The organism is Phyllobacterium sp. GQ127 (genome assembly GCF_059758635.1).
The window spans coordinates 57,672-173,014 of record NZ_JCAXDZ010000005.1; the positions used below are offsets into that span (position 1 = coordinate 57,672).

Genomic DNA, 115,343 nt, shown 5'->3' on the forward strand with positions numbered 1-115,343 from the left:
CAAATTACAGCAGAAAGCATCAATCCTGCGGCAATAAGTTGATATATGAACTCAACTTATATTATACGCGATAAATGACTGGTTCATCCACCGGCAGGTCGCGTTGGCGGGCATTTGCAGGGGCTTATCATGCGCAGTACATACAAATCATCACTTATATTATTGTTGGGCAGTTCGGCTGCTTTGTTATCCTTGTCGGCGGCGAATGCTCAAACAGCCGACTCTACTATCCGTTTGAATGAGATCGTTATAGAAAGCGGTGGGGATGGCTCCGCTACCGGCCCGCTAACAGGGTTCGTGCCAAAGCGTACCGCTACCGGCTCAAAAACCAGCACGTCGATTGAAGATATACCCCAGTCAGTTTCGATTGTTGGACGAGACCAGATTGACGCGCAGGGCGCCCAGAAAATCGATGAGGCATTGCGCTACAGCGCAGGTGTATTTGCGCAACCATTCGGTGTCGATAATGATACGAACTGGATTTACATTCGCGGTTTCGATGCGACCGCGAAGGGCACTTATCTCGATGGTCTACAGAACTTCAGCTACGGCTTTGGAGGCTTCCTCATCGACTCCTTTGGGATCGAGCGCATCGAGGTTTTGAAGGGCCCTGCGTCTGTTCTTTATGGCGGGAGCAATCCCGGTGGTATCGTCAATTATATCAGCAAGCGACCGAATGGTGAGCGTATCCGTTATGTCGAAACCGGCATTAATAGCTATGGAAACGGATATATTGGCTTTGACATTGGCGATAAGGCTTCAGACGCGGTTGACTACCGCATTAACGGCAAGATTGGCGGCGGCGACAATTACACGGATTTTTCCGAAGAATTTCGTGGCGTCATCAATCCAAGCATTACCTGGAAGCCGGATGATGCAACCAAGCTGACACTGAGCGCCAACTATACCCACCTTGATGCTACCCATGATGGCGGCGGTTTCCTGCCCTATTACGGCACTGTGGTACCCACCAAATTTGGAAAGATCGACCCGAAATCAAATTTCACGGAACCGTCAATTGATCGATACAATCGAGAACAAGCCTCGATCGGCTACGAGTTTGAGCATGAATTCGACAATGACTGGACGTTTCGTCAAAATGCCCGCTACGGCCATAGCAGTGTCAAAGAACACTCGCTCTACGCATTTGGCTATGCAAGTGGTCCATTTGGTTTTGCAGAACAACCAGACCTCACCGATAATCTGTCGCGGATAGATTTCGAACACGATACGACTGTAAACAATGTTCTGATCGACAATCAGCTGGAAGGGGTTGTTAATACGGGTGCGATTGAACACACCCTGCTGTTCGGCGCTGAGTATAAATACTTTAATATCGATCAGGTACAGATAAGCGGTAGCGGTACGCCGATCAGCGCAGGTGATCCGGTCCACGGTGCTCCACAAGCTTCTCTTGGAGAGCCCTATATCGATCAGGTGATAAAGCAGCATCAGGTCGGGATTTATGCTCAGGATCAGTTGCGGTTCGGCGACGGCTGGCTGGTTACGTTGAACGGGCGTTATGATTATGTAGACACAGAAGCTACCGGGCTTCCAACCTATAAGGGCAATGAAGGTCGGGCGAGTGGACGGGCTGGGATTGCCTATGATTTCGCCAATGGCATTACGCCCTATGCCAGTATTGCAACTTTTTTCAGTCCTGAGATTGGCGTTACCGGCAATCTCGAATTTTTCAAGCCGGAAACGGGTCAGCAATATGAAGTTGGCGTGAAGTATCGTCCTGAATGGTTTGACGGGCTAATTACCGCGTCGCTATTCGATCTTACGAAGAAGAATGTTGTAACGGGCGGCTTCCGGCAGGAAACGCAGATAGGCGAGGTAAATTCTCGCGGCTTTGAGATCGAAGCCCAGGCAAATATCAATGATGCGTGGAAAGTAACAGCAGCTTTCACCGCTTATGATCTGGAAGTGAAGGATGATGCCGATGAAAGCATTATCGGCAAGCGTCCATATCTTCTGCCAGAGACTCAAGCCTCTGTTTTTGCTCAATATACGGTTCCAACCGGGAAACTTGCAGGGCTGGCGCTCGGCGCTGGTGTCCGTTATGTAGGCTCCAGCTACGCAGACAAAGCCAATACGCTTAAAGTTCCGGACGTGACTCTGCTTGACCTGAAGATCGGCTACAAGAAAGACAATTGGGGCGTTGATCTGAATGTCACCAATGTTTTCGATAAAGAGTTTGTTTCAGGCTGTCAGGGTGTAAATGTCTGTGCCTATGGTGAAGGACGTAAAGCGCTTCTCAAAGCTCACATGACCTGGTGAGCGTCGTTTATAATTGCTTGCGGGATCACCAGATGGCCTGGTGATCCGATTTCAGACAAAGTACTTTGATGATTGTCATAAACCGACGTGCCGTACTTGCTCTATCGATGGCAGCGATTTTGCCTGACCGGTCGGCATGGGGGCAGGAAAAGCGCATCGCCATCGTCGATTGGGCGATGCTGGAGACGGCTCTTGCCATCGGCATCGTCCCTGTTGCTGCCACTGAGCTTCTCCAGTTTCGATCCATTGCGGTCGAACCGCATGTACCCGAAAGCGTCGCTGATCTTGGATTGCGTGGCACGCCTAACTTCGAAATGCTGCGCATGGCTGCGCCGGACATTATTCTCAGTTCCAATTTTTATGAATACCGGCGAGCCAGCCTGGAGAAGGTTGCGCCTGTATTTTCAATGACAGTTTATGAGCCGGGAACGCCGCCCTACGGGCTTGCCGAAAAAGTTGCATTGGGGCTTGGTGACAAACTTGGCCGTAGGGAAGAAGCTGCCGCTTATGTTGCAGAGACATCGGCGCTGATCTTGGACCTGCGGATGCGCTTGAAGTATCATGCTACCCGCCCGCTTTTCATTATCAATATTGGCGACGCCCGGCATTTTCGGGCGTTTGGGGCTGATAGCATGTTCGGCGACGTCGCCGGGCGGCTGGGTTTTACCAATGCATGGGGACAGGAAAGCAGCTATTCCGCCGCCGCACCCGTTGGAATGGAGGCACTCGCTGGCGTGCCGGAAGCTTCGATCCTTATTGTGGGGCCTGTCCCGCCGGAAGCGGAAAACCTACTGCCGCAAAGCGGTTTATGGAATGCTCTTCCCGCTGTGAAGGCGGGCAGGGTGGCAACGCTTGACCCGATCAACCATTTTGGCGGCTTGCCCGCTGCCCGCCGTTTCGCGAGACTGTTTGCGGGCTCGTCGCTTTTTTCAGGCAGTGCCAGCAATGATTGAGCCTAAAGCGCTTAATAGAGGGCTGCTGCTCTGGGGTGCATTGCTGATTGTTGCCGCATCGCTTTTTGCCGGGCAGATCACCGCGCAGTTTAGCCTCGCCACACGTGTCGCGCCGGAATTTGCAGGATTGCAAAAGCTCATTTTGATGGATTCCATTTTGCCTCGCAGCGCAATGGCAATTCTTTGTGGTGCGGCGCTCGGCTTTTCGGGAGCCTTGCTCCAGAGGGTATTGCGCAATCCCTTGGCAGAACCCTCGACCCTCGGGATTTCGGCGGGCGCGCAACTGGCGATGGCGATAGCCATGCTTTACTTCCCGGCGCTTATGGAAGGTGGACGAGAAGCCGTTGCCCTGGCAGGCGGACTTATCGCCGTTGCGCTCATTCTGTCGCTGACATGGCAGCGCGGTCTCGAACCCGTTTCCGTGGTTCTGGCCGGGATGATGGTTTCGCTGACCGCGACAGCGGCAAGTGCGGCACTTATCCTTGCCAATGGCGAATACATGTTTTCACTATTCATTTGGGGCGGGGGATCGCTGGCTCAGCAAAGTTGGGTGCCCGTATCGGGAATTATCTGGAAAATTCTGCTTGCGTGTGCAGCATCCATCGTTCTGCTGCGCCCGTTATCCATTCTCGGTCTGGATGACGCCAGCGCCAAAAACCTTGGTGTAGCTCTTCATGGTACGCGTTTTCTCGTTATTGGACTTGCCGTCTGGCTTGCAACAAGCGTTACTGCCGAAGTTGGTATTATCGGCTTTGTCGGACTCGCCGCGCCAGCTCTGGCACGACTGACAGGCGCGCGCTCACCACGGCAAATGTTGGCGGCGGCCCCGCTGGTTGGCGCGATCCTGCTTTGGTTGGCGGATGGGTTTGTGCAACTGGCTGCCGGCTCCGGCGGCGAGCGTATTCCAACAGGTGCTGCGACAGCACTGCTTGGAGGTCCATTGCTTCTTTGGCTGCTGCCGCGATTGCGCATGTTTGAATGGCCTTCGCTCAATGCCAAACCTGCGCCATCCCCGCGCGCACGCAGGCCAGCATGGACGGTTGCCGTGCTTGTCATCCTCACGGGTTTAGCTGCCGGGATCGCACTCGTGCTGGGGCGCGGCCCGGAAGGCTGGGTAATCGCGCGCGGCGAACTCCTTGCCGATCTTTTGCCGTGGCGCTGGCCGCGGACGGTGATAGCTGCAGCATCGGGTGCGATGCTTGCCGCCGCAGGGCAGGTCATGCAGCGTGTTACCGCCAATCTTCTCGCCAGCCCCGAAATTTTGGGCGTTGGTACAGGCGCGGGCGTCGGGATTGCCGTGCCCCTTATGTTGCTTTCGGCCCCAAATCAGATTGTTCTATTGGCCGGCGCCATGGCGGGTTCAATTATCGTTTTAGCCTTCATGCTGGCAATGTCAGCGCGCAGCGGCTTTGGGCCTGAGCGCCTCTTGCTTTCCGGCATAGCGATGGGTGCTTTGTGCAGCGCCATATTGACTGCAATTATTGCCACGGGAAGCCCGCAGGCCTTCATGCTGCTCGGATGGGTTAGCGGTTCATCCGCAGAGCGCCTGCCGGAAGAAGTGTGGGTGGCGTTGGTTGCGCTTGTCCTTCTGGTGTTGCCGCTTGTTTTCACCACGCGCTGGCTTGATATGCTGCCATTGGGGCGGCCTGTCGGTTTGGAAACGGGGCTGCCTATTCGGATGAGCCGCGGCATACTGATCATACTATCGGCGTGCCTGACCGCAGTTGCATCGCTTTTCGTTGGCCCTTTGAGTTTTGTCGGTCTGATTGCACCGCATCTTGCGCGTCTGATCGGGCTGCATAGACCATTGACGGGCCTCATCGGAGCCATGCTGATCGGAGCTTGTCTCATGGTCTTATCGGATTGGCTTGCCCGCATGGTGGCATTCCCCTATCAGCTGCCGCTCGGGCTGTTCGCATCGCTGATTTCGGGGCCGTATTTGATATGGCTGCTAAGCAAAGGCGGTCGAAACTGATCAGCCGCGCATAATCATGTCGGCGGCTTTTTCGGCAATCATGATTGTCGGCGAGTTCGTGTTGCCGGAAACTATCGATGGCATGATCGAAGCATCGGCAATGCGAAGACCTTGAATGCCGCGCACCCGCAATTGCGGGTCCACAACGGAGTCCGTATCAGCCCCCATCCGGCATGTTCCTGCCGGGTGAAAAATTGTGGTTCCGATCGCGCCAGCAGCCTCAAACAATTCGGCATCGGTCTGATATTGTGGCCCCGGTTTGAATTCTTCCGGCTTGAATTTTTGCAGCGGTTTTTGCGCGACTATGTTGCGCGTGATGCGAATAGAGTCAGCGGCGACCTGCCGGTCGCTTTCGGTGGTCAGGTAGTTCGGCCGTATCGCCGGATGGGCGCGATGATCAGGCGATTTGATATGGATCGTTCCCCGGCTGTCCGGGCGCAGATTACAGACACTCGCCGTAAAGGCCGGAAAAGCGTGAACATTTTCGCCAAATTTTTCGAGCGATAGTGGCTGGACGTGATATTGCAGATTGGCAGTGGCGAATGACGGATCTGAACGGGTGAATACGCCAAGCTGACTGGGTGCCATCGACATGGGCCCCGATTGGCGCACAAGATATTCCAAAGCAATTGAAGCCTTCCCCATCAGCCGGTTGGCCTTCTCATTAAGCGTCGGAATACCCGTTACTTTGTAAGCACAGCGCAGTTGCAGATGATCCTGCAAATTCTCCCCTACGTTGCGGCGCTCCAACACCGTCTCAATACCGGCTGCCTGCAAAATGTCGCCTCGGCCTATGCCGGATAGTTCCAGGATTTGCGGCGATCCGACCGAGCCTGCGGAAAGAATGACTTCGCGCCGGCACTGCACCGTGCGCAACATGCCAGCCTGTTCGAACTCAATGCCTTTGATGCTTAAACCATCAAGAATGAGCTTGCGAACATGCGCGCCGGTCTTGACCGTGAGATTGGAGCGGTTCTTAGCTGGGCGCAGGAATGCTTTCGAGGTATTCCATCGGATGCCGCGCTTCTGATTGACCTTGAAGTAGGACGAGCCTTCATTGTCGCCGCGGTTGAAATCGTCGGTTCGCGGTATTCCCGCCGCCTCCGCTGCGTCCCTGAAAGCATCCAGAATATCCCAGTGAAGCCGCGCTTCTTCCACGCGCCATTCGCCGCCTGCACCATGAAATTCATCTGCGCCGAGATAGTAATCTTCCGATTTTTTAAAATAGGGAAGCACATCATTCCAGCCCCATCCGGTGCATCCGTCCTGCCGCCAAAGATCATAATCGCGGGCCTGACCGCGCATATAAATCATGCCGTTGATGGATGAACATCCGCCAAGAACCTTGCCGCGAGGATAGGCGAGGGAACGCCCGTTCAATCCCGCTTCAGCCTCGGTCGAAAAGCACCAGTCGGTGCGCGGATTTGAGATACAATAGAGATAGCCCACGGGAATATGGATCCAGTGATAATTATCCCTGCCGCCTGCCTCCAGCAACAATACGGAGACATCTTTGTTTTCCGATAGACGGTTTGCAAGGGTACACCCCGCCGTGCCGGCACCGACAATGACGTAATCATAGAGGTCGTTCATGATCAGTTTTCCGACTTGCCTTCCAGCCTTTTGCCGAAACGCGAAGCATAAAGCTCACCGATAATCCCGCGGCGGAACACGAGGACACATATCATGAAGATGATGCCGGTGATTACGGTGACTGGGAATTCGGAAGTTGCCAGATAGTTCTCAAGCGCCGAGATGAGGGCAGCACCAAATACCGGGCCGACCAAAGTACCTATCCCACCAAGCAGGGTCATGAGCACCACTTCACCCGACATTTGCCAGCTGACATCGGTCAGTGTTGCGAACTGAAAAACAATCGCCTTGATGCCGCCTGCCAGCCCCGTGAGCGCCGCTGACATGACAAAAGCTGCCAATTTATATCGAGCGACAGAATAACCAAGCGAGATGGCGCGAGGCTCATTCTCCCGGACTGATTTGAGGATCATGCCGAATGGTGAATTGATGATGCGCCAGATGATGAACATGCCCAATAAAAAGACGGCAAGCACGAAGAAATACATATTCAGCGACTGGTTCAAATCGATGAAGCCGAACAGATGGCCGCGCGGCACGCCCTGAATGCCGTCTTCGCCGTGTGTAAATGATGCCTGCAGACAGAAGAAGAAGAACATCTGCGAGAGAGCGAGGGTGATCATCGTGGAATAGATGCCCTGACGCCTGATGGCGAAAAAGCCGATAATCAAACCTAGAAACGCAGCCCCCGCAACGCCAACGAGAATACCCAGTTCGGGCGAAAATCCCCACTCCTTCACCGAATGGGCAGTGAAATAGGCAGCGCCGCCAAAGAAGGCGGCGTGGCCGAACGAAAGAATGCCGGTATAGCCAAGAAGGAGATTAAAAGCGCATGCAAACAGAGCAAAGCACAGCACCTTCATCAGGAAAACTGGATAGAAAAAGAAGGGCGCAAGCACGAGAAGCGCAATGCCTGCAACGATCAGCGTAACTTCCAACGACAGATTTTTTTGTCTTGGTGCGGTGAGGGCGGATTGTGTCATGTCATGCATCCTTTCCGAAAAGACCTGCGGGACGCACAAGCAGCACGATTGCCATGATCACGAAGATGACGATGTTGGAGGCTTCCGGGTAGAAGACCTTTGTCAGCCCCTCCAATATGCCGAGCATATAGCCGGTTATGATGGCGCCCAATATGGAGCCCATGCCGCCAACGACAACAACCGCGAACACGATGATGATCAGGTTTGATCCCATGAGCGGACTGACCTGATAGATTGGTGCCGCCAATATTCCGGCAAGACCGGCAAGTCCAGCGCCGAGGCCATAGGTAAAGGTGAGCAGCAAAGGAACGTTGATACCGAATGCGCGGACCAGCGTTGGATTTTCTGTCGCCGCCCGCAGCTGTGAGCCCAGTCGGGTCTTTTCAATGAGCAGCCACGTTCCAAGGCAAACCACCAAGGATGCCAGCACCACAAAGCCACGATATTTCGGCAGGAACATGAAGCCGAGATTATAACCACCTGTCAGAGCGCTTGGAACGGCATAGGGCTGACCTGCTGCGCCATAATAATAGCGGAACATGCCTTCCAGAACGAGCGCGAGGCCGAAGGTGAACAGCAAGCCATAGAGGTGATCAAGATTATAAAGTCGCGAGAGCGCGACGCGCTCGATGAATGCACCAGCGAACCCGACAATAATGGGAGCCAGTATCAAAGCTGGCCAATAACCAATGCCGAGTTCTGCAAGAAGCAGGTAACCAACAAATGCGCCGATCATATATTGCGCGCCGTGGGCAAAATTGATGACGCGCAGGAGGCCGAAAATGATCGCTAGTCCAAGGCTGAGCATTGCATAGAAAGAGCCGTTGATGAGGCCGATCAACAATTGCCCGAGAAAAGCCTGAAGGGGTACCCCAAAGATCATTGTCATTTCAAACTCCCAATGCTTCGTTGAGCATGGTCATGCGATCCGGCAATTCCTGAACCGGAAAATTGTCGATGATCTTTCCGTGATCAACAACGTAAAAACGATCAGCTACCTTGCTGGCAAAACGGAAGTTCTGCTCAACGAGCAAAACTGTCATTCCCCTCTGCTTCAAGGTAACGAGCACCTCGCCTATACGTTGAATGATGACGGGCGCGAGGCCTTCGGTTGGTTCGTCAAGCAAAATCAGTTTTACACCGGTGCGCAGAATGCGCGCTATTGCCAGCATCTGCTGTTCGCCGCCGGAAAGCTTGGTGCCGGGGCTGTTGCGGCGCTCTTTAAGGTTTGGAAAGAGATCGTAAATCTCTTCGATCGACATCCCGCCATTGGCAACGACGGGCGGAAGACTCAAATTCTCGTCAACCGATAGCGTTGCGAAGATGCCGCGTTCTTCCGGCACAAAGCCAATACCGGCATGCGCTGCGCGATGAAGCGGCACGCGCATCATGTCCTTGCCGTCGAAAGTAATCGTACCCGTGCGCTTGCGTATGATGCCCATGATTGAACGCAAGGTCGTCGTTTTGCCAACGCCGTTGCGTCCCAGCAGGGTTACGGTCTCGCCCTGATGAATATCGAGATCAATGCCATGCAACGCATGACCTTCACCGTACCAGGCATGAAGATTGCGGACTGTGAGAAGAGGTTTTTTGTCAGTCATGCTCGGTCCCCATATAGGCAACGCGCACGCGCTCATCCTGGCTGACAGTCTTGTAATCGCCTGAAGTCAGTATTTCGCCGCGCTGAAGCACGGTGACCTGATCGCAAAGATCCGCGACGACTTTCAAATTATGCTCAACCATAAGAATGGCGCGGTCCTTGGCGACCTCACGAATAATATCGGAAACGATGTGCACATCCTCATGGCCCATGCCCGCCATTGGCTCATCAAGCAGCAGCACTTTCGGGTCAAGCGCTAGTGTCGTTGCGATTTCAAGAACTCGTTTACGGCCATAGGAAAGATCTGCCGCAAGCCTGTTGCGCGCATCTGTCAAACCAACTGCATCGATAAGTTCGTTGGCGCGCTCGTTCAATTTGTTCAGGGCGCTCATCGGAAGCCAGAATTGCGTCGATAGATGTCCTGGCCGCTGCAATGCGACACGAACATTATCCAATACGGTCAGATGCGGAAAGACGGCCGATATCTGAAAAGAACGCACCAATCCCATGCGCGCCACACGTGCCGGATCGGTTTTCGTTATATCATGATCAAGCAGCATGATGGTGCCGCTCGAGGGCTGCAAAAACTTTGTCAAAAGATTGAAGACCGTGGTTTTGCCAGCTCCGTTTGGTCCGATCAAGGCATGGACTTTGGCATGATGGACATCAAGGTCAACATTGTTGACAGCAATAAATCCACCGAAATCACGGCGCAGGCCACGGGCGGAAAGAACCACCCGTGACGTCTGATTATCGGGTGTGCCGGGAGAGGATTGTCCTCCCCCGAACGCAGTTGCGGCAGAACTGGTCATGCTTGCTACTTGACCAGATTGCAGCCGCTTTCGGCTGGTTTGATATAGGCTTCGTCGCCTGGTACCGTGGCCAGAACCTTGTAATAATCCCAAGGTGCCTTGCTTTCGTCCGGCTTCTTGACTTCCATCAAATACACATCGCTGATCAGGCGGCCATTCGCGCCGACCTTCGCGCCCCGTCCGAATACGTCATCGACCGGCATTTCATGCATCGCGGCAGCGACTTTTTCCGTATCGTCCGTCCCTGCCTTCTGGATGGCCTTGAGATATTGCGTTACGCCGGAATAGGTGGCGGCGTGAATCATATTGGGCATGCGGCCGGTGCGGTCGAAGAACTTCTTGCCGAAAGCACGCGATTCATCATCACGATCCCAATAGAAGCTTTCGGTCAGGGTCAGGCCCTGCGCCGCTTCGAGGCCGAGACCGTGAACTTCCGCCAGTGTAAACAGTAGGGCTGCGAGGCGCTGGCCGCCTGCAACAATGCCGAATTCAGCAGCTTGCTTGATGGCATTGGCAGTATCAAGACCGGCATTTGCGAGGCCGATGACTTTTGCGCCCGAGGACTGCGCCTGGAGAAGGAATGAGGAATAATCACTGGTTGCCAAAGGATGGCGGACCGAACCCACGACCTTACCGCCCTTGGAGGTAACGTATTTGCTCGTCTGTTCTTCCAGCGAATAGCCGAATGCATAGTCAGCTGTCAGGAAGAACCAGCTATCACCGCCAGCGCCCACGAGCGCGCCGCCAGTGCCAACGGCGAGCGCGTGCGTATCATAAGCCCAGTGGAAGCCGTAAGGTGAGCATTGCTTGCCTGTCAGTTCCGCAGTTGCGGCACCGGTAACGAGATCGATCTTCTTTTTCTCTTTGGAGATGCCCTGAACGGCGAGAGCCACCGAGGAGGTTGTCAGTTCCATGATGGAATCGACCTGCTCTGTATCGTACCACTGGCGGGCAATGTTAGAAGCAATATCGGCTTTGTTCTGGTGATCCGCTGAAATGATCTCAATTGGTGCATCAAGAACCTTGCCACCAAAATCTTCAGCCGCCATCTTCGCAGCTTCAAACGACCATTTGCCGCCGAAATCCGCATAGACGCCGGACTGATCATTCAAAATGCCGATCTTGACCTTGCCATCGGAAATTTCGGCGCTGGCTGCCGGAATCACTGTAGCTGCCATCAAAGCAGCGGTTACGACGGTTAAAAGCTTCATTCTTCTCTCCTCCCAAAGATTAATTGTCTGGCTGGGCATCAAATGATGACCGCCATTGGTGAACTGGATATAATTGTCATGTGCTGATCGCGAACCAGCGATTAGCTCGCCTTCGCTTGGTAGTTCCCTCCCTCGATCCAGCCCATTCTTGCTGAACATTCTTCTTCCCATGATTGCGCCGTTTCTCCCGACCGGCAACCATGTTGTTGAAAAAAGTCTAGCATTGACAAATAAGTACACAAACATCTAATTTTGCACATATTCCGTACAAAAATGTACATGAAGGCTTTGCACACAAATGCGACAGTTCACATGGGATGATCTCCAGTATTTTCTGGCTGTCGCCCGCACCGGCCAATTGACCACAGCAGCGCGGCGTCTGCGGACAAATCACGTGACCGTTTCGCGCCGGATCGAGCGATTGGAAGAGGCGCTGTCGGCCCGCCTGTTTGAGCGAAATCCGCGCGGCTATATTGTTACCGCGCTTGGGGAAAAACTGATTGAATCTGCGGAGGTCATGGAGCGCGAAGCAGAGCGTTTTCAGAATGAAGCATCGGGAGGAACTGTATCACTTAGCGGTGTGGTCCGGCTGAGCATCCTTGAGGGGTTCGCCAATTTCTTTCTGGCAGACCGTTTGCCGCTGATGACACAATCATACCCGGGGCTATCTGTGGAAATGGTGACAATTCAGCAGATCGTATCCTTGTCGCGGCGTGAAGCGGACCTATCAATAACGCTCAACGCCAGCCGGACAGGACGCTATCATCAAGAAAAACTGATGCCATATCGGTTGTTCGTCTACGGTTCGGCAGACTACCTGGCGCGGCACGCAACAATCAAACGACAGGCGGATCTCTCAGAACACCGATTTATCGGTTATATTGAGGACATGATATTTACGCCCGGTCTCGATTATATGCGCGAGATACTTCCGGGTTTGCGTGCATCCTATCAAAGCTCTAGCATTTTCGCCCAGCTTAGCGCGGCGCGCACCGGTTTTGGCTTGTGTATTTTGCCTTATTACATTGCTTGCAACTATCCTGAACTCGTTCCGGTCCTTCCCAAGGAATTGCACCTCAATCGCGACTATTGGCTCATTTGTCATGAGGATATTGTAGGTACGCCGCGCATCAGAGTGTTGAGCAATTTCATTAAATCTGAACTCGAAAGCCAAGCCGCCGATTTTGCCGGTCAGCCGCTTATGGATGGCTCGTAAAACGAGCCGGCGACAGGCGTGAAAGCAGGGGTTCCACATTGGCGTCGGGAGCGCGTCCCCGGATCAAAGCTGCTGCAAGCGCCGACAAGGCCGGCGAAGTCTGGATACCGTAACCGCCTTGTCCTGCAAGCCAAAAGAAGTCATCCACCGTATCATCAAAACCCGCGACAGGAGTCCTGTCCGGCGCAAAGGTGCGTAGGCCTGCCCAGCTACGCTCGACCCGATTGACTGGAACGGTGACAGCCTGCTCGAAGCGATAGAGACCTTCGGCGAGGATCATATCGTCAACATAGGCATCATGCGGCTCGACGGGAATTTCGTCGGCGGGCGAGACAAACATGCGTCCGCCATCGGGCTTCAGATACCAGGCTTCGTTGACATCATCGACAAGCGGCCAATTGCGGGTGTCGTGACCATCGGGCGCTGGTAGAACTGCAATCGAGCGGCGCAGCGGCGTTAGCCCAAGAGGCTTGGCGCCAAATATTGCGGCTGTCAGATCTGCCCAGGCACCAGCGGCGTTGATAATGATCCGGGCGCTGAAAACCTTGTCGGATGCATTGACGATCCAGCCACCGGCAACGCGATTGGCGCTGGTGACTTCGGTATTGGTAAAAAGTCGGACGCCCAGCGCCGATGCCTTGCGCAACCAGCCCTGATGAAGAGCGTTGACGTCGATATCTTGTGCATCCTCTTGATAAGCGGCGGCTTTGACGTAGTCGCGACTGAGGATGGGTACCAGAGAAAGCGCTTTGTCGACAGAAATAGCTTCTACGCCAATGCCGTCTCGGACAAATTCTTCGCATGTCGCGACGCCATCTTCATCGGCGACCGTCAATGATCCCCGCGCTGTCAGCAATGGTTCGGGAAAAAGGCCCGTGTCTCGATGGTGAAACATCGGTGCACTGGCTCGGTTTAGCCCACGAATGACTTCATTGCCATAATTTGGAATGAAGATTGCCGCCGACCGTCCGGTAGAATGATATCCGGCCTGACTTTCGCGCTCTACGACAACAACACTGTGCGTGTCAGCCAAGGCGGCCGCGACACCAGCGCCAGCAATGCCTGCGCCGATGACAAGGACGTCGGTCTCAATAGTTTCACTCATCATTGTCTCTTACTTGTTTTGCTTTTGCACAAATGGACTGAAAACCATCAGACTCAGGATTTCGAACAGCACTTGTGCGCCCGCATGTGCAGTGTTGGTGGTAGCGTCATATTGCGGAGCGACCTCAACCACATCGCCTCCCACGAGATTAATGCCTTTAAACCCTCGAATGAGTTCGAGCACTTCCCGCGTCGTCAAACCACCAACTTCCGGCGTCCCGGTGCCCGGCGCAAAACTTGGATCAAGACTATCAATATCGAATGACAGATAGGTCGGGCCATCGCCGATTATGGACCTGGCTTTTTCGATGATCGCCGGGATGCCCAGTCCGGTGACTTCTTCCGCATGAATGACGGTCATGCCGGACTCATAGGAAAACTCCCACAAATACTCGGCAGAGCCACGAATGCCGATCTGGATCGTTCTTGTCGGGTCAAGAACTCCATCCAGAACCGCATTGCGGAATGGACCGCCATGATGGAATTTGGTCTGGTCGAACGCGCCACCCGTATCACAATGCGCATCGATATGGATCATCCCGACAGGGCCATTCTTGCCGACGGCTTTCAGGATAGGGTGGCTGATCGAATGATCGCCGCCGACAGCCAGCGGCAGGACACCGGCATCAACAATCTGGTTGAAGCGCCGTTCAATATCATCATGGCTTTGCTCCAACCTGTAACGGCTGGCAAATGGCACATCGCCAATATCGGCGACGCGAAGGTCAAACACCGGTGCGCATTCCAGAACGTGATTATATGGGCCAATACGCTCGATCGTGCGAACAGCACGCGGGCCGAAACGCGAACCAGGACGATTAGTTACGCCAAGGTCCATCGGCACGCCGACAATGGCTACCTGGAGATTGCCAAAGTCAGGATTAACGGCGTCAATCGGCATATAAGGTGCCGTGAGAAATGTCGGTACACCCGCATAAGGTGCAAGGCGAGTGCCGCTCTTGGAAAATATTTTGTCAGCTACTTTCCGGAATCGTTCATCAAACAACTCACCGCCATGGCTCTCGCCATATTTGGCGCGCAACTCGCTCAGTTTGTTTTCATCCCACGATGGCATAATGCTGGCTTCCCGAAATGTTCATGTCGTTGCAGAATGGTCAGCACACCCTAAAGTGGCAGGGAAATCAATCATCATTCTGTGAACAGGTCATGCGAAATGGTCACAGATGACTTCAATCCGATTGGCTATTAAGAACTTGCTGGACGTGGAAGAAGCGATACAGGAACGAATGATGACTGCTGCAATGCTCAATACCCTCGTAACCCGCCTATCGCCGCCGCCGATACCGGCAGTTCAAGCCTGGGGAAAGTCCTATGATGGCAGCCAGGGTTCGCTGATTGATTTATCGCAAGCTGTCCCGGGCTATCCGGCGCATGAGAAGATGCTGCAATGGCTTGGCGAAGCCGCGTCCTCATTGGCGTACACCAATTACGGCCCCATCGAGGGCGAAACAATATTACGCGAAGCCTATGCCGCTCATGTGTCCGAGATCTATGACGCAAAAATCAGTGCCGACAATATTCATATCACATCGGGCTGCAATCAGGCCTTTGTCTGTGCTTCCATGGTTGCCGCTTCTGCAGGCCATACCATTCTTGTGACCGATCCATTTTATTTCAATCACGAGACGACTTTGGCGATGCTTGGCATCAAAACAGGCAAAGTGAATTGCACTGCGTCGGAGGGTTTTGTTCCCACTATCGACGCCATCCAGATGGCGATGACGCCGGATGTTCGTGCACTTGCTCTTGTAACGCCGAACAATCCGACGGGAGCGATTTATCCTGCCGACAGGCTGCAGGTGATCTTTGATTTTTGCAGGGACGCTGGCATTTGGCTCATTCTTGACGAGACCTATCGGGATTTTTTGCCAGATGGCGCCGGTGCCCCGCATGGCTTGTTTGCTACAGCAGATTGGCAGGAAAATCTGATCGAGCTCTACAGTTTTTCCAAATCCTTTTGCATCCCCGGACATAGGCTGGGCGCAATAGTGGCAGGTGGGGCAGTGGTCGAGCAAATTGCCAAAATCATGGATAATTTACAGATATGTCCGCCCCGCGCCCCACAAGCTGCTCTCGCTCGCGCCTTGCCTGCATTGACGGAATGGCGCGCAGGAAACCGTCTGGAAATTGAAGTGCGGGCAAAAGCTCTTCGCGACGTGATGGCCGAGCTGGACGGATGGGCACTGGAATCGATAGGCGCCTATTTCGCATTTGTCAGGCACCCATTCGAGGGCATGGCGTCAGAGATAGTGGCAGAGCAATTGGCAAAACGTGCTGGAATCCTCGCCCTTCCCGGCGAATATTTCGGCGAAAGGCAAACCCCATTTCTGCGGTTTGCCTTCGCCAATGCCGATGCTCAAACCATCCGCGAGCTGCGGGGAAGGTTGGCTGGATTTGGGCTCTAGTAGCCGCGCGCTGAACCGGAACCGGAACGGCTGTCCATGGCCCCATTATATCGGGCGCCACCGCCCTTGGTAATTTCACCAAGGCTCTTGCCGCCGACAAGAATGCCTGCAGCCTGTCCCCAAATGGTCCAGTCCTGATCGATTCCGACATTATGACCCATTTCCGTCAGAATTTTCATCGTATCGCCGGAAAGCGCGTAAGGCTCCATATAGACCCGGTCAGGCAACCACTGGTGATGAATGCGCGGCGCATCTATTGCCTCTTGTATGTCCATTCCGTGATCAATCACATTGATGATCGCTTCGAGCGTAATAGTGATAATGCGCGCGCCGCCGGGACTGCCAATGACCATAAAGGGCTTGCCATCCTTGGAGATGATTGTCGGACTCATTGAAGAAAGAGGCGTCTTCTTCGGTTGAATCGCATTGGCTTCGCCCTGCACCAATCCGTAAAGATTTGGAACGCCGGGCTTAGAGGTGAAATCGTCCATTTCATTGTTAAGCAATATGCCAGTGCCAGCAGCAACAACACCTGCGCCGAATGAACCGTTCAGGGTATAAGTCACGGCAACGGCGTTGCCCTCATCATCGACAATCGAATAATGCGTCGTCTCTGTGCTTTCGCCGAATCCCTTTGGTGTCAGCTCTTTCGACACGCCGGCTTTATAGGGGCTGATCTTGTCACGGATATCTTTGGCGTATTTTTTATCCAAAAGTTTGGAGACGGGATTATCGACAAAATCAGGGTCACCAAGCGACGCGTTGCGATCCACATAGGCGTAGCGCATTGCTTCTATCATGGTATGAACCGTTTCGGCGGAACCGTAACCCAGATATCCAAGAGGGTAGTTTTCAAGGATATTCAGTATCTCGCAGATGATGACACCACCTGAACTCGGCGGCGGCGAAGAGACAATATCATAACCGCGATAATTGCATTTCACAGGTTCAAGCTCGCGAACCTTGTACTGTTCAAAATCAGCCTTGGCCAAAACGCCGCCACCGGCCCCGCTCGCTTTGACAATGGCATCTGCAATGGGACCTTTGTAGAATGCATCGGAGCCTTTATCGGAAATCGCTGCAAGCGTTGCGGCTAAATCAGCTTGAACCAATGTTTCGCCGATCGCATAAGGCTTCGCGTCCGCCTTCAGGAATATTGCAGCCGCGGCCGGATCGGTGGATAGTTTCTTGGTGCCATTTTGTAGCGATGCGATGTCACCTTGGTCGAGCACAAAGCCATCGCGAGCAAAGCGTATAGCTGGCCCGATAAGTTCCTCGCGCGATTTCGTACCATATTTCTCCCGGGCCATTTCAAAGCCGGCGACAGATCCGGGCACGCCCACAGCCAGATAGCCATTTGTGCTTCGACCTTTGACGATGTTGCCCTGATCGTCGAGATACATGGTCTTGGTTGCTGCAAGCGGAGCCCGTTCGCGGAAGTCGAGGAAAGTGGTCTTCCCATCCTTCAGACGGATCGTCATAAAGCCACCGCCGCCAATATTACCGGCGGTTGGATAAACCACAGCCAGAGCATACCCGACTGCGACTGCGGCATCGACAGCGTTTCCGCCGCTCTTGAGGACTTCGACGCCGACTTCGGATGCAAGGTGCTGAGCTGTGACCACCATTCCATGTTCTGCTGCAACAGGATCCGGCGATGCGGCATAAATCTGCGTCACAGGTGCAAGAGCCAGCCCGAGCGCTGTGACAAAGACTCCTGCCTTCATGAAACGAGTATCCATGACTTCCTCCTATGATTTGAGTGAAGTCAGTGGAGCCTCTTCAGCGGATCAAGTCCAGCGTAAATTGGAAGGCAATTATAAATATAGCGCCCTTATGCGCTCTGATCGAGCTCCGGGTAATGTCTGAAAATGCCGGATGTATTGAAGTCGAGGCGACGTTCCGAACGGAGATAAGCCTTGATATTGGGCCGATTGCCGACCGTGTCATGCAAAGCCTGTAAAGCCGGATAATCTTTGGCCAGATTTGCCGTGGCTCTGGGGAAAGTATAACGAAGTCCCTCGAAAATCTGGAACAGGGAAATATCGACATAGCTCAGTGATTTGCCGATCGTGTGAGCCTTGCCATCAGGATTCCGGTGCAGAACCCGCTCGAAGTAATCCAGGAATTTAGGCATGCGATGTTCGATAAAGTCTTTGGAGCGCAGTTTGGCTGCCTCTTTCTGATCTTCATAATATTGCGTTGTGGCGATGGGATGGTGCGTATCATGCACCTCCGCGACAAAGTCCGTTATGGTCAACTGCAATCCATTTGCGAATATACGCTGGTTTTCATCGCTGGGGGCGAGGTTGAGTTTAGGCCCGAGATAAAACAGGATATTCGCGACATGCGATATGATCAGGTCGCCATCTTTCAGAAAAGGTGGCGCAAAGGGCAGGTGGCGTTCACTCTTGCTTTTGAGCACCTTCATCATCGCGTCAATGCCCCGCTCGGGACCATTCTCGCGCGCGATGTCGATATAATCGGCTCCCGCGTCTTCCAGCGCGAGCCGTATAAATTCACCTCGTCCTTGTAACCCGTCCCAATAATATAGCTCGTAGGGCATAAGCGTCTCCTGCTGCTTCCGTTTTCCCATTTGAGCATGGGAATGTGGCAGAGAGCGACTTATTTCCTCCGGCGGCGCAACTGGTCAAAATAGACGATCACTATGATCAGCACGCCTGTGATAACCCGTTGCCAGAACGAATTGACGTTGAGGAGATTTGCGCCGTTGTTAATGGTGGCAAGGATGAAGGCTCCAAGCAATGGACCTTGAACAGATCCTACAGCTCCAAAAAGACTCGTGCCGCCGATGACGGATGAGGCAATGGCTTGCAGCTCCCAGCCTTCCGCCTGCGTAGGGTTGCCAACTCCGATGCGCGTAGCAAGCAGAATGCCGACGAAGGAAGCGCAAACGGCTGACAGAGTATAGGCAAGGTAGATGGTGCGATTGACGTTTACGCCGGAGAGACGGGAAGCTTCGGCGTTTGACCCAACTGAAAAGAGATATCTGCCCCAACGCGTGTGCTGAAGCAGAATATAGGCAGGGATACCCACGAGGATAACCATCCAAAACAGGTTTGGAACTCCCAGAAAATCATTTCGCGAGAAGTTTGTGAACTCGTCATTATTGATGGAAATGGTTGCACCATTGGTAATCAAAAGACCGATTCCGCGAAGCGATGTGAGTGTTGCCAGAGTGATGATGAAGGGTGGCAACCCCATCTTTACAATGCCGAATCCATGGAAGAGACCGATGCCAAGACCAATGCCAAGGGTAATGAGCACGGCTGCCCAGATTGGAAATCCATTGGCCAGAAGCAATGCCACAATTGTACTGGCAAATCCCGCGATTGCGCCAACAGATAGGTCTATCCCGCCGGTGATGATGACAAAGGTCTGACCCACTGCGAGGATCGCAATCATGGCGCCTTGGCGCAGCAAATTGGCAATGTTGTTTGTTGTCCAGAAGGTCGTGGTTGACAGGCCGAGGATCAGCCATAGAACAAGCAGGAGAGCGAGCAATGTCAGCCCGAAGAGGATGTTGTACCGCTTCTTGGGTGAAATAACTGGTTCCTTGGTATCAACACTCATGATCAGGACTCTCCGGATAAAATTGGGTTGGCCGGGGCCGAACCAAGCGCTTTTGTTAGAATATCTTCATGGCTGGCGGATTTGAATGGATGGGATGCAACCATCTCGCCGCGTCGGAAAACATGAAGTGTATCAGCCAGTTCATAGACTTCCGGCAAATATGAAGAAATCAGGATGATCCCGGCTCCTTGCGATAGCAGCGCCGAAAAAAGGCGATAAATCTCAGCTTTGGTGCCGACATCGACACCGACCGTGGGTTCGTCAAAGATGAAGAGCTTTGCACCGTGATTAAGCCATTTGCCAATGACGATCTTTTGCTGATTGCCGCCTGAAAGGCTGGCAGCGCTTGCACTGCGTGTCGATGTCTTGATGCGCAGGTCGGCGATTTGGCGGTCCGCCTGGGCTGACTCCTTGCTCTTTGATATAATTCCGCCACGGCTAAGTTTCGGATAAACCGGCAGGTTGAGATTCAGGCTTACAGGAAGTGACAGGCAAAGTCCCTGATCCCTGCGGCTTTCCGGGGCGAGTGCGATGCCGAGCTTGATCGCATCCTTCTCGCGGCGAATATTGACCTCCTCGCCTTTCCACAAAATTGAGCCGGAAGACTTTGGATACCGACCAAAAACAGTAGTGACAAACTCGCTGCGCCCCGCGCCGATCAGCCCATAGAGACCGACAATTTCGCCTTCCCGAACAGTCAGCGATATATTTTCGAAGCCTTTGCCGGAGAGATTTCGGGTTTCCAGGATGGGTTTGCCGAACTCGAAACTATCCTTGTGATAAATCTGCTCGATGGAGCGATTGATCATCATGGCAATCAGTTCGTTTTCATTGGTGTCGGCGATGTCTCGCGTACCTACCAAGGTTCCGTCCCGTAATACCGACACCCGGTCGGCAAGTTCAAAGACTTCTTCCATCCGGTGGCTGATATAAACAATGGTTACGCCATTTGCCTGCATGCGCCGGATGAGGGCAAAAAGCTGCATACCCTCTTTTCGTGTCAGATAGGCAGTAGGCTCATCAAATATGAGAAAACGCGCACCTCTTGTCGCCGCACGTGCCGTTGCAATCAATTGCTGCTGGCCGATTGTCAAATCACTGAGCGTGGCATGTGCGGGAAGGTCAAAGCCGAGATCGTCAAGAATCTTCTGTGCGTCCCGCACCATGTTTCGATGTCTAAGCAACCCGAAACGTAGATGTTCTTCACCCAGAAAAATATTGGCGGCAACGCTGAGATGCGGACAAAGAACAACTTCCTGGTGCACGGCATTAATGCCATGCTTGATAGCTTCGATAGGCGTGCCCAATGCCACGGGTTCGCCGAGCCAGTAAACATCGCCGCCCGTGCGCGGAATGACGCCGGTTAAAAGCTTTATGAGGGTTGATTTGCCTGCGCCATTTTCGCCAACAATGGCATGTATTTCACCAGCCTTGAAAGCTAGGTCGGTCGGTTTCAGGGCATGGGTACCAAAATACTGCTTTTCCAGCCCTTTAAGTTCAAGGATAGGTGAATCGGCCGCCATGATCGCAGCGGTTGCATGTGTTCCGTTGCCGGACTGTGATGCAAAGTTCTGAGTTTCCATGGCAGCCTCTTCGATTGGAGAGCAGAATTCCGATTAATCAAGCTTCGGATTCAGCAGCTCCTGCGCGCGTGGCTCGCTCATGTTCGCCTTGGTGATCAGATTGGCACCCGTGTCGACATTGGCTTCGACTTTCTCGCCCTTTGAAGCAGCGAGCGCAGTTTTTACGCCGTCATAACCCATGCGAAATGGATCCTGGACTACCAGAGCGTAAAGCACGCCATCGCTGAGGAATTTCACCAGCTTTTCGTCACTGTCAAAGGCGATGACCTTGATCTTGTCCTGGGCCTTGTTTTCGGCAATCGCCTGGCCTGCGCCCTGACCCATGATCAGGTTGGATGCAAAAATTCCACGTAGTTCAGGATTGGCGGTGATCAAGTCGGTTGTGATATTCAGGCCTGTTGTTGCCTGACCATCTGCAACCTTATCTGCTACCAGCTTGAGCCCTGGATATTTTGCCGCCAATTGCTCTTTAAAGCCCTTGGCCCGTTGATCCAGCGAACCAACGCCGGGAAGCGCGGTGATGATTGCAACATCGCCTTCTGCCTTGCCGTATTTTTCAGTGATTGCAGCAGCCAGACCATCTGCAGCGACACGGCCACCTTCAACATTGTCAGTCGTCAGGAACGATGTGAAAGCCTTGGAGTCCGCAGCAGAGTCGATCCCGATGATCTTTACCGATTTTGCTGCCTCGTCAATCGGCTTACCAAGTGCTTTAAACTCTGTTGGCGAAATCACAATTGCTGCCGGTGAGCCGGAAACTGCATTCTCCAAAATGGATATCTGGCCGTTAATATCCGACTCAGCCTGCGCTCCGAGTTCTGGAACTTTAACGCCGAGATCTTTGCCAGCTTTGCGTGCTCCGGCCAGAACGATCTGCCAATAAAAGGACGTCGTGTCTTTAACGATGATAGGAATGGTGACGTCCTGCGCCCGCACAGGTGCTACACCCATCATGCCCGCCATGATCGCAACGCTGGTTACGCCAAGCACGGTTCTACGATTTATGCTTTTTCCAAAAAGTATCATTTCAGGTTCCTCTCCAAGCGCCTTTCTTGTTTGATTGTCGTCAGGGCTGTGGCGCACTCAACCCCGCTTTGTAGCCATTCTACTTGATTGTGAACTGTTCCACTTCAGCAAAAAATGCCTCGGGTATCGTCACATTCAAAAGATCCATGTTTCTGGTCAGACTAGCAGCTTTGGCGGTTCCGATAAGAACATTCGCAACGACAGTCTCACGCAGAGGAAATTGCATCGCGGCAGCAGCGAGCGGGATGGAATGAGATTTGGCAACGGCCTCCATGGACCGGACACGACTCAAAATATCTTCCGACGCTGGCCCATAATCAAAATTGGCTCCCGGCACCGGCCCTGTTGCCAATATGCCGGAATTGAACACGCCCCCAATGACCAGGGAAATCTTCTTCTTGCGGCATTCTTCCAGCAATCCGCGTTCCGCCGAACGATCCAGAAGCGAGTAGCGTCCGGCCAAAAGGATGCAGTCTATATCGCTTTGTGCGATCACATCCATGCACACCTCAACCTCATTTACCCCAAGGCCGTAAGCGGAAATTGCGCCGGACGATTTCAGCTCTTGCAATGCCCTCATGCCGCCATCCAGAAGTTGCTTCTGATAGACCGCATTCTTTTCAGGACCGTGGGTATATGCGCCGATGTCATGCACATAGAGAATATCTATGCGGTTCAGCCCAAGACGGGCAAAGCTGAACTCGAAAGACCGCATGATACCGTCATAGCTATAATCATAGTCGACGGCGAAGGGCAGGGGATTGACGTAGGAATGGTCCGGGATTTGGTTGTCGGGCACTGGCCTGAGCAAACGTCCAACTTTCGTTGAAAGCACATAGCTGTCGCGTGGTTTCGAGCGCAGGAAATCACCCGTGCGGCGCTCCGAAAGACCAAAGCCGTAAAAAGGTGCGGTATCGAAGTAGCGCATACCCGCATCCCATGCCGTTTGCAGTGCTGCAATGGCATCGTCGCGGGGGCATTCTCTATACAAGCCACCTATCGCCGCGCCCCCAAATCCAAATTGGGTTAAGGCCAGCGGCGTTGCACCTATTGTACGAATTTCCAAGCGTTCCTCCCAGACACGCAAAGTCTATATTGTCTTTTATCGACAAAAAACCTTTGCAGTCAATCGTTCTTGTGCCTAAATAATTTAGGGAACGCTTGTTTTGGCAAGCGGGGAGGGGCGGGATGTCAAAACAGAATACGGTTTTCAAGGAAGGCTACAATAGATGTCTTCATCTGTTGCGCGATGTGGAAACTGTGCCATCCGAATCCGAGCTTGGCGCAAAACTGGGCATAAGTCGAACAACCGTGCGGGCTATCCTTAAAAAGCTGGCGGAGTCCGGCCTGGTTGAAATGGAAAAGCCGGGCAAGGCCGTGCTGCGTAAACCCAGGCCCAAAGATTACTTTCCCGAGGATCAAACGGATTCTCTTTCCGAAATTATCGAACGTAGTTTCATGAAAAGGATTCTTGCCGGTGGCGCGCAGCCGGGCATGCAAATTAATGAACTCGAGCTTGCACGTGACATCGGGGTAGGCACGTCGAGCGTTCGCGAGTTTCTCATACGCTTCAGTCGATTTGGGCTGATCGAAAAACGCAAGAACAGCCATTGGATATTGAAAGGCTTTACGCGGGCCTTTGCGCTGGAACTATTTGAAGTTCGTGAAGTGTTCGAGCTCAGGTCGGCAGTTGCATTTACCAAGCTGCCAGATGATCACCCGGCGCGAGGAAAACTTGATGATCTGGAACTTGAGCACCGAACGCTTCTAAGCGAAATTGACAGCCGGTATACCGAATTTTCCGAACTCGATGAGCGTTTTCACAGGTTGATCCATTCGGCTTCTCACAACCGCTTTGTGGATGATTTCTACGATATTATCGCGATTGTTTTCCACTACCATTATCAGTGGAACAAATTGCACGCGCAGCAGCGCAACACCCGCGCTCTTGAAGAACATTTAGATTATATTGATGCTCTTCGCTCCCGAGACCAGTCCAGGGTCAACAAAGCGTGCCGCGCCCATTTGAAGTCCGCGCGCGACACATTGCTTCAATCCATAATGCCGAAGGAAAGGGAGCAGGAGCCGGGATGATTATTTTTTGCGCATAGCATCTGCCAATGCCGCACCGAAAGCGCCCTGCGATGCAGGGATTTGCGGCTTGGGCGATGGTTTGCGGAACTGAGAAGCATTGTCCGATGAATGTGGCTTTCTGGGACCTTCATTGCCGCCGCCATCTTTGCGCATCGTCAGGCTGATGCGATTGCGTTTGGGATCGACATCGACAACGCGGACTTTGACAACATCCCCCGCTTTGACGATCTCGTGGGCATCCTTGACAAATCTGTCGGCCAATTGGGAAAGGTGCACGAGGCCGTCCTGATGGACGCCAATATCGACAAAAGCGCCGAATGCGGCGACGTTGGTCACTGTCCCTTCGAGCAACATGCCGGGCTTCAAGTCTTTGATGTTGTCAATGCCATCAGCAAAAGCAGCTGTCTTGAACTCCGGTCGGGGATCGCGACCGGGTTTTTCCAGCTCAGCAATAATATCGCGAATGGTGGGCAGACCAAAGCGCTCATCAACGAAGACTCGCGGATCAAGCGCTTTCAAAGCGGTACTGTCATTCATCAATGAGCGCACATCCCTCCCGCAGGCGCTGACGATTTTCTTTGCAACTCCATAAGCTTCCGGATGAACGGCAGATGCATCAAGCGGCTCGCTGCCGTCGCTGATACGCAAAAATCCGGCGCATTGCTCAAAAGCCCGGGGTCCGAGCCGCGCAACTTTTAGAAGTTCGCGGCGGGTTTTAAACGGACCGGTTTGATCGCGGTGAGCGATAATAGCTTCCGCGAGCGACGCGCCCAAACCGGAAATACGCGCCAGCAATGATGCTGATGCGGTATTGAGATCGACACCGACAGCATTGACGGCATCTTCGACGACGCCTTCGAGCGACCGCGCGAGGCGATATTGGTCAACATCGTGTTGATACTGTCCAACACCAATGGATTTCGGCTCGATCTTGACCAATTCGGCAAGTGGATCTTGCAGGCGCCGGGCGATGGATACGGCGCCGCGTAACGAAACGTCCAGTGTGGGAAACTCGGCAGCGGCGGTGGCGGAGGCTGAATAAACGGATGCGCCAGCCTCGCTGACAATGACCTTCAACGGCTTTGGTGCAGGCATGTCACCGAGCATATCGGCGACGAGTTTTTCGGTTTCGCGACTGCCTGTTCCATTGCCAATGGCGATGAGTTCGACCTTGTGCTTCGTGACCAGCCTCGCCAGTTCGGCTTGCGTGCCTCTCACATCATTGCGCGGCGGAAACGGGTAGACGGTCGCCGTATCGAGAAGCTTCCCCGTGCCATCAATGACTGCAACCTTTACGCCCGTGCGAATGCCAGGGTCGAGACCCATTGTTGCCCGCGACCCTGCCGGCGCTGCCAGCAGCAGATCCTTAAGGTTTCGGGCAAATACGCGAATTGCTTCTTCTTCGGAACGCTCGCGCAAGGCCGTCATCAGATCGACGGAGAGGTTGAGAGAAAGCCTGATGCGCCATGTCCAGCGCACGACATCCATCAGCCATGTGTCTGCTGCACCATTTCCTGAAATCGAGTAGGCTTCGGCAATCATCCGTTCCACAGGCTTGATTGCCGACGTATCATCGGCATCAATCTCGATATCGAGGGAAAGCACCTCTTCATTGCGACCGCGCAACATGGCAAGTGCGCGATGGCTGGGCGTGGTTGCCCAACGTTCGAAATGATTGAAGTAGTCAGAAAACTTTGCGCCAGCCTCTTGCTTGCCGTCCACAACCTTCGCACGCAGTACTGCTCTATCTTTCATGTAATTGCGCAAGCGACCGATAAGGTCGGCATTTTCGGAAAACTTCTCGACAAGAATATCGCGTGCGCCATCAAGAGCGGCTTTAACATCAGCAACGTCCGAGGTGACGAAGTTCTTCGCGATTTCCAGCGGAATTGTCCGTCGATCAGATATGATGGCTTCCGCCAAAGGGCCAAGACCTCTCTCGCGGGCAATCTCTGCCTTTGTTCGCCGCTTGGGCTTATATGGCAGATAGATATCTTCCAGTTCGGCTTTGGTGATCGCTGCGGCGATCTTGCCTTCCAGCTCCGGTGTAAGCTTTCCCTGACTTTGGATTTCGTTGATGATCGTGTCACGACGCGCTTCCAGTTCGCGCAGGTAGATCAACCGCTCGTCGAGGGTACGCAACTGTGTATCGTCAAGTCCGCCGGTCACTTCCTTACGATAGCGTGCAATGAAAGGAACCGTAGCTCCGCCGTCCAGCAGCTCTATCGCGGCATTTACCTGATCAGGACGCGCATTGATTTCGGCCGCGATAAGACGGGGGATGCTGGCAGTATTGGTAACAGTCACGTTGTATCCATAAAAATCATGATCGGGCGACCAACATAGTGGCGCCCGACCATGACCGCAATCGCTTGGGAGCGATGGTTTATTGCTTTTTCAACAGCGATTTGGCTTCCTTGATGCCCAATGCTTCAGGACGCGAACAGCTTGTTTTGATATCGATAAATTTCTTTTCCTCACCCGATCTGAGAATCGAAACCATGACGTCGACACCATGCAGTGCGCGCTCCAGCGAACAGCGGATGTCCCGGTCTTCGAGGATTGCCACGGCCATATCGGCAAGACCTGCGGTGCGATAATTCGCCATCATTCCTTGGGAGTGTTTCTGATTGGGCGTACCCAGAGGATGAGCCCAAGCCTTGACCGCCTTGGCTTTCTTGCCCGGCTTTGCAAGTTTTACCTCGCCGCCGAAGAAGTTCGGATCTGGGAGGAACAATGACCCATCCGTGCCATAAAGTTCCATATTGGGGTGGTTATGCGCCCAAACATCCCAGCTTGCCGACAAGGTAATGGATGCGCCGCTTTCGAATTCAAGCAATGCCTGAATTGTCGTCGGTGTTGTTACGTCGATTTTTTCGCCAGCGCGTGGTGCGCTTGAGATCGTGCGTGTCGGACTGGCCATTGACGTGAGTGCAGCAACACGACGTACCGGTCCTATAAGATTGATGAGGTTGGCGATGTAGTATGGACCCAGATCGAGAATCGGCCCGCCACCCGGGCGGAAGAAAAAGTCGGGGTTTGGATGCCAATGCTCCATTCCATGACTCATGACATGGGCCGTCCCGGAAGTTATCGTGCCCACTTGTCCGTCATCCACCAGTTTACGCGCAAGCTGATGCGCGCCGCCGAGAAACGTATCGGGAGCGCACCCGGCTTTAAGGTTTTTCCTGGCGGCAAGTTTTTGAAGTTCCAATCCGTCTTTCAATGAAAGCGTCAAAGGTTTCTCTGAATAGAGATGCTTGCCCGCCGACAATATTTGCTTGGACACGTCAAAATGTGCATCGGGAATGGTCAGGTTCACGACGAGATCAATATCTTCGCTTTCAAGCAATGCATCGATGCTCCGTGCCTCGACGCCAAATTCGGAAGCCCGGGCCGTTGCTGCTGCTTCGTTGATGTCGGCAACAGCGCGAATTTCGATGCCTTTGAACAGGGGGGCCAATTTGAGATATGCCGCAGAAATATTCCCCGAACCGATAATGCCGACGCCTAGTGTTTTGGCCATTTTCTTGGTCTTTCTTCCTGGTGCCTAAACTTTAAAAAGCTTTAACAGTGGCGATAGACTGACGGGCAAACCGCTCATCATCCGCCGGCTTGTCATGTTCCATCACGAAATATTTGACGGGCGTGGTTTTCAACGCGGCTATCAAAGCTTTCCAGTCAACGGTCCCGTGTCCGACATCGGACCAGCCATCCTCGCTTGTATTTTCTCCGGCTGGTGCGATGTCCTTGACATGCACGGCACCGATGCGAGAGCCATAATTCTTGATCCATTCAAAGGGATCACCGCCGCCACGTATGATCCAGGCGATATCTGCTTCCCAGCCTATGCTCGGCGCAGCATCAAAGATCAGCTTCTGGGGAATGGAGCCATCAGCAAGGGCAACGAATTCGAAATCGTGATTGTGCCAACCGAAGGTAAAGCCAGCCTTGCTATAAACACTATGGGCGGCTTCAAGCCGCTGCCCGAACGCCGACCAGCCGGCAGCATCCACAGGTCGCTGTTCTACAGCCAGATACGGACAATAGATCGCTTTGATGCCAAGCGTCTCAGCGATGTCGATCACCTGTTGCGGATCGCTTTCAAGCAAATCAATGCTGAAATGTCCGGTTGGCATTGAGAGGCCATTTGCATCCAGCGCCGCCTTGGTAGCCTCCACGTCGGTATAGACGCCACCATAGCCTTCAACCTGCGCATACCCAAGGCGCTTCAACATTTCCAACGTCTTTTCAAGTGGCGGAAACTCGCGGGAACTGTAGAGCTGGTAAGAAAAATCGGTCATTATATTCTCCGTAATTTATGTCGTCTTGGGATTAGGGTCAGGGCCCTAGATACGGTTCTCGGTCGTGGCATCGAACAGCGAAGCCATGGCGGGATTGAAGTTCAGGTGGACCTTTTCGCCAGGCAGATAGCGCCGGCTGGAATCAACGCGCACGGATATCGGCTTGCCGCCAACTGTCAGCCAAACCAAGCTGTCGGCCCCCATTGGTTCGTCGAGATCAACCGTCGCTTCACAGGACAATCCTGCCGGGCTGGGTTTGTCATTGATCGTGATATGCTCTGGCCGGAAACCAAAAATAACGTCCCGCTCATTTGTCAGCGGTTCCTGCGCGTCGTATGTGGCCAGCGAGACTGTGAGATCGGCTGCCGTGAAGGCTTTATCTTGGTTCGCCCCGGTAATTTTACCTCTTAGAAAGTTCATCGCAGGCGAACCGATGAAACTTGCAACAAAGAGATTGCGCGGCTTGTTGTAGATGGTCAGCGGCTCATCGAGCTGCTGGATCAATCCGCCTTTCATAACCGCAATGCGATCGGCAAGAGTCAATGCCTCGATCTGATCATGGGTTACATAGATCATCGTATTGGCAAGCTTGTGGTGCAGGCGTTTGATCTCCACACGCAGCTCGGAGCGCAGCTTGGCGTCAAGATTGGAGAGCGGCTCATCGAACAGGAACACATCGACATCGCGTACAAGCGCACGTCCTATGGCTACGCGTTGGCGCTGCCCGCCAGAAAGGGCGGCAGGCTTTCGTTGCAATAGTGGTTCCAATTGCAAAATATCGGCTGCATTGGCGATGCGCTGCTGGATTTGGGCCTTTGGCAGCCCGGCGACACGCAAACCGAAGGAAAGATTTTTCTCGACAGTCATTTGGGGATAAAGCGCATAGGACTGAAACACCATGCCAATGCCACGGTCCTTCGGCTCCTCCCACGTTACGTTCTTGCCTTTAATGAATATTTGCCCTTCCGAGATATCGAGCAAACCCGCAATGCAATTGAGCAGGGTTGATTTTCCGCATCCGGACGGGCCGAGCAACACGAGGAATTCGCCATCGGCCACCTCAATATTGAGGTCCTTCAGAACATTGACCGAGCCGAAGCTGACAGACAGATCCTTGATTGAAACACTGTGCACGGTAATCACCCTTTAACAGCGCCAGCGGCTATGCCCCTGACGAAGTATTTGCCTGAGAAAAAGTAGACCAGGAGCGGAACGGCGCCGGTCAAAATGGTGGCCGCCATGTTGACGTTGTATTCCTTCACGCCCTGCGTCGAGTTGACGATGTTGTTCAGCTGCACGGTCATGGGAATGTTCTTGGAGCCTGCAAAAATGACTCCGAGGAGGAAGTCATTCCAGATACCGGTGACCTGTATGATGACCGCAACAATGAAAATCGGAGCTGAGAGCGGCACCATGATCTGGAAGAAAATACGCCAGAAACCGGCGCCGTCGACACGTGCGGCCTTGAACAGTTCGGTGGGGAGAGAAGCGAAGTAATTGCGGAATAGGAGCGTTAGAATCGGCATGCCGAAAATGGTGTGGATCACGATGATGCCGGTCAGTGTCCCGAAGATTCGCAGCTCACGCGTAATAATAACGAGCGGATAGAGCATTACCTGATAGGGTATGAAGGCCCCGAAGAGCAGGACGCTGAAGAATATTTCAGACCCCTTGAAACGCCAATTCGCCAGCGCATAGCCGTTTACGGACGCAATCAGAATTGAAATGATCACGCTCGGGATAAGGATCTGGACCGAATTCCAGAACCCGACTTTCAGACCTTCGCAGTAGAGGCCGGTGCAGGCGCTCGTCCATGCTGTGCTCCAGGGCTGGAACGTGATTTCAACGGGCGGCGAGAAAATATTGCCAAGCCGAATTTCGGGCATGCCTTTCAGCGAAGTGACGATCATTACGTAGAGCGGCAGCACGTAATACAGCGCGGCGACCGCCAGGACTCCGTAGATCATGATCTTCGCTGGAGTGAATGTTCGTGTCGGCCGCCTGCCGTGCGGTTCGGTGGATATAGTATTGATCGCGGTCATTTGCGTTTTCCTCCGCGATATTCCATCAGAGCCCATGGAATGATGATGATGAGAACGGTGGTCAGCATGATCGTAGAGGCAGCCAGACCCTGTCCGAGATTGGCGCGCCGGAACATGAACTCGTAGACATATTTGGCCGGCACCTCACTGGCGTTGCCGGGCCCCCCGCCTGTCAGAGCGACGACGAGATCATAGACGCGTACAATTCCGGTTGAGACCAGCACTATGGTGGTGATGAAAACAGGACGCATCATGGGAATGACAATGAAAAGATATGTCTTCCAGATGGGGATGCCGTCCACGCGTGAGGCTTTCCAGATATCCTCATCAATCCCTCGCAGACCCGCCAGCATAAGCGCCATAACGAGGCCCGTACCATGCCAGAGACCGGCAATAACGACGGCGTAGATGGCAAAGCGCTGATCATTGAGAATTGAGAAAGTGAAGGTTTCAAATCCCAGATCGCGAACCACGCGCTGTATGCCGAATGTGGGTGTGAGAATCCACTGCCAGACAAGGCCCGTGACAATGAATGACAGGGCATAGGGATAAAGGAAAACAGTTCGAAAGGCCCCCTCAAAGCGGATTTTCTGATCCATGAGGGCAGCAAGAATGAAGCCGATCACAGTCGAAAACACGAGGGTAAACACGCCGAATATGCCGAGGTTTATAGCCGAAACATTCCAGCGAGGCGTGTTGAAGAGCCGCGTATATTGATCAAATCCAACGAATGTGAGCTCGGGAAGAGATCGCGAGGACGTAAACGACAGCACGACCGTCCACAAAGTGCAACCAATGAAGACAATAAGAACCGTCGCAATCATTGGCACGGCTGCGACCTTGGCATTCAAGTTCTTGAAAAGAGTGTTGGGGCGCGCTGCGTGACTCATTATTTTCTCCGTCAGGCCGGGCCGCTCACTGCCATTTGTTTTGAGCAAATGGCAGTTTGGGCGGGGATGACTATTGGGCCTGTTCGATGATGCTGACGAAGCGAGCCTGCGCGTCCTCGACTGTCATGCTGGCATCGGCAAAGAACTCTTTGGACAGGTCTTCAACTTCCAGCTTTGTGTCTGGCGAAAGCAGCTGATTGACAGATGGCACTACATTGTCGAGTTTGTTGAGAACCTCGACGCCTTTCTTCATACAGGCATTTGCTGCGGCCAGATCGACATCGCCGCGGATCGGAAGCGATCCCTTGGCAAGATTGAATGCTACCTGCGTTTGCTTTGAAACCATCATGCTGGCGAGCTTAAGCTGCGCTTTGGTCACTTCCGGGTTTTCGTTCTTCGGGAAGTAGAAAGCGTCACCGCCAGTATTGAGGACAGGATTATTACCAAGGCCGAGCAGGCAATCATAATCTGTACCGGCTACCTTTCCAGCGACGCCAAATTCGCCTTGCGCCCAATCGCCCATGATCTGAGCGCTTGCTTTCCCGCTTATGACGAGACTTGTAGCCTCATTCCAGGAACGTCCGACATAGCCGGGGTCGGCTAACTCACGGGCTTGGGCATAGGCCTCAAAAACCGCCTTCATTTCGGGGCTGGCCGCTGCCACGGCATCCTTGTCACGATATACTTTGAGAAAAAGCTCCTTGCCGCCGATGGAAGAAACCATATCGTTGAAAATCAGGTTGACCTGCCATGCATCGCCGGTCGCCAAGGGAATGATGTCTTTTTCTTTGAGTTTTGGCCCAGCCGCAACAAACTCCTGCCAGTTGGCCGGGACGGATACGCCGCCCGCTTTGAACGCAGCCGGATTTACCCACATCCATTGTTCCGTATGAATATTGACGGGGACGCAGTAAATCTTGCCCTCATATTTGCAGGCATCGAAGAGTTTTGATGGCCGGATAAAATCTGCCCAACCTTCCTTGGTAGCAATCTCGGTAAGGTCGGTCATAAGCCCGGCTTTTACGAGGTCTTCGGCGTCCCGGCCCGTATTGAGCTGCGTCGCACCCATTGGATTGCCGCCAAGAATGCGGCTGACAATGATGGGGGTGGCTGTGCTGCCGCTTCCGGCAATGGCTCCATCGACCCATTTATCACCGCCCAGCTTATTGAAGGATTCCGCAAGCACCTTTGCAGCAGCGGCTTCACCGCCTGCGGTCCACCAATGGGTGACCTCAAGGTCTGCGGCTTTGGTATTGTTGATCGTAAGCAGGAATGTTGAAGTGGCTAATACGGCAAGAGCTGTACTGTAACGCATCTTTTCCTCCCAAATCTGAAACGTTACAGGTAGGCTAGACTAAACTTTGCGTGGGCGCAATTCCCCGCGTTTATTTTTCTTGTGCAGGCGTCTCTGTGTTGAAAACCAAGCAATTTTAGAGGCTTTTGTCATACTTCATGCAAGTTTTTGTCGTTGCAACGCACGCTTACACCAGTTTAAGTTGTGCAATAGAATGTCAGGGAGCTATACTGCAGCAACAAGGAAACGTAATGTTTCTGAAACGATACAGAAGCGCTGCATGGTGAAGGATGGCCTTGACGGGCCAGCAAGATATGAACGCAAAAGATTTGAGACGTGGTTCGAGCAGCGAAGCAGTGGAGCTTCCCGAAGGAGAGCGTCCAACTTTAAAGACGATAGCCTTCATGGCCGGGCTGGGTGTGACAACTGTTTCGCGCGCATTGAAAGACGCGCCAGAAATTGGCCGCGCAACCAAAAACCGCGTGCAACTCATCGCAAAACAGATTGGCTACCGGCCCAACCGTGCTGGCGTAAGGCTGCGAACCGGCAAGACGAATGTTATTAGTCTTGTGCTCAATGCGCAGTCGGAAATTATGGGCCTGACGTCAAACATGGTCTATGGCATTTCCGAGATATTATCGCAGACGCCGTATCATCTGACCGTTACGCCCTATTCGGCTGAAAATGATCCCATGCAGCCCATTCGCTACATCGTGGAAACAGGTTCTGCCGACGGCATTATCATGTCACGAACGGAGCCTGACGATGCGCGCGTCCGTTATCTTACCGAGCACGGCATCCCATTTGCTACCCATGGGCGGACAGAAATGGGGATCGAGCATCCGTTCCATGATTTCGACAATGAAGCATTTGCCTATAAATCCGCGAGAAGCCTGCTGATCAAAGGACGCAAGAAAATTGCGATGATGGCCGGCCCCACCTCTGCGGTAACCTACCATAGGCATCTGGAGCGGGGGTTCTCCCGGGCAATCGAGGAGGGCGGTGCGCAGGCTATTCTGGTTCCTGATATTGACGTGGACACATCGCTTGGGCGCATTCGTGATCGAACGGAAGAAATAATGTCCGGCCAAAATCGCCCGGATGGAATTGTCTGTTGTAGCGGGAGCGCAGCCATTGCTTTGGTTGCAGGAATTGAAGCGGCTGGCCTCAAAATTGGCAGGGATGTTGATCTCGTATCGAAACAATCGAGCGACGTGCTGAAATGGTTCCGACCGGAAATAATCGTGTTTAACGAAGATGTTCGCCACGCCGGGCGGGAACTGGCACGCGCTGTGTTACGCCGCATCGAAGGAGTGGATGCACGGGAGTTGCAGAGCCTGAGTTATCCGGATGAATAGCGGTGGGGTCCCCATCGGCAAATGGGTGGTGCGTGTCAAAGCACGCACCACATTCATGCCTGATCAGTTATTCTCGTTCAGGATTTCACGCTTGCCGACATGATTTGCTGGCCCAACGAGTCCTTCTTTTTCCATGCGCTCCACAAGGGAAGCGGCACGATTGTAGCCAATTTGAAGGCGGCGCTGGATGTAGGATGTTGAGCATTTTTTATCGCGCAACATGATTTTTACCGCTTGATCATAAAGCTCGTTTCCGTCTTCGGAAGCCATACTGCCTTTGTCGAAAACTGCGCTGTCCTCGTTTTCGACTTCTTCTTCCTCGGTCTCGTCGGCAGTGACCGTATCGAGATAATCCGGCTGACCTTGCGCCTTCAGGTGTGTAACGATCTGTTCCACTTCTTCATCTGAGACGAAGGGGCCGTGAACGCGGGCGATCCGGCCGCCGCCGATCATATGCAGCATGTCGCCTTGGCCCAAGAGCTGTTCGGCACCCTGCTCGCCCAAAATGGTGCGGCTGTCGATTTTCGATGTTACTTGAAACGAAATACGCGTCGGGAAGTTGGCCTTGATGGTGCCGGTAATGACGTCGACGGAAGGACGCTGCGTTGCCATGATCAGGTGAATGCCAGCCGCACGTGCCATTTGCGCCAAACGCTGTATCGCGCCTTCGATATCCTTGCCGGCCACCATCATCAGGTCGGCCATCTCGTCGACGATGATGACAATGTACGGCATTGCCGTCAGATCCATTTCTTCCTGTTCATATTCAGGTGTGCCCGTGCCCTTATCGAAGCCCGTTTGAACCGTGCACATCACGGTTTCGCCTTTTTCCCGGGCGCTGGCAACGCGAGCATTGAAACCATCAATATTGCGGACGCCGAGTTTCGACATTTTGCGATATCGATCTTCCATTTCGCGAACCGCCCATTTCAATGCCATGACGGCTTTCTTGGGATCGGTAACAACAGGGGTAAGCAGATGCGGAATGCCATCATAGATCGACAGTTCCAGCATCTTCGGATCGACCATGATCAAGCGGCACTCGTCGGGAGTGAGCCGGTAGAGCAGGGACAGGATCATCGTATTTATCGCAACGGATTTACCAGAACCCGTGGTACCAGCCACCAGAAGATGGGGCATCTTGGCGAGCTCAGCGATCACCGGCTCGCCGCCGATGGTCTTTCCAAGACAGAGCGCCAGTTTGAACTTTGTCTTGTCGAAGCTGTCAGATTCGATCATTTCCCGCAGGAACACCGTCTCGCGTGTCGTGTTGGGCAGTTCAATACCAATAACATTGCGCCCTGGAACCACTGCAACGCGTGCTGACAATGCAGACATGGAACGCGCAATATCGTCAGCAAGGCCAATGACGCGCGAAGATTTTACGCCCGGGGCAGGTTCGAACTCATATAATGTGACCACCGGTCCTGGACGAACATGAATGATCTCGCCGCGAATGCCGAAATCTTCCAGGACACTCTCAAGCAAACCAGCATTCTGCTCCAGCGTTTCCTGCGAAATGGTGATCGTATCCTGCGCAGTATGTTCCTGTAACAAGTCGACCGGCGGCTTCTCGTATCCGACGTGGGTTGGCGGCGCCATGCGCGTCTCGATGCCACCGACAATGGCAAGCCGTCTTTGCGGTCCAAGCGTTTGCGCAGGCGCAGGTGCTGGCTGTGGAGCAATCTCACGCCGCTGCACGACAACTTGCTGTTGGGCGATAGGAGCCGGAGACTCCTCCACCAAGGCCTCGACGACCGTCTCTATCGTGTCATTCCCGGTCAATGCGGCGTTTAGCTGATCTTCTGACTTTTCGGGCGCAGAAGGAGCCAAAAGCTGCGGGTCGATAGCTTCCGCAGCAAGAGCCTTTTTATACTCCACGATACGAAAACGGGCGGTGATCTCATCAGGGCTGTATTGTATCTTTTTTGGGCGCACATAAGCGCTGGTGACCGGAGCTACATCAGCGATCACGCCCATGCTGTCCCAGAATGCGAAGTCTGACACATAGGCATAAGCCGAGCTGGCTGCCTCTTTGGCCGGGGACGATGCCGCGACTGTATTTTCGTGTTTCTCTTCGATGGAGACGGTCGGAACCTTGCCCGCTAAAACCGGTGAACGTTCTGGTTGCGCAGGGGCTGCCTGCACGACGGGCGGGCGCGGTGGAGCCACAGGTGCCTTGAACCCGACAGGGGCGGCTTTTTGCGCCGTGGAAACCTGTACAGGCGTTGGAGCTGGCTGCTCTTTGCCCTTTTGCAATTCACTGTCTGGCGTCCGTGTGAAACGGACATTCTCAGACAAGGAGAACATGCGCTTTGAAATTGGTGCCGTCGCAGCATCCGGCAACACATAGCCCGCGCTTTGCAACCGCTCCATGGGATGCGCAGAGGCTTGCGCGACAGGCGGCGCCGAACGGCGAACGTTTACAGGTGCATAGGCCGGAGCCGGGGCTGGATTGGGGGCGGGGGCACTTGCAGGAGGTGTCTGATTTGCCTCTGTTGTCTCGTAGTCATCTGATTTTATTGGGAAATTTGTTCTGGAAATATGCATGATGCCTGCGAACGAAACGGGATGAGGTGACCGGATTTGTGCCGCTCTAGGAATAGAAAATGAAGGTTAACAACTCTCTACCGAGCATCACTTTCTCACCGTTCCATACGCAAAAAAATATCCCGGATTTGGCCCCGGGATGATAATAATTATAAATATATGTTGCGGGCGATGGGCCGATTGTCAGGCTTGGCGTTGCAGCAATGCCCCAGATGCGTGGGCTGCGTTGTTGACGCCATCAATACCAGTCGCAACGACGGAAACGCGGAAAACACCTTCCAGAGCATCGTCAAATGTAGCGCCGAGAATGATATTCGCCTGATCGTCAACTTCCTCCCGAATGCGGGTTGCGGCTTCGTCAACTTCAAACAGTGTCATGTCGCGGCCACCGGAGATGGAAACGAGAACGCCTTTGGCACCCTTCATCGATTCCACATCAAGCAGCGGATTGGCGATTGCTGCTTCCGCAGCGGCCTGAGCGCGCCCTTGGCCCGTGCCTTCGCCGGTACCCATCATGGCCCGGCCCATATCCCGCATCACGGATCGCACATCGGCAAAATCCAGATTGATGAGGCCTTCGCGCACCATCAAATCGGTGATGCATGCGACGCCTGAATAAAGAACCCGGTCAGCGATGGCGAAGGCATCGGCGAATGTTGTGTTGGCGCTGGCGACGCGGAAAAGGTTCTGGTTGGGAATGACGATCAAAGTATCGGCGCTCTCGCGCAGTGCTTCAAGGCCTTCTTCAGCCATCCGCATGCGGCGGGTTCCCTCGAAGGAAAACGGTTTTGTGACGACGCCAACGGTAAGGATGCCTGCGGAACGCGCTGCGCGTGCAATCACCGGAGCTGCACCTGTTCCGGTGCCGCCGCCCATGCCAGCTGTAACGAAACACATATGTGTTCCTGTCAGATGGTCCATGATTTCGTCGATGCTTTCCTCAGCAGCAGCGCGGCCGATTTCCGGATGCGATCCGGCACCCAGGCCCTGCGTGACATTTGCGCCCAGCTGTATAAGCCTGGTCGCCTTGGACATCGACAGTGCCTGCGCATCTGTGTTTGCAACGATGAATTGCGTTCCTTGCAGGTTTTCGCGGATCATATTGTTGACCGCATTACCGCCGCCACCTCCAACACCGAACACGGTAATATTCGGCTTCATCTCGGAAATTTCCGGTTTTTGAAGGTTGATCGACATGGTGCAATCCTTGTTCCGCGCCGCTCACTATCATCGGCGTACAGGTCTAAATCTCAAAATATCGCGTCCGTGAGAATCAAAACTGAAAATATCCCGGAGCGGCGGCAAAGAATCAGAAGGAGGTTTGCGGCGCAAGCCCTGAAATGGTCACTTATCGTATCGCTTACGTTTTTCTTTGCGTTCCAACAGAGTGGGGCTCCCTAGCATTGCGCCCGAAAAGCGCAGTCAACAGACGTTCATGTTGATCCTTTACGGATGCATTTCTCACTGAACCATTCTAGTCTTTTTTGGATTCGGCCACATAGAGCTTATGAAGGAATTTTCCATGTCTGATACTTCTGCCATGCATCCGATTTCGCGTCGTTCTCTTTTGAGTGGCATGGCCGCAACATCGGCGCTCTTATTGCTACATCCTTTTTCCGCGCGCGCAGCATCCAACCAGGCTCATTTACGGCTGATGGAAACGACCGACATCCATGTGAATGTTTTTCCCTATGATTATTACGCCGATAAGCCAAACGACACGATGGGGCTGGCCCGCACAGCGACGATCATGGATACAATTCGCGCTGAAGCCACCAACTCGCTCCTCATCGACAATGGCGACTTTCTCCAGGGCAATCCCATGGGAGATTACATGGCTTATCAGCGTGGAATGAAAGAAGGCGATGTCCACCCTGTTATCAAAGCCATGAATGTCTTGGGCTATGATGTGGGGACGCTCGGCAATCACGAGTTCAATTACGGTCTTGACTATATGTTCAATGTGGTCGGCGGGTCGAATTTTCCTTATGTCTGTGCAAATCTGACCAAAGGAAATTTGGCCAGCGATCCCAAGCAGGATGAGCTCTTCTTCAAACCCTATGTCATCATTGAAAAGATTATCAAGGACGGTTCTGGCGCAGAAACTCCGATAAAGATCGGATTTATCGGTTTTGTGCCTCCTCAAATCATGTTGTGGGATGTCAAAAACCTCGAAGGAAAGGCTCAAACGCGCGATATCGTTGAAGCCGCAAAAGCTTGGGTGCCCGCGATGAAGGAAGAGGGTGTCGATATTATCGTTGCGTTATCTCACTCCGGCATCGATGGGGCACCTCTCGCCGATCGCATGGAAAATGCCTCACTCCACCTCGCGGGCGTGGAAGGCATCGACGCAATTTTTACCGGGCACCAGCATCTGGTTTTTCCGGGCCCGAAAAGCTGGGACGGTATTGCGGGTGTTGATCCAATCAAGGGAACATTGTCTGGAAAACCGGCTGTAATGGCGGGTTTCTGGGGTTCGCATCTTGGGCTGATCGACCTGCTGCTTGAAAAGGACGGCCAACGCTGGCGGATTGTTGATTTTACTGCGGAGGCTCGTCCAATTTACCATCGCGATGAGGCGAAGAAGGTTGTGGCGGATGTTGCCGATAAGGCCGAAGTTATTGACGCAGCCAAAGCAGAACATGAAGCAACGCTGAATTACGTTCGCACCCCGGTGGGTAAAACCTCCGCTCCGCTCTATTCCTATTTTGCCTTGGTTGCCGATGATCCTTCGGTTCAAGTCGTATCTCAGGCGCAGACCTGGTACATAAAGCAGATGCTCAAGGAAACGGAGTATAAGGACCTGCCCGTTTTATCAGCCGCCGCCCCATTCAAGGCAGGCGGGCGTGGTGGTGCAGATTACTATACCGATGTTCCTGCCGGAGATATCGCGATCAAGAATGTCGCTGATCTCTATCTTTATCCCAACACGGTGCAGGCGGTGGCAATCACTGGCGAGCAAGTCAAAAACTGGTTGGAAATGTCGGCGGGCATGTTCAATCACATACCGGCAGGATCGAAGGATGCGGCCCTGCTCAATGCGAACTTTCCGTCTTACAACTTCGATATTATCGACGGCGTTACTTATGAAATCGATTTGTCGCAGGAACGCAAGTTTGACAATGATGGCTTGCCGGTCAATCCGCAAGCCAACCGTATCCAGAACCTTCAATTTGACGGCAAGCCAATTGATCCGGCGCAGAAATTTGTTGTTGTCACGAATAATTATCGCGCAGGCGGAGGCGGAAAGTTCCCCGAGATTGCTGCAGATAAGGTGATCTTTGTAGCCCCGGATACAAACCGCGATGTCATTGTGCGTTATATCGTTGAAGAGGGGACGATCAATCCGTCAGCGGATGCCAATTGGACATTCAAAGCGCTTCCCGGCACCACGGTCACCTTCGAAAGCGGCCCCAAGGCGAAACAATTCCTTGGCGATCTGAAAAGCGTCAAGATCGAGGATGCCGGAGATGGTGCCGAGGGATTTGCCAAGTTTCGGCTTGTTTTGTGAGTGTATTCACAGATGCAGCTGCGTTGATGGTTACAAAATGAGCCGTTAGAACCCTCCCGCTTTAACGCTATCGGGAGGGTAGAATGCACCAAAATAATTTCGGAAAACGGGCGCGGCTTCTGTTTGCCAGTTCTGTAGGCACCATTATTGAATGGTACGATTTCTTTATCTTTGCCACCTGCGCGGTGCTGGTTTTTGACAAGGCATTCTTTCCGACAGCTGACCCAATGATAGGGGTTTTGCTCGGCCTCAGCACTTTTGCCATAGGTTTTATCGCCCGCCCGCTGGGTGGCATAATCTTCGGAGTTCTTGGGGATCGCATAGGACGCAAAAACGCGCTGGTTGTAAGTCTTGCCATGATGGGCGGAGCAACTTTCGCCATGGGTCTTCTGCCGACCTATGCGTCAGTTGGCGTTCTGGCGCCGGTCTTGCTGGTTGCGCTGCGTATCGTGCAAGGTGTCGCAGTAGATGGCGAGGCAACGGGTGCCTTGTTGATCGTTGCTGAATCGATGCCCGGCAAACAGCGCGGGTTCTGGACAAGCTTTCCCATGGTTGGTGGTCCTGCTGCCAATGTGCTGGCGGCAGCCACGATAAGCTTCCTCACGATACGTTTTGGCGAACAGGCTTTTATCGATTGGGCCTGGCGGCTGCCCTTCCTCTTCTCGATCGTGCTGGTCGTTCTGGGTTTCTGGATGCGCCGCCGGGTCGAAGAATCTCCTGCTTTCATCGAACTCGTCGAAAAGCGAAAGACGATGCCGGCTGCGCCTTTTTCCGAAGCATTCAAGCACTTTAGCAAACCAATGGGACAGGTCTTTCTGGTCAAGACGGCCGAGAACACATTGTTTTACCTGTTCACGACATTCTTCCTGGTGCTGACGGTTCAGTTTCTTGGTTTAGCGCGATCAGTTGGCGTTGGGGCCCTGTTCTGGGGATCTGTTGCTGAAGTCATCGTGATTATGGTCGCGGCATATGCGTCGGATTTGTTTGGACGCAAGCCCTTGATGTTTATCGGCCTACTGGGCGGCCTGGCTGCAGGCGCTTATCTTTTCAGTCTGCCGCATGGTGCCGATCCGCAAACAGTATTGATGGCAACGCTGCTAACGCTCACATTCCACGGGATTATAGTTGGAAGCATGGCTCCGTTTTTTACCGAGTTGTTTCCGACGCATGTTCGCTACTCAGCCATGTCCATCAGTTATCAGGTCGCTTCGGTTGTCGGTGGCTCTGTTGCGCCCTTGATTGCAACCCTCTTGCTTAACGCAACAGGATCGCCGCATGCAGTCATTATCTATGCAGCAGTGATGGTAATTCCCGGCATTATTTGCGTGCTTTTGTCACGTGAGACGCGAGGGGTGGACCTGACGACGCTTTAGTCATCATCGGTCGAAGTGACTGCCGCATATTGCCCGTAATATGTTTCGAGCGCGGTGAGCCCGGCTTTCAAGTCGCGCGTTCCGTGCTCGCCCAGTCTGGCAAACAAGTCGGCCTCAAAATCGTAAGCGAGCTTGGCCAAATGCTCATAGGCTTTGAGGCCGGCAGCGGTGAGTTCCAGATGTTCGGTTCGCCGATCGGCCTCATCCCGGCGGCGCTTCAGCCAACGGCGTTGCTCAAGAGAGAAAACCGCGCGACTGACTTTTGTTTTATGCATTGAAGAATGCAGCCCGATAGCAGTGGCAGTTTGAGCCCCAAATTGGCCAAGTGTCGCCAATGTGCGCCATTCAGGGCGCGTTAGGCCATATTGTTCACGGTACTGGCTGGAGAAACGTCTGCTGATCGTCTCTGCGGCCTTATTCAGCCTGTACGGTGTAAACTCCTCCAGAATGAGGGGAATGCGGTCCACTACTTTATTCGTCATGAGCAAAAAGCCTCTTTGTGATTGATGGTTACAAAAAATATCGTCACAAATGCAACTAAATTGATGGAGGTTCAACATGACCCTTAGTTACATGCCCGGCTTCGGAAATGATTTTGAAACAGAATCGCTTGCCGGGGCACTGCCTCAAGGACAAAACTCACCGCAACGTTGCGCTTATGGTCTTTATGCAGAGCAATTGTCCGGTTCTCCATTCACTGCGCCGAGGGGCATCAATGAGCGCTCCTGGCTTTATCGCATTCGCCCCTCGGTCAAGCATAGTGGTCGGTTCACACCCGTAAAGCGCGAGCATTGGAAGACAGCTCCCAACCTTGATGATCATGAACTGCCGATCGGCCAGTTGCGTTGGAACCCGACACCGATGCCGGAAAGCGCTGTAAACTTTATCGATAGCATTCGCACCATGACGACGGCGGGCGATGTTCATGGGCAGGCGGGTATGGCCGCACATGTCTACGCCTTCAATCAAGACATGGTGGATGATTATTTTTTCAATGCCGATGGAGAATTATTGCTCGTACCCGAGCAGGGAATGCTGAGCATCTTTACGGAAATGGGCATTATAGAAATAGAACCGAGCGAAATCTGTATCATTCCCCGCGGTATGATGTTCAAGGTTGCCGCACTCGACGGTGAAGCGCGCGGCTATATTTGCGAAAATTATGGCGCAAAGTTTTCACTGCCGGATCGCGGACCTATCGGCGCCAATTGTCTCGCCAATCCACGGGATTTTAAAACACCGATTGCCGCTTTCGAAGAGAAAGAAACACCGTGCCGCCTGCATGTAAAATGGTGCGGCAAATTCTACGAAACATTGCTTGGTCATTCTCCGCTGGATGTCGTAGCGTGGCACGGAAACTACGCGCCATATAAGTATGATCTGCGCACCTTTTCGCCCGTTGGTGCAATTCTATTTGATCACCCGGACCCATCCATCTTTACTGTGCTGACAGCGCCTTCCGGTGAAGAGGGAACGGCGAATGTTGATTTTGTAATATTCCCCCCACGTTGGCTTGTCGCGGAACATAGTTTCCGTCCCCCTTGGTACCATCGGAATATAATGTCGGAATTCATGGGGCTTATTTATGGGCAATATGATGCGAAGGAAGAGGGGTTTGTAGCGGGTGGCATGAGCTTGCATAATATGATGTTGGCGCATGGGCCGGACGCCATGGGCTTTAACAAGGCATCCACCGTCGAGTTGAAACCGCAGCGGTTGGAGAACACCATGGCGTTCATGTTCGAAACTCGGTTCCCGCAGCATCTCACGCGTTTTGCCGCAGAATTGGAAACGCTGCAGGATAATTATGCCGATTGCTGGTCGGGGCTTAAAAAGCGCTTTAACGGGACACCTGAAGGGGATTGGTCAGAATGAAATTGGCATCAATCAATAATGGCACGCGGGATGGCAAACTCGTTCTCGTGTCAAAGGATTTGGCGTATTATACTGACGCTTCCTTTCTCGCTCCGACATTGCAAGCGGCACTGGATGATTGGGCGCGAATTGCCCCGCATCTGCAAGCGCTCGCTACAAGTTTGGATCATGGCGCAGTGCCAACGATAAGATTCCATGAGCATGAGGCATTATCCCCGCTGCCTCGTGCCTATCAATGGGCGGATGGCTCAGCCTACGTCAATCATGTTGAACTGGTCCGGAAGGCTCGCTCTGCAGAAATGCCGGAAAGTTTTTGGACCGATCCGCTCATGTATCAGGGCGGATCGGACAGCTTTCTCAGCCCTCGGGATCCAATTCGCATGGCGGATGAGGCATATGGTATCGACATGGAGGGTGAGGTTGCAGTCATCGTTGATGACGTGCCCATGGGTGCAACCATTGATGAAGCGCGTGATGCAATTCGCCTTTTGGTGCTGGTCAATGACGTCAGTTTGCGGGGTCTGATACCGGCTGAACTGGGCAAAGGATTTGGCTTCTTTCAATCAAAGCCTTCTTCTGCCTTTTCTCCTGTAGCGGTGACGCCGGATGAATTGGGCGATGCCTGGGATGGAGGCAAAGTGCATCTGCCGCTGAGCGTTGATCTTAACGGCAAGCCCTTTGGCCGCGCAAATGCCGGGATCGACATGACATTCGATTTTCCAAAGTTGATTGCTCATGCCGCAAAGACGAGACCATTATCTGCCGGCGCAATCATTGGTTCGGGTACCGTATCAAACAAGCTCGACGGCGGTCCGGGGAAATCGGTCGATGAAGGTGGTGCCGGATATTCATGCATCGCAGAGGTCCGCATGATTGAAACCATCAATAGCGGAACGCCACAAACGCCGTTCATGCGATTTGGCGATATTGTCCGCATCGAAATGCGCGATAGTCATGGGCACTCCATTTTTGGGGCAATCGAGCAAAAGGTCGAAAAGTATGAGCACTGAGGCAACGCTTTACGATTATTGGCGCTCATCGGCCAGTTACCGTGTTCGCATTGCCCTCAACAGCGTCGGAATTCCTTACACAAGAATTTCGGTTGATTTGCTTCAGGCTGAACATAAGAGCCCTGAAAACCTGAGCCGGAACCCTCAAGGACTGGTGCCCACATTGGTCCTGGACGGTCACACGTTTACCCAATCGCTGGCAATCATCGAATATTTGAACGAGATTTTCCCGGAAGCCGGGTTTCTCCCTGCCAATGCGTTGGGGCGGCAGCGCGTTCGCGCCTTGTCTTACGCAATTGCCATGGAAATCCATCCGGTTTGTAACATGAACGTCGCTGCGCACATTGTGTCTTTAACCGGCGGGGGTGACGACGCACGTACAAGCTGGATGCGAAAGTTTATTTCCGAGGGGCTGACCTCGTTTGAGCGGATGCTGAACCATTCGGAAACTGGCATGTTCTGCCATGGTGACAAACCCGGAATGGCTGATTTCTGCCTTGTGCCCCAGGTTTATAATGCAAAACGCTGGGGAGCAGATATAGGCAATCTCGTACGCATTAACGAGATTGCCGGACGCTGCGGTGCATTACCGGCTTTTGCTGGCGCGCATCCTGATCAGGTGGAATAGGCGCGGCTATTCGGCGGCGTCCATCTTGATGACGCCGCGCCGGATCTGGTCCTCCTCGATCGATTCGAAAAGCGCCCGGAAATTGCCTTCGCCAAAACCTTCATCACCCTTGCGCTGGATGAACTCGAAGAAGATCGGACCGATCACTGTTTTAGAGAATATTTGCAGCAATATCTTTGTCATGCCGCCATCGACAACGCCTTCGCCGTCGATGAGGATGCCGTGCTTTCTCATCCGGTCCAATGGTTCATCATGGCCGTTCACGCGTTCATGCGATTTTTCGTAGTAAGTATCCGGTGGGCCCGGCATGAACTTCAAGCCATTCTGGTCGAGCCGGTCCGTAGCGTCATAAATTGCTTCCGTGCCAACAGCGATATGCTGGATGCCTTCGCCCTTATATTTGCGTAAGTATTCCTCAATCTGGCTCTTGTCGTCGGTTGATTCATTCAATGGAATACGGATTTTACCGCAAGGTGACGTGATCGCCCGCGAGACAAGGCCGGTAAACTTACCGGCTATGTCGAAGAAATGAATTTGCTTGAAGCCGAAAAGCTCGCGATAGAACGCCCACCATTTATCCATATTGCCGCGATAGACATTATGGGTCAGGTGATCGAGATAATAAAAACCAACGCCTTCCGGTTTTGGATCGCGCTCATCCAGCCAGTTAAACTCCGCATCATAGACCGAGCCGCTTTCCCCATAAGTATCGACAAAATAGAGCATCGAACCGCCAATGCCGACAATGGCTGGCACGTCAATTGTCTTGTCGTCTTCTTCATAAGGAGTAGCGCCCTTCGCAACCGCATGATCAAAGGCGTGCTGTGCATTGACCACGCGCCAAGCCATGGAGGGCGCGCAGGGGCCATGTTCTTCGACAAATTTCATGGCGTGTGATCCGGGCTCTGCATTCAGCAGATAGTTGATATCGCCCTGACGCCAGACGGTGATGTTCTTGGTTTTATGCCGGGCAACAGGCACATAGCCCATGCGTGTGAACAGCTCTTCGAGCTTTTCAGGTTCCGGATGGGCAAACTCCACAAACTCAAACCCGTCTGTTCCTGCCGGGTTTTCATTGCTGATTGTTGCCTTTGGCGCATCGTGCGGAAACGGACCCATTTTATCCTCCATTTGTTGCGAGGATTATCGCGCAAATCACCCGCAATGTGTTTGCATTTTTACGCTTGAATAGGCTATGATATGCAAGATATGTGCATACTAACTAAAAATGGTGCATGATTGGAACATATTGATACTGCAGACCGCAAAATACTCTCCTGCCTTCAGGAGGACGGGAGACTCACGAATAATGAATTGTCGGAGAGAATTAATCTGTCTCCCTCGCAATGTTCACGCCGACGAACGCGGCTGGAGGAGGAAGGATTTATTCGTGGGTATCGCGCTGAAATTGATCGTGAAAAACTTGGGCTTGGGATCGTCAACATAATTTCAGTTACGCTTGCCACGCATAATCGTGACAATGCCCGGCGCTTCTCTGATCTTATTTCCAGGCTGCCGCAAGTGATGGAAGCCCACGCGCTGACCGGTGAGATGGATTATTTCATTAAGGTCGTCACGCCGGATTTGCGGGCATTGTCAGCATTCGTCAATGAAGTATTGCTGCCTCATGAATCGGTGCAGAATGTAAAGACGGCGATCGTTCTGGAAACGCTTAAGGAAGACGGGCGTCTACCCATATAGGCTTATCGGCTGATTGCAGTCGTCATCAGTTTGCTGCATCATCCTTATAACGGATCATAACGTTAAGGACGGGAACATCACCTGACAGAATCGCAAGGTTTTAGCGCATCATTTCGTATTCTTCATTGGCTTATTGCGATGCTGGTCTTCGCAGTATGGCCTCTCGGTCTGCTGCTCAAATATTTCAAGGATGATGTAAAACTCGACTTCTACCTTCTGCATGAATCCTTCGGGTTTCTGGTGCTTTGGCTCATGCTGCTGCGGTTGGGAATACGGTTGATCCAGGGCCGACCCGCGCACGAGACAGATTGGACGGGCACAGTATCAGCAATTGTTCATTGGTTATTATACTTTGCGCTGATCCTCATGCCCATCAGTGGTTTTCTTGCCACCAATGCGCACGGCTTTCCGCTCCGTTGGTTTGGGTTTCTTCCGGTGTGGAGTCCAATCGGCCGCGAGCCGCAGATCGCCCCTGTTTTTAGTGTGATCCATGCGGCGACCGCGTGGTTAATTCTGATACTTGTCGCCCTTCATATTGCGGGCGCGCTTTTCCATCGAATGATCCGCAAAGACGATGTTTTTCAGCGCATGCTTTGAGGCAGCGCAAGCACATCGGAATGCCCGACACGACATTTTGCTGTCGTCGTTTGTGCGACACGGAATTCACGCCATTGGTTGATTTTGGTCAGGCCTACCATGCCGGTCTCGGAGACTGCAGAGGCCATTCCATCGACGAATAGTCGGTGTAGTTCGATGGCAGTTTTGTCGATAAGCCAATCGCTTTGTGCAATTTCAACCCTGTAGCCCGACCTGCTGAGCGCCGCTGCAAGAGCGTGTGTCGAGCGAGGACCGAGGGCAGGGCCAAATCCCTTGTCTGAATTTTGGTGATGATTGAATGACCGGACCATCAGTTCGTCATCGGTATGAGAAATGCTGAACGAAATCTCTCCCGTGTAATTCAACGCAGCGTATAGTCCGCTTCTCAATTTGACGAGGCGGTCAGCCAGATCGTCTACGAATTCTTGTGAACATAGATCAAAGAGCGCTGACGCACTGACAAGATCGGCTTTATCAAGTGACAGCGATGCCAGATCGTTCAGGTTGCTATGCTGATACGCAACGTTGTTGTCTTGTGCGTGACGCCGGGCGGCTTCCTGCAATAATTTTTCGTCAAGATCGATCAAGCGCCATTGGGCGTCAGGTGCGTATGGCGCCATGGCACGAAAGGTCGATCCTGTCCCGCTGCCAAGGTCCAGTATTGTTCGCCGCTGTGCACCTTGAACAAATCTCGCGGCCTTTTCCAGCAAGGTTTGATCACGAGCCTGTTGGTCCAAAGGCTCGCGCAGATCGAGCCAGTTGAGATCAAATCCGCTCATCCGCCGCCTTTATCAGTGCTGCCGAGATCAATTTTGCGGTGTCGGCCCATTCGGGCAACGTTTTGCTATGACCGTATGCAGCCTCTGCCATTTGATCTGACAGTTCCTTATCTTTGAGCACCAGCCTCAAAGCATCAGCAAATGCGTCAGGATCGTCTGCAGGCACGAGTATACCAGCATCGCTGGGCACAACCTCCGGTACAGAACCGGCATGGCAGGCAATGATGGGAAGGCCATGCGACAAAGCCTCGGCAAAGACCATGCCGTAGCCTTCATAGCGGCTTGCCAGCGCGAAAATATCAGCACGTGCCAGTTCGCTACGCGTGTCATCGACATGTCCGGCCAAGATAATTCGATCTGTAAGCTGGTTGTCAATTATCTGCTGTTGAAGCGCCGCGTCATAGTCAACATCCATGGTCCGGCTGCCAATAATTTTGCATTCCCAAGCAAGGTCCGCGATTTTCGCCAGTGCGCCTATAAGCACGTCATGGCCTTTACGCGGTATCAGGGAACCGACACTCAAAATTTGCGGAACTTCGGAGTTTCGTTTCGCACGAATGCCGCGTTCTGTGCCGGGAATAGCGACCACGATACGATCGAGCGGAACGTCGTAATCGCTGACAAGTTGCTGTCGCGTCGCCGAGGACGTTACCACTACGCTTTTCGCATAAGCTAAAGCGTCTCGCTCAGATTTCATGAGTGAGATCTGTTTTTGCGGCGGCATATTGCCTTCGGACGCAAGCGGGTGATGGACGAGCGCCACTAGATTGAGTTTCGTTGCCAGTCGCGAGGCAATCCGGTCGAAAGTGCCATAGGCCAAACCATCGATCATCACGAGCGCGTCTTTTGCCAATGCGCCGAGGGTCTCTTCAGCCTGCCGAAGCGTTTCATTACTCGGAAAAGGAAAGCTGTCCCCAAGCGGAACGGGGTTGACCTGCCATCCAAGCTTTTGCAATTGCGAAATTATCTGGCGATCATAGCCGTAGCCGCCGGTCTTTGCCTCAAGATCGCCTGGATAGGCAAAATGGACCGAACGGGTCAAAGCTCTGCCTCATACCATCCGCGAGCGACATGCGACTCATTGAGAAGCACTCGAATCTTGCAGATACGCGCACTTCCTTTGCCGAATTCTCCCGATTGAACTGCCACTGAAAGCTGGTCGAATATATGTTTTGCGAGAACCTCGGTCGTTGTAATCTTGCCGGAAAAGACCTCCATTTCGTCAAGGTTCTGATAGTTGAGAGGCTTCAAAATCTTTGACAATACCGACGTGGCCAATCCGATATCGACTGCCAGACCATCCTCATCCAGTTCCTTGGTAAAAAATGCAGCATCAACAACGAATGTTGCACCATGCATTGCTTGAGCCGGGCCGAAAACCGGTCGCGGCAGACTATGAGCAATCATAATGTGATCGCGAACTTCAATGGCAAACATGGATATTCCTTCTGGAAAGTTCAGTAGACGATGCGATGACAAAGGGTGGAAGGCGAGGCGATAATTTCGGCATAATTTCGATCAAGCGCATCGAACGCAGTTTCTCCTGAGAACAACGCGTCGAATCTGTGATCTGTTAGCAGCGACATTGCAGCATTGAGACGCCTTGCAAAGGTCCAGCGCGATCGCCGTGCATTGCTTATACCACCAACTTGCGAGCTGGTAATGGAAAGACGCTTGGAGTGGAATTGCCTTCCGAGATTGATCTCGACTTTTTTGTCGCCATACCAGCTGGCTTCCACAATTCGCCCTTCATATCCAGCGCATTCAAGTGCTTGGTTAAGAGCGGCAGAAGAGGCAGAAGCGTTGATCACGACATCGCAATCGCGGGGCGCGGCATCGGGGGAAGCGAAAGTTATTCCAAGGTTCGTAGCGACCGTCTTTCGCTTGGGATTTATGTCGAGGAGCGTGGTTTCAGTTCCAATAATTCCAGTGGCAAGATAAGCTGCAAGCATGCCAACGACACCGCCGCCAAATATGGCGACGCGATCTCCCGGTAAAATTCCGGCATCCCAGATTATGTTGAGAGCAGTTTCCATATTGGCTGCGAGCACAGCCCGTTCGGCAGGTACAGCGTTCGGAATAACATGTATGTCCGCTGACTTTGCCAAAAAATGCGTTTGGTGCGGGTGGAGACAAAACACCGTACGACCGAGCAATTCCTTTGGCCCATCTTGAACATCGCCAACGATGGAATATCCATATTTTATGGGAAAGGCGAACGACCCTTCCTGGTGCGGGCAGGTCATATTCTGATATTCACTTGTCGGCACCTGACCATTGAACACAAGCGACTCCGTACCACGGCTTATCGCGCCAAAACGCGCTTGTACGAGCACTTCGTCGCTCTTCATCGGTGGCAATATTTCGGTTCGAAATGCGCAAATGCCCTGTCGTTCAATCCATAAAGCACGGGACGTTCCGTGTGAGCAGTCTTGCTTCATGGTGCTTGTCCATCCCTCTGTGTCCGCTCAAATTAGTCATTCGCAGTGCCGGATAAAAGGCTGTAACCGCCAGATCGTCACTTTTTATTGAAGGTTTTAAATTTGCCCTGATGTTGCAGATTAATCGTAGTCAGCTAATGCTGAGTGCGGAGCGTATAATGACAATCTTATCGGAAGACAGTTTTCAGAAGACCTATCACGGAAACGACAAGCTTCCCAAGACATTGGGCGTGGCACACAGCGTCAACCCTGCGCAATTTCCGCAACTTCTGAGAAGCGCGATTATCACCCTGATGCTCGTTGGAAGCTTCGTGGCTGGAACCTCCATCTGGTTAGTGTTCAACAGTGATCTCGACTGGACTTTTTGTCTGTTTGCCATTGCTGCTTATGTCTTTTCCGGCACGCTTGTACTGACCAAATTGAAAACTCACCCTTACGCGCATTTTGGTGCGGCCAATGCCATAACCACCGTAAGAGCAGGGATAAGCTGTTTGATAGGCGGGGCTTTGTTTGAAGCGCAATGGCTGATGGAATCAAGGATGATCCTAGCATTGCTTGGCATTGCCGCCGTCGCATTATGTCTCGATGGAATTGACGGCTACATTGCTCGCCGCTCCCGCATGAACTCCGAATTCGGCGCGCGCTACGATATGGAAGTCGATGCAGCGCTGATCCTTTGCCTGTCAATCCTGGCATTCTTGTTCGGCAAGGCAGGCTGGTGGGTCATGATAATTGGCGGCATGCGCTATGTGTTTGTTGCGGCACAATATTTGGATGGCCGGCTTCGGGGAGCGCTGATGTCTTCGCTGAGAAGGCAGGCAATTTGCGTGTTACAGATAGTTTCTCTTGGCATAATTCTTTTGCCGGCCATTCAGCCGCTCATTTCAACAGCAATTGCAGCGCTTAGCCTTGCAGCGTTGAGCTACTCTTTCGGTTGCGATGTCTTGCATCTATTCCGGCAGGCGCAAGCGCCCTCTACCTTCGTCGAGAGGTCGACCAGATGAACAATGCCAGACCAGGCAAAGTTCCCAATGTTACAATTGCACCATATAAAACACTTGCAGCAATGCCTTGATCGCCAGTCAATCCGAGTAGTGGCCATAGGACAGCTGCGGCTGCCTCCCGTGTTCCCCAGCCACCGACCGTTATAGGAAAAACCATGGTTAAAAGGCACAGCGGGATTGCTGTAATCAAACCGATAAGGGGTAGTGGAGCGCCGATAGCGACAGATGCCATGGCAAAGACTGCAATATAGCTGATGACGATCGTCAGGCTGAGAACACCCTGAACCAGCCACGCATAGGGAAGACCATAGCAGACGGTAATACTTCGGCCGATTTTGCGGATGAAATTACGCCACCACAATGATCCGGAAAGCCATATCAGCAACGAAACGGCGGCTATGACAATCAAAGCGCCAATAGCCGCAAGCACCAATGCCAACGCCTCGGACGGTCTCAACTCTGCATCAAGGAAAGGCCATAGGATGAAACCTAAACCGCCTACGAAAAACAGCGCGATTTGTCCCGCAAATCGTTCCAGCAGAACCGCCAGAACCGGGATGCTCCATTTCCTGTCTGCCGAACGGCTGCGTGCGGCGCGCATCATGTCGCCCACAACGCCGCCGGGCAGCACCATATTCAGAAATGATCCAAGGTAATAGTCAGCGATGGCGCTGGCTGGTGGAAGCGGATGATCCAATTGAGCCGCCGTATAGCACCAACGAAGCGCCGACAATATTATCTGGATTTGTATGAGGCAGAGTCCAAGAAAAACGAGTTCCAGCCTTGCATTGCCCAGGCTGGCAAGGATTGCATCCGTGTTAGATACAGAAAACACCGTCACCAACAATATTATGCCAAATATCGGTGTGAAAAAATTTCTATATTTGCCGGACGTCATGAGCCAGTATCGCCCTCAATCAAGATGGTCGTGGCCGGACACCTGCATAAGAGGAAGGCTCGTATTGAATTTATGAAGTATCGCACGATTATCGGGTTCATGTACAAAGCTGCGGAACGGCTCCGGATGGTGTTCGCAATTGCCGGCCTCCTGCTCATATTAAACTTGCCCGACAATCCCGCAGATTTGGGCGTGGAGCACTTCATCAAACTGCCAATCGAATTGTTGGGCGTTGTCCTTTTATTGACCGCCACGCGAGGCAAATATTTCCAGTCTGCCCGGTTGGCGGTTACAATGATTTTGGCATCGGTGCTGGTGCTTAAACTCGCAGACATGGCAACTTATACGGCTTTTTCACGCCAATTTAACCCGTTGTTTGATGCAAAACTATTTTTTGACGGCTGGATTGTGCTTAACGCAACATTGGGAGCGATTCAGGCTTTTTTCCTGGTGTCTGCAACTTTGCTCTGCCTGATATTGACCATCGCTCTTGTTTATTGGTCATTAGGTGCGTTCCAATCAGCAGGTGGCCGCCGCCCGATGGCGCTCGTATCAGGCCTATGTCTGCTGGTGATTCCCGCTATTGCCTCATATCATCCGAACAATAAGTTCATCGAAACACGAACGATAATGCTGATCGTAGATCGTGTAGCGCTTGTCGAAAAATCTTGGAGGGACAGGCACGAATTTGCAGCTTTGCTCGACAGCGATCCCATAGCGGATATTTTACAAAATGGGCGCTTTGGAGCACTCCAAGGCAAGGACGTAGTTGTAATCTTCATCGAGTCCTATGGTGAAAGCGTAATACGCGATCCGAATTACTCGAAGCTGACAGAAAAGCGATTGGCACAGGTTGAGCAGCAGATTTCGGCTGCGGGATTGACGTCGAGGAGCAGTTGGCTGGTGTCACCAACGTCGGGTGGGTTGAGCTGGCTCGCACACGGAACGTTGCTGTCCGGTGTTTGGGTCGACAGCCAGCAACGTTATGACCAACTGATCGCCAGTGAACGGCCAAGTTTGAATTCGCTCTTCAAGCAGGCAGGTTGGCGCAGTGTCGCCGTGATGCCAGCCATTACGGTGGATTGGCCGGAAAGCGATTATTTCCGCTATGACAAGGTCTATGCTGCAAATAATCTCGGCTATCATGGCAAGCCATTCAATTGGGTGACCATGCCGGATCAATACACACTTTCAGCCTTTCAGAAATTTGAGCGTGCCGGTCCACACAGCCCTGTCATGGCTGAGATCGCGCTTATTTCCAGTCATGCACCTTGGACCCCGATCCCAAAATTGATTGATTGGTCTGCAATCGGCGATGGGTCGATCTTCAATGAACAGGCGGTTGCGGGCGATGCGCCGGAAGTTGTCTGGCAGGATCAGGAGCGGGTTCGGACGCAATATGCGAGTTCGATCGACTATACGCTCGAAACATTGGGGTCTTACATGGCGAAGTATGGAAGCAATACAGTTTTCATATTGCTTGGCGATCATCAACCGGCGCCGATTATCACGGGAAATGGTTCTTCTCGCGCGGTGCCTGTTCACATCGTTTCCGATGATCCAGCTTTACTGGAAAGGCTCGATCCGAAAAAATGGAATCCGGGCATGACCCCGGGAAATCAGCATGCGGAGCCTATGGATGGATTTCGTCAGGAGTTGCTCCGCGAATTCAGCAATCCAGCTTAGCGTGTATCAGAATGTACTGCAGAGATTAGCCAGCAATACTGCAAGGGCGACACCCACACCCAAGACTGTCAGATATCTGATTGGACATGAGTTACATGACCAAGCGGATTCATCATCCTCGTTCAGGTCTTCATATTCCGAGATATTGCTCGTTTTTTCCATTCTGCGTTCCCCGTGCAGTTCTGGCTTGGCTCTACCTTAGCTGCACAACAGGTTTATGACGAGAGCTGTTGTTTCATTTTTTTGTGGGAAGTAGATTTGGATTCTGATCCGTTGCCGCAAAGCAACGTTGAACCAATTCTGCCTAAGGAGCCGCCTTGATCGCCCACTTATCAATAATAACAGCTGCAAAGCCGGGTTAGACAGGTTTTCTTATCCAAAAATAGCATTGAGCGCGAAACAATCCCATTGCTGGCTTGACGAAGGCGTCTTTTCCTTTGCACGTCACTCAGCGTAAGCAATTAATGTGGTGATGAAGAAATGCCTCGAATACTCTGCGTCGGCGCTCTGACTTTGGATACGATTTTCCAGCTGAAGCAACTGCCCCCGGGCCCGGGCAAATTCATTCCTGTCCAAGCGGTTGAAGTTGCTGCTGGGATGGCCTCAAGCGCTGCTGCGAGCATTGCCCGGCTTGGCGGAAACGTCTCGCTCTGGGCATCAGCGGGACAAGACGCTGTTGGTGATCGTATTGTCGCTGAGCTTGAATCAGAAGGGGTGGACTGCACCCATGTTCGCCGGATTGCGGGCGCGCGCTCAGCCTTTTCATCAATTTTTGTGGATCAGGATGGGGAGAGAATGATCGTACCGTTTTACGATCCGGCTTTGCTGGCAACGCCAGATGTTTTGCCGCCTCTTTCCCGTGAGACCTTCGATGTCGTCATGACAGATGTTCGTTGGCCCTTGGGTGCTGCACTGGCGTTAAAAACTGCGCAATCTGCTGGTGTTCACGCCGTGCTGGATGCCGATACTGCACCCCTTGAAACGCTGGAAATGCTCCTTCCGCTCGCCACCCATATCGTTGCTTCGGAACCGGCAGCAGAGCTGGTTACGAGTGAAAGCGATCTGGAAAGCGCAGTCATAGCGCTGGCTGCGCGCTATGGTCGAGCGGGTGCTTTCATCGCAGTTACCGGCGGAAACAAAGGTTCTTTCTGGTTTGATAGTGCAAGCGGGACCGTTCGTAGCCAGCAGGCGTTCAAAGTGCCGGTTGTTGATACATTGGCCGCTGGCGACGTTTTCCATGGCGCTTTCGCCTGGGGGCTCGCGCAAGGCTGGCAAATCGAAGCGGTTATGCAATTTGCAAGCGCGGCAGCCGCAATCAAATGCACCCGATTCGGCGGGCGGCAAGGTGCTCCAACCCGTGCGGAAATTCAGACCTTTCTATCTCAGACCACATGAATCAGCTTGCATGGCCTCTCATATTGATAGTGATTACTGGTTGACTATCAACTAACATGTTAGTATGTGTCTACCCCTGTTCTGGGGAGAAGGTACTTGGCTAAACTCGATAGATTTGGACTTTCAGCTGCATTGGCAACGCCGTTTGATGCCGACATGCGCATTGATATTGATGCGGCGATCAACCATGCCAGGAACTGTCTGGTAAATGGATGCAGCAGCGTTACACTATTCGGCACGACGGGCGAGGGATCGTCGATCAGCAATGAAGAAAGATCGGCAATGCTCGGGGCTTTTCTCAAGTCCGATATAGCGCCGGGACAAATTGTTGTCGGCGTTATGGCAAATTCCTACATAGACGCAGCGCTGCAATCACTTGAAGCGCTGGACGCAGGTTGCCGCAATGTTTTGCTGGCGCCCCCGTCTTACTTCAAAAATATAAGCGATGATGGATTGTTCAATTGGTTCTCCGCAGTTTTTGCCGAAATCGGCAGTTCTGCACGGGGCGTCATCCTTTACAATATTCCGTCCGTAACGGCAGTTGAGATCTCGGTTGATCTGGTTTCGCATTTGCGCGAGGCTTTCCCGGGCGTGATTGCTGGCGTCAAAGATTCATCGGGAAATTGGCCATTTACCGAATCCCTGCTGGCAAAGCACAATGATCTGGCCATCTTGATTGGCGATGAGCGGGGATTGGCTGCGGGCGTTCGGATGGGCGGGCAGGGCGCGATATCCGGTCTTGCCAATATTTATGCCCACCGGCTTTTGCCCATGGTGTTTGAGGGGCGGGATGATGCCGATGTGGTTGAGGCTGTAAACCAGATTGTGGCATTTCCGGTCATTCCGGCCGTAAAGGCTCTTATTGCTCACCAGAGTGGCGATGAAAATTGGCGCAGGGCGCGGGCCCCGCTTCGTAGTTTGTCCGACTCAGACTATGGACGTTTGATCTCAACCTTGGATCGATTGTTTAAATCTGCGGCAGCATAATAAAGGGGTAGTCCAGATGGATGATGGCGACGAGCCGGTAAGATTGCGGGAGAAAGCTTATGTCAGCTTTACGGAGCATCTGCTGGCGCGCGACATCAGCCCGGGGCAATTCGTTTCACAACGGCAGCTCGTTGCAATGACCGGCATGCCCTTGGGCGCTATCAGGGAGCTCGTTCCTCGCCTTGAGGCGGAAGGCTTGGTCAAGACCATCCCGCAGCGCGGCATTCAGATCGCACATATTGATCTTAATTTGATCCGGGAAGCATTCCAGTTTCGTCTTTTTATGGAAAAGGAAGCGGTTGCCATTTTCGCGGTCACCGCATCGGATGAGCTTTTGGCGCGGCTGAGGAAAGAGCACGAGGATACACTTGAGGAAGCGCTGCAAGGGCAGGAAACACCCGAGCTGGAATTGCGTGCGCAAGCCATCGACTGGAATTTGCATGAGACGATCATCGACTCGCTCGGCAATGGCATTATCGGGCGGGCCTACCGGATCAACGCTATCAAGATGCGGCTGATCAATCAGGAGCGTTTCCGCATCACAGGGCGCGTCATACCGGTCATGCGGGAGCATCTCGCAGTTCTGGCAGCCATTGAGACACGCGATCCGCAAACGGCAATGGATGCAATTGCGGTTCATATCAATAATGCGAGAAATCTGGCTCTTAAAATCTAAAACCGGCTTCGCAATGGGAGTTGCACCGCCGGAAACACAAAAGGGAGGAAAACCATGAGCATGAATTTTGTCAAACCGACGCGTCGGCAGTTTCTGGCGGGTACGGCAGCGCTGGGCGCTGCGAGTTTCGCCGGGCTTAGGCCCGCCTTTGCCAATGTGGACTGGAAAAAGTTCGCTGGAACGACGCTTGAAGTTAATCTGATCAAGAGCCCACGTGGCGATATCCTGCAAAAATATCAGAAAGAATTTGAAGAACTGACCGGCATCAAGGTCAATTCGGAACAGACGCCAGAACAGCAGCAGCGCCAGAAAGCCGTTATCGAACTGACGTCAGGCAAGCCAAGCTTTGACGTCATCCATATCAGCTACCATGTTCAAAAACGACAATTCGAAAAGGGTGGCTGGCTTGCCGATCTTACGCCATTCCTGAAAGATCCAAGCCTCACCGAGCCTTCCCTTACCGAAAGCGATTTTGCGGAAGCTGGTCTTGCATTCGCCAAGGATAAGAATGGCCGCTTTGGTGGGCTTCCCTTCTCGGTGGATTACTGGATGATCTACTGGAACAAGGAGCTTTTCGCCGCCAAGGGTGTCGAATATCCAACAACATTCGAAGAGTTAGTTGCAGCAGCTGAAAAGCTCACCGACCGCGATAATGGCGTATATGGTTTTGTCGCGCGCGGAATGAAAAACGCCAATACGCCTGTCTGGGCCAGCCTCATGCTTGGCTATGGCAAAAGCACCGTTGAAGATGGTAAGCTGGAAACAGCGACGCAGGAATCAATCGATGCGGCAACGCTTTATCAGCGCTTGATGACCAAATCGGCACCTCCCGGTGTCACCGGGTTTAACTGGGCAGAGTGCCAGTCGAGCTTCCTTCAGGGCAAGGTTGCCATGTGGCTGGACGGCATTGGTTTTGCTCCGCCACTGGAAGATCCGAAAAAGTCGCGCGTTGTTGGCAAAGTCGGTTACGGCCTGATGCCGAAGGGTCCAGCTGCCCAGGCTGCACCAACCTTTGGTGACGGTATCGGCGTAACAGAGGGTTCGGCGAACAAGGAAGCCGCCTATCTTTATTGCCAGTGGGCTATATCGAAAGAAATGGGTGCTCGATTGTTACAGTCCGGATCGGGCGTTCCTTTCCGTAATTCCATTGTCAATGATCCTGAAGTTCTAAAGGGCGTTACCATGCCTCAGGAATGGGCAAAGGTCCTGTCTGAGTCGGCCAAAGTCAGCCAATTATGTCTCCCGGTTATCGTTCCCGTGACGGAGTTCCGTGACGTGATGGGGGTCGGATTGACCAATATTATTGGCGGCGCTGATCCGGCGACCGAAATGAAGCGGGCGACGGAAGAATTCGCGCCTATCCTCGCACGTAGCGAAGGCTAAGTATTATGACTGCGACCGTCCCGATAACCGACATAGCAAAGCCGAAGGCCGGCAAAAGCCGGCTCACGCCCAGTTATTGGCCATTCGTCATTCCGGCATTGGTCATTGTTGGGGCGGTCATCATATTCCCCTGGGCGTTCACATTGTGGATGAGCGTCAATGAATGGCATCTTGGCGGCGAGCAAAGCTTTGTCGGCATGGCAAATTTTGTCCGTCTCGCCGGTGATACCAGATTCTGGCAATCCATGAGCAACACTGTGCTCTACACGGTTTTGTCGGTTGTCGCGCCGCTCATCCTGGGTACGATTGCCGCCCTGGTTTTCGATAGCAAGCTTCCTATGCGCGGCCTGCTGCGCGGTATTTTCGTCATGCCGATGATGGCGACGCCAGTGGCAGTCGCTCTGGTCTGGACAATGATGTACCATCCGCAACTTGGCGTTTTGAACTATCTCCTGTCTCTTGTCGGAATAGGCCCGCAGGAATGGATCTTCAACCAGAACACGGTGATACCGTCACTCGTGCTGGTCGAAACCTGGCAGTGGACGCCTCTGGTTATGCTCATTGTTCTGGGCGGTCTTGCGGCGATGCCACGCGATCCGTTTGAGAGTGCGGAGATTGATGGCGCAAATGGCTGGCAGAAGTTTCGCTATATTACGCTGCCGATGATCCTGCCATTCATGATGGTCGCCGTGATCATCCGCTCCATTGATGCTTTGAAAAGCTTCGACATCATTTTCGCCATGACGCAGGGCGGTCCGGGGACAGCCTCGGAGACCATCAACATCTATCTCTATAATGTTGCCTTTGCCTATTACGACATTGGCTATGGCTCTGCGATAGCCGTCGTTTTCTTCATTGTAATCATCACCATGTCTCTCGCGCTGCTCTATCTGCGCCAGCGAACAAAGTGGAATAGTTGAGGAACGAAAATGGCACGTCGCAATCCTTTGAAAATTCTTGGCACGGCTTTTATCGTCTTCGTGATCGTATCGCCGGCAATCTTCTTCTTCCTCTGGATGCTGTCCCTGTCGCTGAAATATGAAATCGACAATGGAGCCTATCCGCCGATCTTCATTCCGGAGCAATTTGCCTGGTCGAATTATAGCGATATTTTCGCCACCAATGATTTCCTCCATTACTTCTGGAACAGCCTATTGGTAACGGGAACGGCGACCTTGCTTGCGCTGCTTGTCGGTGTGCCTGCTGGCTATGGGATTGCACGGTTGCGTGCCGACAAATCGGCAATCGTCATCATGATTGCACGCATGACACCGGGGCTATCATACCTCATTCCGCTGTTTCTTCTGTTCCAGACACTGGGTCTGCTTGGCACCTTATGGCCGCAGATCATCATCCATCTTGTGGTGACAGTTCCGATCGTTATCTGGATCATGATCGGCTATTTCGAGACAACGCCGATGGAGCTTGAAGAGGCTGCCATGATTGATGGGGCAACCTCATGGCAGGTGTTCCGCATGGTCGCTTTGCCGATTGCCAAGCCCGGAGTGGTCGTCGCATTGATTTTGGCAGTCATCTTCTCATGGAACAATTTCGTCTTCGGCATTGTGCTGGCGAGCCGTGAAACAAGAACCTTGCCGGTGGCGGTCTATAACATGTTGTCTTTCGAGCAGGTCAGTTGGGGTCCGCTGGCGGCCGCTGCTTTTGTTGTGACGCTGCCTGTTTTGTTGCTGACAGTTTTTGCGCAACGTCAAATTATTGCCGGTTTGACTGCCGGTGCCGTCAAGGGCGGCTAACACATGCGAACGGAGTATTAAATGGCCACGGTTTCGATCAGGGACGTTAAAAAAACCTATGGCAGCGTCGACGTTATGCACGGCGTTTCGGTTGATATTGATGATGGCGAATTCGTCATTCTGGTCGGCCCGTCAGGATGCGGTAAATCGACATTGCTGCGGATGATTGCAGGACTGGAAGAAATCACCAGTGGTGAGATTTCCATAGGTTCGCGTGTGGTCAATGACTTGCCAGCCAAAGAGCGGGATATCGCAATGGTCTTTCAGAATTATGCGCTTTATCCGCATATGACCGTTGCCGATAATATGGGCTTCGCGCTGATGCTGAAGAAGGCCCCTAAAGAAGAGAAAGCCAGCCGCGTTGGTCGTGCGGCCGAAATCCTGGGTCTTGAAAAGCTGCTTGACCGCTTTCCACGCCAGCTTTCCGGTGGTCAGCGCCAGCGTGTTGCCATGGGCCGCGCTATTGTACGCGATCCGCAGGTATTCCTTTTCGACGAACCCCTATCCAATCTCGATGCAAAGCTGCGTGTCCAGATGCGCAGTGAAATCAAGGGCCTGCACCAACGTCTGGGAACGACCATCGTCTATGTGACACATGATCAGATCGAAGCCATGACAATGGCTGACAAGATTGTCGTGATGAAGGATGGGCTGGTCGAGCAGGTAGGAACACCGCTGGATCTTTACGACTATCCGGCCAATCTGTTCGTTGCCGGTTTCATAGGTTCTCCTGCCATGAACTTTATCAAGGGCAACGTGAAAGCCGGTATTTTCGTCACTCCGGATGGTATCGAATTGCCTTTGCCGGGCGGCATTTCACCCACCACCGAAAATTCGGCAATCTATGGTATCCGGCCAGAACATATGAAGATTGCTGAGAAGGGCATAAAGATCGACGTCGAGGTGGTCGAGCCAACGGGTTCGGAGATTATGGTCGTTGGCAAACTTGGCGATCAGGAAATTTCCTGTCTCTTCCGGGATCGTTTGTCGATAAAGCCGGGCGACACTATTCAAGTGGCAATTGATCCGAAAACCAGCCATTTGTTTGACGCGGCGAACGGCAAGAGAATGGACAATAGTCGGAAGAATTAAGCATCATTACTCTATCAGGCCGTTGCGGCCTGATAGAGCATTATATTACGCGTTACACAGCGCCAGGAACGACGAGAACGAGCCAGGCGATGACAGGGCCGATAATGGCAATGAGCGCGCTGTAGATCAGAAGTTTACGCAGAACATTTTCACGCTCGTCCTCTGGAGCATTGGCTACGACCAGAGCGCCATTTGTTGAAAATGGGCTCGTATCCACAATCGTCGTCGAGATCGCGATTGCCGCAACCACGCCAATGGCGCTGATGTGACCTTGCATCAAAAATGGCACAGCCAGCGGAATGATGGCGCCAAGCAGGGCTGTTGAGGACGCAAAGGCGGAGACGATTGCGCCCGTAAAGCACAATAATAGCGCTGCAAGAAGCGGCATGCCTAAGCTCGAAATGCCTGACGCAACGTAATCCACCGTTCCCGCCTTTTGAAGCACCCCGACATAGGTGATGATACCTGCGATCAACAGCACCGTTGACCAGCTCACTTTATCAATCGCAGCTTTTTGCGTCTTCGGTGATAACAGAGCCAAGGCAACCGCCACAGTCATTGCGACCAGTCCAACATTGAATTTGAAGACAAGAGCGCCGATGGCGAGAGCTGTCAGACCCACCAGTGTCATAAGGCGCTCGCTTGTGAGGCCTTCGCTTGACGGAATATGTGCACCGGAAGGCGAAACATCACTGCGGTGATAGGCAGGAGAAGCAGGCGTGCCGCCATGGCCAACAATGGCGCGTGATACGCCGGCTGTATGTGTATCAGGATCTGGACCTGTAGCCGTTGCATGTTCACGCAGGCTTTTCCAACCACCAAAGACAAAGAAGACGACAACGGCAATCGCCAGGTTGAAAAACAGGCTGGACAGGAACAACGAGGTTGGACCATAGGGCAAGCCAGCCTTTTCAACGATCTGATTAGTTATGCCGCCATAGACGCTGATGGGGGAGAACCCACCACCCTGCGCGCCATGAATGACCATCAATCCCATCATGACCGGACTGATGCGGTATTGTGTGGCAAAGCGCAAAGCGACTGGCGCAAGAATGGCTACCGCCGCCGGTCCGAGTGCTCCAAACCCGGTGATGATCGCAGCGACCAGGAACATCACCCACGGTATCAGCGCCATATGTCCACGCACCATGCGGACGGCCTGCTCGACCAGCCAATCTATGGTTCCGTTGTTCTGGGCAATGGCAAACAGATAGGTGATGCCCACAAGCGTGAGAAACAAATCGCTCGGAAAGCCGGCAAAGATGTCATTGGGAGTCATCCCCATGATCAGCGAGCCGACGATAAATGCGGCGGCAAAGGCCAGCGCGCCCATATTGATCGGCAATATCGTTGCAATAACGAACATCCCGACCAGGACAAGAATAGATAGAATCTCAATGCTCACAGCAATATCCTCCCTCTATGACGCACCGCTGGTGAGCCATATTTTCATCGTTGTTTTGGCGTGAGCTCCCCCCGACGCCTTTGAGTCAATTCCCGGAAAAGTTTCAGCGGTTTTCCAGGCGGAATTGCATAAAATAACTAGGTCACTCAGGCATTGGTCCGAGCTGCATAGAGATCGCGATATTGCTCGCGCAGAATATTCTTTTGCACTTTGCCCATGGTATTGCGCGGTAGATCCTCGACAAAGATGATCTGCTTTGGCTGCTTGTAACGGGCAAGGCGATCCTTCAGGGCATCAAAGATTGTTTGCTCGTCAATCGTGGCGTTCGCGCGTTTGACGACAATGGCCGTTACACCTTCGCCGAAGTCTGGATGAGCTATGCCGATAACCGCGCTTTCAACGACGCCGGGAAGCATATCAATCTCGCTCTCGACCTCCTTTGGATAGATATTATATCCGCCCGAAATCACGAGATCTTTGCCGCGGCCAACAATATGAACATATCCCTCAGGATCGATCTTGCCCAAATCGCCCGTGATGAAGAAACCATCATCGCGGAATTCTGACTTGGTCTTTTCGGGCATGCGCCAATAGCCTTTAAAGACATTGGGGCCTTTGACTTCGATCATGCCCGTCTCATCCTGGCCAAGCGGCACTCCAGTTTCCGGATCGGTAACCCTTATGCTCACGCCCGGGAGCGGGAAGCCAACGGTTCCGGCTATCCTCTTCCCATCATAGGGATTTGACGTGTTCATATTTGTCTCAGTCATTCCATAACGCTCAAGGATGGCTTGACCCGTTCGTTCCTGAAAGGCGCGATGCGTGTCAGCCAAAAGCGGGGCAGAACCGGAAATGAAAAGTCGCATGCCGGCTACCGCGTCGCGGGTCAATCCTTCATTTTGCAGCAGCCGAACATAAAAGGTTGGAACGCCCATCATGGTTGTGGCGCGGGGCATCAGGGACAGGACTTGCGCCGGGTCGAATTTTGGCAGCAGGAACATTGATGCGCCGGAAGTGAGGGTAACGTTGGTGGCAACAAAGAGCCCGTGTGTGTGAAAAATGGGCAATGCGTGGATTAGCCGGTCCTGTGGTGTAAAGCGCCAGAACGCGCGCAAGGCCAGAGCATTCGACAGCAAATTATCATGGGTCAGCATCGCACCCTTGGAGCGTCCTGTGGTGCCGGATGTGTAGAGAATAGCGGCGAGATCGTCGGGGCCTCTTGTTGCATCGATGAAGTCTTCCGGTTCATCTTTTGCAAGCTCAATCAGCGAGCCCTTGCCGTTTTCATCAAGCGTTTCGACCAGTGCATCATATTTTGAAGTAATCGCGGCTATCCCGTCGGCGGCTTTGGGTGAAACGACGACGAGGCGAGGTTCCGCATCACCGATGAAATAGTCCAATTCCGCCAATGTATAAGCGGTGTTGAGCGGCAAATAGACCGCGCCGCAGCGAATGCAGGCCAGATAGAGCATCAAGGCTTCGGCGCTCTTCTCCACCTGAACAGCAACCCGGTCACCGGGACGCACACCAAGCGTATCAATGGCACCGGCAATCTTTCCAGACCACAACAGCATATCGCCATACGTCCAACACCGGCCATTTTCCGTTTCAATGAAAATAGCGTCTTCGCTTGTGATCGTTCCGCGTATGGCATCGAATAGATGATTGCTCATGCACTCAGTTCCTTGCTGGCTTGTTCATTTTGGATTTGTGCCACTTTTGGCTGGAGCGGAATTCTTTGCCGGTTTGTCGTGGCGCAGCAGTTTGCGTATGGGCGGTGCTGATACAATCTCATTGCGCTGGGCAAATGCCTCGTGATTGGCTTCAATATCATCAAGCTTGTAGAGATAATTGACCATGAGTCCGTATGCTTGTCGCATTGCCCGATCAGAGCGGTCAGCCAGGAAGTTTATTCGTTCCAGCCGTGCGCCATTGCCAAGATGAAAACGCGACACAGGGTCGAGAGGCCGCCCATCTGGCGTCTTGGCGTTTAAGAAATACCGTGCCGCAAGTGGCAGCAAAATCTCTTTGGCAGCTGTTTCAAGCGCTGGGTCATTCGCCCAGCCTGGCTCGTCCAGTATCTCAAGGGCTTTTTTATCTTCGGTCGTCAGTAATTCGGAGTGCTCGGATTGTTTTTCCTTTGACAGCCAGTTTGCAAATCCCGGCACTGGCGAGAGGGTGACAAAGGTGTCAAGGTTCGGGAAGTCGCGGCGTAAATCTTCAACCACCTGCTTGATCAGGAAATTCCCGAAGGAAATTCCCCGCAATCCAACCTGACAATTGGATATGGAATAGAAAACAGCGGTTTTCGCATCCTGCGCCGGGATAGGTGCGCGCGTTTCATCAAGAACGTCAGATATCGCCTCAGGGATGGTCTTTGTCAGAGCTACTTCGACGAAGATCAAAGGATCATCGGAAAGTTGCGGGTGAAAGAACGCAAAACATCTGCGATCGGCAGGAGCCAGGCGTCGACGCAGTTCATCCCAGTCGCCGATCTCGTGCACCGCTTCATAACGGATGATTTTCTCAAGGATGTGGGCAGGCGTTGACCAATCAATGGGCCGCAAAATCAGGAAGCCACGATTAAACCATGACGCGAATAGATGGGAAAAATCGGCGTCGACTGCCTCTAGTTCGGGAGTTTTGACCTTGAGGGCCAGCAGGCATTCGCGCATGTTGACGAGTGTGGAAATACCATTAGGCGCGAGATTGAGACGGCGTATCAGCTCTTGTCTGCGAGGCTCGGCGGCCTGATGCAATTCCAGCACAGCGCGTGGCGTGCGGTCTGTTTGGTAGGTTTGAATTGCCGCGTCGAGCTTCGTTTCATCCGGGCCGAACTTTTCGAAAAGCAGCAGCATGAAATCGCGCTGCCCCTTTTCATCCAGTCGTGACCAATGTTGGAGAATTTGCGCGGCCAGTGCCATGCCCGAGGCTTCACCCCGGCTTGTGAGAAGCAATTCGCAGAGACGATCAATATTGGACGATCCGGAAATTAATGGCGTGCGGGGTCCAAAGGACAATAATTTGCGACCCCGATCGGTTATGGTTTGCAGCATGTCGCTAAAAAAGGATGTGCCACTCATTGGAATTTCCATTGATCGGATTTGTCCTGTTGCAACTCAGATGATCGCATTTGCGTTGCCATCCTTGGCGATGAAGATCGTTTATTTTCATCTCATTTGCGCGGTGTTATATATAAACCTATCGATCTTGTATGAGATGTCAATGTTTTTGTATACAAGATAGCAATTGTTGCATTTTAAGGGGCAGGTATGGCCGAGAACATTGTGCAGGGGCTAAGAGATGAGATCGAAAATGGAATTGTAACCAACCAGTACTCGCCGGGTGAGAGGCTGGATGAAATGCAACTGGCCAAGCGTTTTGGCGTATCCAGAACTCCCGTGCGGGAGGCGTTGATGCAGTTGAGCGCCATTGGTTTGATTGAGATCAGGGCACGCCGCGGCGCTGTTGTCATTGATCCTGCGCCCCACCGCATTTACGAAATGTTCGAGGTTATGGCGGAACTGGAAGGTATGGCAGGGTCTCTCGCCGCACGTCGTCACACGGATGCGGATCGCGAGGAATTGCTGGCCGCTCATGCCAAATGCGAACGATCAGCCAATGCAGAAGACAGCGATACCTATTACTACGACAATGAGCTTTTTCATCACGCCGTTTACGCGGCCAGTCATAGCGGTTTTCTGATTGAGCAATGCACGGCGCTTCATCGCCGTCTGCGTCCCTATCGCCGTCTGCAGTTGCGGGTTCGTAACCGCATGAAGACTTCCTTTAGTGAGCACTCAGCTATCGTGGAGGCGATCTTGTCGGGCGAGCCGGAAGTCGCGCGCAACCTTCTACGTCAGCATATTGCCGTGCAGGGCGATCGTTTCAGCGATCTTGTTGCAACACTTGCTCAACGTGGCGCGGAACGGCAATAGTTTGAGGCGTTAAGCTTCAGAACCCGATTTTGCCGAAAGTTCAGCTGCAACCTTCAGCACCAGTTCTTCAGGAATCGCAACTGTAATATCCTCAACGTCATCGACAGTCTCCGTATCGGCGATCCGAATTGGGTTATGCGTTCGAGACAGCGTTGTGATCAGTCGGCGGGGGATTGCGGGAATCAAGTACCGCTTGACGCATTCGACCAGTACGGCGCGCTTGTCTGGCGCGAACTTGCCCAGCTTTTCCTGCAAGAGATGGCCGAACATATTGCCATCGGCAAATCCCCGCCTGCTGGCGAGGTCGAAAGCGTGAAGTCTGTATTCAATGTGAGTCATTGGATTTTCCTTCAAAACTTTTCTTTAGCTACCATGGCATAAAGCCATGACCTTAATGAGACGGATGCGCGTGATTTTTGAGAATCCGAAAATAATGTTCCGCGTGCTGATAAAAATTCTCTGCGTCCACGAGATTTCCCGAGCGCGCCGCGGCCTGAGCCTGGCTGAGATAGCTTTCATAACTCAGCTTTGGGCTTTGATTATGGGAGCTTTGGTTGCGGGGGAGAGGCACCTGCGAACGGCGCTTGCCCGGTGATTTGGTTGAGTTCTTGTCGATTTTATTGCTGAGCCGTTTGCGGCCCACTCCTGATTGGTATTGTCTGGTTTTTTCGCCAACCGAGCGATCAATCGATCTGCTCGGCGACAATCCGGCGGAGCTCTTCCCGGGTAAATCCCGATGATTGACGCTCGTATTGATGGTCCGGCGATTTTGATTTTATAGAGTTTCGATAAATGTCCGGCCGTTTATATACGGATGACTTGTCATGTTTTTCGATAATGATGTGCATTTTAATCCATTGGCCACGCAGAAAAACTCCGCAGCTTTGTTTGTTGAAATATGCCGATGTGAATATTCCGGATCGCCATTAAGGATGACAATGGCCATCAGCGATCCTGGAAGTTACCCGCGCTCCGTTGAGCTGCGGTATTGCCCGGTTAATCGGGTCGACGAAACATATATGGGGGCTGCTGAAAATTTATCAAGAGGACGCTCCAGCGAACGCGCCGCTGGAGTATTGTCAGGCGCGTCCCGCCTTACTTCTTTCCAAACCCGCCGCCGGTCGGCGTCGTGACAATGAAAGCCTCTCCCGCCTCAAGGACCGTATGAGCGCAACCGCCAAGCATTTCGATCTGCCCATTATTCCGGCGCACGGCATTGGCACCAAGCTGGCCGGGTTCACCGCCATTCAGGCCAAAGGGCGCAATGCGCCGGTGTCCGGAAAGTATCGCAAAATCCAGTTTTCTTTGCGCTCGAATGGTCCGTTTTGTGCCATTGCCCGCAGACCATTTTCCTTTGCCGCCTGAATCTGCACGGATGTGAAAATCCTCAAGCACAACAGGGAAGCGGGTTTCCAGAATTTCCGGATCTGTCAGGCGCGAATTTGTCATGTGGGTGTGAATTGCATCCGCACCATTGTAACCGGGCCCAGCCGGCGCGCCGGAACATATGGTTTCGTAATACTGGTATTCGTCATTGCCAAAAGTAAGGTTGTTCATTGTGCCTTGCGCTGCTGCTTGCGCGCCCACAGCACCAAACAGGCAATTCGTTACGGCTTGGCTGACCTCTACATTGCCTGCAACAACCGCAGCAGGGTATTCAGGCGAGAGCATTGTGCCGTCTGGAACAATGATACGGATCGGGCGCAGGCATCCGGCATTCATGGGAATGTTGCTTTGTACAAGCGTGCGGAAAACATAAAGCACAGCAGCGCGTGTAACAGGGCGGGGGGCGTTGAAATTGTCAGCCCTCTGGTTTGAGGTGCCTGTAAAATCGACAGTTACTTCACGCGCTGATTTGTCGACAGAGATGCTGACGACAATGCTGCATCCTTGATCCATCTCATAGGTGAATTTGCCATCCTGAAGCTGGTCCAGGACGCGGCGAACACTTTCCGCAGCATTGTCTTGCACATGGCCCATATAGGCCTCAACGACGTCTTCGCCGAAATGGGCGATCATTTTGCGAAGTTCGGCCACGCCCTTTTCATTGGCTGCCACCTGGGCCTTCAGGTCATTGACGTTTTGCAGCAGTGTGCGCACGGGATATTTGGCGCCCGTCAAGAGTTCCGCCAGTTCATCTTCGCAGAATCGTCCTTGATCCAGAAGTTTGAAGTTGTCGATATAAACGCCTTCCTCTTCGATCGTCGTCGCCAAGGGGGACATGGAGCCCGGCGCGATACCGCCAATGTCGGCATGATGTCCGCGGCTTGCTACCCAGAAACGGATCGTCTTGCCTGTATCTTCAAAAACCGGTGTGCACACCGTCAGATCGGGAAGATGCGTGCCGCCATTATAGGGCGCGTTAATAAGGAAAACATCGCCTGGACGGATTACGGGATTTTCACGGATTGCTGTTGCTACAGAAGCATCCATTGAGCCCAGATGCACGGGCATATGCGGGGCATTGGCAACCAGATTGCCTTCCGCATCGAAAACAGCGCAGGAGAAATCCAGCCGCTCTTTGATATTAACCGAATAAGCGGTGTTTTGCAGCGTCACGCCCATCTGTTCTGCAATCGACATGAACAGATTGTTGAATATTTCCAGCATCACCGGATCTGCCTTTGTCCCGATAGCAACCTGACTGGGCAATGCTTTGATGCGATTAAGAACAATATGGTTCTTTGCTGTCAGTTGGGCCTGCCAGCCATCTTCGATGATGATCGTCTGGTTTGGTTCGATGATGATGGCAGGGCCTGTCAACTGTTGGCCTGACTTCATCGCATCACGCAAGATCACGGGCGCATCATAGGCTTTGCCTTGCGAGAATATGCGATTATGTCTGATCGCTTGGGGTTCGCCTGTCGCTTGAGGTTCGACACTCTTTTCAGTTTGTTCGCTACCGCCGCCGACAGTTTCAACCTCAACAGCCTCAATAAAAAGGGCCTTGTTTTCAGCAACGAAACCGAAGCGGCGTTTGTGCAGAATCTCGAATTCCCGACGCAGCCGTGTTGTGTTGTCAGAAGCGGGATAAGTCGCCTCTACACTGAGCACTGTATCCGTACCGGCATAGCGAATATGCGCGCGAACAAAACTGGTGATCGCATCACGCGCAATCCCTTGTGCCTGAAGCTCCGCAATGCATTCGTTTTCCAATTCCCGGCCCATCTCCGCAAGTTGGGCAGGGGCATTTTCATCCAATGATATGCCCAACGCCTTTTGCCGCGTCGCTCTTATATCGGCAAGGCCCATCCCATAAGCCGAGAGCAAGCCCGACATGGGGTGCACAAGAATACTCTTCATGCCGAGCGCATCGGCAACAAGGCAGGCATGCTGGCCGCCTGCACCGCCAAAACAGCTCAAGGCATAGCGTGTCACATCATATCCACGCTGCACTGAAATCTTCTTGATCGCCTCTACCATATTGGCGACAGCAATCCGTATGAAGCCGTCTGCCACGTCTTCCACGCTTCGCCCATCGCCAATCTTCTCAGCAAGTTGCACAAAGCCACGGCGTACGACTTCGATATCGAGAGATTCATTTTGTCCCGGACCAAAGATCGGCGGGAAAAATTCAGGGATGAGTTTGCCGACCATGACATTTGCATCTGTGACTGCCAGCGGGCCGCCATTGCGATAGCAGGCGGGGCCGGGATTGGCACCTGCCGAATCCGGCCCGACGCTGAAGCGGCCATTATCGAAGTGCAGAATGGAACCACCGCCTGCGGCCACGGTGTGGATGAGCATCATCGGAGCGCGCACTCTCACGCCCGCGACTTCCGTTTCAAAGGCTCTTTCATATATGCCATCATAATGCGCCACATCGGTGGATGTGCCGCCCATGTCAAAGCCGATGACATTACCAAAGCCTGCCTCCATGCCAGTTCTGGCAAGGCCCACAACGCCGCCTGCGGGTCCAGATAGAATGGCATCCTTGCCCTGAAACATATCGGCAGCAGTCAATCCGCCGGACGACATCATGAACATGACACGCGCACCGGTACGGGTCACATCAAGCTCTCTGGAAACCTGTTCCACGTAGCGCCGCAAAACGGGGGAAAGATAGGCATCGATAACCGTTGTATCGCCGCGTCCAACCAGCTTGATCAAGGGCGAGACTTCGTGACTGACCGACACCTGCGAGAAGCCGATATCCCGCGCAATTGCTGCAACCGCTGCTTCATGTTCTGGGAATTTGTAGGCATGCATGAAGGCAATGGCGAGCGCGTCATATCCCTCGTCCTTCAATAAGTTCAAAGCTTTATGGACTTGATCCATATTGAGTGGAACTTCGATCGTTCCATCGGCAAGCACGCGCTCATCGATCTCCAAAACCTGGTCATACAGCGCTTCGGCCTTGATGATTTCGGTTGCAAAGATATTTTTGCGTTCCTGATAGCCGATGCGTAACGCGTCTCTGAAACCTTTGGTCGTTACCAGTGCCAGACGCTCGCCTTTGCGCTCCAGCAGGGCATTCGTTGCGACGGTGGTGCCCATGCGAACTTCGCCAATAAGCCCCGCCGGAATGGCGTCATTTGGTTCCAGTCCCAGATGCTGTCGAATGCCATGCACCGCTGCATCGCTATAAGCTGCCGGATTTTCGGAAAGAACCTTTTTGGCATGCAGCGTTCCTGCCGGGTCACGACCGATCACGTCAGTAAAGGTGCCGCCACGATCTACCCAGAAATCCCAGCTACTCATGTGTATTTCCTCTGTTCGAACGCATAGCTGCCAATACGGACAACTACATTGATAATATATAGATAAAATGACGATATAAAATTGTTAAGTTGGAGGCAAGCACAATGACACTCGCCCATGGCCTGAGTCATGGGCGTGCAAAAAACGGGAATGTCTTGCAGAATTGGTGGTCTGGCTCGTCAGCGCAGTCAGAACCGGCTCTAAAGATCAATATTTGCTGGCGCGAAGAATGCGAATTCAGCCTTGGCTGTTGTCTGCCAGAATTCTATCGACAACATGTTCCAGCGATTGCGGCCATTCCGGCGCCCGCCAGCCAAAAGTTTCAAAGAAGCGATCAGTCGACAATTGCGAGTTCAAAGGCCGTTTTGCTTTTGTCGGATAATCGGCAGTCGCGATGCCGGCCACATCCGCATAAGGTCCGTTACGCGCCCGGCTATACTCGAAGATTTTTTGAGCAAAACCGCTCCAGTTGGTACTTCCTGTACCAGCCAGATGATAGACGCCAAAACTGTTAAATGAAGGGTCGGTTTGAAGCCGCTCTGCCATATGCAAAATTGCATCGGCTATATCCAGCGCTGAGGTTGGATTTCCCCATTGATCGGAAACGACCGACAACTGGTCACGTGTTTCAGCCAGGCGCAGCATCGTCTTGACGAAGTTTTTGCCAAAGGGGCTATAGACCCATGCGGTCCGTAAAATAAAATGGCGTTTGTTTGCTTGGATAACACCCAACTCACCATTGAGTTTGGTCTGTCCGTAAACGCCTTTTGGTCCAGTTGGGTCTTCTTCTTTGTAAGGTTCTCTGCCTTCGCCTGAAAACACATAATCTGTAGAAAGGTGAATAATCGGCGCGTTGATATGTGCTGCCGCCTCCGCAACAGCGGTAGCGCCGGCTGTATTGATCACTGAAGCGAGTTCAGCTTCGTCTTCCGCCTGATCGACAGCCGTGTAAGCGGCGGCAGAAACAACGAGATCCGGCGCAGCGTCCACAATTGCCTGAAATATCGTTTGTGGTTGCGCCAGATCGAGTTTTGGCCGTCCCAGAGCAACAAGCTCAATGGAGGGATGCAAGGCTGCTCTCTCCATCAGGCTGAGAACAACTTGACCCTCGTGCCCTGTGACGACAATTTTCATACTGCACTCTTTGCTGTTGTAGAACCGAGTCGCTCGCCCGCATAACGTTCGCCGCGAATAGGCTGCCACCACCAATCATTGTCCAGATACCATTGAATGGTGCGTTCCAAGCCTGACTGGAACGTTTCTGACGGGGTCCAGCCGAGCTCCCGCTCGATCTTTGATGCATCGATGGCATAACGACGGTCATGGCCCGGCCGGTCGCTGACAAAACTGATCAGGTCCCTGTATCGCCCGCCATTGGCACGCGGCCGCTTCTTGTCAAGTATATCGCAGATCGTTTCAACAACGCTCAAATTCGTTTGTTCGGCTCGGCCTCCGATGTTGTAGCTCTCGCCCGGTTTGCCCTTTGTGACGACGAGTTCGAGCGCGCGCGCATGGTCTTCGACATAAAGCCAATCGCGGACATTTGCTCCTGTGCCATAAATCGGGAGCGACTTACCGTCCAAGGCGTTGAGGATCACCAGCGGGATCAGCTTTTCCGGAAAATGGAACGGACCGTAATTGTTTGAACAATTGGATAGAACGACCGGCAGGCCATAGGTCTCATGCCAAGCGCGGACCAAATGGTCTGATGCAGCCTTTGATGCCGAGTAGGGCGAAGAAGGTGCGTAGGGCGTTTCTTCCGTAAAGATCCCGCTGTCAAAAGGCAGGTCGCCAAAGACCTCATCGGTGGAAATATGGTGGAACCGAAACGCAGATTTGGCTGGCTCCGACAATTCGCGCCAATAGGTCAGCGCTGCATTGAGCATGCGGAACGTGCCGACAATATTTGTCTCAATAAAGGCGGCTGGTCCATCAATAGATCGATCGACATGGCTTTCAGCGGCGAGATGCATGATCGCATCTATTTTCTCGTCGCGTAAAATACCCAGAATTGTTGCATCATCGCATATATCCGCCTGGATAAAGCTGTAATTTGGGTAATTCTCGATCTGTCGTAGCGATGCAAGATTTCCAGCATAGGTTAGCTTGTCAACATTCACGACCCGGTTTTGCGGATTGGCCGCCAGTTGTCTGCAAACTGCAGAACCAATAAAGCCGGCGCCGCCGGTAACAAGAATATTCATGAACCAAATTGCTCCTTAAGGGAAAATATCAGCGCCATCGAGCACAGGGGCGTTTCGATCTTTATCGGACAGTTGTAGGACGGATTTTTCGAAAGGCCATGCCACGCCAATTGACGGATCGTCAAATCGTAGCGACCTATCATGTTCGGGAGAATAGTAATCCGTAACCTTGTAGACCACCTCGGTATTTTCTTCGAGTGTCACAAAGCCATGTGCAAATCCCTTGGGCACCAATATCTGGTTCCACTTCTTTGCTGAGACTTCCAAGGACAGCCACTTCATGAAGGTTGGCGAGCTTTTCCGGATATCTACTACCACATCCAGAATGGACCCTTTGACGACGCGCACAAGCTTGTCTTGAGCGCGTGGCGGTAGCTGATAATGCAATCCGCGCAAGACGCCCTTAGCTGCAGACAAGGAGTGGTTGTCCTGGACGAATTGCAAGGGAATGCCCGCTTCGGCAAAACTTTGCGCATTATACGTTTCTGAAAAAAATCCGCGATCATCACCGAATTTTTTGGGCAGAATTTCCAGAACACCTTCAAGTGCGAGAGGCTTTACTTCGATCATTATTTACCGACCTCTTCAGCTCTGCGGCGCAGATAGGTTGCATATTCCGTTTTGCCCATTTTTGCTGCTCTCTCGAGGACTCGGTCGGCGTCGACCCATCCCCATTCCAACCCTATTTCCTCGGGGCAAGCAATCTTGATGCCCTGCCGATGTTCAATCGTTCTCACAAATGACGATGCCTCGTGCAAGCTGTCATGCGTACCGGTATCGAGCCAGGCATATCCCCTGCCCAATTGCTGTACGCGCAAATCGCCACGTTCCAGATAGATATTGTTGATACTCGTGATCTCAAGCTCGCCTCGTTCGGATGGCTTGATAGATCTGGCGATGTCGACCACTTCATTATCGTAAAAGTAGAGTCCAGTAACAGCCCAGTTCGATTTTGGCTTTACCGGCTTTTCTTCAATGGAAAGTGCTTTCCCTGTGGCTTTTTCAAACTGCACCACGCCATATCGTTGAGGGTCCTCAACGTGGTAAGCAAAGACAGTGCCCCCCTTGTCACCGCTGGCGGCTTCCTGACAAAGCCGCGACAGACCATCGCCAAAATAGATATTATCGCCAAGGATCATGGCAACGCTGTCATTGCCGATAAACTCACGTCCGATAATAAATGCTTCTGCCAAACCGTTTGGTTGCGGCTGTTCGGCATAAGAGAAGCTGACGCCAAAATCTGACCCATCGCCCAATAATTTTTGAAAGAGCGGCAGATCATGCGGCGTCGAGATGATGAGAATTTCCCGTATACCCGCAAGCATCAACACGCTTAGCGGGTAATAAATCATGGGCTTGTCATAGATTGGCAACATTTGCTTGGAGACGGCAATCGTCAATGGATAAAGGCGTGTACCACTTCCGCCTGCCAGAATAATGCCCTTCATTCAACGTTTCCTTATTACCATCGTGACAACCGGAACTCGATTGCATTTGTCGCAGACATTTGGCGGCAAGAGAAACACATGTCAATCTTCATAAGTGTTTTGGTTTTCCTTGCAACGCGCTATCTGCTAGCTACCCGTCAGTTGAACTTTAAATGGAAGCTTTTAAAAATGCGGGTTGATAACCGGTCTGTCACAGGAATTATCGTTACATATAATCCTGATCTGGATGGCCTGAAGAGCCTGCTTGAGGCAATAATTCCCCAAGTTGGGAAGCTGATCATCGTCGACAATGGCAGTGGAGAAGACTTGGAAAACCGACTGGCCTCGCTGTATCCAATGGTGGATATTGAGAAGCTTGGACAAAATTTTGGAATCGCAAAAGCTCAGAATATCGGTATCGCGAAAGCCCGAGTCCATGATGCAGCTTACGTGCTTCTGCTTGATCAGGACAGCATCCCCGCAGGAGATATGGTTGCCAGGCTTTTGAACGCCGCTGAGGCGCAATTGGCGAAAAATCTTCGAGTGGCGTGTGTCGGACCTCGATATGAGGACCCACGGCAGAAAAATCCTCCGCCCTTCATCAAAGTGACGGGCCTGCGGCTTGAACGGCAAATCTGTGCGGAGAATGATTCGATAGTGGAGGTGGACTATCTCATTGCTTCCGGCTGCCTCATTCCGCTATCGACCCTCGATAGTGTAGGCGGAATGCGGGAAGAACTTTTTATCGACTATGTTGATATTGAATGGGGTTTGCGGGCAAAGCAGATGGGCTATCAATCTTATGGCATATGCAACGCCCATATGAAGCACGATTTGGGCGATAGCCCGGTGCTTTTTCGGGGCAGGCACATACCTGTGCATAGCCCGTTGCGGCATTATTATCATTTCAGAAATGCGATTTGGCTCTATCGCCAAAAATGGCTGCATTTAAATTGGAAAATGGTTGATATGGCCCGTTTGGTACGAAAATTTGTATTCTACAGTCTGATTACAGCCCCTCGCGCAGAACATGCAAAAATGATGACCCTTGGTGTCTGGCATGGTCTAACGGGGAAAATGGGAAAGAAAGTCGGTTAATGGTCGAGAGTGCATATCCCGATGCTGAGACGTATGAACTGACCATTGCCATTGTCATATTCAAGCCCGACCAGGAAACGGTCCTGAAAACCATCCAAAGTCTGCGGCATGCGCTTCAATTGAGCGGTCTGACGCAAGTCAAGATATTCGTGATCGATAATACCCCGGCGGCCTCTGGCTATGACTGGCTGTTGGAGGCGATGGAGGGCCTGCCTTTTGAGATCATGAGCGGGCAGGGCAATGTCGGGTTTGGCAGTGCAAATAACATCGTCACAGATGCCGTTGGCAAATATCATTTGGTCCTCAATCCTGATGTCGAAATGGAGCCGGAAGCGCTCGCCAATGCCATTGCCTTCATGACGGATCACGAAAATTGCGGGCTCTTGACGCCAAAAGCGTTTAATCCGGACGGAACGCGGCAATATCTTTGCAAGAACTATCCGGCGGTGTTTGATCTTTTGCTTCGCGGCTTTGCACCGCGCGCCATCAAACGGCTATTTGCTAAACGCTTGAATCGCTACGAAATGCGCGATCAGATTGGTGATGTCGTTTTTTGGAGCCCTCCCATCGTGAGCGGCTGTTTCATGTTTTTTCGTGGCGATGTTTTTAAAAAGCTGGGCGGTTTCGATTCTCGTTATCTGCTCTATTTCGAAGATTTCGATATATCGTTGCGAACGGCAAAATTTGCGGAAATCGCTTATGTGCCGACAGTCAGAATTGTCCACGAAGGCGGAAATGCTGCGCGCAAGGGATGGTGGCACATTCGCCAGTTCGCTCGCTCTGCGTTGATATTTTTCTCCACGCATCCGTTGAAACTCATTTAGCGCGGCGCCCGTAATCCCGATTGGAGTGGAGCGTCGTCATGACCCAAATGCCACACCAAGCGAAGATAGATGCACCGCTGCACAGAATGCCTTTAAAATGTCCTAATGGCCGTTGAACTGTGGGCCGTCTGTTATCGCGCCTTCACGTATGGATACGTTTCGTTGCAACCTTTCCGGACTGGAATCGTTGGACCAACGTTCTATCGCCGAGTTTGCGGACGGGACAATCCGGCATGGTGTGCCGGTCAGGATTTAGAGCAACTCCGGAAAAGCGTGCAGCGGTTTTCCGGAATTGCGCGAAATAAATAAGTAAGGAGAGAAGCATGAACAAGACTCTTACAATGGCGCTTGCCGTAGGGTCGCTGGCAATAGCCGGAACAACAATCGCCAAAGCGGCCGATATGCAATTGCCAACATATGAAGAGCAAGATGTGCGCAATGGCGTAAAGATCGGCTATCTCGATTGCTCAATCGGCGGCGGCGTCGGTTATGTGCTTGGTTCAGCCAAGGAAGTTGAGTGTTCGTTCCGGTCCACAATGGGCGGAGAGCGTATCGACAATTACTCGGGCGCCATCAAGAAGCTGGGTGTTGACCTTGGTTTTACCACCCGCAGCCGTCTGATTTGGGCAGTGTTTGCACCAACTGCAGGCTATCATCACGGTTCTTTGAGCGGCCTGTATCGCGGTGCGACTGCTGAAGCCACGGTCGGTGCCGGTATTGGTACGAATGTCCTGTTTGGCGGGACATCGGGTTCCATTCATCTTCAGGCAGTAAGCGTGACCGGCCAGCTCGGTCTCAATGTCGCAGCTACCGGAACATCAATGACGCTGACATCTGTCAACTAATTGCATGTGCCCCGTCCGCAAAGGCGGGCGGGGCACACATTCGGCACTGGTCGAATCGTTACAACTGTGAACATGTTCCAGCTCGTTGCGGGACATCGTTTGCAGCATCAGCGAGGCCAGATTGAAACGACCTATCTCATTTTCTTTCTTGCTATCATGTCTCCTGGGTTTGATGCCGGGAGCGGCAGCGACTGAATGGACCGCAACCGAAACTGTCCAGCCCTATGCAATCGCGGGAAAGTCCGGCGCATCGCTCTATGCCTCCATCGGCGAGAGAGGCCCGCAACTGGGCGGCAGAGTCCGCACCATTGCGCATACCAATTTCAAGCTGACATGGACCAGGAAATATGAGCGGCAGGCTGACAATGCTTGCAAACTCGTCTCGGCCCGGCCCAAGCTGATAATCACCTATACGCTACCAAAGCCTTCAGATCGCTTGCCGGATGCGGTGGAAAAAAGCTGGAACGCATTCATCACGGGCGTCAGAAATCATGAACTCGTGCATGGCGAGCAGATCAAGGAAATGGTGCGCGCGATAGAGGCATCGACAATTGGCCTGTCCGTTCCCGACGACCCTGATTGCCAAAAAATCCGGTTGGAAATGCAGCCTCGGCTTTCCGCTCTTTCAATAGCCCAGCGCCAGAAAAGCCGCGATTTTGACCGTGATGAAATGAGTGATGGAGGCAATATCCAGCAGCTTATTCTCAAGCTGGTCAACGGACCCTGATCCCGCTGACTGGGGGAAAGAGCCACCCGCTTTCGGGCGGATGGCTCTTGTCTTTTAGTAAATGTCGAAGGGGAAATATTTGGCAACTATTTTCTTATGCGTTCCGTTTGCCACGATGGCATCGATCGCCTTGTTGAATTTCTCCCTCAGCGCGTCGTCACCCTTGCGGATACCGATGCCTGCTTCGGTCTCGGTTCCGGGAACGTCACCTAGCATCTTGCAGCAATCTTTTCCGGCATTATTGAGCCAATCCACGACAACGAATTTGTCTGAGATCAGCGCATCGATACGACCATTTGTCATATCTGCCGCCGCCTCATCCTGCGTGGGATAGAGCTTCACATCCACACCGGCCTTGCCGTAAACATCAGTGGCGTAGATCGCCTGGGTCGTACCAGCCTGTGCGCCAACAGTCTTGTCTTTCAGGTCGGCGATAGCGACGCCCGCCAGGGTGCTGTCGTTTGGAACGGCAACGGCCAGCGGTGTGGTGTAATATTTGTTGGTGAAATCGATCTGTTTTTTACGGTCTTCCGTAATGCTCATTGATGCGATGATGGCATCATATTTTTTAGCCATTAGCCCCGGAATAATGCCGTCCCAATCCTGCGCAACGATTGTGCATTTTGCTTTCATTTCTTCGCACAGCGCATTCGCCATATCGACATCCAGCCCTGCCAGCGTGCCGTCCGCGTTCAAAGTATTGAACGGTGGGTAGGCGCCTTCGGTAGCTATGCGTATGGTGGCTTCTTGAGCGCCTGCAGCCGACGTTAATGCCACGATGACAGCGGCACTGAATAAAAGCAGTTTCTTCATGTTCCATCCTCTGATTTGGCGAAGGTTCAACTCCGCAAGATCAAAGTAATGCAATCACAACGATTAGAAAGCGCTTTCTGCAATTTACACCTAAAATCGAAAACCGCTTTGATCCCTTGTTATAAATCAAGCGAGAAGGTAAATCCGAAGCTTGGTAGCAAGTGCTTATGCGGTTTGCGAAATCTGTCTTGGCATGTCCAATTCGCCCAAACAGCCCGATGAGTTGAAAGCTGACCGCAAATATGGGTTTGTCCGTGTGATCGCTTATCTTTCAGGCATGTTCGAATATGCTGCAAAACCCTGGAAAAGACTAAGTTTCGGGCTGCCGTTCTCACTCGCCTTGCATCTGTTGATAGGTTTGTTGCTATGGACCGGGCTTTCATTTGAAATAACGCCGGCACCAAAGGAAACGATTGATGTTAAGCTCGTTCCGCTGCCTTCTCCAGCCCCTTCACCTGAACCGGCAGAAAAAACGCAGCCCAAGCCCCAGCCAGCGCCTGCGCCGCCACCCGCAGCAGGCAGTCCTGCATTCGCGGCTGCCACTGCAAAAACCGAGCAGAGGACAGAAGAAAAAGAATTGCCACCGGTGACTGCTCCAGAGACATCGCAATCAGACAAGACCGAGGAAAAGCCGGAGCCGGAAAAACCCGCAGAAACGGAAAAGCTGCAGGAGCAGGAAAAAGCACCAGACGGGATGAAACCCGCGTCTGAGGCCAAGCCGCAACCGGAACCGAAAAAGGCCGCTGCCGAGCCTGCAAAACCCAAGGCAAAAGAGACGGCAAATCCCACTCCCGCCAAGGAGCTTTTCTCGCAAGAGTCGCTCTCGAGCTTTCGGGTGAGGCAATCGGCGCGTAAAATGTCGGCCAGAGATCGTATCATGCAGCTCTGCACAATCGAGGCTTTGGAGCAAGTGCGACGTCAAAGACCGGGCTCTTTCCCGGATCTGCTTGTGCCATTCGGTCGCTCAGGCGGGCGAATTTCGGAATACGCATTGGATGCGAGAGGGGGTGCATTTCGCAGCAAGGGGGATTGGTACAACATCAACTTCCAGTGCACGGTTGACAATAGCAGGAGCAAGGTTGTCTCGTTCAGCTTTGCGGTTGGAGGCAGTATTCCCAGAAGCGAGTGGAATGGCCGAGGGCTGTTGATAGATTAGTGAAGTGAAATTGTTTGGGAGGCGCAGCATGACAAAGAGTAATACGAAGGTCGACGCTGTTTTGAACAGGGAGACAAATTGGCAAGAGGAGTTCGCGGAGCTTAGGTCCATTGCATTGGAATGCGAACTGACCGAAGAGCTGAAATGGGGTGTTCCATGCTATACGTTTCAAAACAGCAATATCGTTCTTATTCATGGGTTTAAGGCCTATTGCGCAATGTTGTTTATCCAAGGCGCCCTGTTGAAAGACGACAAGAATATTCTGATCCGGCAAACTGAAAATGTGCAGTCCGCGCGCCAGGTCCGGTTTACCAGCCTGTCGGAAATAACGGGGATGAGAGACGTCCTCAAAGATTATATTCAGGAGGCTATTGAGGTCCAGAAGGCGGGTTTGAAGGTCGATTTTAAAAAGACGAAAGAGTTCGCTGTTCCTGAAGAATTCCAGATCAAACTCGATAATATGCCTGCCTTGAAAACGGCTTTTGAGGCGCTGACACCGGGGAGACAGAGAGGATATCTTCTCCATTTCTCATCGGCAAAACAATCCAAAACCCGCGAGGCCAGAATTGAAAAGGCAATGCCAAAAATTCTTGAGGGCAAAGGTTTGGACGATTAAAGCAATTCGGGGAAAACGTAGCAACTTATCCTGAATGGATCGTCAAAGCGAAAGCTTGAAACCTTCATGTGTTGGCGCGAATCCAAGCGAGCTATAGAATCTCAGCGCATCCGGCCGCGTTTTATCCGATGTCAATTGAACGAGCCCGCATCCGCGCTCTCTGAAATTTTCAATTGCCCATTCGATCATGCGGTGACCGATGCCTCGACCCCGATGGCTTGGCGCGATTCTCACGCTTTCGATCTGGCCGCGCCACATCCCGCTGCGTGAAAGTCCAGGTATATAGGAAAGCTGCATGCAGCCGATGATTTGGTCATCTTCTACGACGGCAACCAAAAGTTGGTTCTGGTCTTCTTCGATAGCCTTTAAAGCCCGAATATAGCAATCAGCTATGGGGTCCGATACCGTTTCACGATTTTGTCCGAGTTCGTCATCGGCCAGCAGAAGAATCAAGGTGCGTAAGTCCGTTTGCACCGCTTTGCGAAATATGAGTGCTGGCATGGAAACATCTCCAGTTTATCAGTTAAGTCGGCCAGGATTCCGCCAAATTGGTGCTTCCTCACAACTAGTTGCAATTGATTGCTTCAGCGGAAGCCCCATAAATCATTGACTTCAGCTTCTCATACAGAAGGCGCATTCGCTCCGAAAGCCAATTGTCATGTCGACATACCAAACGGGACCATGGACTGAAAAAGAAATGTCCATTGTCCGCAAGTTCTATCCAAACTATGCCAGACTTGCAGAAATGCTGCCCGCGCGCAGCCCTGCGGCCATTCGCGGGCAATGTCGCAGGCTTAATCTTTCGCCCAGCAAACACAATTGGACAATGCAGGAAATCATCCGTCTGTCCGATCTGTTTCCGCGTTTGTCATGGATGGAACTGCGCCGCGAATTTCCGTTTGCGACCGAGAAAATGTTGCAAAGCATGGCGAACAAACACGGCATTCACCGCCGTGGCCAAAAACAGCTCATTGGTGGCCGGGCTTAACGCCTGAGATCACTATTGGTTGATGAACCGTTTGGGTGGACAGGCAGGGAAAACGGCTTATCTTGCACATAGTCGCAACTTTCGAGGGTCCCCTCGATAGCTCCAGTCAACAGCCGAGCATAAATCCATGACAAAAGGTTCCGATCTACTTGTTGCAGCGCTTGAGAACGAAGGCGTTGACCGTATCTTTGGCATACCGGGTGAAGAGAACCTTGATGTTGTCGAGTCAATCCGAAAATCTTCCATCCAGCTAGTTCTGACCAGGCACGAGCAGGCGGCGGCATTCATGGCGGCGACCTATGGGCGCTTGACGGGCAAGCCGGGCGTCTGCCTGACGACATTGGGCCCGGGCGCGTTGAATCTTTCGACAGGGGCGGCCTATGCGCTGCTCGGCGCAATGCCCATGATCATGATTACCGGCCAAAAGGGAATATTATCTTCCAGGCAGGCGCGGTTTCAGGTGGTTGATGTGGTGGCGTCAATGAAGCCCTTGACCAAGCTGTCGCGGCAAATCGTGTCTCCGCAGATGATTCCAACCACTGTGCGCGAGGCTTTCAGGATTGCGCAGGAGGAGCGGCCGGGGCCAGTGCATCTGGAACTGCCGGAAGATATTGCGGCGGAGGAGTGTCAGCCGGTTCCGCTGATTGCGCCCCATGCGGTCGAACTGCCAACAGCCAGCGATTTGTCTCTTGAACGCGCTGCCTCGATCATCATGGCGGCGAAGCGTCCTTTGTTGATGTTCGGCGCAGCCGCATCGCGTCCACGGTCCACGTCAGATATTGCGCAATTCGTGCTTCGTACCCAAATCCCGTTTTTCACAACGCAGATGGGAAAGGGCACGGTTCCCGGCGGCACTGAATTATACATGGGAACGGCGGCGCTCTCAGAGCGCGATTATGTGCATGAGGCTATCGAGCAGGCCGATCTGATCGTTACCATTGGGCATGATACGATTGAAAAGCCGCCTTTCATCATGGGGGCGGAGGGCCCGGATGTCGTCCATGTGGGATATCTGCCAGCAACAGTTGAGCAAGTCTATTTCCCGCAATCGGAAGTCATCGGTGATATTGGTCCATCGCTCAAAGCATTGGCGGATCGCATCGAAGGAAAACTCCCCAATGCCCAGGCCCTGCTGCATTTGAGGGAGGGCATTTTAAGCCGGATTGCGGCACGCGCCACCGAGGACCGGTTTACCCCGCAGCGGCTTGTCCATGATGTTCGCGAAGCGATGCCGCATGACGGTATCCTCGCGCTCGACAATGGTATGTACAAGATCTGGTTTGCAAGAAATTACCGAACCAGAATGGCCAATACGCTGCTTCTCGATAATGCTTTGGCGACAATGGGTGCCGGATTGCCCTCGGCCATGACGGCAGCAATGCTTTATCCCGAACGCCGCGTCATGGCTGTTTGCGGGGACGGCGGATTCATGATGAACAGCCAGGAGCTTGAAACTGCAGTTCGCATGAAGCTCAATCTGGTTGTGCTCGTCATTGAGGACGGCGCTTATGGGATGATACGCTGGAAACAGGCTGTGGATGAATTTCCAGATTTCGGAATGACGTTTGGCAATCCGGACTTTGTTAAATATGCGCAGTCATATGGAGCCCAGGGAACGCGGGTCACGGAAATCGGGCAGTTCAAACAGGTGATAGCGACGGCTTTTGCTGAAGGTGGCGTGCATCTGGTCAATGTGCCGATCGATTATTCGGAAAACGAGCGTGTTCTGGTGAAGGAGTTGCGTGAGCGGCTTCCAGCGATATTGGAGTCATGAAGTGACGCTTGCAATGAAAGTATATCAGGCGTTTGACCGCGCAATCATTCAGGAGATTCCAACCGACGACGGCAAGGCCCTGGAGCACAAGTTGCAGATGGCTGCGCAAGCTTTTGCTGACAAGGCCGGTTGGCTGCCAACCCATGAGCGGATGGCTGTTTTGCGCAAAACCTCGGCGCTGCTTGAGGCGAATCGTGACCGTTTTGCCTTAATTATCGCGCGTGAGGGCGGCAAGCCATTGCCGGACGCCATCATTGAAGTGACACGGGCAATAGATGGCATTCTCAATGCAGCAGATGAATTGCGCAATTTCGGCGGCAAGGAAATCCCGATGGGGCTTACTGCCGCGAGTGCCAATAGATGGGCGTTCACAACCAAGGAGCCAATCGGCGTGGTTGCGGCTATATCGGCTTTCAACCATCCGCTTAATCTGATCGTTCATCAGATTGCACCGGCGATTGCTGTTGGTTGCCCGGTCATCATCAAGCCCGCTTCCACGACGCCGATCTCCTGTATCGAACTGGTCAAGCTTTTCCGGGAAGCCGGGCTCGACGAACAGTGGTGCCAGACTTTCCTTACAGATGATAATGCGCTGGCAGAGCAATTGGCGACAGACCCACGCATTGCCTTCCTGAGTTTCATTGGCTCGGCCAAGATCGGCTGGTATCTGAAAAGCAAGCTGCCGTCTGGCACGCGTTGTGCACTCGAACATGGCGGTGCCGCGCCCGTTATTATTGACCGCGGTGTGGACGTGGACAGGGTCGCCGCCAGCGTTGTCAAAGGCGGCTATTACCATGCCGGGCAGGTCTGCGTTTCGTCGCAGCGGCTATTTGTGCATGAAGACATATTGGCCAGTTTTACCGAGGCTTTCGCTGCCAAAGTTACCGCTTTGCGTGTGGGTGATCCTGTTCTGAAGGATACGGAAGTCGGCCCATTGATTTTGCCCAGGGAGGCAGATCGCGTGGAAGCCTGGATCAAGGAAGCGACGGAGCAGGGGGCAACACAAATCGGTGGCGGACGTCTGTCTGAAACAACTTTGCGCCCGTCCATTCTTCTTAATCCAGGCGCCGAAACAAAAGTATCCAGGCTCGAAGTATTCGGACCTTTGACGTGCGTCTACGGATATAGCGATCTTGATGCAGCCATCAATATCGCCAATTCACTGCCTTTTGCCTTTCAGGCAAGCGTCTTCGCATCAGATATAGCGGTTGCGTTGAAAGTTGCCAGACATCTTGATGCATCCGCTGTCCTTGTTAACGACCATACGGCATTCCGGACCGATTGGATGCCTTTCACCGGCCGTCGTCAGTCAGGCTATGGTGTTGGCGGCATACCTTGGACGATGGAAGAAATGGCGGACGACAAAATGATTGTGTTCAACCATGTAAGCTAAGGGCATTCGCGCTTGACATGCGAAGTCCTGTGGCAAAATTGAGCACAAAGTTTCTTACCAGACTCAGGAGTCCACCATGTCCCAAAATCCATATTATGCGCCACAAGGCGGGCATCCTGCGCAAAGCCAGCTTCTCACGGGGCGTGCCGTGTTCACCACGGCCTATGCGGTGCTCCCGAAAGGGGTCATGCAGGATATTGTTACAAGCTATCTGCCATTTTGGGAAAAAACGCGCTGCTGGATCATCGCCAGGCCGCTATCCGGTTTTGCGGAAACTTTTTCACAATACATAATGGAAGTGGCACCCGGGGGTGGCAGCATGCGTCCCGAAATCGATCCGCAAGCCGAAGGCGTTCTCTTTGTCGCGGAGGGGGAATTGCAGCTTACAATTGCGGGCAAGGAGCACATCCTGCAGCCCGGCGGCTATGCCTTCATTCCACCTTCGACAAATTGGCAGGCGTTGAACATATCCAACGCGCATGTTCGGTTCCATTGGGTGCGCAAAGCCTATGAAGCGGTAGATGGCATTGAAACACCACCGCCGCTTCTCCTGAATGAAAATGACATAGCCCCGACTGTCATGCCCGACACGGGCGGACGATGGGCCACGACGCGCTTCGTCGATCCTTCGGACATGCGTCACGACATGCATGTCACTATCGTCACGTTGCAACCGGGAGCTGTCATTCCCTTTGCCGAGACGCATGTCATGGAACACGGGCTTTACGTCCTCCAAGGCAAGGCGGTTTATCGCCTCAATCAGGATTGGGTGGAGGTCGAGGCTGGCGATTTCATGTGGCTGCGGGCCTTCTGCCCGCAAGCTTGCTACGCGGGTGGTCCGGAGCCGTTTCGCTATCTGCTTTATAAGGACGTCAACAGACATATGAAGCTTGGTGGCTCAAGGCTCTGATTTTCAACAGAGCCTCAAGCATTGTCTTGAAGAGACCTAGTTCCGGTCGGACGTTCCCGGCATACGCGGCAAAATGGGCCTTGTTCCGCCCACACCCTGCCGTTCCTGGATAGATTTTTCGGCATCAGAAGACAGGCTGCGCTCTTTTGTGCGCTCCCGGCGATCCGGTCTGCTTGGCTCGGGCCGATCTGGTCGCTCTACGACTGGCGGGCGTGGCCTTGGATTATTATTGTCGTTCCAATCTGGCCGATCAGGTCTGTCGCCTCGGTGAGGGCGATCGCCTCTGTCGTCCCAGTCCCTTCGGGGGCGATCTCTCCAGTCGCGATCGCGCCTGCTTTCACGCCAATATCTGTCACGGCGGTCATAGCGGTCCCTGCCGTAATATCCATTGTCCGGGTAGCTGGAGATATAACCTCCCGATCCGCCATAATAGCCATCGCCGCCATCATCGGCGACGCAGCCGGACAGGACAATGCCGGACAGCCCAATAAGTGTAACGACCGTGAGAGATTTTATGAACATCGTAGTTCCTCCATGCTCATGAACTGGTAGCGCGCAGGAATGTTCCGCGCGGTGCACCCGAATTCATCTCTATGGCCTTATTCGTTCCAGCTCAAGAACTCCTCGACCTGTATACAGGGTTTGCGACAAATTCATTAATATGTTGAAATGACGCGTCATGGCTGAAATACCGACCATAAAACTCCCCTCCGGATACAATGTCCCGATACTTGGGCAAGGTACTTGGTATATGGGGGATGACGCCCGAAAACGTAGTGCTGAAGCTGATGCGTTGAAGCTCGGGATTGATCTTGGAATGAGCCTGGTCGACACGGCAGAAATGTACGCAGGCGGCGGCGCGGAAGAAGTTGTGGCACAGGCCATAAAGGGCCAGCGCGACAAGGTCTTCGTCGTTAGCAAGGTTCTTCCATCCAATGCGTCAAGAAAAGGTACTATCACCGCTTGCGAGCAAAGTTTGCACCGGTTGCAGACGGCGTTCATCGATCTCTACCTTCTGCATTGGCGAGGGGGATATGCGTTAGAGGAGACTGTTGCCGCTTTTGAAACCTTGATGGAATCCGGCAAAATCCGCAGTTGGGGCGTAAGCAATTTTGACGTGGACGATATGGAGGAGCTGGAGGCGATTGCGGGCGGCACCGCCGTTTCGGTAAATCAGATTCTTTTCAATTTGAAACGGCGTGGCCCCGAGGTTGGATTAATGCCGTGGTGCCAATCGCGAAATATTCCGATCATGGCCTATTCACCGATCGAGCAGGGAAGACTGCTGAGCCATCCTGCCCTGACGGGAATAGCGCGCGAGTTGGAGACAACTGCGGCTGTTGTTGCGCTGGCATGGGTCCTGAACCAGGATGGCGTCATCGCCATTCCAAAGTCTAGCAACCCGGACCATATTCGCAGCAACAGAAAAGCCGCGGATATCACGTTAACGCCCGCGCAGCTGCAAACTTTGGATCAAGCGTTCAAACGACCCAATCGAAAACAACCACTGGACATGCTGTAATTGCAAAATCAGTATAGGGCGTACCCCATTCCCTGAATGATGACGCCCCAAGACTTCCTTAGCGTGTAAATGCTTGTGTTCGTCTCAAGTCTCCCGGCTGAGACAGAAAAGCGAGAGTGCGGCACCGAGAAACAGGAGCACCACGGCGACCATGAGCGAGAGATGCATACCTTGTATGAACGCGACTGGTGCGGTGTCCCGCACCAGATAACCGCACGTCGCAACGCCGAGCATGCCGCCCATCTGCCGCGCCGTGTTGAGAACGCCCGATGCAATCCCGGCCCGTGACTGATCGACAGACGAGAGAGTGACGTTGGTGATCGTCGGAACAACCAGCGCGATGCCGCTCGCCGCCATCAGCATTGGTGCCGCCAACTGCCAGTAAGAGCCTTCGACGCTGATCGGAAGCAGCAGAAGATACCCGGCCGCCGCCAGAACAAGACCAAACACTATCAGCCTGCGCGCGCCGAGGCGGGTGATCAACCGGCTTGCTATAATGTTTGTGACCATCAGAATGACGGTCATTGGCAGGAACGCCATGCCGGTTTCCTGAGCTGAAAGATGCTGCTCCAGCTGGAAAAACAGGCTGAAGACGAAGATCAGGCCGTAATAAGCGAAGTTGATGATGACGCCGGTGACCGCCGCGATTGTCAATGCGGAATTAGAGAATAATGACAGCGGCAGCATCGGTGCGCGGCTTCGAACCTCAATCAGAATGAAGCCGATGGCGGAAAGAACGGTTACGAGCATGGCCACAATAATCCGCGGATGTGTCCAGCCCAATTGCCCCGCATCCGTCAGCGTCGTTGCCAGCGCTACAAGCGCAAGGATAGCCGCCGCCTGCCCAGGCAGATCAAGTGAGCGGTGGTCATTTCTGGGGCTTGGCTTCGAGTAGCCGAGGGTCAAGGCCAGACCAATCAGCCCGATCGGAATATTGATCAGGAAAATGCCGCGCCAGCCAACTTGCGTTACCAGAAAGCCACCGACCACGGGTCCGGCCGCCAGTGCGACGCCTCCCGCTGCCCCCCACCAGCCGACAGCCCGGCTGCGCTGTTCCTTGTCCGGGAATGCCTGGCTGAGCAGCGCCAACGAATTTGGAACCAACAACGCCGCGCCGATGCCTTGTGCAAACCGTGCTGCAACAAGTGCCGTTAACGTTTGCGCTACGCCGCAGCCAAGGGAGGCGAGGGTGAAAAGAATGAGACCCGCTATGAAGACAGCGCGCGCACCAAAGCGGTCGCCCAATGCGCCCGCCATGAGCAGCAGCGCCGCGAAGATGAGTGTATAGGCGTTTACCACCCATTGGAGCCCAGCCACATTGGTGGAGAAACTCATGCGCAAAGCATCGAGTGCGACATTCACAACGCTGACGTCCAGAAGCACGATCACGAAGCCGAGAGAAGCGGCGGTGAGCGTGATACGCGGATAAACGGGGTGAGAAGCGGACATGGAGACAATCCTGCAATGATAATTTGTCTCCAAATTACGGCAATGACTTCTGTGCGGTAATTCGGTATATGTGCCAGTGATTATTGAGAAATCGCACAGATGGCCGATTGGGAAAATCTTCGTCATTTCATCGCTGTGGCGCGCAGTGGCACCCTGTCCGGTGCGGCGCGCGCCTTGAAGGTGGACCACGCGACAGTCAGTCGCCGACTTACGGCGCTTGAAGCGGAACTGGACGTAGCGCTGGTTGAGAGACTGCCGCGATTCTGCCGCTTGACTGCCATCGGCCAACAGGTGTTCGATCAATCCGTCGCGATGGAAAATGCGGCGGATGGAATTGCCCGGATTGCTCAGGCAGCGCATAGGCCGCTCGTCGGCAAGGTCACACTTAGCGCTCCGCCCGTGCTGACGATGCATCTTCTGACGCAGCATCTCGCGCACTTCCGATCACTCTATCCGGATATCCGTCTTTCTCTCGCTGCTCAGGCGCAGCAAGTGTCGCTCAGCCGCCGGGAGGCGGATGTGGCTCTCCGCCTGGTACGGCCCGATGAGACCGGAAGCGTTGCGCGAAAACTTGGGGTCATGGCATTCGGTCTTTACGCCAGCCGCGATTATGTGCATCGCGACGAGCCCGATCGATGGCAGTTCATCGCTTTTAACGAAAGCTTTGGGGATATGCCGCAGCAAAAATGGCTGCTCGGCATTGCTGGTGCACGGCCGGTTGCATGCGAATTGAACGATATTGGCGGGCATCTTATCGCTGCGCGCACGGGCGCCGGCGTTGCCGGACTGCCTTGTTTTTTGGGTGATGCAGACCCGGACCTCGTGCGTATCGCAGAGGACGTTCCGCCCTTCTGTCGGGACATTTGGCTTCTTGTCCATCGGGACTTACGCAAGGCACCGTCCGTTCGGGCCGTGATGGATTTCGTTGTCGCACTCATCACCCAGCATGGCGGCTTTTCTGTGTGAGAAAGCGCGTTGGCGCGTTGGACCACAATCCACAGCTCAGGATGCCTTATTGGTTAATTTGCGTTAACTATAAAGTTGTTGACGCGACTCGGATATTTTAGCACCCTAGTTACGGTTTTGAGGGGTTTGCGGCAAATTAAACGTTACCAAGCTCATGCGGTGTTAGTGCTGGCTTACAACGTTATATCTCTATCTGGCGTTACCCCTTTGGTTTTTATGTCGAATCGGCGCATGTTCTGCTTGCGCCGGGAATGACCGAACGGACGTACAGGATATTACCTTGACTATGATGCATGCAGCACAGGCAAATCAACCCGACCCATCCTTGGTGGGCGATGCTTCTTTGCCTGTTGTTCTGCCAGCCGACAGGGCAATCGCCGCCGATGCGGAAATGCTTTCGGCGCAGCTTCAAGCAATGCGCAACCGGCTCTTTCCGCCGACAGCCATGAAGACATTGCGCAAGTTCACCAGCGGCGAGGCGGCAAAGCTCATCGGCGTATCGGATGGGTATCTGCGCCAGCTTTCAATTGCAGGTGAAGGGCCGCAACCGGAGACGGGCAGCGGCGGCCGCAGGCTCTATACGCTTGCCGAGATCAATGCATTGCGCCGCCATCTGTCCGAAGCCGGGGGCGCCAAGGCAAAAACCTATCTGCCGCATCGCGATCCTGCCGCCAACGAGCACATGCAGGTCATTGCCGTTACCAATTTCAAGGGCGGTTCCGGCAAGACCACGACCAGTGCCCATCTGGCGCAGCATCTGGCAATGTCCGGTTTCCGTGTGCTTGCCGTCGATCTTGATCCGCAGGCATCAATGTCTGCATTGTTCGGTTATCAACCGGAGCTGGATCTGACCGGCAATGATACGCTCTACGGAGCAATCCGCTATGATGGCGAGCGCCGTCCGCTGCGCGATATTATTTGCAAGACCTATTTTGATGGGCTTGATCTCATTCCGGGCAATCTGGAATTGCAGGAATTTGAACACACCACGCCGCAAATGCTTGCCGACCGCCAACACGGCGCTGCCCAAACTGTCGAGCAGCAATTGTTCTTTGCCCGTGTTCAGGCAGCGCTTGATACAGTGTCAGACGATTATGACGTTGTGGTCATAGACTGTCCGCCGCAACTTGGTTTTCTGACGCTATCGGCGCTTTGCGCTGCAACGTCAGTGCTTGTTACCGTTCATCCGCAAATGCTGGATGTCGCCTCCATGAGCCAGTTCCTGTTCATGACAGCGGATTTGCTTGCGGTCGTGCGAGAGGCTGGCGGCGAGCTTAATTTCGATTTCATGCGCTATCTGATTACGCGCTTTGAGCCAAATGATGCGCCGCAGCAGCAGATTGCCGGTTTCCTGCGTTCGCTGTTCGGGGACCGCGTGCTCACCTCATCGGTGGTCAAGTCCACTGCGTTTTCCGATGCAGGTCTTACCAAGCAGACGCTCTACGAAGTATCCCGCGACAGCTTCACCCGCGCAACCTATGACCGCGCAATTGAATCGCTGACTTCCGTCAACTCCGAAATCCAGGGCTTGATCTACAAGGCCTGGAAGAGGCCGGTATGAGGGCGCGATGATGACAGGCAATAATCGCAGGGATCAGCTCAAGGCATTGTTCGGAACGGTGGAAAACATTCCCGTACCGGAACAGAAACCCGTTGAGCCTATAGCGCAGCCGCTGATCGGCAATGAAGCGCTCAAGCCTCGTGCTGCATCGGGCGCGGTTAAGGCTATGGGGCTTTCGCTCGGCGGCATGTCCCGTGAAATCGAAGATGCGCGCCGCTTGAAGGAAAGTCTCGAAGGCGTCGAGCGCGTGGTTGAACTTGATCCTGCGCTGGTCGAAACCTCTTTTGTCGAAGACCGGCTCAGCCATGCGGCAGGGCTCGACGAAGATTTCGAAAATCTCGTTGAAAGCATCCGCCAGAATGGCCAGCAGGTGCCGGTTCTTGTGCGACCGCATCCGGATAAGCCGGGGCATTATCAGACCGCCTATGGGCATCGCCGCCTGCGTGCTGCCCAGCGCATTGGCAAGCCGGTCCATGCCATTGTGCGCGAACTCAGCGATGTCCAGCTGGTATTGGCTCAGGGCAAGGAAAATACCGAGCGCCGCGATCTTTCCTTTATCGAGCGTGCCTTCTTTGCGCGAAATCTTGTTGAGCGCGGCTTTGAGCGCGGGCTTGTTCAAGACGCCCTGTCGATCGACAAGGCTGAAATGACCCGCTTTCTGCAGGTTGCGGCCGCAGTGCCTTATCCGATCGTGCGGGCAATTGGCCCGGCCCCGAAGATTGGCCGTCCACGCTGGGTCAGGTTTGCAGAATTGCTCAAATCCAGTGAAGCACAGGCTGCTGCGCTGAACGAAATTACGCTCGAGCCTTTTGGAATCGCAGACAGCAATACACGGTTCAATCGTATTTTCGAGCGGTTGCTCAAGCGTGTTGAGCCGGTCGTGCTGGCTCCGCGCAATGCTGCGCCGAGCGTGGACAAAATAAACACGGGTGCCAAGAAAATTGCACTTTTGGATTCAAGTGGAGGCAGGCAGGTCCTGACCTTCGCCGACCATATACCGCAAGGGTTTGCGGCATTTGTAACGGAAGAGCTTGAAGCATTGCTCGCCCGTTACAACAGCCGGACGAATGACAAATAACGTGGTGACTTATCCACGGGGTCAAAAAGCCGGATAGTGTGTGTGTAAGTGTTAGTACAAGCCGGTTCGTCAGGAGCCGTACAAAGGGACTGAAAGAGAAGGAAGCAACGGCAAGAAAAAAGGCCCCCAGAACGTCACCGCCCCGGAAGCCCTCTTCAATGTAGCAATTTTAGAGAATCACTTCCACCCTGACTTGTCAAGAGTCGGACGCGTTCCGGCATACCTTTTCATTGCCTCAAATTGAGGTGAAGAAACATGACCGATCGTTTTGCAACGTCGCCATTTGGCGGACGATCGCTGTCGCACGCCATTTTTGCAGTGCAGGAAAAGACAGCGCGAGCGAGAGAAAAACTGAACGAAACCGGCGGAAGTCAGCCGGAAAAATGGGCGCTTTTACGCTCATTAACCGAGGCGCGCGCAGCGTTTTTCCTTTCAGACCGTACGATTGCCGTTCTGGAAGCGCTGCTCAGTTTCTACCCGGAAACCATGCTTGATGGCGCAGCGCCATTGATCGTCTTTCCGTCCAATGCAGAGCTGTCGCTACGCACACGCGGCATGTCTTCCGCGACAATTCGCCGGCATCTGGCGGCATTGGTCGAGACGGGACTGATTATCCGCCGCGATAGCCCAAACGGCAAACGTTATGCCCGGCGTGGCGAAACCGGCGAGATCGAGCACGCGTTTGGCTTTGATCTGTCACCTTTGGCGCTGCGTGCCGACGAAATCGAAGCCCATGCGGTTCAGGCACGCGATCTGGCGCGGGCAATCCACCGCGTTCGTAGCGAGATCACCATTCATCTGCGAGATATCTCCAAAACGATCCATGCGGGTCTTGGCGAGGAGCGGGCAGGCGACTGGATGGGATATGCGGATGAGCTTGCAGCTTTGTCCGGACGGGTAAGCAGGCATTTGCCGCTCGAGACACTACAGATACGCTGTGACAGCCTGACAAAGCTCCGCACGAAGGTCGAAAATGCCTATCTGGATACATTATCAGACAAAGAAATGAGCGGCACTGACTCTTCTTTTGAGCGCCATATTCAGAATTCAAATATAGACCCCAATTTTGAAAGGGCCCAAGAAAAGGGCCAGAGGCAAAACGGTGAACCCGTACCGGCAGACAATATGCCTGGACGAACAGTCGCAATGACAAAGATGCGGCAAAGGCTTGATAGCGCCCGCCGAACTGTAAAAGCCACGGGACCCGTGGATGATTGGCCGAAGCTGGAAACAAAATCGATCCCCATGCCGCTGGATGCTGTGCTGTCCGCCTGTCCGCAAATTCGCGATTATGCCCGAAACGGCATTGAGGACTGGCGCGATCTGATGCAAACGGCAGGATTGGTCCGCTCGATGCTTGGCGTTTCGCCCGATGCCTGGGAAAGGGCGCGTGACGCCATGGGTGATATCAATGCTTCCATCACGATTGCTGCCATTTTGGAACGTGTGGGTGAAATCCGCTCCCCCGGCGGTTATTTGAGAGCTTTGACCGACCGGGCCGAGATTGGGCAGTATTCGGTCATTCCGGTGATCAAGGCATTGAATGGCGAGGGACGAGCTTGAAAAAAAGCCGGGTCACAGTGATCCTATCTGGAATTGCTATCGTCGGGGCGCGGATGCGCCCCGCCAACTTAACCGGTCAGCCGGCAATCCGGCAGTCAAAAAGCACCGGTCGTCTCACCGAAAGCATTTCTCCAATTGCGCGGTCAAGATTGTCAGGCTCGTCGCATCGGATACCGACGGCACCGAAAGCTTCCGCCAGCTTTACGAAATCCGGCAGGGCGTTCGAGTAGGAACCGTGCTTTTGCGATTTTCCGCCTAAGCTCAAGTTCGGGTTGTTCAATATGAAAACCTTTATCGGTGCATCATACTGGATTGCCGTGGAAAGCTCCTTCATCGTCGCTTGGACAGATGACTCATCTGCAATATCAATGACGAGACTTTCAGGATGGGCGATTTGCATGCCTATTGCAGCCGGCAAGCCATAACCGACCGTGCCGAACCCGCTTGATACTAGGGGCGAATTGAAGTGTTCAGCGAACTGATAGCGCTTCGTATCTGTAGCAATATAGGGCGCATGATCGCGGGTCAGCATGTAAAGCCGTTTGAGTGCGTAGTGCAGCCCGGTGTTTTCTTCGCGCTCGCGTTGCAAAGGAGTGTTTGCCTTTATCTGCCGGTCGTCTTCGGCAAGTTGCGGATTATCATCGACATGCGGGTCGGCAGAAGGAGCCACATAATAAGTGCTTTGGAGAAGCATATCCTTTGGCATGTCGATGAGAACCGGACCGGGTCGGCCTGAGCGGGCCAGATGAAATGCCTTATGAATTGTGGCGGCGAGTTCCTTCACATCTTTGACCAGCCAGCTATGTTTGGTGCAGGGCCGTGTAATCCCAACAGTGTCGCATTCCTGAAAAGCGTCAGATCCGATCAGGTCGGTTGCCACTTGTCCTGTCAGACAGATGATTGGCACGGAGTCGGCCATGGCATTTTGTAGTGACGTCACCGCATTCGTCGCGCCGGGGCCGGACGTTACCAGCATGACACCGACTTTGCCGGTGGAACGGGCATAGCCTTCGGCGGCGTGGCCCGCGCCCTGTTCGTGGCGAACCAATATGTGCTTTATTTCGTTCTGTTGGAATATCTCGTCATAGATCGGTAGCACCGCGGCGCCCGGATAACCGAAAATGTGCTCAACGCCATTGTCGCGCAACGCCTGCAGGACAATTTCTGCTCCGGTCATTTCAGGACGTGCGGGTTCGTTAGTATACATGCCTTTCATGGCAGTTCCTTTGTGCAATGATTGAAGGGGATGGTTGTGACGGAGCAGGGCGGAACTAAATTTCGGGCATAAAAAAAGCTCCGTCAGGAGCTTGTTCGCCGCGCATGGGTGCTAATGCCGGATGGTCAAACCATCCTGCCCATGCGCGATCCCACCACCAGAATAACCATTGCAGCTTTCATAACCCGATTCAGTAACTGGAATTATTTGCGTGGTCAATACAATACATAGCGCAAGAAAAAGGGCGCCGAAGCGCCCCAATTCCTCAATCCGTTGAATGTTCCGATCAACGCGATGTGAGATCGTCCGGCAGTTCGCGGTGCTGGTATTTGCGGAATACTTCGCGCAGCGTGCCATTGTCGAAATTGGTTTTCACCCAGGTGTTGAGCCAATCCTGCAATGGCTTTTCGCCCTTGGGCAAAGCTATGCCGAGATTGGTTTCAGCCTGCGTGAACTTTACTTCCAGCGGTTCCTTGCCTGCGCGCTTGGCATTGATGCCGCCCAGAACTGCCGACTGGCTGGAAATGATGTCGAGCTGCCCAGTGACTGCAGCGGTAATGAGTGTTGCATCATCTTCGAAGCGGACAATTTGTGCGCCCGGCGCATTCTTGGTGATATCCATGTCATTGGTCGTTGCGCGGGTCACGCCAATCCTCTTGCCCGCAAGGTCGGCATAGCTCTTGATTTCAATTTCCTTGGGCGCAATGACGATGATGCTCAGCGTTGCATAGGGCACCGTATAGTCGACCGCCTTTTTTCGCTCTTCTGTGATGCCGAGTGCCGAAACCAGAATATCGGCCTTGCCGGTCTGGATCGTGGGAACGCGTGCCGCATTGGTAATTTCGATCAGGTCAAGATCGACGCCGAGATCCTTGGCGATGAGCTTGGCGGTTTCGACGTCCGAGCCGGTCGGCTTCAAATTCTCGTCGACATAGGAATATTGCGGAATTCCCATGGCAACAGCAATGCGCACCTTGCCGGCTTTCTTGATGTTTTCAAGCGAATCCGCATGAGCGGCTGACGCCAGCATGAGCAGGGCCGCACTCGCGGCAATGCCGAATTTCGTAAGCAATCTCATTATTCTCTCTCCCTTTTGTGATTATGAGGTTGGTTCTGTCACAGGTCGTTGGCCAGAAAATCCTTCAATTCCTGGGTTTGCGGATGAACGAGCATTTCGCCGGTGCCGGTTTCCCAGACCCGCCCGGTATTCATGTAAATGACGCGGTTTGCGACCTTGCGGGCAAATGCCATTTCATGGGTGACGACGATCATGGTCATGCCGCCTTTGGCGAGATCTTCCATGACGCGCAAAACTTCGCCGGTCAGCTGCGGATCAAGCGCTGACGTTACCTCGTCGAAAAGCATGACCTTTGGCTGCATGGCGAGCGAGCGGGCAATCGCCACACGCTGCTGCTGGCCCCCCGACAATTGTTCGGGATAGGCATCGATCTTCTGCAACAGGCCAACCTTTGAGAGCACGGCCTTGGCGGTTTCCATTGCTTCGCTGCGGCCAATGCTTTTCACGCGCCGCAGCGCCAGCATGATATTTTCGGCAACATTCATATGTGGAAACAGATTGTAGCTTTGGAAAACCATGCCGACATCCTGCCGCAGCGCGCGGATATCGAGACTGGGTGAATGCACCTGATGACCGCAAACCTCGATTGTTCCACCCTGAATGGTTTCGAGCCTGTTTATGCAACGCAAGGCCGTGCTCTTGCCCGAACCCGATTGTCCAATCAAAGCCACGACTTCACCGGCTTCGATCTCGAAGGAAACGCCCTTGAGTACCTCGACAGTGCCGAAGCGTTTGATGACTTCGTTGAGCTTAACGACGGCCGACATTTAATTTCCTCTCAAGCGAACGGCTCCAGACCGAAAGCGGGTAGCAGACGCAAAAATAAAAGGCGGCAGCGATACCGAAGACGAGAAACGGCTGGAAAAGCGAATTGTTGATGACTTGCGCTGCGCGGGTCAGCTCGACGAAGCCGACAACCGAGGCAAGCGATGTGTTCTTGATAAGTTGCACCATGAAACCAACGGTGGGCGGTGTCGCTATGCGCAGCGCCTGCGGCAGGATCACGTCTTTCAGGGTCTGCCAGCGGGTGAGGGCAAGACATTCAGCCGCCTCAAACTGCGTGCGGGGCACGGATTCAACGCAACCGCGCCAGATTTCGCCGAGATAAGCGCTGGAATAGATCATCATGCCGAGACTGGCAGCCACGAGCGGCGGAACCTCGATGCCGATAACGCCAAGGCCGAAATAAATGACGAACATCAGGATCAGCAGCGGCATGCCCTGAATGAACTGGACATAGAGTAGTGAAACCCGCCGCAGCCAGCGCAGGGTTGACGTGCGCGCCAGCATGACGAAGAACCCGGCAACGCCGCCGAGAAGGAAGGCAAGCGCGGAAAGTATGACAGTCCAAAGCAGGCCGTTGAGCAGATAAACGAGATGATTTGTGGTGAAACCGCCGGTCATGTTCTCATCCTCACAAGGGTGTGCCGAGACGGCGGCGGCGCGGGAAAATTCCAAGCGCGATGAGATGGAAGCCAGCCCGCAAAAGATAAGTGATTGCGAGATAGAGCAGAGCGATGACGATGTAGGTTTCGAATGAACGGAAGGTGTAGGACTGGATATTATTGGCGACGCCGGTCAATTCCTCCGCCGAAATCTGCGAGGTGATCGATGTGGAAAGCATCATCAAAATGAACTGGCTGGTCAGCGCCGGATAGACCCGCTCGATCGCTGGCATGAGGATAATGTCGCGGTAGATCTGGAAACGTGAAAGCCCAAGCGCCTCTGCTGCTTCGATCTGGCTTGGATGCACAGCTTCCATGCCTGCCCGAACAATTTCAGCCGTATACGCCCCTACATTAATGACCATTGCAAATACGGCGGCAAAAAAGACCGGCATGGTTATGCCAATGGAAGAAAGGCCGAAGAAAATGAAGAATATCTGCACGATAAAGGGCGTATTGCGAACGACCTCGATATAGATGCCGACAATGAGGCGAAGCCAGGCATAGGCGCTGCGCCGGGCGACCGCGCAAAGCACGCCTATGACCAATCCGATCGCCACCGCGACGACAGTCATTTGGACTGTTGTGAGCGCTCCGGCAAGGAAGTCCTTCCAATAGGGCAGGAGAGCGGCGAAATCGAATTGGTAATTCATGGCTTACCTATCGTAAGCGAAAGCTTACGCTTTTCAGAGTTTGTCATCGAGCCAGCCAACCGCCATCGACAGGCAGAACTGTTCCATGCACATAGTCAGAGGCCTTGGAGGCGAGGAAGACCGCGGCGCCGCCTATGTCGGAAGGTTCGCCCCAACGGGCGGCTGGAATACGCGCCAGAATTTGCGCGCTGCGGTCCTGATCTTCGCGCAAGGCGGTTGTGTTATTGGTCACGAAATAGCCGGGAGCGATGGCGTTTACGTTTACGCCCTTGGCGGCCCATTCGCAGGCAAGCAGCCGGGTAATGCCTGCAAGTCCGCTTTTCGATGCCGTATAGGATGGAATCCGAATGCCGCCTTGAAACGACAAAAGCGAAGCAATGTTGATAATCTTGCCTTGCCCTTTACCGATCATGTGCCGTCCGGCGGCTTGCGACAGGAAGAATGCCGATTTGAGATTGGTGTCAATCACCGCATCCCAATCCTCTTCGGTGAAATCCACGGCGTCATTGCGCCGGATAATGCCCGCATTATTGACGAGGATATCCAGACGTTCGAAAGATTGAAGCGTTTCGTCGATGATCCTGCCAACAGGTTCAATCGTCCCGAGATCGGCCTTGATCTCGATGAATTGTCTGCCCGCCGCTTCTATCAAATGACGCGTGTCATCCATGGACGAACGTCCAACGGCAGCGATGGAAGCGCCTGCCTGTGCGAGGGCCAGGGCTATACCCTGGCCGATGCCGGTATTGGCTCCGGTAACAATCGCTACCTTGCCCTGAAGATCGAAAAGATTGTTCATCGCAGCACACTCATCGGTACGTGGTCCATGTCGGTAAAGCTCTTATTGTCGCCGCCCATTGCCCAGATGAAGGCATAATTGGCCGTGCCCACGCCGGAATGGATCGACCAGCCGGGGGAAAGGATCGCCTGCTCATTTGCCACGATCATGTGGCGCGTCTGAGTCGGCTCGCCCATCATGTGAAAAATGCGGGTATCGGTGGCAAGGTCGAAATAAAGATAGGCCTCCGAGCGGCGGTCATGCGTATGGCAGGGCATGGTGTTCCACATATTGCCGGGTTCGAGCTGTGTCATGCCCATGACAAGCTGGCAGCTCTCGCAAATATCCGGGTGGATATACTGGTAAAGCGTACGCTTATTGGCGGTCAGCTGATCGCCCAGTATCAGCTTGTTGGCTTGTTCAGGCTTGATAAGCACATTTGGATGCGAAGCGTGAGCAGGCGTTGAAAGTAGATAGAACTTAGCCGGATTTGCCGCATCCACGCTCTCGAAGATCACATTGACGACGCCTTTGCCGACATAGAGACAGTCGCGGGTGGCAAGTTCGTGCACAATGCCGTCAAGCGACACGCGGCCAGCGCCGCCAATGTTGAATATGCCAAGTTCTCGTTGCGCAAGAAAGAATTCCTGACCCACGGGAGTGGGCGCAGTCAGCGGCAGAGGCTTGGAGAGGGGCACCGCCCCGCCAATGATCAACCGGTCAATATGACTATAGGTGAGGGTAATCTCATCGGCCTCGAACATGTTTTCCATCAGGAAATGACGACGCAGTTCGTCCGTGTCAAAATTGCGTACCGCATCCGGATGGCAAACCTGTCTCACTTCGATCTTCATTTCAGAACCTTTGCATGTCGGTGTTTTGCCGCTTTAAAAGCAGTCAGTCAGTCATCATCGATGAAAAATGCCGGGTCGACATTCGTCGTGTCTTTCACCTCGTTCAGCATCTGCCCGAGGTGAAAACCCATGGCTTCTGTTGCGTGCGCTATATCGTGGCGGCGGATGCCATCGAGAATTGCTTCATGCTCGACAATGACGCGGGTAAGACGCCCGCTGAGCGGCAGTGTCAGCCGCCGATAGCGGTCGATCTGCATCTTTACCTGCTGGATCACGTTCCATATGCCGGGAAATCCGGCAATTGAATTGATCGACAGATGAAAATCCGTATCAGCGCTGTGAAAGCGTTCATTGTCGCCAGATGCTTCGGCGGCCACGAGATCGGCAATGCTTCGTTCCAGCCGGGCAATATCGGCAGGCCCCGCCTGTTCGGCAGCCAGCTTCACGGTCGTCTCTTCAAGGGATTTGCGGATGAGGATTGCTTCATAGAGCGCGCGTCGCGGAATGCGCGAAACGAAAGTTCCCGATTGTGGAAAAATATCGATCAGCCCGTCATCGGCAAGTCGCAAAACCGCTTGGTGGACAGGCGTGCGGCTCACGCCAAACTGCGCGGCAATTTCCTTCTCAAGAATGGGCTCCATCGGTCTGCGGCGCAGCGAAATAATGTCGTCAAGCAGTTGCTTGTAAATATGGGTTGCAGCCCTGGGGGTGGCTGCCCGCTGCTGAGCATAGTCCGTGCTGGATGTCGCGAGCGGGTGAGCCCGGTCACGCTTCCGCTCCGATGATGCGACGGGGTTATCGGTCACTGAAAGCCGCAATCGCCCGCAAGGCGGGTCGTTAACAGGGGAAACCGGAACTTTTGATACTGCAAGAAAACCTCCTCCCAAAGGATTTGAAATATAAATATTCTAATATTTTAGTTTTGGCAAGCGCTTGCTTTCCGCTGAAGCGGGCCGAAGGATCACTGCCGGGAAAGCTGTTGCAATTATGCGTTGCACAGTTTACGCATATACACCGAAGCGAGATTGTATCCGGTTGTATTGCCGATGAAGTACAACCTCTCGTCGAGACTGAATTCTGATTTTATAGTAGCGTGCACGATATTTCGATAAGAACGGGCTGTTCTTTGACGACTGATTAAAAGCTTTGTGAAATTATGTGCCGTTAGGCGCGTCACCAGGTAATATTTACGATATAAAAATTGCCCGTAAACCATTTCATTTTGGGTATTGTGCGTTTTTTGGAAAGTTTCACGAATATTATGGAAACGGATTCAGGCAAATCACTGGACACATCCCGTCAACGCATTTTTGGCGTCCCCGTGGTCGCAGTTATTGGCCTTCCGCTTTTGGCCCTGCTGATTGTGCTGTTTTTGGGTTTTAGCCTGATCTTGCAGACGCAACGTACCGATCTGACAAAGACTTATGCTGACAGGACGGCGGAGTTTCTGGCCAGAGATATCGCCAATCAACTCGGCCATCTTGTTACGCCGCTTGAGGAATATGCCGATGCTTTTGCATCGCGGGTAAAAGCTGCTGGATGCAGCAATGCTGAATGTGTTTTTTCTTTTATCGAGGCGGATAGGGCCACTCCAGAGCGGGTTCCTATCCAGGTGTCGGTTCTCCGTTTCGGTGCAAGCAATGGTCATCTGTTAAGCGTTTTCAAGATCAAGGAGACCGACCGGGATTTTAAGGGGCAGGGCAAGACGCAATCGGACAACCCATCGCGTCTTCTTGTGACAAGGCCGGACAGGCCCATGCAAGAACGTGACTTCAATCTGTTTGAGCGAGGCTGGTATCGCGGCGGTATTGTCGGCAGGACACCGACCTGGAGTGCTCCCTATGTGGTGAATAATACCAGTGATCTGTGCGCTTCCACGCAAGGCAGCGTATGGACCATGACCCGGGTTCTGCCAATTTTTGATCCGGATCGGAAGCCTTTAGGGGTCCTTGCACTCGACATGTGCGTCAATCGCATCAGCGCATTCCTGAGCAGCGCGACAGGCAATACTGTCCAGGAAATTAGCGTTTTCACGCCTTCCGGAGAGGAGCTTTCGGTTTCGGGCGGTCAATTCACGATCGGGCGGGACACAAGCAAAATCTCCGCCGACCTGGGAAACGCCGTATCTCTGGATAAGTTTGATCTCAAAGGCTGGCGCGTCGTCGTTACACTTGGTGACGAATTATCGGCGAAGGCGGATTGGGACTGGTATTATACGGCCGTCTGCTTGATCGGGCTTGCAATAAGCATTGCGCTGACTGCCTGGGCCGCGAGCTTTGTCGTCAATCCATTGATGCGGCTTTCAAGGGCTGTGACAGATGTCGGCAATCTCAATCTGGACACGCCCATCTCCGTTCCCACCAATATTAGAGAAGTCGGCCTGCTGGCCTCGGTGATTGAAAGAATGCGTCTTGTTCTGCAACGCAATCAGACGCGCCTCGAATTTCTGGCCTATCATGATCCGGCCAGCGGTTTTCTCAATCAGGCCGGCTTGGTCAAAGAGTATGATTTGCTGGTTGGCAAGGAAGGCCAGATTGATCTGATCCTCATAAAAATATGCAATTACCATCAGATCGCCAGCATTTTTGGCGATGAGGTTCTGGCACGAATGATCAGCAGCAAGATCGACAAGATTCAAGCCACGCTTGCAGGGGGCGTCGTGGGCTGCCTCAACAATAATCTGATAGCCTATATCTATCCCAGCGACGAGGGGGTGGATATTCCTCTCATGCGCAAGATGCTTGCGGAAATGCGGTTGCCTTATGAAAATGAGGGGATACGTATTTCACCGGTTATTGCCTGCTCCGTCGCCCAGAAACAGGGGCAAATAGAGCCATTCGGCTCTTTGCTGCGCCGCGCCAATGGTGCCATGTATCACGCGGAAGACACCAAGAGCGAAGATGCTGTCTGGCACAATTCCGCTCTCATTCAGGATCTGCGGGCAGCTTTGGATTTTGGCGGTGATATTACGCGGGCCATCGGGCGCGGCGAATTTTCAGTGAGATATCGCCCTGTCGTGGATTTGCGGACAGGCCGGATTTGCGAAGCGCATACAAGTGTTATCTGGCATCATCCGGAATTCGGAGACATCAAATCGCATAAGTTCATTCCAATCTTTGAACAAAATGGCTCCATTCTTCATCTCGGCCTTTTTATCATGTCACGAGCGTTTGAATTCCTGCACAATTTCAAAAAATACTATCCCGACAATAAATTACTGATCGGGATCAAGCTTTCTTTCCCCCAGCTCATGGACCCGCTGTTCATTGAACGCATCAGGGAGCTGCAGGCCGAATGGGGCGTCAATGCTTCGGAAGTAAATTTCATTATTTCGCAGAATATTGCGATGCTTGACGATCAGCAGATCTTCCGTGTCATGCGCAGGCTGCGGGATATCGGTTTCCGCCTGATAGTCGACCAGTTTGCCATGTCTCATTCTACGGTAAATGGAGCCATGGCGCTCCAATATGATGGAATGATGATTGGGTCGGAGGCCTATCGGAACATTGACCAGCCAGGCCCCGAGCGAGTCATTCTGTCAGCAGTATGCGAACTGGCAGGAAAACTGGATATGGAAAGAATAGCCGTTGGAATTGATACGCATGCCATCATCGAGCCATTGGTAAAATGCGGCTGCAATTTTGGCCGGGGTCCATGGTTTGGCCATTCGGGCTCGGAACAGGAGTTTCTGTCGCGCTATGACGAGAACGCCGCCATGTTCTCCAATGAGCCCGCTCACTGAGCAGATGACGTCTGCACCGACTTTGTGCGTGGTTCGATGAGGCTCACAATGAGGAAGCTGAGATGATTTTAAACGGTGAAGATTATCTGTGCAGTTTACCAACTTTCCTCATGGTGAGCCTCATCGAACCACGCACTATATAGTTGCAAGTTTAATTGCCGAGCTAGGCGATGGGCCAAATGCAATAAGCCTACCCATCCCCTAATCAACACGCCCGCGAGCGGCCACCGGGGCGATCTCAGTGACCGTATCGCCCGAAATAAGCACGACACTATCGAAGAGATTGGACACGACACAGGCATGATTGGGGATGATGCGGATGCGCTCGCCTACCTTGGGCTTGTGCTCACATGCAGACAGGTCGATTGTGCCATGCTCTTCGCTAAGCGAGGAAATGACCGCATCTGGATATTCCACCACCCTGCCAAATCCGCTTAAACCCAATGTATCGCTTGTCAGCGACTTCGAGCCCGCGTCGATGATGGCGCGATTTTCGGTCGGGCGGCTTACGACAGTTGCAAGCACGGTGAGAGCGCAATCATCAAGGGTGCCGGCACCTTTGGCGACCTGAAAGAGATCCATATAGATATAAGTGCCAGGACGGTGTTCCGTTGCGCTCGCCACTTCGTGAGCCCGCCACATATCGGGGGTTCCGCCATTGGAAATGGTGTGCGGGTCCAGCCCCGCTGCGATCGCCAGTTTTTCCGCCTCTGCGAGAAATGCCTGCGTGGTTTCGATACCGCCAGTTTTCGGATATGTCATGAAGCCGGCAAAGTTAAGCCCTTCCGATGCGTCGATCAGCTTGGCAAGCGCGACCGCTTCCTGCGGGGATTGAACGCCGCAGCGGCCCATGCCCGTATCGCATTCGACCAGAACGGTCAGTGGCTTCTTGCGCCCGGCAAAAGCCTCGGCATAACCGCGTATGGCCGTTTCATTATCTGCGGTTACGCTGATCGTGATGCGCTCATTAAGCTTGGCAAGACGCTCAAGCTTTGCCTTGCCGATAATATTGTAGGGGATGAAAATATCGCTCATTCCCGCATCGGCCATCACTTCAGCCTCGCCGAGTTTTTGGCAAGTAATCCCGATAGCGCCAAGCTCTATGGCTCGTTTGGCAAAACGCGGCAATTTATGTGTCTTGATATGCGGACGCACGGTCAAGGCATGATTGTCGGCATAGGTCTGGAATTTTTGCAGATTTGCCTCTGCGCGGTCCGTGTCGATGAGAACAGCGGGTGTATCAATATCGGTCAGCTTCAATCTCAATCTCCGAGCGGCAGTGTGGTCGCGTTATTGGCGTGCATGGCTTGCAGGTTCTTGATGCGGCGCATCCGCTCGACGGCAGGGGCACCGATTTTTTCGGCAACGGTCATTGCCAGCATATCGGTAAGCGCGAGCAGGGCATAGCGGGCGGGGGAGGGCCGGTAAACATTGGTGCCTTCGTCAATGTGAAAAGGCATGACAAGTTCTGCGGCCGCCGCAAGCTTCGTGCCGGGTGCCGTGAAGGCAATTGTTTTGGCGCCATAGCGCCGCGCGATCATGACGGCCTCGATCAAGGGCTTGATTTCCCCTGAAAGCGAATAGGCAATGATTACGGTATCCTTGTTGCTGGTTGCCGCTGTCATCTGCTGCATTTCGCCATCAATATGCGATGAGGCGGCAATGCCCAGGCGGAACAGGCGATTTTCCATTTCGGTAGCTGCCATTGAGGACGACCCGCCGGAGCCATAGGCGCGAACCATTCCCGCTTGCGCAATGAGCGAGGCCGCAAGTTCCAGATCGTCTCTGTTGATCAGATTGCACACGGTTTCGACAGCATCGACGGCGCTGCGCGCGATGACCGACGTCACACTGCCGTTTTCATCCTGCGCGGGTCCCGGCGCGATAAACCGCCCGGCAATAGCAAGCGATTGCGCCAGCCTTACCTTGAAATCCCGCGTGCCCTCAAAACCGAGCATACGGCAGAAACGCGTGATTGTCGGCTCGCTCACCCCAGCCTTTTCGGCCAGCTTGTTGATAGGCGCATGAGTGGCGAAATCCGCATCGGACAAGATCGCAGCTGCGACCTGGCTGTCGGAATGTTTGCCTGTATCGGCAACTTCTCTCAGCCTTGCAACGATGTCGAAATGCGGTGGTGCCATCTGTTGCTTTATCCATCTCGTTTGCAATAACGATGTGCGTGGTTTGACAAGCTCACCATGAGGGAGGAATTTAGTGGCAAAACAAAAGCCAGTAACCTCACAGCTTTATGCAAGCAACCCACCTTCCTTATGGTTGGCTATCCTGAGCTTGTCGAAGGGCGAACCAAGCACAGGTCAAATTCTGTTTCCGGTTTTAGCGTCAAAGACATGCACCTTTGCCGGGTCAACCGTCAATGATAATTGAGTGCCGGGCTCCGGCGCCAAACGATCACGGAACACGCAGCGCACGGCAACACCGGAAATCGTGCCGAACAAATGGGTCTCGGAACCTGTCGGCTCAATCACCTCGACGTGATAGGCAAATCCATTGCCATCAGGTGCGAGGCGGTAATGTTCGGGGCGTATGCCGATCTCGACCGGCTGGCCCGAAGCGGCAGTGGTATCGCCGACCGGAATGATGGTGCCATTGTCGGTGCGAACCTTTGGCGCGCCATCGCCGCGCTCCAATGTTCCAGGAATGAAGGTCATGGCGGGCGAGCCAAGGAAACCCGCAACGAATTTGTTGACCGGCTTGTCGTAAAGCTCAAGTGGCGAGCCCGCCTGCTCAATACGCCCGGCATTCATGACAACGATTCGGTCCGCCATGGTCATGGCTTCGATCTGGTCATGGGTAACATAGACCATTGTGGTCTTTAACTGCTGGTGAAGCGCCTTCAGCTCCGTGCGCATCTGCACGCGCAGCTTGGCATCAAGATTGGAAAGCGGCTCATCGAATAAGAACAGGTCCGGCTCGCGCACGATTGTACGCCCCATTGCAACCCGCTGGCGCTGCCCGCCGGAAAGTTGGCGCGGCACGCGGTCCAGATAGTCATGCAGATTGAGCGTTTCCGCAGCCTTGCCGACCTTCGCGTCAATGGCTGCAGCCGACTCGCGCCGGATTTTCGGACCAAAGCCGATATTCTTGCGCACACTCATATGCGGAAACAAAGCATAGCTCTGAAACACCATCGAAATATTGCGCTGCTGCGGCGGCAGACCATTGGACAGGCGGTCACCGATCCATAACTCACCGGAAGAAATATCCTCCAATCCGGCAATCATGCGCAGGAGCGTGGATTTCCCGCAGCCGGAAGGTCCGATCAGCACCAGAAATTCGCCGTCCCGCACTTCGAGGTCGATCCCATGCAGTATATTCATTGCGCCATAGGATTTGGCGAGTTGCTTGATCTGTAGTCCGGCCATGTCACTTGTCTCCGGCGAGCACGTCATTGATGAAATGGAGATTGCCTGCTGTCAGGCCAGCATCGACAGTCAGTGTTGCACCGGTAATTCCCGATGCGGAGGCGCAACTGAGGAAGAAGGCTGCTTGCGCCACTTCGCCAGGCGTTACAAGGCGTCCGAGCGGATAATGCGGCAGAACCTTTGCCAGAAGCTCCGGCTGTTTTTCCAGACGATGATCCCATGCCGGCGTGCGCACCGATCCGGGGCACACTGCATTGGACCTTATACCGAAGCGGCCGCGCTCAACTGCGAGCGCCTTCATATAGGCGATCATGCCAGCCTTAGCGGCCGAATAGGCGGGATTGCCGAAATGGCTGAGCGCATTGACCGATGAGATGAATACGATGCTGCCGCCGCCTTTTGCGGCCATGGCCTCGGCAATCGGGTCCGTGACATGAAATGCGCCATTTAGATTGGTCGCAATTTCGCGCTCCCAAACATCGCCATCGACCTGATCGAGAATCTCGCCGCGGGAAAAGCCGGCATTATTGATCAATACGTCCGGTGTGCCGTGATCGGCAATAAAGTTTCGAATTGCGCTGCCAGTCTGCGCCTTGTCATTGATGTTGAAGACAAGCCCATTTGCCAGCGGCAGACCGGTCAATAAGCTCTCATCTTGATCGGCGCCTGAAACAATGGCCCCTGCCGCATTGAACGTGTCGATCAATGCTTGCCCGATGCCGCCACCCGCGCCGGTTATAAACACCTGTTTGCCATACAAACCAAGGGCTCTGTGCAATGTCTCTGAAGTCATATCGTGACCTTGTTTTGAAATGTTCCCCTAGCTTATTAATGACGGCATATGAAAAAAAGCAACATAAAACTGTCATAACCCCTCAATTTTTGACTTGCATGAAAATAAATTACATAGAATGATGGTGAAAGTTTCAAAATTACGCCGATGGGAGAATGCGGCGTGTAACAAAGGGGAACATCATGATGATCAGAAAACTAAGCCTACTTGCAGGCCTTAGCCTTCTCGCCTTTTCGGGTGGAGCATTTGCCGACACCGTCCGCGTCACCATTGCTGAATACAGCAAGGGCACAGGCCCCTATTTCGAAGAAGCTGCCAAAGCCTTCGAAGCGGCCAATCCAGATACGAAAATCCAGATCGAAGTTGTGCCTTGGGACAGCCTCCAGCAGAAACTGACGACCGATATTTCGGCCGGTGCCAATGCCGACCTTTCCATTATCGGCACGCGCTGGCTGCTGGATTATGTCAAGGAAGGCATTATCGCCCCGCTTGACGGCAATATTACGCCGGATTTCAAGGCGCGCTTCATCGATACATTCCTCACGCCATCGGTCATGGACGGTAAGGTTTATGGCCTGCCGATCGCAGCTTCAGCGCGCGCCATGTATTATAACAAGGATATCTTCGCCAAGGCTGGCATTGATACCCCGCCTGCAACCTGGGCAGACTTCAAGACGAGCGCCGAAAAGATCAAGGCGCTTGGCACCGAGACCTATGGTTTCGGCTTGCAGGGCAAGGAAATCGAGACGGATGTCTATTTCTATTATGGGCTCTGGGCCAATGGCGGCGAGATCGTCAAGGATGGGAAATCCGGTCTTGATTCAAAAGCAGCCATTGATACGGCGACGCTTTACAAGAGCTTTATCGATGGCGGTCTGACCCAGCCGGGTGTTACCTCCTATAGTCGCGAAGATGTGCAGAATCTGTTCAAGCAGGGCAAGGTTGCAACCGTCATCACCGCGCCATTCCTTTCCGGCCAGATCAAGACCGAAGCGCCAAATCTCAATTATGGCGTAGCGCCCATTCCCGCCGGTCCTGATGGCGGCAAGGGTACCTATGGCGTGACGGATTCCATCGTCCTGTTCGAAAATTCAAAGAACAAGGAAGCAGCATGGAAATTCCTCGACTTCCTGTTCACGACGGAACAGCGCACAAAATTTGACAAGATCGAGGGCTTCCTTCCCGTCAATGCCGAAGAAGCCAAAGACCCGTATTTTGCCGATAATGCCGATCTGAAAGTATTCGCGAACCTTCTTCCGAATGCGCGTTTTGCTCCGGTCATTCCGGGCTGGGAAGACATTGCCCAGACAACGTCCAACGCCATCCAGAAGATTTATCTGGGGCAGGGCGAGATCGAGCCAACGCTGAAAGAAGCCGCCGCCAAGATCAATGAGACGTTGAAGTAACATACCCCTCCCGGCTGCTTGGCAGCCACCCTCCCCACAAGGGGGAGGGCATGGTGCCACATCCGGCTATCTGGCTCTAAAGTCGGGTCAAGCGCTAGCCCAACCCTCCCCCTTGTGGGGAGGGACGGACCCCAGGTCCGGGGAGGGGTCTTTTACAAACCAAAGGTAATTCCATCGATGCAACGGGCTTCAGTCCCCTATTTTCTCATCCTGCCGAGCTTTCTTCTGGCGGCTGCCATCATCCTTTGGCCGCTAAAGGAGATCGTCTCGCTATCGTTGCATGATGTGAACCGCTTTGGCATGTTGAAGGATTTCATCGGTCTTGAGCATTATCGCAGCCTGTTCGCCAATCCGGATTTCATTGCCGCGACATGGCGCACCCTGTTCTGGACCGCTGCCGTTGTCATTGGCACGCTGATTGTTTCCGTTCCCATCGCGCTTATCCTCAATGAGGATTTTTATGGCCGCGGCATTGCGCGCATTCTCATCATGCTGCCTTGGGCCATATCCTTGACCATGACTGCAATTGTCTGGCGCTGGGCGTTGAATGGCGAAAGCGGCATGCTTAATTCGGCGCTGCGTGATCTCGGGATCATCAACACCAATATTCAGTGGCTGGCGGAAGCCTCGACCGCTTTTCCCATGCAGATACTCATCGGCATTCTGGTCTCGGTGCCCTTTACGGTCACAATCTTCCTTGGCGGCCTTTCTTCCGTGCCGGAAGATCTCTATGAGGCGGCGGCGACTGAGGGTGCGGGACGCTGGGACCAGTTTCGCCTGATCACGCTGCCTCTGCTCAAGCCCTTCATCAATATCGCCTTCGTGCTGAACACGATTTATGTGTTCAATTCCTTCCCCATCATCTGGGCGACGACGCAGGGCGGTCCGGCCAATTCCACCGATATTCTGGTCACCTATCTTTATAAAACCGCCTTCCGCATGGGCAGGCTGGGCGAAGCCGCCGCCGTTTCGCTGATCATGTTCGCCATTCTCATTATTTTCACTATTCTTTATGTGCGCCTCGCCATGCGGGAGGAAAAGCAATGAGCAAGAAACTGAAACGCTCCATTCTGTTCTGGCTTTTCCTGTCGCCTATTGTCGTGGTGATCCTGTTTCCCTATGCGGTGATGGCCATAAGCTCGCTGAAATCCGCAACGGAAGTGCTCAATCCGACCTGGTGGCCGGACGAGCTGCATTGGCAAAATTTCCCGGAAATGTGGCGCACCTCCGGCATTGCATCGGCACTGGCCAATTCGCTTTACGTGTCCGGCCTGTCCACTGCCCTGACGATCCTTGTCTCCATTCCTGCCGCCTATGCGCTCAGCCGCTATCAATTTGCCGGGCGCAATGCCTTCCGCCAGTTTTTGCTCATCTCGCAAATGCTCTCGCCCATCGTACTGGTCATCGGGCTTTTCCGCCTTGTTGCCGGGGCGGGTATGATTGATAGCCTCAATGTGCTCGTCATCATCTATACGGCCTTCAACATCGCCTTTTGCGTGTGGATGCTGCAAAGCTATTTCTCCACCATCCCGCGCGATCTGGAAGAGGCCGCGTGGATGGAAGGCGCAAGCCGCACGCGCACGCTCTTCACCGTGTTTCTACCGCTGGCGGTTCCCGCCATGGTGGTTACGGCGATTTTCACCTTCATCAATGCTTGGAATGAGTTTGTCATTGCGCTGACCATGCTGCGCACCGAAGGCAGCTATACTTTGCCGATCCGCGTCTTTTCGCTGGTTGCGGGGCGCTATACGGTCGATTGGCACTATGTTATGGCCGCCGCTTTCGTCGCGTCAGTGCCGGTCGCCATACTTTTCGCCTGGCTGCAACGCTATCTGGTGCGCGGACTTTCCATCGGCGCAGTGAAATAATTCAACAACAGGAAACAGATCATGACAAAACAGCATTTCGGCCAGTCGCATGTGCCATTGTCGCCAGCGGTTCGGGCAGGGGATTTCATCTATATTTCCGGTCAGGTGCCGGTTGGCGCGGATGGAACAGTCATTATTGGCGGTATCGAAGCCCAGACCAAGCAGGTCATGGAAAACATCAAAGCCGCGCTCGCCCTTGCGGGGGCAGAGCTTTCCGATGTGGTCAAGACATTCGTCATTTTAGAAGATGCGCGCGAATTTGCTGCCTTCAACAAGACCTATGCCACCTATTTTCCGCAGAACCCGCCCGCGCGCACAACCATTGAATCGCGGCTGATGATCGATATCAAAATCGAGATTGAAGCGGTGGCCTATAAGCCTGCATGAATATTGTGCGCCCTTCGACAAGCTCAGGATGAGGGAGGTAGCGGGTTGCAAAGAAGCTCATCTTCAACGCTTCAGATCAAGCTCCCTGCAATCAACTAACTCCCTCATCCTGAGCTTGTCGAAGGGCGCACTTCATTGCTGCAACATACCCTCAAATGAACTAACCACCCAACCGAAAGCATAAAATGCGTATATTCACCGCATCCTTCGCTACCGAGACCAACACCTCCTCGCCAGTGCCGACAGATCGCGCCAGCTTTGAGATGGCATTTTATGCCGGTCCCGGCCAGCACCCGGATACGCCGACATTGTGCTCGGCGCCGATGGTGGTCCTGCGCCGCCGCGCGCAGGAAGAAGGTTTCGAGCTTATCGAAGGGACAGCAACATGGGCCGAGCCCGGCGGCCTGTTGCAGCGCAAGACCTATGAAGATCTGCGCGACGAGATTCTCGACCAGCTCACGGCGGCAATGCCGGTTGATGGCGTTATTCTTGGCCTGCATGGTGCCATGGTCGCGCAGGGTTATGATGATTGCGAAGGCGATCTTCTGGAGCGCATCCGCGCCATTGTCGGCCCGGATATTCTTATTGCTTCGGAACTCGATCCCCATAGCCATCTGACGAAAAAGCGCGTCGCCAATGCGGATATATTGGCGGCATTTCTCGAATTTCCCCATACTGATTTCTACGAGCGGGGCGAACATGTGGTTGACCTGGCCCTGCGGACACTCCGTGGCGAGATCAAGCCGGTCATTTCAACCTTCGATTGCCGCATGATCGGCGTCTATCCCACAAGCCGCGAGCCGATGCGGTCCTATGTGGATCGCATGAAAGCGCTGCACGGCAAGGATGGTATTCTTTCCGTCTCGCTGATCCATGGTTTTATGGCGGGCGACGTGCCGGAGCTGGGAACACAGCTCATGGTTGTGACGGATAATGAAAAGGCCAAGGGCGATGCTTTGGCGGAAAAGCTGGGCATGGAGCTTTTTGCCCTGCGTGGCACAACGGCTATGCCAATGCTCGACACGGAAGCGGGGCTTGATGCGACCATGGCGATTGTCGCGCAACGCCCGGGCAAGCCTGTGGTTGTCGCCGATGTCTGGGACAATCCCGGCGGCGGTGTAGCGGGCGATGGCACGCTGATCCTCAATCGCATTATCGAACGCGGTATTGGCAATGTGGCTGTTGCGACGATCTGGGACCCTATCGCCGTCACCTTTTGCCTCGCCGCAGGCGAGGGCGCGCTGATACAGCTGCGCTTTGGCGGCAAGGCCGGTCCTGATGGCGGCGCGCCTATTGATGCGCGTGTCGAGGTGGTAAGGGCCGTGGAGGAAGGCTGGCAAAGCTTTGGTAAGAGCCGGGTTACGCTTGGGCCCGCAGCGCTGATCCGCCTTGAAGGCACGGATATCGACGTCATCCTCAACACGAACCGCACCCAGACTTTTGAGCCTGACATCTTTTCCAATATTGGCATTGATCCCTTGTCAAAAGATATATTGCTGGTCAAATCAACCAATCATTTCCACGCGGGGTTCGAGCCGGTGGCGTCGGAGATCATCTATATTGATGCGGGCGCGCCTTATCCCTCAAACCCGAAAAAAACAGACTACCGCAAGCTCTCGCGTGAGATCTGGCCAAGAGTGGAAAATCCTTTCGGTTAGTATTTCGGTCATCTCAAGGCACATGCTTGCGTGGCTTTTAGATTGTGCGTGGTTTGCCCTTCGGCTCGCTCAGGAGGGCTCACCATGAGGAAGAGAGCTGAGTGCAGGGAGCCAGCTCTTGCAACGCTGGAGACTGTCATTGCAACCTACGCACTTTCCTCATGGTGAGCTTCGTCGAACCACGCACTATACTATTTGCAGCAGGCCCTACCGGAGCGTTAGACCGAGCTAGTCAAAGGGCAAAAAAACGCCCCTTGCAATTACTAGACGACTGGTCTATTATAACCTTATGAGCAAGATCGACACACGAGCAGTTTTGATTGATGAGGGCCTGAAGGCGCTTCTTTCCCACGGCTATGATGGCGCGGGAATCGGCCCGATCCTCAAGTCGGCGGGCGTGCCCAAGGGTTCGTTCTATCACTTCTTCGAAAGCAAGGAAGAGTTTGCTTCGGCGGTGCTTGCAAACTATTGCACCAACAACCAGAAGGTACGCACGCGTCTTCTGCTGGAAAATAGGTCGAAAGCACCGCTCCAACGTCTGCGTGATTATTTCGATTATTACGAGACAGTCTATAGCAGCGGCGATCCAACCTGCGGTTGTCTTCTTGGCAATCTTGCCCAGTCCATTGCGGCCCATAGCGAAGTGCTCCAGCGCGAGCTGAATCGCTCATTCACCGCCTGGCAGGAGGATTTTAAAACGGTGTTGCGTGAGGCACGTGATGCCGGAGAATTGCCGGAACATCTTGATCCGGATGAGACGGCCGCCTTTCTGATTGATGCCTATGAGGGCGCGCTGATCAGAATGAAGGCGGAAGGAAGCATCAAACCATTACAGCGGTTCCGCGCGATGACGCTCGACGGTCTGCTGACCCGCACATCATAGGAGTATTTATTATGGCTTATATAGAGACGACTGGTCTACTAGAAATTGACCGCAACTATCGCACTGGCCGCAGCTATTCGTTGCGAAACTCCAATAAGGCCGGTTTGCTTGAGCGGTTTGTCGAAAGAGTCCGCACAAGTTTTGCTTCCGGTGGCGTGGTTAGCGCGGAAGATGCGCCTCTGGCCCGCCTCAGCGATCGCATGCTCGATGATATTGGCCTGACAAGAGCGGAGGCCTTGGAGCTGGATCGGCGGGCGAGAGAATTGAAGTGATTTTCGGCATGCATTAGGGTGATGCGTGGTTCACCCTTCGACAAGCCCGTCGAACCACCCGCTATATTAATGCGAATAGTTAACCTTGCACATAAGCCAACGGGGGAGCGCCAAGGGATGGCAACCTAGCCCAGCTCACTCCGCCAGGGCGGGTTTGCGCCTGCACGGGAAACAGTCACTGCGGCGGCCTTGGCACCAAGTGTCAGCGCAGCGCTGATCTGATCCTGTGTCAGGGCAGGCAGGGCCGTTTTCGTCAAAAGCCCGGCTTCCTGCAATGAAGCCAGTACA

102 protein-coding genes and 2 pseudogenes (1 of these 104 only partly in view) are annotated in these 115,343 nt (G+C 53.3%); 47 read left to right on the forward strand and 57 right to left on the reverse strand.

Annotated elements, in window-relative coordinates; all coding sequences use genetic code 11:
* Positions 1–129: 129 nt before the first annotated feature.
* The 3 genes from AC6CHM_RS18020 (at position 130) to fhuB (ending at position 5,211) form a co-directional block, all read left to right on the forward strand.
* A complete protein-coding gene (locus AC6CHM_RS18020; RefSeq protein WP_498173932.1) occupies positions 130–2,283 on the forward strand; it encodes a TonB-dependent siderophore receptor in 2,154 nt (717 codons plus the stop codon).
* 68 nt (positions 2,284–2,351) lie between these two features.
* Positions 2,352–3,236: an iron-siderophore ABC transporter substrate-binding protein gene (locus AC6CHM_RS18025; protein WP_337354902.1), complete on the forward strand. Its 885-nt coding sequence runs from the start codon at positions 2,352–2,354 to the stop codon at positions 3,234–3,236.
* Entirely contained in the window at positions 3,229–5,211 is a 1,983-nt protein-coding gene (gene fhuB / locus AC6CHM_RS18030) for a Fe(3+)-hydroxamate ABC transporter permease FhuB (protein WP_498173933.1), read from the forward strand. The genes AC6CHM_RS18025 and fhuB overlap by 8 nt, the downstream gene beginning before the upstream one ends.
* On the opposite strand, the gene AC6CHM_RS18035 is transcribed toward fhuB, so the two are convergent.
* Genes AC6CHM_RS18035 through AC6CHM_RS18060 form a run of 6 tightly spaced genes read right to left on the reverse strand, consistent with a single transcriptional unit; the run spans position 5,212 to position 11,410 of the window.
* Complete coding sequence (locus AC6CHM_RS18035) at positions 5,212–6,804, reverse strand: GMC family oxidoreductase (protein ID WP_498173934.1); 1,593 nt, start codon at positions 6,802–6,804, stop codon at positions 5,212–5,214. It lies immediately after the preceding gene.
* Positions 6,805–6,806: 2 nt separating this feature from the next.
* Entirely contained in the window at positions 6,807–7,787 is a 981-nt protein-coding gene (locus tag AC6CHM_RS18040; RefSeq protein ID WP_115053378.1) for a branched-chain amino acid ABC transporter permease, read from the reverse strand.
* Position 7,788: 1 nt separating this feature from the next.
* Entirely contained in the window at positions 7,789–8,676 is an 888-nt protein-coding gene (locus AC6CHM_RS18045; RefSeq protein ID WP_115053379.1) for a branched-chain amino acid ABC transporter permease, read from the reverse strand.
* Position 8,677: 1 nt separating this feature from the next.
* Positions 8,678–9,388 (reverse strand): ABC transporter ATP-binding protein, encoded by a 711-nt coding sequence (locus tag AC6CHM_RS18050; RefSeq protein ID WP_115053380.1) that lies wholly within the window; start codon positions 9,386–9,388, stop codon positions 8,678–8,680.
* Positions 9,381–10,199, reverse strand: coding sequence for an ABC transporter ATP-binding protein (locus AC6CHM_RS18055; protein WP_307275531.1), 819 nt, complete (start codon positions 10,197–10,199; stop codon positions 9,381–9,383). Before AC6CHM_RS18055 ends, AC6CHM_RS18050 begins: the two co-directional genes overlap by 8 nt.
* A gap of 5 nt (positions 10,200–10,204) precedes the next feature.
* Positions 10,205–11,410 (reverse strand): ABC transporter substrate-binding protein, encoded by a 1,206-nt coding sequence (locus AC6CHM_RS18060; protein ID WP_115053809.1) that lies wholly within the window; start codon positions 11,408–11,410, stop codon positions 10,205–10,207.
* 298 nt (positions 11,411–11,708) lie between these two features.
* Here AC6CHM_RS18060 and AC6CHM_RS18065 point away from each other — a divergent pair, with 298 nt between their 5' ends.
* Complete coding sequence (locus AC6CHM_RS18065; protein ID WP_115053382.1) at positions 11,709–12,626, forward strand: LysR family transcriptional regulator; 918 nt, start codon at positions 11,709–11,711, stop codon at positions 12,624–12,626.
* Here AC6CHM_RS18065 and AC6CHM_RS18070 read toward each other — a convergent pair.
* Positions 12,610–13,731 carry an NAD(P)/FAD-dependent oxidoreductase gene (locus tag AC6CHM_RS18070; RefSeq protein WP_498173935.1) on the reverse strand — a complete coding sequence of 374 codons (1,122 nt, stop codon included), beginning with the start codon at positions 13,729–13,731 and terminating at the stop codon, positions 12,610–12,612. The genes AC6CHM_RS18065 and AC6CHM_RS18070 overlap by 17 nt on opposite strands.
* A gap of 9 nt (positions 13,732–13,740) precedes the next feature.
* Positions 13,741–14,805 (reverse strand): agmatinase, encoded by a 1,065-nt coding sequence (gene speB / locus AC6CHM_RS18075; RefSeq protein WP_498173936.1) that lies wholly within the window; start codon positions 14,803–14,805, stop codon positions 13,741–13,743.
* A gap of 175 nt (positions 14,806–14,980) precedes the next feature.
* Between speB and AC6CHM_RS18080 the strand changes: the two genes are divergently transcribed.
* Positions 14,981–16,156 (forward strand): aminotransferase, encoded by a 1,176-nt coding sequence (locus AC6CHM_RS18080; protein ID WP_498174171.1) that lies wholly within the window; start codon positions 14,981–14,983, stop codon positions 16,154–16,156.
* Here AC6CHM_RS18080 and ggt read toward each other — a convergent pair.
* From ggt to AC6CHM_RS18110, 6 genes are all read right to left on the reverse strand, one after another.
* Positions 16,153–17,883 (reverse strand): gamma-glutamyltransferase, encoded by a 1,731-nt coding sequence (ggt, locus tag AC6CHM_RS18085; RefSeq protein ID WP_498174173.1) that lies wholly within the window; start codon positions 17,881–17,883, stop codon positions 16,153–16,155. The genes AC6CHM_RS18080 and ggt overlap by 4 nt on opposite strands.
* Before the next feature lie 107 nt (positions 17,884–17,990).
* The gene (locus AC6CHM_RS18090; RefSeq protein WP_498173937.1) at positions 17,991–18,722 is read right to left on the reverse strand and encodes a glutathione S-transferase; all 732 of its coding nucleotides are present in this window, start codon (positions 18,720–18,722) and stop codon (positions 17,991–17,993) included.
* A 59-nt stretch (positions 18,723–18,781) separates the two neighbouring features.
* Complete coding sequence (locus tag AC6CHM_RS18095) at positions 18,782–19,750, reverse strand: ABC transporter permease (protein WP_115053385.1); 969 nt, start codon at positions 19,748–19,750, stop codon at positions 18,782–18,784.
* A 2-nt stretch (positions 19,751–19,752) separates the two neighbouring features.
* Positions 19,753–21,273: a sugar ABC transporter ATP-binding protein gene (locus AC6CHM_RS18100; RefSeq protein ID WP_498174175.1), complete on the reverse strand. Its 1,521-nt coding sequence runs from the start codon at positions 21,271–21,273 to the stop codon at positions 19,753–19,755.
* A gap of 93 nt (positions 21,274–21,366) precedes the next feature.
* On the reverse strand, positions 21,367–22,296 hold the full coding sequence (locus AC6CHM_RS18105; RefSeq protein ID WP_307275967.1) for an ABC transporter substrate-binding protein: 930 nt from the start codon (positions 22,294–22,296) through the stop codon (positions 21,367–21,369).
* 142 nt (positions 22,297–22,438) lie between these two features.
* Positions 22,439–23,425 carry an aldo/keto reductase gene (locus tag AC6CHM_RS18110; RefSeq protein WP_115053387.1) on the reverse strand — a complete coding sequence of 329 codons (987 nt, stop codon included), beginning with the start codon at positions 23,423–23,425 and terminating at the stop codon, positions 22,439–22,441.
* Positions 23,426–23,547: 122 nt separating this feature from the next.
* Here AC6CHM_RS18110 and AC6CHM_RS18115 point away from each other — a divergent pair, with 122 nt between their 5' ends.
* On the forward strand, positions 23,548–24,453 hold the full coding sequence (locus AC6CHM_RS18115; protein WP_115053388.1) for a GntR family transcriptional regulator: 906 nt from the start codon (positions 23,548–23,550) through the stop codon (positions 24,451–24,453).
* Here the strand turns inward: AC6CHM_RS18115 and AC6CHM_RS18120 are convergent, their stop codons facing one another.
* The 7 genes from AC6CHM_RS18120 to AC6CHM_RS18150 form a co-directional block, all read right to left on the reverse strand.
* Complete coding sequence (locus AC6CHM_RS18120; protein ID WP_498173938.1) at positions 24,454–26,760, reverse strand: Tex family protein; 2,307 nt, start codon at positions 26,758–26,760, stop codon at positions 24,454–24,456.
* A 79-nt stretch (positions 26,761–26,839) separates the two neighbouring features.
* Complete coding sequence (locus AC6CHM_RS18125; protein ID WP_115053389.1) at positions 26,840–27,979, reverse strand: Gfo/Idh/MocA family protein; 1,140 nt, start codon at positions 27,977–27,979, stop codon at positions 26,840–26,842.
* Positions 27,980–28,010: 31 nt separating this feature from the next.
* Positions 28,011–28,757: a sugar phosphate isomerase/epimerase family protein gene (locus tag AC6CHM_RS18130; RefSeq protein WP_498173939.1), complete on the reverse strand. Its 747-nt coding sequence runs from the start codon at positions 28,755–28,757 to the stop codon at positions 28,011–28,013.
* Between the two features lie 45 nt (positions 28,758–28,802).
* Positions 28,803–29,900 (reverse strand): ABC transporter ATP-binding protein, encoded by a 1,098-nt coding sequence (locus tag AC6CHM_RS18135; protein WP_498173940.1) that lies wholly within the window; start codon positions 29,898–29,900, stop codon positions 28,803–28,805.
* Complete coding sequence (locus AC6CHM_RS18140) at positions 29,897–30,799, reverse strand: carbohydrate ABC transporter permease (protein WP_115053392.1); 903 nt, start codon at positions 30,797–30,799, stop codon at positions 29,897–29,899. Before AC6CHM_RS18140 ends, AC6CHM_RS18135 begins: the two co-directional genes overlap by 4 nt.
* Positions 30,796–31,689: a carbohydrate ABC transporter permease gene (locus tag AC6CHM_RS18145; protein ID WP_307275504.1), complete on the reverse strand. Its 894-nt coding sequence runs from the start codon at positions 31,687–31,689 to the stop codon at positions 30,796–30,798. The genes AC6CHM_RS18140 and AC6CHM_RS18145 overlap by 4 nt, the downstream gene beginning before the upstream one ends.
* 70 nt (positions 31,690–31,759) lie before the next feature.
* Entirely contained in the window at positions 31,760–33,004 is a 1,245-nt protein-coding gene (locus AC6CHM_RS18150) for an extracellular solute-binding protein (RefSeq protein ID WP_115053394.1), read from the reverse strand.
* A gap of 293 nt (positions 33,005–33,297) precedes the next feature.
* On the opposite strand from AC6CHM_RS18150, the gene AC6CHM_RS18155 reads away from it, so the two are divergent.
* Positions 33,298–34,341, forward strand: coding sequence for a LacI family transcriptional regulator (locus AC6CHM_RS18155; RefSeq protein ID WP_115053815.1), 1,044 nt, complete (start codon positions 33,298–33,300; stop codon positions 34,339–34,341).
* A 63-nt stretch (positions 34,342–34,404) separates the two neighbouring features.
* On the opposite strand, the gene AC6CHM_RS18160 is transcribed toward AC6CHM_RS18155, so the two are convergent.
* Positions 34,405–36,717 carry a DNA translocase FtsK gene (locus AC6CHM_RS18160; RefSeq protein ID WP_498174177.1) on the reverse strand — a complete coding sequence of 771 codons (2,313 nt, stop codon included), beginning with the start codon at positions 36,715–36,717 and terminating at the stop codon, positions 34,405–34,407.
* Between the two features lie 405 nt (positions 36,718–37,122).
* Positions 37,123–38,088: pseudogene (ftsZ, locus tag AC6CHM_RS18165) on the reverse strand (cell division protein FtsZ); the annotation flags it as partial.
* A gap of 325 nt (positions 38,089–38,413) precedes the next feature.
* Here ftsZ and AC6CHM_RS18170 point away from each other — a divergent pair.
* The gene (locus AC6CHM_RS18170) at positions 38,414–40,402 is read left to right on the forward strand and encodes a bifunctional 2',3'-cyclic-nucleotide 2'-phosphodiesterase/3'-nucleotidase (protein WP_498173941.1); all 1,989 of its coding nucleotides are present in this window, start codon (positions 38,414–38,416) and stop codon (positions 40,400–40,402) included.
* Positions 40,403–40,485: 83 nt separating this feature from the next.
* Positions 40,486–41,775, forward strand: coding sequence for an MFS transporter (locus tag AC6CHM_RS18175; RefSeq protein WP_498173942.1), 1,290 nt, complete (start codon positions 40,486–40,488; stop codon positions 41,773–41,775).
* On the opposite strand, the gene AC6CHM_RS18180 is transcribed toward AC6CHM_RS18175, so the two are convergent.
* Positions 41,772–42,257, reverse strand: a complete 486-nt coding sequence (locus AC6CHM_RS18180) for a MarR family winged helix-turn-helix transcriptional regulator (protein WP_115053398.1) — start codon at positions 42,255–42,257, stop codon at positions 41,772–41,774. The two genes, AC6CHM_RS18175 and AC6CHM_RS18180, sit on opposite strands and share 4 nt — an antisense overlap.
* Before the next feature lie 76 nt (positions 42,258–42,333).
* Between AC6CHM_RS18180 and hmgA the strand changes: the two genes are divergently transcribed.
* The 3 genes from hmgA to maiA are packed head-to-tail and all read left to right on the forward strand — an operon-like array spanning position 42,334 to position 45,288.
* Positions 42,334–43,650 (forward strand): homogentisate 1,2-dioxygenase, encoded by a 1,317-nt coding sequence (gene hmgA / locus AC6CHM_RS18185; protein ID WP_354345311.1) that lies wholly within the window; start codon positions 42,334–42,336, stop codon positions 43,648–43,650.
* Complete coding sequence (locus AC6CHM_RS18190) at positions 43,647–44,660, forward strand: fumarylacetoacetate hydrolase family protein (RefSeq protein WP_498173943.1); 1,014 nt, start codon at positions 43,647–43,649, stop codon at positions 44,658–44,660. Before hmgA ends, AC6CHM_RS18190 begins: the two co-directional genes overlap by 4 nt.
* Positions 44,650–45,288 (forward strand): maleylacetoacetate isomerase, encoded by a 639-nt coding sequence (maiA, locus tag AC6CHM_RS18195; RefSeq protein ID WP_498173944.1) that lies wholly within the window; start codon positions 44,650–44,652, stop codon positions 45,286–45,288. The genes AC6CHM_RS18190 and maiA overlap by 11 nt, the downstream gene beginning before the upstream one ends.
* Positions 45,289–45,294: 6 nt before the next feature.
* Here maiA and hppD read toward each other — a convergent pair whose 3' ends face one another.
* Positions 45,295–46,407 (reverse strand): 4-hydroxyphenylpyruvate dioxygenase, encoded by a 1,113-nt coding sequence (gene hppD / locus AC6CHM_RS18200; protein ID WP_498173945.1) that lies wholly within the window; start codon positions 46,405–46,407, stop codon positions 45,295–45,297.
* A gap of 120 nt (positions 46,408–46,527) precedes the next feature.
* On the opposite strand from hppD, the gene AC6CHM_RS18205 reads away from it, so the two are divergent.
* Positions 46,528–46,989 carry an Lrp/AsnC family transcriptional regulator gene (locus AC6CHM_RS18205; RefSeq protein WP_115053403.1) on the forward strand — a complete coding sequence of 154 codons (462 nt, stop codon included), beginning with the start codon at positions 46,528–46,530 and terminating at the stop codon, positions 46,987–46,989.
* Positions 46,990–47,127: 138 nt separating this feature from the next.
* Positions 47,128–47,586: a cytochrome b/b6 domain-containing protein gene (locus tag AC6CHM_RS18210; protein WP_115053404.1), complete on the forward strand. Its 459-nt coding sequence runs from the start codon at positions 47,128–47,130 to the stop codon at positions 47,584–47,586.
* Here AC6CHM_RS18210 and AC6CHM_RS18215 read toward each other — a convergent pair.
* Genes AC6CHM_RS18215 through AC6CHM_RS18230 form a run of 4 tightly spaced genes read right to left on the reverse strand, consistent with a single transcriptional unit; the run spans position 47,571 to position 50,806 of the window.
* Positions 47,571–48,365, reverse strand: a complete 795-nt coding sequence (locus tag AC6CHM_RS18215; RefSeq protein WP_498173946.1) for a methyltransferase domain-containing protein — start codon at positions 48,363–48,365, stop codon at positions 47,571–47,573. The two genes, AC6CHM_RS18210 and AC6CHM_RS18215, sit on opposite strands and share 16 nt — an antisense overlap.
* Positions 48,352–49,407, reverse strand: coding sequence for a glycosyltransferase family 4 protein (locus AC6CHM_RS18220; protein ID WP_498173947.1), 1,056 nt, complete (start codon positions 49,405–49,407; stop codon positions 48,352–48,354). The genes AC6CHM_RS18215 and AC6CHM_RS18220 overlap by 14 nt, the downstream gene beginning before the upstream one ends.
* A complete protein-coding gene (locus AC6CHM_RS18225; RefSeq protein WP_115053407.1) occupies positions 49,404–49,802 on the reverse strand; it encodes a 6-pyruvoyl trahydropterin synthase family protein in 399 nt (132 codons plus the stop codon). The genes AC6CHM_RS18220 and AC6CHM_RS18225 overlap by 4 nt, the downstream gene beginning before the upstream one ends.
* Before the next feature lie 20 nt (positions 49,803–49,822).
* Positions 49,823–50,806 (reverse strand): zinc-dependent alcohol dehydrogenase, encoded by a 984-nt coding sequence (locus AC6CHM_RS18230; protein WP_498173948.1) that lies wholly within the window; start codon positions 50,804–50,806, stop codon positions 49,823–49,825.
* A gap of 158 nt (positions 50,807–50,964) precedes the next feature.
* On the opposite strand from AC6CHM_RS18230, the gene AC6CHM_RS18235 reads away from it, so the two are divergent.
* On the forward strand, positions 50,965–51,810 hold the full coding sequence (locus tag AC6CHM_RS18235) for a CDP-alcohol phosphatidyltransferase family protein (RefSeq protein WP_498173949.1): 846 nt from the start codon (positions 50,965–50,967) through the stop codon (positions 51,808–51,810).
* Here the strand turns inward: AC6CHM_RS18235 and AC6CHM_RS18240 are convergent.
* On the reverse strand, positions 51,782–52,708 hold the full coding sequence (locus AC6CHM_RS18240; protein ID WP_115053410.1) for a lysylphosphatidylglycerol synthase transmembrane domain-containing protein: 927 nt from the start codon (positions 52,706–52,708) through the stop codon (positions 51,782–51,784). The two genes, AC6CHM_RS18235 and AC6CHM_RS18240, sit on opposite strands and share 29 nt — an antisense overlap.
* A 72-nt stretch (positions 52,709–52,780) precedes the next feature.
* On the opposite strand from AC6CHM_RS18240, the gene AC6CHM_RS18245 reads away from it, so the two are divergent.
* The 8 genes from AC6CHM_RS18245 (at position 52,781) to AC6CHM_RS18280 (ending at position 61,681) form a co-directional block, all read left to right on the forward strand.
* Entirely contained in the window at positions 52,781–54,394 is a 1,614-nt protein-coding gene (locus AC6CHM_RS18245) for a sulfatase-like hydrolase/transferase (RefSeq protein WP_498173950.1), read from the forward strand.
* Between the two features lie 480 nt (positions 54,395–54,874).
* Positions 54,875–55,789: a PfkB family carbohydrate kinase gene (locus AC6CHM_RS18250; RefSeq protein ID WP_498173951.1), complete on the forward strand. Its 915-nt coding sequence runs from the start codon at positions 54,875–54,877 to the stop codon at positions 55,787–55,789.
* 96 nt (positions 55,790–55,885) lie between these two features.
* Positions 55,886–56,776, forward strand: coding sequence for a dihydrodipicolinate synthase family protein (locus tag AC6CHM_RS18255; RefSeq protein WP_498173952.1), 891 nt, complete (start codon positions 55,886–55,888; stop codon positions 56,774–56,776).
* 16 nt (positions 56,777–56,792) lie between these two features.
* Positions 56,793–57,452 (forward strand): GntR family transcriptional regulator, encoded by a 660-nt coding sequence (locus AC6CHM_RS18260; protein WP_115053414.1) that lies wholly within the window; start codon positions 56,793–56,795, stop codon positions 57,450–57,452.
* Positions 57,453–57,506: 54 nt separating this feature from the next.
* Complete coding sequence (locus tag AC6CHM_RS18265; protein WP_162802524.1) at positions 57,507–58,835, forward strand: ABC transporter substrate-binding protein; 1,329 nt, start codon at positions 57,507–57,509, stop codon at positions 58,833–58,835.
* Between the two features lie 5 nt (positions 58,836–58,840).
* Positions 58,841–59,755 carry a carbohydrate ABC transporter permease gene (locus tag AC6CHM_RS18270; RefSeq protein ID WP_307275449.1) on the forward strand — a complete coding sequence of 305 codons (915 nt, stop codon included), beginning with the start codon at positions 58,841–58,843 and terminating at the stop codon, positions 59,753–59,755.
* Positions 59,756–59,764: 9 nt separating this feature from the next.
* Complete coding sequence (locus tag AC6CHM_RS18275; RefSeq protein WP_115053416.1) at positions 59,765–60,589, forward strand: carbohydrate ABC transporter permease; 825 nt, start codon at positions 59,765–59,767, stop codon at positions 60,587–60,589.
* A gap of 21 nt (positions 60,590–60,610) precedes the next feature.
* Positions 60,611–61,681: an ABC transporter ATP-binding protein gene (locus AC6CHM_RS18280; protein WP_307275444.1), complete on the forward strand. Its 1,071-nt coding sequence runs from the start codon at positions 60,611–60,613 to the stop codon at positions 61,679–61,681.
* 52 nt (positions 61,682–61,733) lie between these two features.
* Here AC6CHM_RS18280 and AC6CHM_RS18285 read toward each other — a convergent pair whose 3' ends face one another.
* From AC6CHM_RS18285 to AC6CHM_RS18295, 3 genes are all read right to left on the reverse strand, one after another.
* Entirely contained in the window at positions 61,734–63,086 is a 1,353-nt protein-coding gene (locus AC6CHM_RS18285) for an SLC13 family permease (protein ID WP_498173953.1), read from the reverse strand.
* Positions 63,087–63,232: 146 nt separating this feature from the next.
* Positions 63,233–64,759: a malonate--CoA ligase gene (locus AC6CHM_RS18290; protein WP_498173954.1), complete on the reverse strand. Its 1,527-nt coding sequence runs from the start codon at positions 64,757–64,759 to the stop codon at positions 63,233–63,235.
* Between the two features lie 24 nt (positions 64,760–64,783).
* Positions 64,784–66,169, reverse strand: a complete 1,386-nt coding sequence (locus AC6CHM_RS18295) for a malonyl-CoA decarboxylase (protein ID WP_336442183.1) — start codon at positions 66,167–66,169, stop codon at positions 64,784–64,786.
* A 189-nt stretch (positions 66,170–66,358) separates the two neighbouring features.
* On the opposite strand from AC6CHM_RS18295, the gene AC6CHM_RS18300 reads away from it, so the two are divergent.
* On the forward strand, positions 66,359–67,024 hold the full coding sequence (locus AC6CHM_RS18300; protein ID WP_115053421.1) for an FCD domain-containing protein: 666 nt from the start codon (positions 66,359–66,361) through the stop codon (positions 67,022–67,024).
* A 9-nt stretch (positions 67,025–67,033) separates the two neighbouring features.
* Here AC6CHM_RS18300 and AC6CHM_RS18305 read toward each other — a convergent pair whose 3' ends face one another.
* The 7 genes from AC6CHM_RS18305 to rfbA form a co-directional block, all read right to left on the reverse strand.
* Positions 67,034–67,363, reverse strand: coding sequence for a hypothetical protein (locus AC6CHM_RS18305; protein WP_336442184.1), 330 nt, complete (start codon positions 67,361–67,363; stop codon positions 67,034–67,036).
* Between the two features lie 52 nt (positions 67,364–67,415).
* Positions 67,416–67,667: a DUF4167 domain-containing protein gene (locus tag AC6CHM_RS18310; protein ID WP_115053423.1), complete on the reverse strand. Its 252-nt coding sequence runs from the start codon at positions 67,665–67,667 to the stop codon at positions 67,416–67,418.
* Between the two features lie 452 nt (positions 67,668–68,119).
* Positions 68,120–71,725 carry a hydantoinase B/oxoprolinase family protein gene (locus tag AC6CHM_RS18315; protein WP_498173955.1) on the reverse strand — a complete coding sequence of 1,202 codons (3,606 nt, stop codon included), beginning with the start codon at positions 71,723–71,725 and terminating at the stop codon, positions 68,120–68,122.
* A gap of 237 nt (positions 71,726–71,962) precedes the next feature.
* On the reverse strand, positions 71,963–72,859 hold the full coding sequence (gene rfbD / locus AC6CHM_RS18320; RefSeq protein WP_307275423.1) for a dTDP-4-dehydrorhamnose reductase: 897 nt from the start codon (positions 72,857–72,859) through the stop codon (positions 71,963–71,965).
* Positions 72,856–73,929 (reverse strand): dTDP-glucose 4,6-dehydratase, encoded by a 1,074-nt coding sequence (rfbB, locus tag AC6CHM_RS18325; protein WP_336442187.1) that lies wholly within the window; start codon positions 73,927–73,929, stop codon positions 72,856–72,858. The genes rfbD and rfbB overlap by 4 nt, the downstream gene beginning before the upstream one ends.
* 15 nt (positions 73,930–73,944) lie before the next feature.
* Positions 73,945–74,499, reverse strand: a complete 555-nt coding sequence (gene rfbC, locus AC6CHM_RS18330) for a dTDP-4-dehydrorhamnose 3,5-epimerase (protein ID WP_162802525.1) — start codon at positions 74,497–74,499, stop codon at positions 73,945–73,947.
* Positions 74,499–75,377, reverse strand: a complete 879-nt coding sequence (gene rfbA, locus AC6CHM_RS18335) for a glucose-1-phosphate thymidylyltransferase RfbA (RefSeq protein ID WP_115053427.1) — start codon at positions 75,375–75,377, stop codon at positions 74,499–74,501. The genes rfbC and rfbA overlap by 1 nt, the downstream gene beginning before the upstream one ends.
* 78 nt (positions 75,378–75,455) lie before the next feature.
* Here rfbA and AC6CHM_RS18340 point away from each other — a divergent pair, with 78 nt between their 5' ends.
* The 4 genes from AC6CHM_RS18340 (at position 75,456) to AC6CHM_RS18355 (ending at position 78,850) form a co-directional block, all read left to right on the forward strand.
* Complete coding sequence (locus AC6CHM_RS18340; RefSeq protein ID WP_498173956.1) at positions 75,456–76,454, forward strand: glycosyltransferase family 2 protein; 999 nt, start codon at positions 75,456–75,458, stop codon at positions 76,452–76,454.
* Entirely contained in the window at positions 76,454–77,278 is an 825-nt protein-coding gene (locus AC6CHM_RS18345; protein ID WP_498173957.1) for a glycosyltransferase, read from the forward strand. The genes AC6CHM_RS18340 and AC6CHM_RS18345 overlap by 1 nt, the downstream gene beginning before the upstream one ends.
* A gap of 323 nt (positions 77,279–77,601) precedes the next feature.
* Positions 77,602–78,123: a DUF992 domain-containing protein gene (locus tag AC6CHM_RS18350; RefSeq protein WP_115053430.1), complete on the forward strand. Its 522-nt coding sequence runs from the start codon at positions 77,602–77,604 to the stop codon at positions 78,121–78,123.
* Positions 78,124–78,295: 172 nt separating this feature from the next.
* Positions 78,296–78,850, forward strand: a complete 555-nt coding sequence (locus tag AC6CHM_RS18355; RefSeq protein ID WP_336442204.1) for a DUF922 domain-containing Zn-dependent protease — start codon at positions 78,296–78,298, stop codon at positions 78,848–78,850.
* 54 nt (positions 78,851–78,904) lie between these two features.
* Here AC6CHM_RS18355 and AC6CHM_RS18360 read toward each other — a convergent pair whose 3' ends face one another.
* Positions 78,905–79,663: an ABC transporter substrate-binding protein gene (locus tag AC6CHM_RS18360; RefSeq protein ID WP_115053432.1), complete on the reverse strand. Its 759-nt coding sequence runs from the start codon at positions 79,661–79,663 to the stop codon at positions 78,905–78,907.
* A 193-nt stretch (positions 79,664–79,856) separates the two neighbouring features.
* On the opposite strand from AC6CHM_RS18360, the gene AC6CHM_RS18365 reads away from it, so the two are divergent.
* Together AC6CHM_RS18365 and AC6CHM_RS18370 are read left to right on the forward strand one after the other, a co-directional pair.
* Positions 79,857–80,819: a DUF930 domain-containing protein gene (locus AC6CHM_RS18365; RefSeq protein ID WP_498173958.1), complete on the forward strand. Its 963-nt coding sequence runs from the start codon at positions 79,857–79,859 to the stop codon at positions 80,817–80,819.
* Positions 80,820–80,847: 28 nt separating this feature from the next.
* The gene (locus AC6CHM_RS18370; protein WP_498173960.1) at positions 80,848–81,435 is read left to right on the forward strand and encodes a YdeI/OmpD-associated family protein; all 588 of its coding nucleotides are present in this window, start codon (positions 80,848–80,850) and stop codon (positions 81,433–81,435) included.
* Positions 81,436–81,477: 42 nt separating this feature from the next.
* Here AC6CHM_RS18370 and AC6CHM_RS18375 read toward each other — a convergent pair whose 3' ends face one another.
* Positions 81,478–81,936, reverse strand: a complete 459-nt coding sequence (locus tag AC6CHM_RS18375; RefSeq protein WP_498173962.1) for a GNAT family N-acetyltransferase — start codon at positions 81,934–81,936, stop codon at positions 81,478–81,480.
* Between the two features lie 157 nt (positions 81,937–82,093).
* On the opposite strand from AC6CHM_RS18375, the gene AC6CHM_RS18380 reads away from it, so the two are divergent.
* The 4 genes from AC6CHM_RS18380 to AC6CHM_RS18395 all read left to right on the forward strand — a co-directional run bounded on the left by AC6CHM_RS18380 (position 82,094) and on the right by AC6CHM_RS18395 (position 86,500).
* Positions 82,094–82,423: an SANT/Myb-like DNA-binding domain-containing protein gene (locus tag AC6CHM_RS18380; protein WP_336442192.1), complete on the forward strand. Its 330-nt coding sequence runs from the start codon at positions 82,094–82,096 to the stop codon at positions 82,421–82,423.
* Between the two features lie 127 nt (positions 82,424–82,550).
* Complete coding sequence (locus AC6CHM_RS18385; RefSeq protein WP_498173965.1) at positions 82,551–84,197, forward strand: acetolactate synthase large subunit; 1,647 nt, start codon at positions 82,551–82,553, stop codon at positions 84,195–84,197.
* Between the two features lie 13 nt (positions 84,198–84,210).
* The gene (locus AC6CHM_RS18390) at positions 84,211–85,590 is read left to right on the forward strand and encodes an aldehyde dehydrogenase family protein (protein ID WP_498174179.1); all 1,380 of its coding nucleotides are present in this window, start codon (positions 84,211–84,213) and stop codon (positions 85,588–85,590) included.
* Positions 85,591–85,666: 76 nt separating this feature from the next.
* Positions 85,667–86,500: a bifunctional allantoicase/(S)-ureidoglycine aminohydrolase gene (locus tag AC6CHM_RS18395; protein ID WP_498173967.1), complete on the forward strand. Its 834-nt coding sequence runs from the start codon at positions 85,667–85,669 to the stop codon at positions 86,498–86,500.
* A 36-nt stretch (positions 86,501–86,536) separates the two neighbouring features.
* On the opposite strand, the gene AC6CHM_RS18400 is transcribed toward AC6CHM_RS18395, so the two are convergent.
* The gene (locus AC6CHM_RS18400) at positions 86,537–87,022 is read right to left on the reverse strand and encodes a hypothetical protein (protein WP_307275391.1); all 486 of its coding nucleotides are present in this window, start codon (positions 87,020–87,022) and stop codon (positions 86,537–86,539) included.
* A gap of 157 nt (positions 87,023–87,179) precedes the next feature.
* Here AC6CHM_RS18400 and AC6CHM_RS18405 point away from each other — a divergent pair, with 157 nt between their 5' ends.
* The gene (locus tag AC6CHM_RS18405) at positions 87,180–88,022 is read left to right on the forward strand and encodes an aldo/keto reductase (RefSeq protein ID WP_498173970.1); all 843 of its coding nucleotides are present in this window, start codon (positions 87,180–87,182) and stop codon (positions 88,020–88,022) included.
* 84 nt (positions 88,023–88,106) lie between these two features.
* Here AC6CHM_RS18405 and AC6CHM_RS18410 read toward each other — a convergent pair whose 3' ends face one another.
* Positions 88,107–89,471: an MFS transporter gene (locus AC6CHM_RS18410; RefSeq protein ID WP_498173972.1), complete on the reverse strand. Its 1,365-nt coding sequence runs from the start codon at positions 89,469–89,471 to the stop codon at positions 88,107–88,109.
* A gap of 99 nt (positions 89,472–89,570) precedes the next feature.
* Here AC6CHM_RS18410 and AC6CHM_RS18415 point away from each other — a divergent pair, with 99 nt between their 5' ends.
* The 4 genes from AC6CHM_RS18415 to repC all read left to right on the forward strand — a co-directional run bounded on the left by AC6CHM_RS18415 (position 89,571) and on the right by repC (position 94,639).
* Positions 89,571–90,437 (forward strand): LysR family transcriptional regulator, encoded by an 867-nt coding sequence (locus AC6CHM_RS18415; RefSeq protein ID WP_498173974.1) that lies wholly within the window; start codon positions 89,571–89,573, stop codon positions 90,435–90,437.
* A gap of 280 nt (positions 90,438–90,717) precedes the next feature.
* Positions 90,718–91,998, forward strand: a complete 1,281-nt coding sequence (repA, locus tag AC6CHM_RS18420; RefSeq protein WP_370878657.1) for a plasmid partitioning protein RepA — start codon at positions 90,718–90,720, stop codon at positions 91,996–91,998.
* 10 nt (positions 91,999–92,008) lie between these two features.
* Positions 92,009–93,076, forward strand: coding sequence for a plasmid partitioning protein RepB (repB, locus tag AC6CHM_RS18425; protein WP_354345519.1), 1,068 nt, complete (start codon positions 92,009–92,011; stop codon positions 93,074–93,076).
* A gap of 255 nt (positions 93,077–93,331) precedes the next feature.
* The gene (gene repC, locus AC6CHM_RS18430; protein ID WP_498173977.1) at positions 93,332–94,639 is read left to right on the forward strand and encodes a plasmid replication protein RepC; all 1,308 of its coding nucleotides are present in this window, start codon (positions 93,332–93,334) and stop codon (positions 94,637–94,639) included.
* 82 nt (positions 94,640–94,721) lie between these two features.
* On the opposite strand, the pseudogene AC6CHM_RS18435 reads toward repC, so the two are convergent.
* The 8 genes and pseudogenes from AC6CHM_RS18435 to AC6CHM_RS18470 all read right to left on the reverse strand — a co-directional run.
* Positions 94,722–95,846: pseudogene (locus AC6CHM_RS18435) on the reverse strand (thiamine pyrophosphate-binding protein); the annotation flags it as partial.
* A 295-nt stretch (positions 95,847–96,141) separates the two neighbouring features.
* On the reverse strand, positions 96,142–96,933 hold the full coding sequence (locus AC6CHM_RS18440) for a transporter substrate-binding domain-containing protein (protein ID WP_115053648.1): 792 nt from the start codon (positions 96,931–96,933) through the stop codon (positions 96,142–96,144).
* 38 nt (positions 96,934–96,971) lie between these two features.
* The gene (locus tag AC6CHM_RS18445) at positions 96,972–97,700 is read right to left on the reverse strand and encodes an amino acid ABC transporter ATP-binding protein (protein ID WP_115053649.1); all 729 of its coding nucleotides are present in this window, start codon (positions 97,698–97,700) and stop codon (positions 96,972–96,974) included.
* Complete coding sequence (locus AC6CHM_RS18450; RefSeq protein ID WP_440808867.1) at positions 97,684–98,337, reverse strand: amino acid ABC transporter permease; 654 nt, start codon at positions 98,335–98,337, stop codon at positions 97,684–97,686. The genes AC6CHM_RS18445 and AC6CHM_RS18450 overlap by 17 nt, the downstream gene beginning before the upstream one ends.
* Positions 98,338–98,347: 10 nt before the next feature.
* Positions 98,348–99,031, reverse strand: a complete 684-nt coding sequence (locus AC6CHM_RS18455) for an amino acid ABC transporter permease (protein WP_115053651.1) — start codon at positions 99,029–99,031, stop codon at positions 98,348–98,350.
* 43 nt (positions 99,032–99,074) lie between these two features.
* The gene (gene kduD, locus AC6CHM_RS18460; RefSeq protein WP_115053652.1) at positions 99,075–99,830 is read right to left on the reverse strand and encodes a 2-dehydro-3-deoxy-D-gluconate 5-dehydrogenase KduD; all 756 of its coding nucleotides are present in this window, start codon (positions 99,828–99,830) and stop codon (positions 99,075–99,077) included.
* On the reverse strand, positions 99,827–100,663 hold the full coding sequence (gene kduI / locus AC6CHM_RS18465; protein ID WP_337355011.1) for a 5-dehydro-4-deoxy-D-glucuronate isomerase: 837 nt from the start codon (positions 100,661–100,663) through the stop codon (positions 99,827–99,829). Before kduI ends, kduD begins: the two co-directional genes overlap by 4 nt.
* Positions 100,664–100,710: 47 nt before the next feature.
* Positions 100,711–101,469: a GntR family transcriptional regulator gene (locus AC6CHM_RS18470; protein ID WP_115053654.1), complete on the reverse strand. Its 759-nt coding sequence runs from the start codon at positions 101,467–101,469 to the stop codon at positions 100,711–100,713.
* A gap of 455 nt (positions 101,470–101,924) precedes the next feature.
* Between AC6CHM_RS18470 and AC6CHM_RS18475 the strand changes: the two genes are divergently transcribed.
* Positions 101,925–104,405, forward strand: a complete 2,481-nt coding sequence (locus tag AC6CHM_RS18475; protein ID WP_498173982.1) for an EAL domain-containing protein — start codon at positions 101,925–101,927, stop codon at positions 104,403–104,405.
* A gap of 201 nt (positions 104,406–104,606) precedes the next feature.
* Here the strand turns inward: AC6CHM_RS18475 and AC6CHM_RS18480 are convergent, their stop codons facing one another.
* The 4 genes from AC6CHM_RS18480 to AC6CHM_RS18495 form a co-directional block, all read right to left on the reverse strand.
* Complete coding sequence (locus tag AC6CHM_RS18480) at positions 104,607–105,665, reverse strand: D-TA family PLP-dependent enzyme (protein ID WP_337355009.1); 1,059 nt, start codon at positions 105,663–105,665, stop codon at positions 104,607–104,609.
* 2 nt (positions 105,666–105,667) lie between these two features.
* Positions 105,668–106,546: a MurR/RpiR family transcriptional regulator gene (locus AC6CHM_RS18485; protein ID WP_115053657.1), complete on the reverse strand. Its 879-nt coding sequence runs from the start codon at positions 106,544–106,546 to the stop codon at positions 105,668–105,670.
* A 174-nt stretch (positions 106,547–106,720) separates the two neighbouring features.
* On the reverse strand, positions 106,721–107,788 hold the full coding sequence (locus AC6CHM_RS18490) for an ABC transporter ATP-binding protein (RefSeq protein WP_115053658.1): 1,068 nt from the start codon (positions 107,786–107,788) through the stop codon (positions 106,721–106,723).
* A gap of 1 nt (position 107,789) precedes the next feature.
* Complete coding sequence (locus AC6CHM_RS18495) at positions 107,790–108,581, reverse strand: SDR family oxidoreductase (protein ID WP_115053659.1); 792 nt, start codon at positions 108,579–108,581, stop codon at positions 107,790–107,792.
* 182 nt (positions 108,582–108,763) lie between these two features.
* Between AC6CHM_RS18495 and AC6CHM_RS18500 the strand changes: the two genes are divergently transcribed.
* From AC6CHM_RS18500 to AC6CHM_RS18530, 7 genes are all read left to right on the forward strand, one after another.
* A complete protein-coding gene (locus AC6CHM_RS18500) occupies positions 108,764–109,987 on the forward strand; it encodes an ABC transporter substrate-binding protein (protein ID WP_498173985.1) in 1,224 nt (407 codons plus the stop codon).
* A gap of 177 nt (positions 109,988–110,164) precedes the next feature.
* Positions 110,165–111,034 carry a carbohydrate ABC transporter permease gene (locus tag AC6CHM_RS18505; protein ID WP_307275351.1) on the forward strand — a complete coding sequence of 290 codons (870 nt, stop codon included), beginning with the start codon at positions 110,165–110,167 and terminating at the stop codon, positions 111,032–111,034.
* Positions 111,031–111,855, forward strand: coding sequence for a carbohydrate ABC transporter permease (locus AC6CHM_RS18510; RefSeq protein WP_115053662.1), 825 nt, complete (start codon positions 111,031–111,033; stop codon positions 111,853–111,855). Before AC6CHM_RS18505 ends, AC6CHM_RS18510 begins: the two co-directional genes overlap by 4 nt.
* Positions 111,856–111,873: 18 nt before the next feature.
* On the forward strand, positions 111,874–112,242 hold the full coding sequence (locus AC6CHM_RS18515; protein ID WP_307275947.1) for a RidA family protein: 369 nt from the start codon (positions 111,874–111,876) through the stop codon (positions 112,240–112,242).
* A 185-nt stretch (positions 112,243–112,427) separates the two neighbouring features.
* On the forward strand, positions 112,428–113,900 hold the full coding sequence (locus AC6CHM_RS18520; protein ID WP_498173988.1) for a M81 family metallopeptidase: 1,473 nt from the start codon (positions 112,428–112,430) through the stop codon (positions 113,898–113,900).
* Between the two features lie 289 nt (positions 113,901–114,189).
* The gene (locus tag AC6CHM_RS18525; protein WP_115053665.1) at positions 114,190–114,783 is read left to right on the forward strand and encodes a TetR family transcriptional regulator C-terminal domain-containing protein; all 594 of its coding nucleotides are present in this window, start codon (positions 114,190–114,192) and stop codon (positions 114,781–114,783) included.
* Positions 114,784–114,794: 11 nt separating this feature from the next.
* The gene (locus AC6CHM_RS18530) at positions 114,795–115,055 is read left to right on the forward strand and encodes a YjiS-like domain-containing protein (protein WP_307275343.1); all 261 of its coding nucleotides are present in this window, start codon (positions 114,795–114,797) and stop codon (positions 115,053–115,055) included.
* 125 nt (positions 115,056–115,180) lie between these two features.
* Here AC6CHM_RS18530 and AC6CHM_RS18535 read toward each other — a convergent pair whose 3' ends face one another.
* Positions 115,181–115,343 carry the 3' end of a carbohydrate kinase family protein gene (locus tag AC6CHM_RS18535; RefSeq protein WP_337355006.1) on the reverse strand. 773 nt of this gene lie beyond the right edge of the window, so the window shows 163 of its 936 coding nt (coding positions 774–936); its start codon lies beyond the right edge, outside the window; the stop codon is at positions 115,181–115,183.

Coding starts and splice junctions, on each gene's coding strand:
- AC6CHM_RS18355 (WP_336442204.1), top strand. CDS start 78,296: ATGCCGGGAGCGGCAGCGACTGAATGGACCGCAACCGAAACTGTCCAG.
- AC6CHM_RS18395 (WP_498173967.1), top strand. CDS start 85,667: ATGTCCCAAAATCCATATTATGCGCCACAAGGCGGGCATCCTGCGCAA.
- AC6CHM_RS18160 (WP_498174177.1), bottom strand. CDS start 36,717: ATGGAGCGGTTGCAAAGCGCGGGCTATGTGTTGCCGGATGCTGCGACG.
- AC6CHM_RS18500 (WP_498173985.1), top strand. CDS start 108,764: ATGATGATCAGAAAACTAAGCCTACTTGCAGGCCTTAGCCTTCTCGCC.
- rfbD (WP_307275423.1), bottom strand. CDS start 72,859: ATGAAAATTGTCGTCACAGGGCACGAGGGTCAAGTTGTTCTCAGCCTG.
- AC6CHM_RS18520 (WP_498173988.1), top strand. CDS start 112,428: ATGCGTATATTCACCGCATCCTTCGCTACCGAGACCAACACCTCCTCG.
- AC6CHM_RS18040 (WP_115053378.1), bottom strand. CDS start 7,787: ATGACACAATCCGCCCTCACCGCACCAAGACAAAAAAATCTGTCGTTG.
- AC6CHM_RS18375 (WP_498173962.1), bottom strand. CDS start 81,936: ATGCCAGCACTCATATTTCGCAAAGCGGTGCAAACGGACTTACGCACC.
- AC6CHM_RS18440 (WP_115053648.1), bottom strand. CDS start 96,933: ATGAGATTGCTTACGAAATTCGGCATTGCCGCGAGTGCGGCCCTGCTC.
- hppD (WP_498173945.1), bottom strand. CDS start 46,407: ATGGGTCCGTTTCCGCACGATGCGCCAAAGGCAACAATCAGCAATGAA.
- hmgA (WP_354345311.1), top strand. CDS start 42,334: ATGACCCTTAGTTACATGCCCGGCTTCGGAAATGATTTTGAAACAGAA.
- AC6CHM_RS18410 (WP_498173972.1), bottom strand. CDS start 89,471: ATGTCCGCTTCTCACCCCGTTTATCCGCGTATCACGCTCACCGCCGCT.
- AC6CHM_RS18100 (WP_498174175.1), bottom strand. CDS start 21,273: ATGGCGGCCGATTCACCTATCCTTGAACTTAAAGGGCTGGAAAAGCAG.
- AC6CHM_RS18530 (WP_307275343.1), top strand. CDS start 114,795: ATGGCTTATATAGAGACGACTGGTCTACTAGAAATTGACCGCAACTAT.
- AC6CHM_RS18510 (WP_115053662.1), top strand. CDS start 111,031: ATGAGCAAGAAACTGAAACGCTCCATTCTGTTCTGGCTTTTCCTGTCG.
- rfbC (WP_162802525.1), bottom strand. CDS start 74,499: ATGATCGAAGTAAAGCCTCTCGCACTTGAAGGTGTTCTGGAAATTCTG.
- AC6CHM_RS18445 (WP_115053649.1), bottom strand. CDS start 97,700: ATGTCGGCCGTCGTTAAGCTCAACGAAGTCATCAAACGCTTCGGCACT.
- speB (WP_498173936.1), bottom strand. CDS start 14,805: ATGCCATCGTGGGATGAAAACAAACTGAGCGAGTTGCGCGCCAAATAT.
- AC6CHM_RS18295 (WP_336442183.1), bottom strand. CDS start 66,169: ATGAGTGGCACATCCTTTTTTAGCGACATGCTGCAAACCATAACCGAT.
- AC6CHM_RS18405 (WP_498173970.1), top strand. CDS start 87,180: ATGGCTGAAATACCGACCATAAAACTCCCCTCCGGATACAATGTCCCG.
- AC6CHM_RS18245 (WP_498173950.1), top strand. CDS start 52,781: ATGAAGTATCGCACGATTATCGGGTTCATGTACAAAGCTGCGGAACGG.
- AC6CHM_RS18035 (WP_498173934.1), bottom strand. CDS start 6,804: ATGAACGACCTCTATGATTACGTCATTGTCGGTGCCGGCACGGCGGGG.
- AC6CHM_RS18045 (WP_115053379.1), bottom strand. CDS start 8,676: ATGACAATGATCTTTGGGGTACCCCTTCAGGCTTTTCTCGGGCAATTG.
- AC6CHM_RS18505 (WP_307275351.1), top strand. CDS start 110,165: ATGCAACGGGCTTCAGTCCCCTATTTTCTCATCCTGCCGAGCTTTCTT.
- AC6CHM_RS18115 (WP_115053388.1), top strand. CDS start 23,548: ATGTCAAAACAGAATACGGTTTTCAAGGAAGGCTACAATAGATGTCTT.
- AC6CHM_RS18315 (WP_498173955.1), bottom strand. CDS start 71,725: ATGAGTAGCTGGGATTTCTGGGTAGATCGTGGCGGCACCTTTACTGAC.
- AC6CHM_RS18350 (WP_115053430.1), top strand. CDS start 77,602: ATGAACAAGACTCTTACAATGGCGCTTGCCGTAGGGTCGCTGGCAATA.
- AC6CHM_RS18450 (WP_440808867.1), bottom strand. CDS start 98,337: ATGACCGGCGGTTTCACCACAAATCATCTCGTTTATCTGCTCAACGGC.
- AC6CHM_RS18260 (WP_115053414.1), top strand. CDS start 56,793: ATGGATGATGGCGACGAGCCGGTAAGATTGCGGGAGAAAGCTTATGTC.
- rfbB (WP_336442187.1), bottom strand. CDS start 73,929: ATGAATATTCTTGTTACCGGCGGCGCCGGCTTTATTGGTTCTGCAGTT.
- AC6CHM_RS18490 (WP_115053658.1), bottom strand. CDS start 107,788: ATGGCCGGACTACAGATCAAGCAACTCGCCAAATCCTATGGCGCAATG.
- AC6CHM_RS18050 (WP_115053380.1), bottom strand. CDS start 9,388: ATGACTGACAAAAAACCTCTTCTCACAGTCCGCAATCTTCATGCCTGG.
- AC6CHM_RS18250 (WP_498173951.1), top strand. CDS start 54,875: ATGCCTCGAATACTCTGCGTCGGCGCTCTGACTTTGGATACGATTTTC.
- AC6CHM_RS18485 (WP_115053657.1), bottom strand. CDS start 106,546: ATGGCACCACCGCATTTCGACATCGTTGCAAGGCTGAGAGAAGTTGCC.
- AC6CHM_RS18020 (WP_498173932.1), top strand. CDS start 130: ATGCGCAGTACATACAAATCATCACTTATATTATTGTTGGGCAGTTCG.
- repC (WP_498173977.1), top strand. CDS start 93,332: ATGACCGATCGTTTTGCAACGTCGCCATTTGGCGGACGATCGCTGTCG.
- AC6CHM_RS18130 (WP_498173939.1), bottom strand. CDS start 28,757: ATGACCGATTTTTCTTACCAGCTCTACAGTTCCCGCGAGTTTCCGCCA.
- AC6CHM_RS18090 (WP_498173937.1), bottom strand. CDS start 18,722: ATGCCCTACGAGCTATATTATTGGGACGGGTTACAAGGACGAGGTGAA.
- AC6CHM_RS18415 (WP_498173974.1), top strand. CDS start 89,571: ATGGCCGATTGGGAAAATCTTCGTCATTTCATCGCTGTGGCGCGCAGT.
- AC6CHM_RS18060 (WP_115053809.1), bottom strand. CDS start 11,410: ATGAAGCTTTTAACCGTCGTAACCGCTGCTTTGATGGCAGCTACAGTG.
- AC6CHM_RS18270 (WP_307275449.1), top strand. CDS start 58,841: ATGACTGCGACCGTCCCGATAACCGACATAGCAAAGCCGAAGGCCGGC.
- AC6CHM_RS18190 (WP_498173943.1), top strand. CDS start 43,647: ATGAAATTGGCATCAATCAATAATGGCACGCGGGATGGCAAACTCGTT.
- AC6CHM_RS18070 (WP_498173935.1), bottom strand. CDS start 13,731: ATGAGTGAAACTATTGAGACCGACGTCCTTGTCATCGGCGCAGGCATT.
- AC6CHM_RS18180 (WP_115053398.1), bottom strand. CDS start 42,257: ATGACGAATAAAGTAGTGGACCGCATTCCCCTCATTCTGGAGGAGTTT.
- AC6CHM_RS18095 (WP_115053385.1), bottom strand. CDS start 19,750: ATGAGTGTTGATACCAAGGAACCAGTTATTTCACCCAAGAAGCGGTAC.
- ggt (WP_498174173.1), bottom strand. CDS start 17,883: ATGAAGGCAGGAGTCTTTGTCACAGCGCTCGGGCTGGCTCTTGCACCT.
- AC6CHM_RS18280 (WP_307275444.1), top strand. CDS start 60,611: ATGGCCACGGTTTCGATCAGGGACGTTAAAAAAACCTATGGCAGCGTC.
- fhuB (WP_498173933.1), top strand. CDS start 3,229: ATGATTGAGCCTAAAGCGCTTAATAGAGGGCTGCTGCTCTGGGGTGCA.
- AC6CHM_RS18215 (WP_498173946.1), bottom strand. CDS start 48,365: ATGAGCGGATTTGATCTCAACTGGCTCGATCTGCGCGAGCCTTTGGAC.
- AC6CHM_RS18080 (WP_498174171.1), top strand. CDS start 14,981: ATGACTGCTGCAATGCTCAATACCCTCGTAACCCGCCTATCGCCGCCG.
- AC6CHM_RS18170 (WP_498173941.1), top strand. CDS start 38,414: ATGTCTGATACTTCTGCCATGCATCCGATTTCGCGTCGTTCTCTTTTG.
- repB (WP_354345519.1), top strand. CDS start 92,009: ATGACAGGCAATAATCGCAGGGATCAGCTCAAGGCATTGTTCGGAACG.
- AC6CHM_RS18065 (WP_115053382.1), top strand. CDS start 11,709: ATGCGACAGTTCACATGGGATGATCTCCAGTATTTTCTGGCTGTCGCC.
- AC6CHM_RS18145 (WP_307275504.1), bottom strand. CDS start 31,689: ATGAGTCACGCAGCGCGCCCCAACACTCTTTTCAAGAACTTGAATGCC.
- AC6CHM_RS18125 (WP_115053389.1), bottom strand. CDS start 27,979: ATGGCCAAAACACTAGGCGTCGGCATTATCGGTTCGGGGAATATTTCT.
- AC6CHM_RS18290 (WP_498173954.1), bottom strand. CDS start 64,759: ATGAGCAATCATCTATTCGATGCCATACGCGGAACGATCACAAGCGAA.
- AC6CHM_RS18230 (WP_498173948.1), bottom strand. CDS start 50,806: ATGAAGCAAGACTGCTCACACGGAACGTCCCGTGCTTTATGGATTGAA.
- AC6CHM_RS18390 (WP_498174179.1), top strand. CDS start 84,211: ATGAAAGTATATCAGGCGTTTGACCGCGCAATCATTCAGGAGATTCCA.
- AC6CHM_RS18455 (WP_115053651.1), bottom strand. CDS start 99,031: ATGAATTACCAATTCGATTTCGCCGCTCTCCTGCCCTATTGGAAGGAC.
- AC6CHM_RS18275 (WP_115053416.1), top strand. CDS start 59,765: ATGGCACGTCGCAATCCTTTGAAAATTCTTGGCACGGCTTTTATCGTC.
- AC6CHM_RS18155 (WP_115053815.1), top strand. CDS start 33,298: ATGAACGCAAAAGATTTGAGACGTGGTTCGAGCAGCGAAGCAGTGGAG.
- AC6CHM_RS18235 (WP_498173949.1), top strand. CDS start 50,965: ATGACAATCTTATCGGAAGACAGTTTTCAGAAGACCTATCACGGAAAC.
- AC6CHM_RS18385 (WP_498173965.1), top strand. CDS start 82,551: ATGACAAAAGGTTCCGATCTACTTGTTGCAGCGCTTGAGAACGAAGGC.
- AC6CHM_RS18400 (WP_307275391.1), bottom strand. CDS start 87,022: ATGTTCATAAAATCTCTCACGGTCGTTACACTTATTGGGCTGTCCGGC.
- rfbA (WP_115053427.1), bottom strand. CDS start 75,377: ATGAAGGGCATTATTCTGGCAGGCGGAAGTGGTACACGCCTTTATCCA.
- AC6CHM_RS18305 (WP_336442184.1), bottom strand. CDS start 67,363: ATGACTCACATTGAATACAGACTTCACGCTTTCGACCTCGCCAGCAGG.
- AC6CHM_RS18365 (WP_498173958.1), top strand. CDS start 79,857: ATGTCCAATTCGCCCAAACAGCCCGATGAGTTGAAAGCTGACCGCAAA.
- AC6CHM_RS18475 (WP_498173982.1), top strand. CDS start 101,925: ATGGAAACGGATTCAGGCAAATCACTGGACACATCCCGTCAACGCATT.
- AC6CHM_RS18025 (WP_337354902.1), top strand. CDS start 2,352: ATGATTGTCATAAACCGACGTGCCGTACTTGCTCTATCGATGGCAGCG.
- AC6CHM_RS18345 (WP_498173957.1), top strand. CDS start 76,454: ATGGTCGAGAGTGCATATCCCGATGCTGAGACGTATGAACTGACCATT.
- AC6CHM_RS18340 (WP_498173956.1), top strand. CDS start 75,456: ATGTCAATCTTCATAAGTGTTTTGGTTTTCCTTGCAACGCGCTATCTG.
- kduD (WP_115053652.1), bottom strand. CDS start 99,830: ATGAACAATCTTTTCGATCTTCAGGGCAAGGTAGCGATTGTTACCGGA.
- AC6CHM_RS18380 (WP_336442192.1), top strand. CDS start 82,094: ATGTCGACATACCAAACGGGACCATGGACTGAAAAAGAAATGTCCATT.
- AC6CHM_RS18300 (WP_115053421.1), top strand. CDS start 66,359: ATGGCCGAGAACATTGTGCAGGGGCTAAGAGATGAGATCGAAAATGGA.
- AC6CHM_RS18225 (WP_115053407.1), bottom strand. CDS start 49,802: ATGTTTGCCATTGAAGTTCGCGATCACATTATGATTGCTCATAGTCTG.
- AC6CHM_RS18495 (WP_115053659.1), bottom strand. CDS start 108,581: ATGACTTCAGAGACATTGCACAGAGCCCTTGGTTTGTATGGCAAACAG.
- maiA (WP_498173944.1), top strand. CDS start 44,650: ATGAGCACTGAGGCAACGCTTTACGATTATTGGCGCTCATCGGCCAGT.
- AC6CHM_RS18055 (WP_307275531.1), bottom strand. CDS start 10,199: ATGACCAGTTCTGCCGCAACTGCGTTCGGGGGAGGACAATCCTCTCCC.
- AC6CHM_RS18525 (WP_115053665.1), top strand. CDS start 114,190: ATGAGCAAGATCGACACACGAGCAGTTTTGATTGATGAGGGCCTGAAG.
- AC6CHM_RS18140 (WP_115053392.1), bottom strand. CDS start 30,799: ATGACCGCGATCAATACTATATCCACCGAACCGCACGGCAGGCGGCCG.
- AC6CHM_RS18210 (WP_115053404.1), top strand. CDS start 47,128: ATGCTGGTCTTCGCAGTATGGCCTCTCGGTCTGCTGCTCAAATATTTC.
- AC6CHM_RS18105 (WP_307275967.1), bottom strand. CDS start 22,296: ATGGCGGGCATGATGGGTGTAGCACCTGTGCGGGCGCAGGACGTCACC.
- AC6CHM_RS18370 (WP_498173960.1), top strand. CDS start 80,848: ATGACAAAGAGTAATACGAAGGTCGACGCTGTTTTGAACAGGGAGACA.
- kduI (WP_337355011.1), bottom strand. CDS start 100,663: ATGAAGATCGAAGTGAGACAGGTTTGCCATCCGGATGCGGTACGCAAT.
- AC6CHM_RS18265 (WP_162802524.1), top strand. CDS start 57,507: ATGAGCATGAATTTTGTCAAACCGACGCGTCGGCAGTTTCTGGCGGGT.
- AC6CHM_RS18150 (WP_115053394.1), bottom strand. CDS start 33,004: ATGCGTTACAGTACAGCTCTTGCCGTATTAGCCACTTCAACATTCCTG.
- AC6CHM_RS18360 (WP_115053432.1), bottom strand. CDS start 79,663: ATGAAGAAACTGCTTTTATTCAGTGCCGCTGTCATCGTGGCATTAACG.
- AC6CHM_RS18175 (WP_498173942.1), top strand. CDS start 40,486: ATGCACCAAAATAATTTCGGAAAACGGGCGCGGCTTCTGTTTGCCAGT.
- AC6CHM_RS18240 (WP_115053410.1), bottom strand. CDS start 52,708: ATGACGTCCGGCAAATATAGAAATTTTTTCACACCGATATTTGGCATA.